113 protein-coding genes (2 of these 113 running past the window's edge) are annotated in these 111674 nt (G+C 71.2%); 61 read left to right on the top strand and 52 right to left on the bottom strand.

What is annotated here, in order from left to right; all coding sequences use genetic code 11:
* Positions 1 to 235: the 3' end of an NmrA family NAD(P)-binding protein gene (locus ABGB14_RS22365; RefSeq protein WP_347645752.1), read on the top strand. The gene continues 629 nt to the left of window position 1, outside the view; only the last 235 of its 864 coding nucleotides appear in the window; its start codon lies beyond the left edge, outside the window; its stop codon occupies positions 233 to 235.
* 13 nt (positions 236 to 248) lie between these two features.
* Here the strand turns inward: ABGB14_RS22365 and ABGB14_RS22360 are convergent, their stop codons facing one another.
* On the bottom strand, positions 249 to 959 hold the full coding sequence (locus ABGB14_RS22360) for a TetR/AcrR family transcriptional regulator (RefSeq protein ID WP_347645751.1): 711 nt from the start codon (positions 957 to 959) through the stop codon (positions 249 to 251).
* Positions 960 to 1070: 111 nt separating this feature from the next.
* Here ABGB14_RS22360 and ABGB14_RS22355 point away from each other — a divergent pair, with 111 nt between their 5' ends.
* Positions 1071 to 2054, top strand: coding sequence for a sugar-binding domain-containing protein (locus tag ABGB14_RS22355; protein WP_347645750.1), 984 nt, complete (start codon positions 1071 to 1073; stop codon positions 2052 to 2054).
* Here ABGB14_RS22355 and ABGB14_RS22350 read toward each other — a convergent pair.
* Both ABGB14_RS22350 and ABGB14_RS22345 read right to left on the bottom strand, forming a co-directional pair.
* On the bottom strand, positions 2020 to 3351 hold the full coding sequence (locus tag ABGB14_RS22350; protein ID WP_347645749.1) for an MFS transporter: 1332 nt from the start codon (positions 3349 to 3351) through the stop codon (positions 2020 to 2022). The two genes, ABGB14_RS22355 and ABGB14_RS22350, sit on opposite strands and share 35 nt — an antisense overlap.
* Positions 3348 to 4766: an FAD-dependent oxidoreductase gene (locus ABGB14_RS22345; RefSeq protein WP_347645748.1), complete on the bottom strand. Its 1419-nt coding sequence runs from the start codon at positions 4764 to 4766 to the stop codon at positions 3348 to 3350. The genes ABGB14_RS22350 and ABGB14_RS22345 overlap by 4 nt, the downstream gene beginning before the upstream one ends.
* 202 nt (positions 4767 to 4968) lie before the next feature.
* Between ABGB14_RS22345 and ABGB14_RS22340 the strand changes: the two genes are divergently transcribed.
* Positions 4969 to 5652, top strand: coding sequence for a DUF899 family protein (locus tag ABGB14_RS22340; RefSeq protein ID WP_347645747.1), 684 nt, complete (start codon positions 4969 to 4971; stop codon positions 5650 to 5652).
* A gap of 28 nt (positions 5653 to 5680) precedes the next feature.
* Positions 5681 to 6061 carry an RNA-binding S4 domain-containing protein gene (locus tag ABGB14_RS22335; RefSeq protein WP_347645746.1) on the top strand — a complete coding sequence of 127 codons (381 nt, stop codon included), beginning with the start codon at positions 5681 to 5683 and terminating at the stop codon, positions 6059 to 6061.
* 7 nt (positions 6062 to 6068) lie between these two features.
* Here the strand turns inward: ABGB14_RS22335 and ABGB14_RS22330 are convergent, their stop codons facing one another.
* The 6 genes from ABGB14_RS22330 to ABGB14_RS22305 all read right to left on the bottom strand — a co-directional run bounded on the left by ABGB14_RS22330 (position 6069) and on the right by ABGB14_RS22305 (position 12087).
* Entirely contained in the window at positions 6069 to 7124 is a 1056-nt protein-coding gene (locus ABGB14_RS22330; RefSeq protein ID WP_347645745.1) for a VWA domain-containing protein, read from the bottom strand.
* Positions 7124 to 8074, bottom strand: coding sequence for a VWA domain-containing protein (locus ABGB14_RS22325; protein WP_347645744.1), 951 nt, complete (start codon positions 8072 to 8074; stop codon positions 7124 to 7126). The genes ABGB14_RS22330 and ABGB14_RS22325 overlap by 1 nt, the downstream gene beginning before the upstream one ends.
* Positions 8071 to 8955 carry a DUF58 domain-containing protein gene (locus ABGB14_RS22320; protein ID WP_347645743.1) on the bottom strand — a complete coding sequence of 295 codons (885 nt, stop codon included), beginning with the start codon at positions 8953 to 8955 and terminating at the stop codon, positions 8071 to 8073. Before ABGB14_RS22320 ends, ABGB14_RS22325 begins: the two co-directional genes overlap by 4 nt.
* A gap of 3 nt (positions 8956 to 8958) precedes the next feature.
* Positions 8959 to 9948, bottom strand: coding sequence for a MoxR family ATPase (locus tag ABGB14_RS22315; protein WP_347645742.1), 990 nt, complete (start codon positions 9946 to 9948; stop codon positions 8959 to 8961).
* A gap of 25 nt (positions 9949 to 9973) precedes the next feature.
* Positions 9974 to 10783 carry a trypsin-like peptidase domain-containing protein gene (locus ABGB14_RS22310; protein WP_347645741.1) on the bottom strand — a complete coding sequence of 270 codons (810 nt, stop codon included), beginning with the start codon at positions 10781 to 10783 and terminating at the stop codon, positions 9974 to 9976.
* Between the two features lie 95 nt (positions 10784 to 10878).
* The gene (locus ABGB14_RS22305; RefSeq protein ID WP_347645740.1) at positions 10879 to 12087 is read right to left on the bottom strand and encodes an MFS transporter; all 1209 of its coding nucleotides are present in this window, start codon (positions 12085 to 12087) and stop codon (positions 10879 to 10881) included.
* Between the two features lie 106 nt (positions 12088 to 12193).
* Between ABGB14_RS22305 and ABGB14_RS22300 the strand changes: the two genes are divergently transcribed.
* The 4 genes from ABGB14_RS22300 to ABGB14_RS22285 all read left to right on the top strand — a co-directional run bounded on the left by ABGB14_RS22300 (position 12194) and on the right by ABGB14_RS22285 (position 14479).
* Entirely contained in the window at positions 12194 to 12694 is a 501-nt protein-coding gene (locus ABGB14_RS22300) for an Lrp/AsnC family transcriptional regulator (protein WP_347645739.1), read from the top strand.
* Positions 12695 to 12937: 243 nt separating this feature from the next.
* Complete coding sequence (locus ABGB14_RS22295) at positions 12938 to 13192, top strand: hypothetical protein (RefSeq protein ID WP_347645738.1); 255 nt, start codon at positions 12938 to 12940, stop codon at positions 13190 to 13192.
* A 5-nt stretch (positions 13193 to 13197) separates the two neighbouring features.
* Positions 13198 to 14106 carry a hypothetical protein gene (locus ABGB14_RS22290; protein WP_347645737.1) on the top strand — a complete coding sequence of 303 codons (909 nt, stop codon included), beginning with the start codon at positions 13198 to 13200 and terminating at the stop codon, positions 14104 to 14106.
* 127 nt (positions 14107 to 14233) lie between these two features.
* Entirely contained in the window at positions 14234 to 14479 is a 246-nt protein-coding gene (locus ABGB14_RS22285; RefSeq protein ID WP_347645736.1) for a hypothetical protein, read from the top strand.
* A 40-nt stretch (positions 14480 to 14519) separates the two neighbouring features.
* Here ABGB14_RS22285 and ABGB14_RS22280 read toward each other — a convergent pair whose 3' ends face one another.
* Positions 14520 to 14831 (bottom strand): hypothetical protein, encoded by a 312-nt coding sequence (locus ABGB14_RS22280; RefSeq protein ID WP_347645735.1) that lies wholly within the window; start codon positions 14829 to 14831, stop codon positions 14520 to 14522.
* 90 nt (positions 14832 to 14921) lie between these two features.
* Positions 14922 to 15788, bottom strand: a complete 867-nt coding sequence (locus tag ABGB14_RS22275; RefSeq protein ID WP_347645734.1) for a helix-turn-helix domain-containing protein — start codon at positions 15786 to 15788, stop codon at positions 14922 to 14924.
* 77 nt (positions 15789 to 15865) lie between these two features.
* Here ABGB14_RS22275 and ABGB14_RS22270 point away from each other — a divergent pair, with 77 nt between their 5' ends.
* The 3 genes from ABGB14_RS22270 (at position 15866) to ABGB14_RS22260 (ending at position 18636) form a co-directional block, all read left to right on the top strand.
* Entirely contained in the window at positions 15866 to 16708 is an 843-nt protein-coding gene (locus tag ABGB14_RS22270) for an alpha/beta fold hydrolase (RefSeq protein ID WP_347645732.1), read from the top strand.
* Positions 16709 to 16829: 121 nt separating this feature from the next.
* Complete coding sequence (locus ABGB14_RS22265) at positions 16830 to 17783, top strand: DUF3500 domain-containing protein (RefSeq protein ID WP_347645731.1); 954 nt, start codon at positions 16830 to 16832, stop codon at positions 17781 to 17783.
* Positions 17784 to 17817: 34 nt separating this feature from the next.
* Entirely contained in the window at positions 17818 to 18636 is an 819-nt protein-coding gene (locus ABGB14_RS22260; RefSeq protein WP_347645730.1) for a sugar nucleotide-binding protein, read from the top strand.
* Positions 18637 to 18684: 48 nt separating this feature from the next.
* On the opposite strand, the gene ABGB14_RS22255 is transcribed toward ABGB14_RS22260, so the two are convergent.
* The 8 genes from ABGB14_RS22255 to ABGB14_RS22220 all read right to left on the bottom strand — a co-directional run bounded on the left by ABGB14_RS22255 (position 18685) and on the right by ABGB14_RS22220 (position 27041).
* A complete protein-coding gene (locus ABGB14_RS22255) occupies positions 18685 to 19095 on the bottom strand; it encodes an HIT family protein (protein WP_347645729.1) in 411 nt (136 codons plus the stop codon).
* Between the two features lie 40 nt (positions 19096 to 19135).
* On the bottom strand, positions 19136 to 20629 hold the full coding sequence (locus ABGB14_RS22250; protein ID WP_347645728.1) for a sulfatase-like hydrolase/transferase: 1494 nt from the start codon (positions 20627 to 20629) through the stop codon (positions 19136 to 19138).
* Between the two features lie 14 nt (positions 20630 to 20643).
* On the bottom strand, positions 20644 to 22008 hold the full coding sequence (locus ABGB14_RS22245) for a sulfatase-like hydrolase/transferase (RefSeq protein WP_347645727.1): 1365 nt from the start codon (positions 22006 to 22008) through the stop codon (positions 20644 to 20646).
* Positions 22005 to 23366 carry an extracellular solute-binding protein gene (locus ABGB14_RS22240; protein WP_347645726.1) on the bottom strand — a complete coding sequence of 454 codons (1362 nt, stop codon included), beginning with the start codon at positions 23364 to 23366 and terminating at the stop codon, positions 22005 to 22007. The genes ABGB14_RS22245 and ABGB14_RS22240 overlap by 4 nt, the downstream gene beginning before the upstream one ends.
* Complete coding sequence (locus ABGB14_RS22235) at positions 23366 to 24037, bottom strand: hypothetical protein (RefSeq protein WP_347645725.1); 672 nt, start codon at positions 24035 to 24037, stop codon at positions 23366 to 23368. The genes ABGB14_RS22240 and ABGB14_RS22235 overlap by 1 nt, the downstream gene beginning before the upstream one ends.
* Entirely contained in the window at positions 24034 to 24942 is a 909-nt protein-coding gene (locus ABGB14_RS22230) for a carbohydrate ABC transporter permease (protein ID WP_347645724.1), read from the bottom strand. The genes ABGB14_RS22235 and ABGB14_RS22230 overlap by 4 nt, the downstream gene beginning before the upstream one ends.
* Positions 24939 to 25859, bottom strand: a complete 921-nt coding sequence (locus tag ABGB14_RS22225; RefSeq protein ID WP_347645723.1) for a sugar ABC transporter permease — start codon at positions 25857 to 25859, stop codon at positions 24939 to 24941. Before ABGB14_RS22225 ends, ABGB14_RS22230 begins: the two co-directional genes overlap by 4 nt.
* Positions 25860 to 26000: 141 nt before the next feature.
* Positions 26001 to 27041: a LacI family DNA-binding transcriptional regulator gene (locus tag ABGB14_RS22220; protein WP_347645722.1), complete on the bottom strand. Its 1041-nt coding sequence runs from the start codon at positions 27039 to 27041 to the stop codon at positions 26001 to 26003.
* Between the two features lie 190 nt (positions 27042 to 27231).
* Here ABGB14_RS22220 and ABGB14_RS22215 point away from each other — a divergent pair, with 190 nt between their 5' ends.
* The 5 genes from ABGB14_RS22215 (at position 27232) to ABGB14_RS22195 (ending at position 33779) form a co-directional block, all read left to right on the top strand.
* A complete protein-coding gene (locus ABGB14_RS22215; protein WP_347645721.1) occupies positions 27232 to 27861 on the top strand; it encodes a helix-turn-helix domain-containing protein in 630 nt (209 codons plus the stop codon).
* A 52-nt stretch (positions 27862 to 27913) separates the two neighbouring features.
* The gene (locus ABGB14_RS22210; protein ID WP_347645720.1) at positions 27914 to 29284 is read left to right on the top strand and encodes a hypothetical protein; all 1371 of its coding nucleotides are present in this window, start codon (positions 27914 to 27916) and stop codon (positions 29282 to 29284) included.
* A gap of 129 nt (positions 29285 to 29413) precedes the next feature.
* Positions 29414 to 31981 carry an FtsX-like permease family protein gene (locus tag ABGB14_RS22205; RefSeq protein WP_347645719.1) on the top strand — a complete coding sequence of 856 codons (2568 nt, stop codon included), beginning with the start codon at positions 29414 to 29416 and terminating at the stop codon, positions 31979 to 31981.
* Positions 31914 to 32753: a class I SAM-dependent methyltransferase gene (locus ABGB14_RS22200; protein ID WP_347645718.1), complete on the top strand. Its 840-nt coding sequence runs from the start codon at positions 31914 to 31916 to the stop codon at positions 32751 to 32753. The genes ABGB14_RS22205 and ABGB14_RS22200 overlap by 68 nt, the downstream gene beginning before the upstream one ends.
* 51 nt (positions 32754 to 32804) lie before the next feature.
* Positions 32805 to 33779 carry a TAXI family TRAP transporter solute-binding subunit gene (locus ABGB14_RS22195; RefSeq protein WP_347645717.1) on the top strand — a complete coding sequence of 325 codons (975 nt, stop codon included), beginning with the start codon at positions 32805 to 32807 and terminating at the stop codon, positions 33777 to 33779.
* Positions 33780 to 33905: 126 nt separating this feature from the next.
* On the opposite strand, the gene ABGB14_RS22190 is transcribed toward ABGB14_RS22195, so the two are convergent.
* Both ABGB14_RS22190 and ABGB14_RS22185 read right to left on the bottom strand, forming a co-directional pair.
* Positions 33906 to 35489: a HAMP domain-containing sensor histidine kinase gene (locus ABGB14_RS22190; RefSeq protein WP_347645716.1), complete on the bottom strand. Its 1584-nt coding sequence runs from the start codon at positions 35487 to 35489 to the stop codon at positions 33906 to 33908.
* Between the two features lie 6 nt (positions 35490 to 35495).
* Positions 35496 to 36179: a response regulator transcription factor gene (locus ABGB14_RS22185; RefSeq protein ID WP_347645715.1), complete on the bottom strand. Its 684-nt coding sequence runs from the start codon at positions 36177 to 36179 to the stop codon at positions 35496 to 35498.
* 169 nt (positions 36180 to 36348) lie between these two features.
* Here ABGB14_RS22185 and ABGB14_RS22180 point away from each other — a divergent pair, with 169 nt between their 5' ends.
* The 4 genes from ABGB14_RS22180 (at position 36349) to sigJ (ending at position 40376) form a co-directional block, all read left to right on the top strand.
* The gene (locus ABGB14_RS22180; protein WP_347645714.1) at positions 36349 to 37371 is read left to right on the top strand and encodes a tripartite tricarboxylate transporter substrate-binding protein; all 1023 of its coding nucleotides are present in this window, start codon (positions 36349 to 36351) and stop codon (positions 37369 to 37371) included.
* A gap of 1 nt (position 37372) precedes the next feature.
* Positions 37373 to 37834, top strand: coding sequence for a tripartite tricarboxylate transporter TctB family protein (locus ABGB14_RS22175; protein WP_347645713.1), 462 nt, complete (start codon positions 37373 to 37375; stop codon positions 37832 to 37834).
* A gap of 20 nt (positions 37835 to 37854) precedes the next feature.
* A complete protein-coding gene (locus tag ABGB14_RS22170) occupies positions 37855 to 39360 on the top strand; it encodes a tripartite tricarboxylate transporter permease (RefSeq protein ID WP_347645712.1) in 1506 nt (501 codons plus the stop codon).
* 80 nt (positions 39361 to 39440) lie between these two features.
* A complete protein-coding gene (gene sigJ / locus ABGB14_RS22165) occupies positions 39441 to 40376 on the top strand; it encodes an RNA polymerase sigma factor SigJ (RefSeq protein WP_347645711.1) in 936 nt (311 codons plus the stop codon).
* A 128-nt stretch (positions 40377 to 40504) separates the two neighbouring features.
* Here sigJ and ABGB14_RS22160 read toward each other — a convergent pair whose 3' ends face one another.
* Complete coding sequence (locus ABGB14_RS22160) at positions 40505 to 40924, bottom strand: DoxX family protein (RefSeq protein WP_347645710.1); 420 nt, start codon at positions 40922 to 40924, stop codon at positions 40505 to 40507.
* Between the two features lie 489 nt (positions 40925 to 41413).
* Here ABGB14_RS22160 and ABGB14_RS22155 point away from each other — a divergent pair, with 489 nt between their 5' ends.
* The 6 genes from ABGB14_RS22155 (at position 41414) to ABGB14_RS22130 (ending at position 45302) form a co-directional block, all read left to right on the top strand.
* Positions 41414 to 41674: a hypothetical protein gene (locus ABGB14_RS22155; RefSeq protein WP_347645709.1), complete on the top strand. Its 261-nt coding sequence runs from the start codon at positions 41414 to 41416 to the stop codon at positions 41672 to 41674.
* A 253-nt stretch (positions 41675 to 41927) separates the two neighbouring features.
* Entirely contained in the window at positions 41928 to 42062 is a 135-nt protein-coding gene (locus tag ABGB14_RS22150) for a hypothetical protein (RefSeq protein WP_347645708.1), read from the top strand.
* On the top strand, positions 42059 to 42547 hold the full coding sequence (locus ABGB14_RS22145; protein ID WP_347645707.1) for an ATP-binding protein: 489 nt from the start codon (positions 42059 to 42061) through the stop codon (positions 42545 to 42547). Before ABGB14_RS22150 ends, ABGB14_RS22145 begins: the two co-directional genes overlap by 4 nt.
* 10 nt (positions 42548 to 42557) lie before the next feature.
* Positions 42558 to 43322 carry an alpha/beta hydrolase gene (locus tag ABGB14_RS22140; protein ID WP_347645706.1) on the top strand — a complete coding sequence of 255 codons (765 nt, stop codon included), beginning with the start codon at positions 42558 to 42560 and terminating at the stop codon, positions 43320 to 43322.
* A 22-nt stretch (positions 43323 to 43344) separates the two neighbouring features.
* Positions 43345 to 44610 carry a cytochrome P450 gene (locus ABGB14_RS22135; RefSeq protein ID WP_347645705.1) on the top strand — a complete coding sequence of 422 codons (1266 nt, stop codon included), beginning with the start codon at positions 43345 to 43347 and terminating at the stop codon, positions 44608 to 44610.
* Positions 44607 to 45302 (top strand): helix-turn-helix domain-containing protein, encoded by a 696-nt coding sequence (locus ABGB14_RS22130; RefSeq protein WP_347645704.1) that lies wholly within the window; start codon positions 44607 to 44609, stop codon positions 45300 to 45302. The genes ABGB14_RS22135 and ABGB14_RS22130 overlap by 4 nt, the downstream gene beginning before the upstream one ends.
* 29 nt (positions 45303 to 45331) lie before the next feature.
* On the opposite strand, the gene ABGB14_RS22125 is transcribed toward ABGB14_RS22130, so the two are convergent.
* The 4 genes from ABGB14_RS22125 to ABGB14_RS22110 all read right to left on the bottom strand — a co-directional run bounded on the left by ABGB14_RS22125 (position 45332) and on the right by ABGB14_RS22110 (position 49594).
* The gene (locus tag ABGB14_RS22125; protein WP_347645703.1) at positions 45332 to 45619 is read right to left on the bottom strand and encodes a hypothetical protein; all 288 of its coding nucleotides are present in this window, start codon (positions 45617 to 45619) and stop codon (positions 45332 to 45334) included.
* A 52-nt stretch (positions 45620 to 45671) separates the two neighbouring features.
* Complete coding sequence (locus ABGB14_RS22120; RefSeq protein ID WP_347645702.1) at positions 45672 to 47468, bottom strand: sugar-binding domain-containing protein; 1797 nt, start codon at positions 47466 to 47468, stop codon at positions 45672 to 45674.
* 512 nt (positions 47469 to 47980) lie between these two features.
* The gene (locus ABGB14_RS22115) at positions 47981 to 49177 is read right to left on the bottom strand and encodes a transposase (RefSeq protein WP_347645701.1); all 1197 of its coding nucleotides are present in this window, start codon (positions 49175 to 49177) and stop codon (positions 47981 to 47983) included.
* Positions 49178 to 49363: 186 nt separating this feature from the next.
* Positions 49364 to 49594: a LacI family DNA-binding transcriptional regulator gene (locus tag ABGB14_RS22110; protein ID WP_347645700.1), complete on the bottom strand. Its 231-nt coding sequence runs from the start codon at positions 49592 to 49594 to the stop codon at positions 49364 to 49366.
* Positions 49595 to 49835: 241 nt separating this feature from the next.
* Between ABGB14_RS22110 and ABGB14_RS22105 the strand changes: the two genes are divergently transcribed.
* The 4 genes from ABGB14_RS22105 (at position 49836) to ABGB14_RS22090 (ending at position 54936) form a co-directional block, all read left to right on the top strand.
* Positions 49836 to 50153, top strand: coding sequence for a hypothetical protein (locus ABGB14_RS22105; RefSeq protein WP_347645699.1), 318 nt, complete (start codon positions 49836 to 49838; stop codon positions 50151 to 50153).
* Complete coding sequence (locus tag ABGB14_RS22100) at positions 50150 to 51688, top strand: hypothetical protein (protein WP_347645698.1); 1539 nt, start codon at positions 50150 to 50152, stop codon at positions 51686 to 51688. The genes ABGB14_RS22105 and ABGB14_RS22100 overlap by 4 nt, the downstream gene beginning before the upstream one ends.
* Positions 51685 to 52338 (top strand): hypothetical protein, encoded by a 654-nt coding sequence (locus ABGB14_RS22095; protein ID WP_347645697.1) that lies wholly within the window; start codon positions 51685 to 51687, stop codon positions 52336 to 52338. The genes ABGB14_RS22100 and ABGB14_RS22095 overlap by 4 nt, the downstream gene beginning before the upstream one ends.
* Positions 52339 to 52431: 93 nt before the next feature.
* The gene (locus ABGB14_RS22090; protein ID WP_347645696.1) at positions 52432 to 54936 is read left to right on the top strand and encodes a polysaccharide lyase family 8 super-sandwich domain-containing protein; all 2505 of its coding nucleotides are present in this window, start codon (positions 52432 to 52434) and stop codon (positions 54934 to 54936) included.
* An 85-nt stretch (positions 54937 to 55021) separates the two neighbouring features.
* On the opposite strand, the gene ABGB14_RS22085 is transcribed toward ABGB14_RS22090, so the two are convergent.
* The 4 genes from ABGB14_RS22085 to ABGB14_RS22070 all read right to left on the bottom strand — a co-directional run bounded on the left by ABGB14_RS22085 (position 55022) and on the right by ABGB14_RS22070 (position 59589).
* Complete coding sequence (locus ABGB14_RS22085) at positions 55022 to 56656, bottom strand: BCCT family transporter (protein WP_347645695.1); 1635 nt, start codon at positions 56654 to 56656, stop codon at positions 55022 to 55024.
* Between the two features lie 327 nt (positions 56657 to 56983).
* Positions 56984 to 57469, bottom strand: a complete 486-nt coding sequence (locus tag ABGB14_RS22080; RefSeq protein ID WP_347645694.1) for a GNAT family N-acetyltransferase — start codon at positions 57467 to 57469, stop codon at positions 56984 to 56986.
* A gap of 25 nt (positions 57470 to 57494) precedes the next feature.
* Positions 57495 to 57851: a hypothetical protein gene (locus ABGB14_RS22075; RefSeq protein WP_347645693.1), complete on the bottom strand. Its 357-nt coding sequence runs from the start codon at positions 57849 to 57851 to the stop codon at positions 57495 to 57497.
* 166 nt (positions 57852 to 58017) lie between these two features.
* Entirely contained in the window at positions 58018 to 59589 is a 1572-nt protein-coding gene (locus ABGB14_RS22070; RefSeq protein WP_347645692.1) for an alpha/beta fold hydrolase, read from the bottom strand.
* A 190-nt stretch (positions 59590 to 59779) separates the two neighbouring features.
* Here ABGB14_RS22070 and ABGB14_RS22065 point away from each other — a divergent pair, with 190 nt between their 5' ends.
* On the top strand, positions 59780 to 60322 hold the full coding sequence (locus ABGB14_RS22065; protein ID WP_347645691.1) for an MOSC domain-containing protein: 543 nt from the start codon (positions 59780 to 59782) through the stop codon (positions 60320 to 60322).
* Positions 60323 to 60334: 12 nt separating this feature from the next.
* Here the strand turns inward: ABGB14_RS22065 and ABGB14_RS22060 are convergent, their stop codons facing one another.
* The gene (locus tag ABGB14_RS22060; protein ID WP_347645690.1) at positions 60335 to 60892 is read right to left on the bottom strand and encodes a YceI family protein; all 558 of its coding nucleotides are present in this window, start codon (positions 60890 to 60892) and stop codon (positions 60335 to 60337) included.
* A gap of 138 nt (positions 60893 to 61030) precedes the next feature.
* Here ABGB14_RS22060 and ABGB14_RS22055 point away from each other — a divergent pair, with 138 nt between their 5' ends.
* The 3 genes from ABGB14_RS22055 to ABGB14_RS22045 all read left to right on the top strand — a co-directional run bounded on the left by ABGB14_RS22055 (position 61031) and on the right by ABGB14_RS22045 (position 62988).
* A complete protein-coding gene (locus tag ABGB14_RS22055; RefSeq protein WP_347645689.1) occupies positions 61031 to 61579 on the top strand; it encodes an acyl-CoA dehydrogenase family protein in 549 nt (182 codons plus the stop codon).
* Positions 61462 to 62052 carry an acyl-CoA dehydrogenase family protein gene (locus tag ABGB14_RS22050; protein WP_347645863.1) on the top strand — a complete coding sequence of 197 codons (591 nt, stop codon included), beginning with the start codon at positions 61462 to 61464 and terminating at the stop codon, positions 62050 to 62052. Before ABGB14_RS22055 ends, ABGB14_RS22050 begins: the two co-directional genes overlap by 118 nt.
* 84 nt (positions 62053 to 62136) lie before the next feature.
* Positions 62137 to 62988 (top strand): alpha/beta hydrolase, encoded by an 852-nt coding sequence (locus ABGB14_RS22045; RefSeq protein WP_347645688.1) that lies wholly within the window; start codon positions 62137 to 62139, stop codon positions 62986 to 62988.
* A gap of 56 nt (positions 62989 to 63044) precedes the next feature.
* Here ABGB14_RS22045 and ABGB14_RS22040 read toward each other — a convergent pair whose 3' ends face one another.
* Positions 63045 to 63440, bottom strand: coding sequence for a hypothetical protein (locus ABGB14_RS22040; RefSeq protein ID WP_347645687.1), 396 nt, complete (start codon positions 63438 to 63440; stop codon positions 63045 to 63047).
* A 209-nt stretch (positions 63441 to 63649) separates the two neighbouring features.
* Between ABGB14_RS22040 and ABGB14_RS22035 the strand changes: the two genes are divergently transcribed.
* Positions 63650 to 64987: a protein kinase gene (locus ABGB14_RS22035; RefSeq protein ID WP_347645686.1), complete on the top strand. Its 1338-nt coding sequence runs from the start codon at positions 63650 to 63652 to the stop codon at positions 64985 to 64987.
* A 35-nt stretch (positions 64988 to 65022) separates the two neighbouring features.
* On the opposite strand, the gene ABGB14_RS22030 is transcribed toward ABGB14_RS22035, so the two are convergent.
* Complete coding sequence (locus ABGB14_RS22030) at positions 65023 to 66057, bottom strand: NAD(P)-dependent alcohol dehydrogenase (RefSeq protein WP_347645685.1); 1035 nt, start codon at positions 66055 to 66057, stop codon at positions 65023 to 65025.
* A gap of 371 nt (positions 66058 to 66428) precedes the next feature.
* Here ABGB14_RS22030 and ABGB14_RS22025 point away from each other — a divergent pair, with 371 nt between their 5' ends.
* Positions 66429 to 66923, top strand: a complete 495-nt coding sequence (locus ABGB14_RS22025; protein WP_347645684.1) for a DoxX family protein — start codon at positions 66429 to 66431, stop codon at positions 66921 to 66923.
* Between the two features lie 79 nt (positions 66924 to 67002).
* Here ABGB14_RS22025 and ABGB14_RS22020 read toward each other — a convergent pair whose 3' ends face one another.
* Positions 67003 to 67437 carry a CBS domain-containing protein gene (locus ABGB14_RS22020; protein WP_347645683.1) on the bottom strand — a complete coding sequence of 145 codons (435 nt, stop codon included), beginning with the start codon at positions 67435 to 67437 and terminating at the stop codon, positions 67003 to 67005.
* 173 nt (positions 67438 to 67610) lie between these two features.
* Between ABGB14_RS22020 and ABGB14_RS22015 the strand changes: the two genes are divergently transcribed.
* Positions 67611 to 68762 (top strand): DUF418 domain-containing protein, encoded by a 1152-nt coding sequence (locus ABGB14_RS22015; RefSeq protein ID WP_347645682.1) that lies wholly within the window; start codon positions 67611 to 67613, stop codon positions 68760 to 68762.
* Here the strand turns inward: ABGB14_RS22015 and ABGB14_RS22010 are convergent.
* From ABGB14_RS22010 to ABGB14_RS21995, 4 genes are all read right to left on the bottom strand, one after another.
* Positions 68743 to 69993 (bottom strand): serine hydrolase domain-containing protein, encoded by a 1251-nt coding sequence (locus ABGB14_RS22010; protein WP_347645862.1) that lies wholly within the window; start codon positions 69991 to 69993, stop codon positions 68743 to 68745. The genes ABGB14_RS22015 and ABGB14_RS22010 overlap by 20 nt on opposite strands.
* 65 nt (positions 69994 to 70058) lie before the next feature.
* Positions 70059 to 70970, bottom strand: a complete 912-nt coding sequence (locus tag ABGB14_RS22005; protein ID WP_347645681.1) for a CPBP family intramembrane glutamic endopeptidase — start codon at positions 70968 to 70970, stop codon at positions 70059 to 70061.
* 77 nt (positions 70971 to 71047) lie between these two features.
* Positions 71048 to 71479, bottom strand: coding sequence for a hypothetical protein (locus ABGB14_RS22000; RefSeq protein ID WP_347645680.1), 432 nt, complete (start codon positions 71477 to 71479; stop codon positions 71048 to 71050).
* A 48-nt stretch (positions 71480 to 71527) separates the two neighbouring features.
* A complete protein-coding gene (locus ABGB14_RS21995) occupies positions 71528 to 72181 on the bottom strand; it encodes a 4a-hydroxytetrahydrobiopterin dehydratase (RefSeq protein WP_347645679.1) in 654 nt (217 codons plus the stop codon).
* Positions 72182 to 72344: 163 nt separating this feature from the next.
* Between ABGB14_RS21995 and ABGB14_RS21990 the strand changes: the two genes are divergently transcribed.
* From ABGB14_RS21990 to ABGB14_RS21965, 6 genes are all read left to right on the top strand, one after another.
* Positions 72345 to 73364, top strand: a complete 1020-nt coding sequence (locus ABGB14_RS21990; RefSeq protein ID WP_347645678.1) for a hypothetical protein — start codon at positions 72345 to 72347, stop codon at positions 73362 to 73364.
* 122 nt (positions 73365 to 73486) lie between these two features.
* The gene (locus ABGB14_RS21985; RefSeq protein WP_347645861.1) at positions 73487 to 74644 is read left to right on the top strand and encodes a DUF418 domain-containing protein; all 1158 of its coding nucleotides are present in this window, start codon (positions 73487 to 73489) and stop codon (positions 74642 to 74644) included.
* A 17-nt stretch (positions 74645 to 74661) separates the two neighbouring features.
* Complete coding sequence (locus ABGB14_RS21980; RefSeq protein WP_347645677.1) at positions 74662 to 75168, top strand: hypothetical protein; 507 nt, start codon at positions 74662 to 74664, stop codon at positions 75166 to 75168.
* Between the two features lie 217 nt (positions 75169 to 75385).
* Positions 75386 to 75775 carry a hypothetical protein gene (locus ABGB14_RS21975; protein ID WP_347645676.1) on the top strand — a complete coding sequence of 130 codons (390 nt, stop codon included), beginning with the start codon at positions 75386 to 75388 and terminating at the stop codon, positions 75773 to 75775.
* A 195-nt stretch (positions 75776 to 75970) separates the two neighbouring features.
* The gene (locus tag ABGB14_RS21970) at positions 75971 to 76177 is read left to right on the top strand and encodes a cold-shock protein (RefSeq protein ID WP_055509312.1); all 207 of its coding nucleotides are present in this window, start codon (positions 75971 to 75973) and stop codon (positions 76175 to 76177) included.
* A 142-nt stretch (positions 76178 to 76319) separates the two neighbouring features.
* Positions 76320 to 77543, top strand: coding sequence for a PP2C family protein-serine/threonine phosphatase (locus ABGB14_RS21965; RefSeq protein WP_347645675.1), 1224 nt, complete (start codon positions 76320 to 76322; stop codon positions 77541 to 77543).
* 94 nt (positions 77544 to 77637) lie between these two features.
* Here the strand turns inward: ABGB14_RS21965 and ABGB14_RS21960 are convergent, their stop codons facing one another.
* Both ABGB14_RS21960 and ABGB14_RS21955 read right to left on the bottom strand, forming a co-directional pair.
* Positions 77638 to 79461, bottom strand: a complete 1824-nt coding sequence (locus ABGB14_RS21960) for an ABC transporter ATP-binding protein (protein ID WP_347645674.1) — start codon at positions 79459 to 79461, stop codon at positions 77638 to 77640.
* Positions 79461 to 81440, bottom strand: a complete 1980-nt coding sequence (locus ABGB14_RS21955; RefSeq protein WP_347645673.1) for an ABC transporter ATP-binding protein — start codon at positions 81438 to 81440, stop codon at positions 79461 to 79463. The genes ABGB14_RS21960 and ABGB14_RS21955 overlap by 1 nt, the downstream gene beginning before the upstream one ends.
* A 176-nt stretch (positions 81441 to 81616) precedes the next feature.
* Between ABGB14_RS21955 and ABGB14_RS21950 the strand changes: the two genes are divergently transcribed.
* Positions 81617 to 82033: an Hsp20/alpha crystallin family protein gene (locus ABGB14_RS21950; protein ID WP_347645672.1), complete on the top strand. Its 417-nt coding sequence runs from the start codon at positions 81617 to 81619 to the stop codon at positions 82031 to 82033.
* 52 nt (positions 82034 to 82085) lie between these two features.
* The gene (locus tag ABGB14_RS21945) at positions 82086 to 82571 is read left to right on the top strand and encodes a general stress protein (protein WP_347645671.1); all 486 of its coding nucleotides are present in this window, start codon (positions 82086 to 82088) and stop codon (positions 82569 to 82571) included.
* A 69-nt stretch (positions 82572 to 82640) separates the two neighbouring features.
* Here the strand turns inward: ABGB14_RS21945 and ABGB14_RS21940 are convergent, their stop codons facing one another.
* Positions 82641 to 82919 (bottom strand): hypothetical protein, encoded by a 279-nt coding sequence (locus ABGB14_RS21940; RefSeq protein ID WP_347645670.1) that lies wholly within the window; start codon positions 82917 to 82919, stop codon positions 82641 to 82643.
* Between the two features lie 350 nt (positions 82920 to 83269).
* On the opposite strand from ABGB14_RS21940, the gene ABGB14_RS21935 reads away from it, so the two are divergent.
* From ABGB14_RS21935 to ABGB14_RS21920, 4 genes are all read left to right on the top strand, one after another.
* Positions 83270 to 87232, top strand: coding sequence for a S8 family serine peptidase (locus ABGB14_RS21935; RefSeq protein WP_347645669.1), 3963 nt, complete (start codon positions 83270 to 83272; stop codon positions 87230 to 87232).
* Positions 87233 to 87293: 61 nt separating this feature from the next.
* Positions 87294 to 88457, top strand: coding sequence for an AI-2E family transporter (locus tag ABGB14_RS21930; RefSeq protein ID WP_347645668.1), 1164 nt, complete (start codon positions 87294 to 87296; stop codon positions 88455 to 88457).
* Positions 88458 to 88467: 10 nt separating this feature from the next.
* Entirely contained in the window at positions 88468 to 89082 is a 615-nt protein-coding gene (locus ABGB14_RS21925) for a disulfide bond formation protein DsbA (RefSeq protein ID WP_347645667.1), read from the top strand.
* Positions 89083 to 89156: 74 nt separating this feature from the next.
* A complete protein-coding gene (locus tag ABGB14_RS21920) occupies positions 89157 to 90449 on the top strand; it encodes an ArsB/NhaD family transporter (protein WP_347645666.1) in 1293 nt (430 codons plus the stop codon).
* A gap of 43 nt (positions 90450 to 90492) precedes the next feature.
* Here ABGB14_RS21920 and ABGB14_RS21915 read toward each other — a convergent pair whose 3' ends face one another.
* From ABGB14_RS21915 to ABGB14_RS21900, 4 genes are read right to left on the bottom strand one after another with little or no spacing between them, the layout of a single operon-like run.
* Positions 90493 to 90951, bottom strand: a complete 459-nt coding sequence (locus tag ABGB14_RS21915; RefSeq protein ID WP_347645665.1) for a nuclear transport factor 2 family protein — start codon at positions 90949 to 90951, stop codon at positions 90493 to 90495.
* A gap of 24 nt (positions 90952 to 90975) precedes the next feature.
* Entirely contained in the window at positions 90976 to 93276 is a 2301-nt protein-coding gene (locus tag ABGB14_RS21910) for a xanthine dehydrogenase family protein molybdopterin-binding subunit (RefSeq protein WP_347645664.1), read from the bottom strand.
* Positions 93273 to 94280, bottom strand: a complete 1008-nt coding sequence (locus tag ABGB14_RS21905; protein WP_347645663.1) for a xanthine dehydrogenase family protein subunit M — start codon at positions 94278 to 94280, stop codon at positions 93273 to 93275. Before ABGB14_RS21905 ends, ABGB14_RS21910 begins: the two co-directional genes overlap by 4 nt.
* A complete protein-coding gene (locus tag ABGB14_RS21900) occupies positions 94277 to 94765 on the bottom strand; it encodes a 2Fe-2S iron-sulfur cluster-binding protein (RefSeq protein ID WP_347645860.1) in 489 nt (162 codons plus the stop codon). The genes ABGB14_RS21905 and ABGB14_RS21900 overlap by 4 nt, the downstream gene beginning before the upstream one ends.
* A gap of 117 nt (positions 94766 to 94882) precedes the next feature.
* On the opposite strand from ABGB14_RS21900, the gene ABGB14_RS21895 reads away from it, so the two are divergent.
* Both ABGB14_RS21895 and ABGB14_RS21890 read left to right on the top strand, forming a co-directional pair.
* Positions 94883 to 95530, top strand: coding sequence for a TetR family transcriptional regulator (locus tag ABGB14_RS21895; protein WP_347645662.1), 648 nt, complete (start codon positions 94883 to 94885; stop codon positions 95528 to 95530).
* A gap of 178 nt (positions 95531 to 95708) precedes the next feature.
* The gene (locus ABGB14_RS21890; protein ID WP_347645661.1) at positions 95709 to 97307 is read left to right on the top strand and encodes a cellulase family glycosylhydrolase; all 1599 of its coding nucleotides are present in this window, start codon (positions 95709 to 95711) and stop codon (positions 97305 to 97307) included.
* A gap of 152 nt (positions 97308 to 97459) precedes the next feature.
* Here the strand turns inward: ABGB14_RS21890 and ABGB14_RS21885 are convergent, their stop codons facing one another.
* From ABGB14_RS21885 to ABGB14_RS21865, 5 genes are all read right to left on the bottom strand, one after another.
* The gene (locus ABGB14_RS21885; protein WP_347645660.1) at positions 97460 to 97945 is read right to left on the bottom strand and encodes a BTAD domain-containing putative transcriptional regulator; all 486 of its coding nucleotides are present in this window, start codon (positions 97943 to 97945) and stop codon (positions 97460 to 97462) included.
* A 129-nt stretch (positions 97946 to 98074) separates the two neighbouring features.
* Positions 98075 to 99907 carry a beta-L-arabinofuranosidase domain-containing protein gene (locus ABGB14_RS21880; RefSeq protein WP_347645659.1) on the bottom strand — a complete coding sequence of 611 codons (1833 nt, stop codon included), beginning with the start codon at positions 99905 to 99907 and terminating at the stop codon, positions 98075 to 98077.
* On the bottom strand, positions 99900 to 100664 hold the full coding sequence (locus ABGB14_RS21875; RefSeq protein ID WP_347645658.1) for a carbohydrate ABC transporter permease: 765 nt from the start codon (positions 100662 to 100664) through the stop codon (positions 99900 to 99902). The genes ABGB14_RS21880 and ABGB14_RS21875 overlap by 8 nt, the downstream gene beginning before the upstream one ends.
* Positions 100661 to 101575 carry a sugar ABC transporter permease gene (locus ABGB14_RS21870; protein WP_347645657.1) on the bottom strand — a complete coding sequence of 305 codons (915 nt, stop codon included), beginning with the start codon at positions 101573 to 101575 and terminating at the stop codon, positions 100661 to 100663. Before ABGB14_RS21870 ends, ABGB14_RS21875 begins: the two co-directional genes overlap by 4 nt.
* Positions 101572 to 102831, bottom strand: a complete 1260-nt coding sequence (locus tag ABGB14_RS21865; RefSeq protein WP_347645656.1) for a sugar ABC transporter substrate-binding protein — start codon at positions 102829 to 102831, stop codon at positions 101572 to 101574. The genes ABGB14_RS21870 and ABGB14_RS21865 overlap by 4 nt, the downstream gene beginning before the upstream one ends.
* Positions 102832 to 102941: 110 nt before the next feature.
* Here ABGB14_RS21865 and ABGB14_RS21860 point away from each other — a divergent pair, with 110 nt between their 5' ends.
* From ABGB14_RS21860 to ABGB14_RS21825, 8 genes are all read left to right on the top strand, one after another.
* Complete coding sequence (locus ABGB14_RS21860) at positions 102942 to 103955, top strand: LacI family DNA-binding transcriptional regulator (RefSeq protein WP_347645655.1); 1014 nt, start codon at positions 102942 to 102944, stop codon at positions 103953 to 103955.
* A 129-nt stretch (positions 103956 to 104084) separates the two neighbouring features.
* Positions 104085 to 105095, top strand: a complete 1011-nt coding sequence (locus ABGB14_RS21855; protein ID WP_347645654.1) for a LacI family DNA-binding transcriptional regulator — start codon at positions 104085 to 104087, stop codon at positions 105093 to 105095.
* Positions 105096 to 105422: 327 nt separating this feature from the next.
* The gene (locus ABGB14_RS21850; protein WP_347645653.1) at positions 105423 to 106226 is read left to right on the top strand and encodes an alpha/beta hydrolase; all 804 of its coding nucleotides are present in this window, start codon (positions 105423 to 105425) and stop codon (positions 106224 to 106226) included.
* A 33-nt stretch (positions 106227 to 106259) separates the two neighbouring features.
* The gene (locus ABGB14_RS21845; RefSeq protein ID WP_347645652.1) at positions 106260 to 106706 is read left to right on the top strand and encodes a YdeI/OmpD-associated family protein; all 447 of its coding nucleotides are present in this window, start codon (positions 106260 to 106262) and stop codon (positions 106704 to 106706) included.
* 87 nt (positions 106707 to 106793) lie between these two features.
* Positions 106794 to 107111 (top strand): DUF3140 domain-containing protein, encoded by a 318-nt coding sequence (locus tag ABGB14_RS21840; protein ID WP_132591350.1) that lies wholly within the window; start codon positions 106794 to 106796, stop codon positions 107109 to 107111.
* A 3-nt stretch (positions 107112 to 107114) separates the two neighbouring features.
* Positions 107115 to 107465: a nuclear transport factor 2 family protein gene (locus ABGB14_RS21835; protein ID WP_347645651.1), complete on the top strand. Its 351-nt coding sequence runs from the start codon at positions 107115 to 107117 to the stop codon at positions 107463 to 107465.
* Between the two features lie 37 nt (positions 107466 to 107502).
* Positions 107503 to 107715, top strand: coding sequence for a hypothetical protein (locus ABGB14_RS21830; RefSeq protein WP_347623622.1), 213 nt, complete (start codon positions 107503 to 107505; stop codon positions 107713 to 107715).
* A 134-nt stretch (positions 107716 to 107849) separates the two neighbouring features.
* Positions 107850 to 108788, top strand: a complete 939-nt coding sequence (locus ABGB14_RS21825; RefSeq protein WP_347645650.1) for a beta-ketoacyl-ACP synthase III — start codon at positions 107850 to 107852, stop codon at positions 108786 to 108788.
* Between the two features lie 104 nt (positions 108789 to 108892).
* Here ABGB14_RS21825 and ABGB14_RS21820 read toward each other — a convergent pair whose 3' ends face one another.
* On the bottom strand, positions 108893 to 109495 hold the full coding sequence (locus ABGB14_RS21820; protein WP_347645649.1) for a TetR family transcriptional regulator: 603 nt from the start codon (positions 109493 to 109495) through the stop codon (positions 108893 to 108895).
* 65 nt (positions 109496 to 109560) lie between these two features.
* On the opposite strand from ABGB14_RS21820, the gene ABGB14_RS21815 reads away from it, so the two are divergent.
* Complete coding sequence (locus ABGB14_RS21815; protein WP_347645648.1) at positions 109561 to 110859, top strand: NAD(P)/FAD-dependent oxidoreductase; 1299 nt, start codon at positions 109561 to 109563, stop codon at positions 110857 to 110859.
* A gap of 41 nt (positions 110860 to 110900) precedes the next feature.
* The gene (locus ABGB14_RS21810) at positions 110901 to 111638 is read left to right on the top strand and encodes a hypothetical protein (protein ID WP_347645647.1); all 738 of its coding nucleotides are present in this window, start codon (positions 110901 to 110903) and stop codon (positions 111636 to 111638) included.
* Between the two features lie 11 nt (positions 111639 to 111649).
* Here ABGB14_RS21810 and ABGB14_RS21805 read toward each other — a convergent pair whose 3' ends face one another.
* Positions 111650 to 111674: the 3' portion of a phosphotransferase gene (locus ABGB14_RS21805; RefSeq protein ID WP_347645646.1), read on the bottom strand. It continues 860 nt past the right edge of the window; 25 of the gene's 885 nt are visible here — the last part of the coding sequence; the start codon falls outside the window, past its right edge; its stop codon occupies positions 111650 to 111652.

The following is a 111674-nucleotide window of genomic DNA, read 5'->3' as shown; positions in this document are numbered from 1 at the left end:
CGCCGGGGACGTGACCGGCCGCGCCGTCACCAGGGCCGTCGCGCCCGACGACGCGTTCCGGCGGCGGCTGACGGAGCACGGCGTGCCCGACGAGTACGCGGGCCATCTGATCGACATCTTCGTCGCCGCCCGCGCCGGCGAGTTCGCCACCGTCGACCCGGCCCTGGCCGGCCTGCTGGGCCACGAACCCACCCCGCTGAGCTCCGTCGTGCGCAAGCACCTGCCGGGCGCCTGAGCGGCGCGGGGACCTACCCGCCGGCCGCCAGGCGGTCGAGCCACTCGCGGAGGAGGTGCTGCTCCGCCTCGCTGAGCGTGCTCTGCTGCGGCAGCGCGGCGCGCAGCGCCCGGGCCGCGCCTGCGGGGCCCGGGTCGCGTACGGCCGGCTTCTCCGTGGTGACGGCGGTGACCATGGACTCGCGCATGGCGGTCAGCAGGGCCCGGTCGCGCCGGTCCTCGGGCAGCGACAGCCAGGTGAGCACGGCCCCGCGGGCGGTGGCGTGGATGACGGCGGCGGCCAGCGCCTCGTCGACGCGGAGCCTGCCCGCGGCGGCGATGCGGCGGACGCGCCCGAGGAGCAGCTCCATGCCGGCCTTATGCGCGGGCGAGTCGCTGCCGCGCCGGGGTTCGCCGTACATCATGGCGTAGAGCGCCGGGTTGGTGAGCCCGAACTCGACGGCGAGGTCCCAGCCCGCCCGCAGGTCCTCGACCGGGTCGTCGGGGGCGGGGATGGCCCGCTTGTCCTCGACGAACCTGGCGTAGCCGTGCTCGGCCACCGCGTCGAGCAGGCCGTCCATGTCGGCGAAGTGGCGGTAGATCGCGGGGGGCTGCACGCCGGCCGCCGCCGCGACCGCGCGGGTGGTGACCGCCTCGCGCCCCTCGCGGGCCAGGAGGCCGGCCGCGGCCTCGACCACCCGCTGGCGGGTCAGCTCTCGCCCCTCCGGCGGGGAGCTCCTCGACATGGGGCAACGATACCGCTCGGAACGTATCGATGGTTCAGCGCTGCTCGGCGTGCGCCCTCCCACCTGGAGCGACGTTTGCCGACCGGCGGCCTGCCCCTGTAGGAAGGCCGTATGTCCGTCGAAGGTGAACGCCCGTCGGTCGACCACCGCGTGGAGGACGCGCTGTGGGCGGCGCGAAAGTACTACCTGCACGGCGTGACGATGGACACGATCGCCAGGGAGCTCGGCGCGTCACGCTCGACCGTGTCCAGGTTGCTCGCCTACGCGCGCGACGTGGGCCTGGTCGAGATCCGCGTGATGCCGCCCCGCACCCGGTCGACGCGGAGCGAGGCGGAGCTCACCGGCCGCTATGACGTGCAGGCGCACGTGGTGCCGGTGCCCACGACCGCGTCGACGGTGGAGCGGCTCGAACGGTGCGCCGTCCACACGGCCCGGCTGCTCACCTCGGTCTTCGACTCCGACATGATCATCGCCGTTTCGTGGGGCACGATGGTCAACGCGATCAGCCGCTGCCTGGTGCCCAAGGAGACCACCAACTGCCAGATCGTGCAGCTGAACGGTCTCGGCAACGCCCGTACGACGGGCACTCACTACGCGGGCGCCATGTTGTCCGCGTTCGGGGCGGCGTTCGGCGCCTACGTCCAGCAGTTTCCGGTGCCGCTGTTCTTCGACTCGCCGCACACCAAGGAGCTGCTGCTGCGCGAGCGGAGCGTGCGCTGGGTCGTCGAGCTGCAGCAGAGCGCCGACGCGGCGCTGTTCAGCCTGGGCACCGTGACCGGCGGGATGCCCAGCAGCCCCTACCTGAGCGGCTATTTCCTCGACGAGGCCGACTTCGCCTCGCTCGCGGAGGACGGCGCCGTGGGCGACATCGCCACCTCGTTCTACCGGCCGGACGGGTCACACGACGGCGTCAGGTTCAACGCCAGGACGAGCGGACCCGACCTCGACCAGTTCCGCCAGGTGAAGCACCGCATCTGCGCGGTGTCGGGCGACCACAAGGTCGACGCCCTGCACGCGGCCCTCACCGGCGGTTACGTCACCGAGCTCGTCGTCGACGAGATCACCGCCCACGTTCTGTTGGAGCGGTATGCCTGACGGCGGCCGGCGTGCCGTCGCCCGCCTCCTCGTCCCTGCCGTGGAAGGGCATGCTGCGGCCGTCCCTGACCCCGAGCGCGCCGGCGATCGCGATGGCGCACATGACGACCATCAGCGCTGAGATCGCCCACGTGCCCTGCGTGCGCGCGGTCAGGAAGGCCGCGATGAACGGCAGGGTGCCGCCCGCCGCGGCGGCGGCCAGCTCCCGGCCCGCCGCCACTCCGGTGAACCGCATCCTGGTCGGGAACTGCTCCGGCAACATCGACGCCTGCGAGCCCAGCATCAGGTCGTTCGCGAACGTCAGCACGACGACCATGGCGAGCCAGACCAGCATCGTGTTCCCGGTGTCGAGCAACCAGAAGAACGGGAACGCGGCGACAGAGCACAGCGTGGCCCCGGCGATGAACACCGGCTTGCGCCCGAACCGGTCGGACAGCGCGCCGGACAGCGGCAGGGTGACGAGCTTGATCGTGTTGGCCACGAGCAGGCCGCCGGTGGCGACCGCCGCCGCCAGGCCGACGTTCTCGGTCACGTACGACAGCGCGTAGACGCTCGGTATGTACGTCGCGACATTCGGCCCGACGCTGACCAGGAAGCTTTTCAGCAGCGAGCCCGGCGCCTCCCGCAACACCGCGACGAGGGGCGCTCTGCTCCGGTCGCCGGCCTCGACGGTCTCCGTGAACGCCGGCGTCTCGTCGACCCGTGACCTGATGTAGAGGCCGACGGGCAGGATCAGGATGCTGACGAGGAACGGCACGCGCCAGCCCCAGCTGAGGAACGCGTCCTCGGGCAGCCACGTGAACGGGGTGAACACCAGGGCGGCGAGGATGACGCCGAGCGCGTTGCCCGTGGGCGGGATCGCGGCGAACAGCCCGCGACGGCCCGGAGGCGCGTGCTCGGCGGCCATCAGCGCGCCGCCCGCGTACTCGGCGCCGGCGCCGAGCCCCTGCGTCACCCGCAGCAGGACCAGCAGCACCGGGGCGGCGACGCCGATCGAACCGTAGTCGGGGATCAGGCCGATCGCCGTCGAGGAGACGGCCATCACCGTCAACGTCACGACGAGCACGAACCGGCGTCCGTGACGGTCGCCGAGGTGGCCGAAGAGCAGGCCGCCGACGGGACGGGCGAAGAAGCCGACCGCGAACGTGCCGAGCGAGGCCAGCGTCGCCGCGAGCGGGTCGCCTTCGGGGAAGAACACCTTGCCGAACACGAGCGCGGCGGCGGTGCCGTACAACATGAAGTCGTACCATTCGAGCGCGGTCCCGATCGTGCTCGCGGAGACCACCCGGCGGATCATCGCCCGCCTCCCGACCGGCCGCTCGCGGCCGGGAGCCGCTCGGCGTGCGGGCCGAGGTAGGCGCCCTGGTCGAGCAGCCGCTGCTGGAGCTCCGGCACGTCGACCCGCCGCGGCGCGACGCCGGCGGCGACCGCCATCGCCGCGCCGAGCCCGGCGGCCTCGCCCATCGCGAACGAGGGCGGCATCACGCGCACCGCGGCCAGCGCCTCGTGGGTCGCGGAGATGCACCGGCCGGCCACGAGCACGCCGTCGAGCTCCGCCGGGAGCAGGCTGCGGAACGGGATCTCGTAGATGTTGGCGGTCGGCGGGATGCCGTCCTCGAACGGCCCGTCGCCGCTGACCGGGCTGTGGATGTCGACCGGGTAGCCGGCCACGGCGATGACGTCGTCGAAATGCCTCCCGTCGACGAGATCCTCCAAGGTCAGGACGTATTCCCCCACGATACGTCTGCTCTCGCGCACGCCGACCGTGGCGGCGGTGTCGAGCAGCTTGGCCCGCTCCAGGCCTGGCAGGTTCTCGTGGAAGAACGCCATCAGCTGCCTCACCTGCCGCCGGCCGAGCACCTCGGCGCGGGTCAGGTCGCCGACGTCGGTGCCGTTCATGCCGAGCACCCTCGTCGTGTTGACCCGCCAGACGCCCGGCTCCAGCGTCTTGAACATCTGGACCCCGCGGCGCGGGATAGGGAACCGGCCCTCCCGCCGGGCGCGCTCGACGACGCCCTGGAAGGGGAACAGCTCGTCAGGGTGCGCGTCCTGGTAGGCCTGGACCTTGGCGTCGTCGACGTTCGACACCCGGAAGAACACCGTCATCGGCTGCACCTCGCCGTCCCCCTCCCGCCCGTACGCGTAGGCGGCGCCCCCGCGTGCCGCGACGTCGCCGTCGCCCGAGCAGTCCACGGTGACCGTGGCGGGCACCACGGCCAGGCCGCTCTTGTTCGCGACGACGACGCCGGTGACCCGCCCGTCCGCCACCACGGTGTCGGCGACGAAGCTGTGCAGCAGCAGCTGGACCCCGGCCTCCAGGCACATCTCCATCGCCACCTGCTTGGCGACCTCGGGGTCGAACGGCGTGACGGCTTCGTGCCCGAACACCATGAACCCGGAATACTGGCTGCCCGCCCTGGTGCGCGAGGGGTGGACCGCTCCACCGGCGGCCTCCATCCTGCGGACGAACTCGTCGAAGACGCCGCGGATCAGCTGCGTGCTCCCGTCCAGCGAGAACGACGTCATGCACGGGCCGACCAGCCCGGCGGTCAGGTTGCCGCCGAGGAAGCCGAACCGTTCGACGATCCGTACGGACGCTCCGGCCCGCGCGGCCGCGATCGCGGCCGCGAGGCCCGCGGGCCCGCCACCCACGACGAGGACGTCGGTGGCGTCGCTGATCGGGATGTGGCGCGTGTAGTGGAGGGTGGTCACAGGCACTCCTTGTTCCGGTGCTCGGGGTGTCGCGCCACTGTGACCTGCGCTTGAACGAATGGTCAACGGATCTGCACGAACGTGCACAACGCACGTTTTGCACGCATGCTGCACAGCTGATTGCCTGCGCCCGGCGATGAGTTCCGCGCCCGGGGCAGGTCTAACCCTGAAACGGACAACCATGCCCACGAAGTGAGGGACCATGAAAACCAACGCGCTCCCACCCGTCGTCGACGCCGGCACCTGGCAGCGAGAGCTCGACGCGCTGCGTGCCCGGGAGAAGGCCGCGACCAGGGAACTCGACGCCATCGCCGCCCAGCGCCGCCGCCTGCCCATGGTGGAGATGCCCGGCTACGTCCTCGAAGGAGAGGACGGACCGCTCCGGCTGGCGGACGTCTTCGACGGCAAGCGGCAGCTGATCGTCTACAACCACATGTGGTTCCCGGGCGAGGAATGGCAGTGCGCCGGCTGCACGGGCTTCTCCTCGCAGTTCACCCGTACGGAGTTCCTGGACAGCTACGACGCCCGGTTCGTCGTCGTCACCCAGGGCCCCATCGACGAAGCCCTCGCCTACAAGCGGCGGGTCGGCAACGCGATGCCCTGGTACTCCACCGCCGACAGCCCGTTCGGCGCCGACGTCGGAGCGGGGCCAGGCGAAGGCTTCGCCCTCAACGTGTTCCTGCGCGACGGCGACACCGTCTACCGCACCTGGCACACCAGCGGCCGGGGCATCGAGCAGCTCACCCACACGTTCGCGCTGATCGACGTGCTGCCGTACGGGCGGCAGGAGGAGTGGCAGGACTCGCCCGACGGCTGGCCCCAGTCGCCTGCCTACAGCGGCTGGCCCAGCTCCCAGGACATCGCCGCCCGCTACGGCCCCGCCTGAGACCGCGCGCACTCAGTAGAGTGTCGGGATGGCAGGCGAGCAGGTGAGTGCCCGGGTGGACAGCTGGATCTGGTCGGTGCGGCTGACCAGGACGCGCTCGATCGCGTCCGACGCCTGCCGGGGCGGTCACGTCCGGGTCAACGGGGTGCGGGTCAAGCCCGCGCACGCCGTGCGGGTCGGTGACGAGATCCGGCTGCGGCACGAGGGGCGCGAACGCATCGTGGTCGTCTCCCGGATCATCACCAAGCGCGTCGGCGCCCCCGTGGCAGCCGAGTGCTACGTCGACAAGAGCCCTCCGCCGCCTCCCCGCGAGGAGACCGTGACAGTGGCCGTACGCGCTCGTGGTGCGGGCCGCCCCACCAAACGCGAGCGCCGCAACATCGAGAAGCTCCTCGGCCGCCGGGAGTGAAACCGGGTCAGCGGGTCAGGGGGCGGGGGCGGTTCCACCAGAGGGAGAGGGACAGAGCCGCGGTGACGAGCACGGCGCCGCCGGCGGCGAAGGCGGCGGCCGTGTCGACCCGCTGGGTGACGACGGTGAAGGTGCCGGGCAGGGCGTCGAGGGCGTCCTGGAGCTGGTCGGCGTTCTCGGCGCGGTGGTAGGTGCCGCCGGTGGTCTCGGCGATCCGCCTGAGCGCGGGTTCGTCGATCATGCGGATGTTGCGGCCCCTGTCGAATCCGCCGCGCCCGCCGAAGCCACCCCAGCTGCCCCAGCCGCGGCCGTCGAACTGCGAGTTCTCGCAGACCATCGGGGCCGGGTCGGTGCTGCCGAAGCCGATGGGGAAGACGCGGACGCGGCGCAGCGCCGCCTCCTGGGCGGCGGTCTGCGGGTCGACGCCCTGGGTGTTGGCGCCGTCGGTGAGCACGACGATCGCGGCGCCGGCGTAGCCGGACCCGCCGCCGGGCGGGCTCGCTCCGGTGGGGGCGACCGACGGGTCGACCTCCGCGATCGCGTCGATCGAGGTCAGCATGGCCTGCCCGATCGCGGTGCCGCGGCCCACGGTGAGGCCGTCGAGCGCCTCCACCAGCGATTCCGTGTCGTCGGTCGGCGGCACGAGCAGGCCCGCGCTGCCGGCGAAGGTGACCAGGCCGATGCGCGGCCCGCCCCGCTGCGACTCGATGAACTCCGCGGCGGCCTTCTTCGCGGCGGTGATGCGGTTGGGGTCGACGTCCGTGGAGCACATGGACCCTGAGGTGTCGAGCGCGAGCAGGATCGTCGCCGACGTCTGCGGCACCGGCACCGACGCCTGCGGCCGCGCGGCGCCGACCACGAGCAGCACGAGCCCGGCGACGAACAGCGCCGCCGGAATCTTCCGCGTCCAGCGGGTACGGCCGGGCAGGGCGCTGCGGACGAGCGCGATCGAGGTGACCCGCACGGCGGCCCGCCGCCGGCGTCGCCGCGCCCACCAGCGAATGGCGAAGATCAGCGGGATGATCAGTACGGACAGCAGCGCCCACGGCCACGAGAACATCATCAGATCACCCGTCCTGACCGGAGCACCGTGAGCGCCGCTCCCGCGGTGAGCAGCGCGAGGGCGAGCCCGATCAGCCCGCCGGCGAGGGGCAGCGGCTCGTCGGAGACGGTGAGCCGAAGATCGATCGTGTCGGCGATCCCGTCGAGCCGCGCGGTGTCGGAGGCGGGATGGTAGGCGCCGCCGGTGGTCTGCGCGATCACGGTGAGGGGTTCCTCCTCCAGCGAGGTCTGCAGGTGGTAACCGTCGACCTTCACCGTCGCCCCGGCCGCGGTCCCGACCCCGACGGTGTGGATGTGCACGCCCGCCCGCTGGGCCACTTCGGCGGCCCGTTCGACGTCGCCGCCCTGGTTCTGGCCGTCGGAGAACATCACGATCGTCGCCGACGGCCAGTAGCCGATGTCGGGCGTCTCGCCGTCGCGGCCGACGGCCACCTGCCTGCCGGTGATCGCCGACAGCGCCGCCGTGATGGCCGTGCCCAGCGAGGTGCCGCCGGTGAGTCTCAGCCGGTCGATGGCCTTGAGCGCGACGGAGTGGTCGGCGTCGGGCCGTGCGGTGGTGAGCGCGCCCCGTTCGAACGCGACGACGCCGATGTCGACGCTGTCGGGCTGCGCCGCCACGAACGCGCGGGCCGCCCGCTGCGCGGCCGCCAGCCGGTTGGGCGCGACGTCGCCGGCGCCCATGCTGTTGGAGACGTCGATGGCGAGGATGACGGTGCCCGCGGTCCGCGGCACCGGCACCATGGCCGCCGGTCCTGCGGTGGCGATCGCGAGCACGCCGACGCCGGCGATCGTCAACCCGGCTCCGAGGTACGCCCGCCGGCCGCCCGTCACGGCGACCCCTGCCGCGGCGAGGGCCGCCGCACGCCGGCGCGCCGAGACGACGGCGGCCCAGGCGAGCGCCGCCGTCACGAGCAGCCCGGCGACCAGCAGCAGCGGGGAGGACAGGGTCATGTCGACCGCTCCCGGGTCCGGGCGACGACCTCGACGAGCGCCTCGGCCAGATCGCGGTCGGTGTCGACGCGGTGCACGGGCACCCCGGCCCGGCGCATGCCCGCCGCGAGCCGGGCGTCGCGGTCGTCCACGGCCTCGCGGAACCGTACGCGCAGCAGCGGGTCGGCGGAGTCGACGACGAGCTGCTCGCCCGTCTCGGCGTCCTCGACCACGATCAGCCCGCCTTCTGGCAGCACGTCGTCGGCGGTGTCGACGATCCGCAGGGCGACCACCTCGTGCCGGCGGGCCAGGCGCTGGAGCGAGCGTTCCCAGTCGCCGTCGCCGATGAAGTCCGACAGCACGACGACGAGGGCGCGGCGGCGGGCGAGCCGTCCGGCCGCGTCGAGCATCTCGGCCAGGTCGGTGGTGCTGCCGCCGCGGGTCCCTGAGGTGCGTTCCAGCTCGGCGCCGATCCGCAGCGCGTGCCGCCGGGAGGTGCCCGGCGGCACGACGCGCACCATCCCGGTGTCGAACAGCAGGGCGCCGACGCGGTTGCCGCCCCGGCCGAACAGCCGGGTCAGGACGAGCGCGAGCTCGGCGAGCACGTCGTGCTTGCCGCGTCCCGGCCGGCCCGCCGCCATCGACGCCGACCGGTCGAGCACGAGCCACACCGTCAGCTCGCGGTCCTCGGTGAACACGCGTACGTGTGGCTCGTCCAGCCGCGCGGTCACGTTCCAGTCGATGTGCCGGGCGTCGTCGCCGTCGGCGTAGGCGCGCAGCCCGGTGAAGTCGATCCCGGAGCCGCGGTACGTGGTGCGGTGGGCGCCCTGGAGCCGGCCGTCGAGCCTGCGGACGACCTTCCACTCCAGGCGGAGCAGGAGCCTGTCGGGGGCGGGGGCCATGGCTCAGCGGTTCTGCAGGACGACGTCGGGGGTCCGGACGGCGCCGAGCACCCTGGTGATGATCGTGTCGGCGTCCACGTCGTCCGCGAGGGCCTCGTACGACAGGACGAGGCGGTGGCGCAGCACGTCGAGCGCGAGCTCGGCCAGGTCGTGCGGCAGGACGTAGTCGCGGCCGCGCAGGAACGCCAGCGCCCGGGCGCCCGTGACGAGGGCGATGGACGCCCGCGGGCTGGCCCCGTAGGTGACGTACCGTTCCAGCTCGCCGAGCCCGGCGGCCGCGGGGGAACGGGTCACGGAGACCAGCCGGACCGCGTAGTCGACGATGGACGGATCGACGTACACCTCCTGGGCGCGGGCCCGCATCGCGACCAGGTCGTCGGCCGTCACCATCGCCTGCGGCGGCTCCGGCGGGCGCAGCGCCCGGTCGACGATCGCCTGCTCTTCGGCCTGCGTCGGATAGTCGACGACCACCTTCATCATGAACCGGTCGACCTGCGCTTCGGGCAGCGGGTACGTGCCCTCCGACTCGATCGGGTTCTCCGTCGCCATGACGAGGAACGGCTCGGGCACCCGGAAGGTCTCGCGGCCGATCGTGACCTGGTGTTCCTGCATCACCTCCAGCAGGGCGCTCTGCACCTTGGCGGGGGCGCGGTTGATCTCGTCGGCCAGCAGCAGGTTCGCGAACACCGGGCCGAGCTCGGTCTTGAACTCCCCTGAGTGCTGGTGGTAGACCCGCGTGCCCACGAGGTCGGCGGGCACCAGGTCGGGGGTGAACTGGACGCGCTGGAAACTCCCGGCGATCGCCGCGGCCAGCGACCGCACCGCGAGCGTCTTGGCCAGGCCCGGCACGCCCTCGACGAGCAGGTGACCGTCGGCGACCAGCGCGACGGCCATGCGCTCCAGCAGGACGTCCTGCCCGACAATCGTCCGTTTGACCTCGAACAGCACGTGTTCGAGCGGGTGGGCCGACGAGGAGGGCTTGGTCGAGGTCATGGGCTTCCTTGTCATGAGGCTTCGGTCAGATCTGGGGCCCGTCGCCCGGCGGGCCGTCGCCTTCGGTGCCGCCCAGGGCCACGCCGATCGGCACCGCGAACGCGATGCCGGCGAACGCCTCGTCGCCTCCCGGGTCGGCGATCGAGACGACGATCCCGATGACCAGGCCGCGCGCGTCGAGGAGCGGGCCGCCGGAGCTGCCCGGGTTGACGGCTGCGTCGAACTGGATGAGCCCGCTCAGGTCGCCCTCCTCCGCGTTCCGGGTGGCGCTGCGGTTGAGGCCCGACACGACGCCGGTGGAGACGCTGTACGTGAGGCCGAGAGGGTTGCCGATCGCCACGACGGGCGCGCCCACGGCCACGCCGCCGCCGAGCGTCGCCGGGACGACGATCTCCGGCAACTTCGCGGGCTTGAGCGTCGCGACGTCCTTCTTGGGGTTCGACGACGCGACCACGGCCCTGGCCTTGGTGCCGTCGGCGAACGTCAGGTTGACGTCCTTCGTACCTTTGACGACGTGGTGCGCGGTCAGGATCGTCCCGTCGTCGGCCGCGATCACCCCGGTGCCGAGCGACTTCCCTGCCTGGATGACCACCACGGAGGGCCCGACTCTCTCGAAGACGTCCGGCGCCGCGAGCGTCGCGCTGGGCGTCGGTGTCGGGCTGGGCCTGGGCGCGGCTCCTTCGCCGTTCCCGCCACCGCTCCCCATCCAGTACGCCAGCAGCGCCACGACGACGAGGACGCCGCCCCCGATGACCATCCGCCGAGCCTTTCCGGCCACGGCTCTTCGAGCTTGCTGAGCCTCGGCCGCACCGGCCTCCTGCGGCACGCGCTCCATCGCCCCATAGTCATAAATTTCAGGCGAAAGTGCTACAAAGTCCGCCTGAGAACTCCATGAGAACCCGCCCCCGCGCCACCCGTACGCGGCCGGCTTCAGCCGCTCCCTCGCAGGCGGACCTGGGCGAACGTGGCCAGGACGGCGATGGCGCAGGCCGTCACGGTGAGAGCACCGTACCCGCCCGCCGACATGATCACGGTGGACAGGAGTCCGGCAGCCGCCGCGACGGTCCAGACGGCGGCGTCGACAGCGCCCTCGACGTGCAGCCGTCCGGCATCGGGCAGGTCCCGGGCGAGCCGGCCGCTGCCGCCGACGAAACACAGGTTCCAGGCGTAGCCCAGCAGGAACAGCCCCACGGGACGTACCGGAGCGAAGGTGGCCGTCCCCGCCGAGAAGGCCAGCAGGAGCAGCCCGCCGAGCATCACCGGCCGGGCTCCGAAACGGTCGAACAAGCGGCCCGTCACCGGCGACAGCGCGAACATGCCCAGCGTGTGCGCGGACAGCGCGGCCCCGACCGCCCCGAGCCCATCGCCGTGCAGGTGCATCTCCAGCGGCGCGGCCGTCATCACCGCGACCATCACGACCTGCGCCGACACCATGACGACCAGCGCGGACCGCGCGGCCGGCGTACGGGCGAGCGCCCGCAGGGACACGCGCGGCGCGATGGCCTCCCGCGCCCGCGAGGGCCGTGCGCCGTCGCGGCGACCCGGCCGCGAGGGCGCCGCGACGGAGGCGAGCGCGGCCGCGGCGCAGGCGAGCCACGCCAGCAGGAAGGGCCCCGCCAGCGACGTGAACCCCATCCCGGCGGCCGTGTCACCGGACACGTCGAGCAGCAGCGGGCCACCGACCGCTCCGATGGCGGCCGACCACACCACGACCCCGATGGCGACCCCCCGCCGCGCCGCCGGATGCAGCTCCGCGGCGGCGTACCGTGACAGCTGCGCCCCGGCGTTGCCCAGCCCGAGCAGGAGCATCCCGGCGGTCAGGCCGATCATGTCGCCCGCCACGACCCCGGCGACCGCCAGGCAGGCTCCTGCCGCCGCCGCGACGTAGCCGGTCACCAGGGCCGCGCGCCGGCCCGCCCGGTCCGTCAGCCGGGTCAGCACCAGCGCCCCCGCACCGGTCCCGACGATGCCCGCCGTGACCGGCACGCCGGCCCAGCCCGCTCCTAGCCGGTCCCCCGCGACCAGCGTGCCCGCCGCGCTCGCGACCGCCATCGCCGCGTTCATCAGGGCGGTCCCCGAGCACAGTGCCGCCATCGGCCGCCTGCGGGTCACGCCGCCCGCCCGCACCTCAACAACCATGGCCTTCACGATAGGAACGCCGGACCCGCCGTTGAATGGGCAAACACCGGAGTTCGACGCCATGGACCACTGGTTCATAAGGAATCAGGCATGCGAGGCTTTGCAGATGGATCGGACGGACTGGCGCATCATCGGCGAACTCCAGCGCGACGGCCGGCTCTCCTTCAACAAGCTCGCCCAGCGCGTCAACCTCTCCGCACCCGCCGTGGCGGAACGCGTACGCCGGCTCGAGGAGTCAGGAGTGATCACCGGCTACCAGGCGCGCATCGACCCGTCCCGCGCCGGGCAGCCCCTGACGGCCTTCGTCCAGATGCGCTGCGCGCACGGCCGCTGCCTGCTCAAGACCACGGCCGCCGAGGACCTGCCCGAGGTCACCGAGGTGCACAAGCTGAGCGGCAACTGGTGCACGATGCTCAAGGTGCGGGTCGCCTCGATGCCGCACCTGGAAGGGCTGCTCGAACGGCTCGGCGAGCACGGCGAGATGAACTCCCACGTCGTGCTCTCGACACCGTACGAGGGCCGCCCCGTCGAACCCGCACCCCCGCGGGGTCGCCAGGTGACCGCCTCGGAAGGGTGGACGCGCCCCCACCCGGGCGCTCGCGCGTGAAAGTCCGGCCCCTGTCGACGACCGCAAGGTAGATCGGTTACCATGCGGACCCCTCCGCCCGGTCATGGGCAGGCCGCGGTCGCGCTGGGCGGGGACAGGGCGCCGGCACCGGTCCGCCGGCACTGATCCCGCCTCCCCGGGCGGGACACACGCGAAAGCCGGCCTGCGACACGTGACCGTAGAACCGTTGTGAGGATTGAGATCGTGGAACTCCCGCCGCATCTGGTAAGTGTGCATAATCTCGTGAAAGATGTGGCGCCGCTCGGCTCGCCGGACGAAGAGCAACGCATCAGGTCCGCTCGTGCCTGGATCGACCTCGGCCTCGGACTGCGTACGGCTTCCGCCGAGGCCGAGTCGGCCGCGCGGCACGCGTGGACGGTCAACAAGGGCGGCGACGTCGCGGCATTCCAGGCCCACTGGGAGGGCGACAACGGGCCGGGACAGCGGCGCTCACGGGGGCAAGCCAGGGCGCGTTGCTCACCGGCCTCGGGACGCTGACGATCGTGATCCTCCGGGTGATGTGGAAGGCATACGTCGTCTATGCCGTGGCGATCCTGGCGGTCTCGCTGCTCGCCGCCCTCGCGGCCGGTCCGGCCAGCGCGTACATCCGGCAGGCACGGGTCGCGGGAGCGCGTCGCGCGCTGGCGCAGATGAGAAAGAAGTTCGGCGAGCACGTGGAGTCGGTCGTCCGCGACACGCTGCACAGAGCCAGGATGCTCGCCTCTGCGTTGCTCCCCCTGTACGCGGCTCCGGTGCTCCAGTCGGCGTTGGGAATCTACAGGGGCGGAGCCGGGCTGATGCGGTCGGACGAGGAGGCACAGCGGCGTACCGAGGAGGTGCTTCGCGAGACGCCCGCGGGCAGGGAAGCCCTCGCCTGGACGGAGGAGCACGGCATCACCGTGGTCTACAAGCCGGGCGGGCTCGACGGTGCCCTCGGGTCCTACCAGGACAAGCTGAACCTGCTGCTCATCGGCGTTTCCGGCCAGACACCCGAAGAACTCGCCGAGACGTTCGTCCACGAGGTGAACCATGCGCGCAACGAGGGCGAGCCGAACCCGCTCGGCATGGGGCGGGAAGAATACATCAGGGCGGCCATCGAGGAGGAAGTCGATGGGCAGGTGAAGGCGTACGAGATGCGAAGGCAACTGGCAGCCGCCCGCGGGGAGCAACTGGTACACGAGGGCGAATACGGATGGGCGTACCACGATGCCGTCAGCGTGGAGAACACCGAGCGGGAGCGGCGAGGCCAGCCCTCGCTGTCTGCTGATGAGGCGCAGCGGGTCGGAGACGAGGCCGGTCGCGAGGCGCTTCGCGCGTGGGCGCGGTCGGCCGGCTATGAAGAGCAGTTCGGTCAGGAGTGGAGCCTCCGGTTCCTCAGGCCGGTGGCCGACATCCTCGTGCCTGAGTGGTGATTTGTCCGGACATACCCCTTGACGAACGGCTAGGGTGTCGGAGGTGGCTTACGCGCATGGGGATCAACCAGATGATCAGGAAGTTCACCACACCAGCCTCAGAGCCGCCTCGGAGACCGTCCGGGATGTGGTGAAGAATCTCGACAACCTCACCAAGCAGACGTTCACCGTCGCCGGCCGGCACCCGGTGAGCGACGCCGCGGAACCCAGCGCCGGGTTCGACGCTGAATACATGGACCTGCTGGAGACGATGCCGCAGGCGTACACATCGCTCATCGAGCAGTTGCACCGTCTGGCCGACGGCATCATCGAGCACTCGGGCAACCACAAGCGTGCCGAGCAGGCCAACGAGACGGCCATCGGAGACGTGTGAGCGCGTCGTCGCCGGCCACGCCCCCTTCGAGGGCCGCCTGTCACATGGTCTCGAGCGCGGCCATCATGAGGAGCACGGTGAACGAGCACCCGCCGAGCAGCACGGCCCCCGAGGCGGCGAGCGCGAGCTTCGCCGTCAGCAGGCGCCGCACGAGCAGATAGACCACCACGGTCCCCAAGAAGGCGAACAGCGGAAGCCAGGGCACGAACACGCAGGCGCCGCCCACGAGGAGGGCGCACGCCAGGGCGACCGCCACCCTTGCGCCGCCCTCCAGATCGCGGCGCGTGACCGCATAGGTGGTTCCTCCGCTGAGAGCGGTAGTCGCCAGGATCATCGCGATGATGGTCTCCACGAACAGCCTCCGAATCGGCGGGCTCCATCGTTGGTCATCAGCTGTGATGCCGCCGGAAGCCAGAAAGTTCGATCTCGCCGCCGGCTTCGATCACCGCGACGGCCGGCGCCCGAGCCCGAGATCCCCGGAGAGGTGGCCGCTCCATGCCAGGTCGTCGACCGCCAGAAACGGCTCGCCGGCCACGGTCGCGGGAGTCACCCCGGTGAACGCCACGACGTCCCGGTGCAGGTGGGACTGGTCGGCGTAGCCGGCGTCGGCCGCTACTCGGGCGGCGCCTTCGCCCGCCACCAGGCGATGGGCGGCATGGTCGAAGCGGACCAGCTTCGCGGCGCGTTTGGGCGGCAGGCCGAGCTGCGACCGGAACCGGGACCACAGGCGCTTGCGGCTCCATCCGACCTCCGCCGCGAGCCCGTCGATCCGGGTCCGGCCGCGGTCGCCGGCGATCCGCCTCCAGGCCCAGGCCACCTCAGGGTCCACCGGCGGCCCCGCGGCACGCCGGCTGGCGAGCATCGCGTCCGTCAGCGCGAAACGATCGCGCCACGACGAGACCTCGCCCAGCCGCTCCCGGATCCGCGACGCCTCCCGGCCCCACAGGTCATCGAGGGCCACCACGACGCCGTCGAGGTCGGCCGGGGAGACGCCCAGAACCGCGCGTGCGATCACCGGGGACAGGCGCACCTGCACGCACTCCACGTTCTCGCCCGACGCCCAGACCGCGCCTCCCGCCCCGATCCCCGGCCCGGCGGCGACGCTGCCCCGCAGCCGCCCGGCGGCATGGTCCACCACGGGCGAACCGGCGCCGAACTCCACGATCAGGGTCACGGCCGGGTGCGGGATCATGCGCAGCGCGCTCAGGTCACGGACCCGGAACCCGGCCATGGTGACACCCGCCACCCGGCTGGGCCTCCGTGGGCGCGCGACGCCCCACACCGCCGCGCCGTGGACGAACGTCCGCATCCTGCCATGCTAGGCAAGCCGGCCGAGGGGAACATTCGTCCAATCCACCGGTGCGCGCCGGCGGCCACAGTGACACCATGACGATTCCTGACGGCACGCACGCTGAGGCCACAGAGAACACGACGCTGTCCCTGGACGACGGCGACATCCACGTGTGCCAGGACGGCCCCCGCGACGCACCCGCGCTCCTGCTCATCCATGGGTCCGCGTCCTCGGCCCGCTCGTGGGACGCGCTGGTTCCGATGCTGACCGGAGCTCATCGCGTCATCCGGATCGACCTGCTCGGGCACGGCCGGTCGGCCAAACCCGCCGACCGCAGCTACGCGCTCCCGGAGCAGGGGCGCCGGGTCGGCGCGGCACTGGACCGGCTCGGCGTCAGGCGTGCCCTGGTCGCCGGCCATTCCAGCGGCGGCGCGGTCGCCACCGCCCTCACCGAGGAGCGGCCCGGCCTGGTGAGCGCGCTCGCGCTCATCAACACCGGCCCGAGCCTGGACGCCTTCATAGCCCCGGAGACGGCCGCGATCGGGCCCTCTCAGTGGCCGCCGGCCAACGAGCAGGTCCGCCGGCTGGCGGGCCCTGCCTTCAGCCGCGCGGGCTACCGGATCCCCGACGAGTTCCTGGACGAGGTGCGCAGCATGACCTACCACACGTTCACCACGACGATGCGGGCCACCCGCGCCTACCTGGAGGAGCGGGCGCTGCCGGATCGGCTGAGGGTGCTCGGCAAGCCGCTGCTGGTGATCTTCGGCGAGGACGATCGTCGATGGCGGTCCTCATCCGCCGCCGGCTACCGCGTCGTCCCCGGAGCGAGGGTCGAGATGCTGCCCGGTCTCGGGCACACGCCCATCATGGAGGATCCGGGACGGACCGCCGCCCCTCTCCTGGCGTTCAGCGCGATCCACGCCGCGCGGGCCGGCTGAACGGGACGATCGGGGATCCGTACCACCTTGCTGTCGTTTAGATTGCAGGATGTTGCGGTTCGTGGCGGCAGAGCCCGTGTTCTGACCTTCACGGCTCCCTCCTCCCGTTAAGGAAGCTTCCATGAGTTCCCATGACGTCCATACGATGCGCCAGGCGGTGCTGCGCTTCCTCGGCTCGCTCGACACCGAGCGGAGGGCCGCGGCGACGGCGGCGTTCGGCTCGCCCGAGCGCACCGAGTGGTCCTATCTGCCGGGTCCCCGTCCGGGGCTGCCGCTGGCCGAGATGACCTCCGGGCAGCAGGAGCTGGCACTCGCCCTGCTCGACGCCGGCTGCGGCGTGGCCGGCGCGCGCACGGCCAGAGGCGTCATCGAGCTCGAACGCGTCCGGCGCCGGCTGGCGACCGGCGTCGACCAGATCGACGGCGACCGCTACTGGTTCCGGGTCTTCGGCGACCCGGGAGGAGCGGACCCGTGGACGTGGCGGGTCAACGGCCACCACCTCGCGGTGCACATCACGGTCGCCGGCGACGCGGTCGCCGTCACGCCGAGTTTCCTCGGCGCAGAACCGGCCATGGTCCTGTCCGGGCCGCAGCGGGGTCTGCGGCTGCTCGCCGAGGAGGAGGAGCTGGGCCGGGCGCTGCTCGCCGACCTCGCGCCGCACCAGCGCTCGATCGCGGTCACCAGCAAGGCGGCCCCGGACGACGTCCTCACCCGCAACGACCCCGCGGCCGATCCCGGCCTCATCCCCCACGGGCTGCCCTGCGCCGACATGTCCACGTCCTCCAAGGAACTGCTCGAACGGCTGATCCGCCGCTATTTCGACCGTGCCCCGGGCTGGTACGGCGAGACCTGCTGGCGCGACGTGCTCGACGCCGGGCTCGACAAGGTGACGTTCGCGTGGATGGGGTCCGACGAGCGCGGGCAGGGCCACTACTACTGCGTCGCCGGGCCCACGTTCCTCCTCGAGTACGACAACACCCAGGACGACGCCAACCACATCCACTCCGTGTGGCGCGACCTGCGCAACGACTGGGGCGAGGACCTGCTCGCGCGCCACTACGCCGAGCACCATTGACCGCACCGGTGACGGTCACTTGTGGTGGCCCGCTATGAGGGTCCTCATCGTCGGCGGCAGCGGCCTGCTCGGCGGCGAACTCGCCAGGCAGTGTTCGACGGCCGGACACGAGGTGGCCGCGACCTACCTCTCCCGGCCGGGAGAGACGGAAGGTGTCGCGTGGTCGCCGCTCGACGTGCGCCGGCGGGACGACGTCGGGGCGCTGATCTCGGCAGGCCGGCCAGAGGTCGTGATCAACGCCGCCTTCCGGCAGACGGACTGGGCGACCACGGCGACGGGCGCCGCGCACGTGGCCCTGGCCGCCGCCGCGGCAGGTGCGCGCCTGGTCCAGGTGTCCAGCGACGCGGTCTTCTCCGGCGCCGCCATCCGTTACGACGAGACGTGCGCCCCCGACCCCATCACCCCGTACGGCGCCGCCAAAGCCGCCGCCGAGACCGCCGTGCACGCGATCGCGCCTGCCGCGGTGACGGCCAGGACCTCCCTGATCATCGGTGGCGGCGGTTCTGCGCACGAGGCGCTGGTGCACGCCCTGGCCACCGGCAGGGCGAGAGGAGCGCTGTTCACCGACGACGTACGATGCCCCGTGCACGTCGCCGATCTCGCCGCGGCGCTGCTCGAACTCGCCGTCTCCGGCCACCACGGCATCCACCACGTCGCCGGGGCCGACGCGGTGAGCCGGTACGAGCTGGGGCGGCTCGTCGCCCGGCGCGACGGCCTCGACGCCGACCGGCTGCCCTCTGCCCGGAGAGCGGACGCCGGCGTGCCCGGCCCGGTGGACGTGCGCCTGGAGTGCGGCATGACCCAGCGGCGGCTCAGGACCCGGCTGCGGGGCGCGCGGGAGTTCCTGAGGTGAGGTGACGCCGGTGACCGCCCACCCGCACGCCGAAGATCGCGTCACCGCTCACCTGGCCGCGGTCACCCGCTCCAGCACCTCGTACAGCTCCTGAGACGAAGCTCGCCGGGTCTTCCACATCAGCCTCACGTCGTCGCCCCGCCACCGCGGGACGACGTGCGCGTGGAAGTGGAAGACGTCCTGCCCGGCCGCCTCCCCCGTGGCGTGGGTGACCGACAGTCCGTCGGGGGCCAGCGCCACCCGCAGCAGCGCGCTCACCCGATGCACCAGCCGGGCGACCTCGGCGCAGGCGTCCTCGGGCAGCTCCCACACATCCCGCGCATGCCCGCGCGGCACGACCAGCGTGTGACCAGGCGCGGCGGGGGCGATGTCCAGGAACGCGACCGCGTGCTCGTCCTCCATCACCCGGTAGGCGGGAGCCCGCCCGGCGACGATCTCGCAGAAGACACATGCGTCCACCCGCCGATGGTCGCATCCCGCCGGACGGACCGCCATCCGGTCACCCGGCGGCGCCGTAGCCGGTGACCCCTCGCGACAGGTCGAACTGGTGGATCCTCGTCAGCGGCCATTCCTCGTACGGGAAGGTCCGCAGGTCCCGGCCGAGGGTTTCGCGGTCGAAGGCCTCGGCCACGCCCTCGGACCGGAGCTGCGCGGCCAGCAGCGCGGTCAGCCGGTCGGCGTCTTCCGGCCGTTCCGCCTGCACCGGCTTGAGCTCGTGCGGGTCGGCCGCGAGATCGAACAGCAGCCGGTGCCCGCCGTTGGCCAGCCAGATCAGCTTCAGGTGATCCTGGCGGACCATCGCCTTGAACCGCCGGGTGCCGGGCCGCCCGTGGTAGCCGAAGAGCGTCTCCCTGGGCGGCGCCGTACCGGCCAGCAGGCCGAACAGGTCACTCCCCTGCCGCAGCTCCGGCTGCCCCGCGGCGGAGGTGGCCAGGCCGAACAGGTCGGTCAGGCAGACCGGCTCCGATCGGCGGTCACCGGCCGCGATCCGCTCCGGCCAGGAGATCAGGAACGGGACCCGGGCTGACGCTTCGAAGAAGCTCTCCTTCTGCCAGCCGTGATGGTCACCGAGCAGGTCGCCGTGGTCGGCGTAGAAGCAGATCAGGGTGTTGTCGGCGTCCGGTCTTCGCTCCACCGCGTCGAGCAGGTCGCCGACGCAGCCGTCGATGTAGCTGATCTCGCCGTAGTAGCGGGCCTTCAGCGTCCGGGCGCGGTGCGGGTCGACGTCTTCGGCGTAGACCAGGTGGTTCATCCAGGGGATGTGCTGGTCGAGATGGTCAATGGCACGATCGCCGCACACAGGGTCGGGCATCTGGTCGGGGTCGTACATCCGGTTGTACGGCAGCGGCGGCGCGAACGGGGGGTGCGGGCCGATGTAGGACACGAATCCGAACCAGGGCCGGTCGTCGTCGGCGGCCATCAGCTCGATCGCCTCCCGCGTGGCCCACGACTCGACGGTGCAGTCGGCCGGCAAGGGGCTGAGCTGCGGCATGTAGTACATGTCGGTCCGCTCCCCCATCAGTGCCTCGATCCAGTCGTACTCAGGGTGTTCCGTCGCGATCCACGACGCGTACGCGTCCCCTGCGCGCTGCTCGGGGCTGCCGTAGAACTCCTCGCTGTGCCGCTGCACCTCGTAGCCGACCGGCGCGTCCCACGGCTCGGTGTGGAACTTGCCGACGCCCCAGGTGCGGTACCCGCGCAGGCCCATCGCCTCGGCCAGGTACGGGCCGCAGCGTTCCCGGATCGCGGCGTGTCCCCCGTCGGGGACGGTGTTGTCGTACACCCCGGTCCTGGTCGGTTCGCATCCGCTGCGCAGCGTGTAGCGGGCCGGGACGCAGACCGGGGAAGTGGAGTACGCGTTGTCGAAGACGGTCCCGCGGGCCGCCAGCCGATCGAGATGGGGCGTCGCGACATGGGGGTTGCCGAGCGCCGCGATGGTGTCGAACCGCTGCTGGTCGGTCATCACGAACAGCACGTTCGGGCGGGTGGGCATGAACGGGTCTCTCCTCACAGAGTCGGCAGCAGCCGGGCCTTGTCGCCCCGCAGGGAGATCTCGCGGGCGTTCCAGTCATCGACCAGGCCCAGCTCGGTCAGCAACCGGTCAGCCGGCCAGAACGTGTCCCCGGACTCCGCCAGCAGCGCCGACAGGCGGTCGTCGGCCGCGGCGACCCGGCCGGCCGCCGCCGGGTCGCCGGCCAGGTTGTTCAGCTGCCAGGGATCGGCGCGGTCGTCGAACAGCAGCCAGGGCCGGCCGTCGACGGTACGCGCGTAGGTCAGCTCGTCGGTGACGAAGCCCCGCCACTCGCCGATGCCCTGGTCGTAGCCGTTGTCGAAGCTGACCCAGTTGCCGATCAGCAGCTCCGTACGCAGGGAGGCGCCGGCTCTGAGCCGATCGCTCAGGTCGCGGCCGTACACCCCGATCGGCGGCAGCCCGAGCAGTCCGAGCAGGGTCGGAGCGAGATCGACCAGGCCGAGCAGGCCGGCCGGGCGGCCGGCGGGAACGCCTGGCCCGCTGATCACCATCGGCACCCTGACGGCCTCCGCGTACGGGCTCTGCTTGGCCCGCAGGCCGTGGGCTCCGAGCATGTCGCCGTGGTCGGAGGTGACCACGACGATCGTGTTCTCGCGCAGCCCGAGCCGGTCCAGCTCCGCCACGACCCGGCCGATCTGCGCGTCCACCGCCGTGATCGCGCTCCAGTAGAGCCGCTGCACCTCGCGCTGCTCGTCGCCGTCTGGCGTGTTCGGCGGCACCGTCATCCGCTCGATCGGGTAACCCGTGCGAAGGTGCTCCGGCACCGAGTCGTACGGGTCGTGCGGCGGGTTGTAGCACAGCGTGAGGAAGAAGGGGGCGTCCTGCCCGGCGAGGAACTCCAAGGCGAGGTCGGTCTGCACCTCGGGCTCGTATCCGACGAAGTCGACCCTGGTCGGGCTCTCGACGCCGACGTAGTAGTGGCCGTCGACGTGGTCATGCGAGCAGTCGACCCCCGCCCAGTGCTCGATTCCCGGCCGCGCGGCGGGCGGCACCCACTTGTCCCGTGGCAGCCCGGCCAGATGCCACTTGCCGATCCAGCCGGTCCGGTACCCGGCGGCGGACAGCGCCGTCCCCAGAGTCTCCAGCCGGGGCGAGAGCGGCAGGTCGTTGGCGACCACGCCGTGCTGGTGGGGCAGGCGGCCGGTGAGCAGGCTGCCCCGGCTCGGTCCGCAGACCGGCGAGCTGGAGCAGCCGCCCGCGATCGCGGCGCCGCCGGCCGCCAGCCGGTCCAGGTGCGGTGTGCGGACCTGGGAGGCTCGTCCGCGGGCGCCGCCGAGCCAGCCCTGGTCCTGGCTCCGCCACTGGTCGGCCAGCAGCACGACGAGGTTCGGGACCGTCACGCCTGGAACTCCCGCGGGTCGATCTCGCCGCTCTTCACCGCGGCGTCGTAGGCGGCCTGCATGCGCTGTTGCATGGCGGTGAGCGCCGGTCCGAGAGCCGCCGACGGGTCGAGCAGCAGCTTCTCCACGGTCTGGTCGACGCTCTCCCCGTCCACCTGCAGCAGGCCGCCGGGCGTCTTCGGCCACTGCTCGTCGCCTTCGGCCGGCCGGAACTGCTGGAGCAGCGCGTTGTCCTTGATCGCGGCGGAGTCCCAGACGGCGGCGTTCAGCGGCGGCGCCGCCTTCGCGGCCAGCGCCTCCTGCATCCCGTCGCCGACCATCACCTCGAACACCTTGGCGGCCTTCTCCGGGTTCCCGGTGGTCGAGGAGATCGCGTACGGGTAACCGGCGTTCATCGGCGACCGCACCGGCTTCTGCCCGTCCGGCACCGGCAGCGGGGCCGCGGCCGCCTTGACCTCGCTGCCGAGATCGGCCAGCGAGGACACGACCGCGCTGCTGGTGACGTACATCCCGGCCTCGCCCTTGCCGAAGGCGTTGATGGCGACGTCACCGGTCAGCGTCGCGGCGCCCGGGTAGGCGGTCTTGTCGGTGAGCATGCTCCGGTAGAGCTCGAGCAGTGGCGCGTACTTGGCCGACTCGTACTTCTGCGTGGCCGCGTTGAACAGCCCGAACTGGGCCAGCGCCGGGTCGGCCGCCATCAGCAGGATGTCGACGCTCCACTGCCGGAACCCGGTCGCCTTGATCGGGATCAGCATGCCGAACGCGTCACCCTTGCCGCTCCTGGTGATGACCGCCGCCGCCTCCCGTACCTCGGAGAAGGTCGCGGGCGGCGAGTCCGGGTCGAGCCCGGCCTTCTCGAACAGGTCGGTGTTGATCAGCATCCGGTTGGTGAACGCGGTGGTCGGCACCGCATACGGCACGCCGCCCCAGACCAGCTCGCTGTTCTTCTGGTGGTAGGGCGCGGCCTTGTCCAGCACGGCCTTGTCGACCAGGTCCGGCAGCGGCTGCACCCACCCGGCCGCGACGAACGCGCCCAGCTGCGCCGACGGGCTGTGGAACAGGTCGGGCGCCCTCTTGGTCTGGAAGCCGAGCCGGACGATCTCTTCGTACTTGTCCGTCGCCTGCGGCTCGTACCGCACCGCGATGCCGAGAGACTTGCCCTCCCGCTGGTTCCAGGTACGGAAGAACTCCTGCCGGGCCTTGGCGTGCGCGCCCGCCCGGTCCCAGACCACGATCGTGGTCAGCTCGTCAGGATCGGCGGAACCGCTCGAGGAGCCGCCGCAGCCGACGAGGACACCCGCGGCGCCGGCGGCGAGCGTGCCGAGCAGTCCGCGGCGGGTCAAGGAGGGATCGATCATCAGGGGGCCTTTCTCATCCGGAAGGGACCGAACCGGACCCCGATCCGGCCGGCGGAGACCACGTCGTGGACCGCGGCGGCCCGATCGCCGAGCATGATCACGAAACTGGCCGTGGCCGCAGGCAGCGCGATCGCCAGCAGCGGGCCGGCGTACGGCACCTGGGTCGCCAGGAACGGCCCGGCGACGGCGGCGACCAGCATGGCCACCGTCGCGGTCAGTGCCAGCTCGATCCGCGACAGCGCCAGCACGTACGCCATCCGCAGCGCCGCCACGGTACGGCCGGTGCGCTCGAACATCACGACCGACCACGGGGCGACGAGCGCCCAGGTCACCCCGGCCACCACGCTGGTGACCAGCACCAGCCAGCCGTAGGGCCCGCCGGGAGACGGGCCGAGCAGGCCGATGAGCACCAGGCAGGCGATGCCGAGATGGCAGCCGGCCAGCCGCAGGGCGGGCAGCAGCCGGCGGGCCAGGAACCGCAGCGTCTCGCCGGGCCCGAGTGCGGCCTCGCCGCGGGCCTGCCGGCGTTGCTGGGCGACCAGCCACAGGGTGGCCGCGGGGGCGGTGATCACGGGCAGGCTCAACAGCAGCCAGCAGCAGCTTGTCCAGGCCCAGAACCACCAGCGGGACCAGCCGCGCAGCAGGGCGCCGTCCGCAGCGAGCAGGGTCATCCCTTCACCGACCCGTCCGTCCAGCCGCGCACGAAGTGCCGCTGCAGCAGGATGAAGATCACCACGATCGGCACCAGCGCCATGTTCGCGCCGGCCAGCACCGTGTTGTACGGCGTCATCCCCTCGGCGGCGTCGTACTGCAGCGCGCTCACGCCCACGACCAGCGTGCGCAGGTCGGGTGCGGCGAGCGAGAACACCAGCGGCACCTGGTAGTTGTTCCACGAGGCCTGGAAGCCGAGGATCACCGTGGTGGCGAGGATCGGCCGCATCATCGGGAAGGCGATGCGCCAGTAGGTGCCGAACAGCCCGCAGCCGTCGACGCGGGCGGCGTCCTCCATCTCGGTGCCGAGGCCGAGCACGAACGCCTTGATCAGGAAGATGTGCACCAGCATGATGCCGGCCAGCTGGACCAGCGCGATCCCGAGCAGATTGGCCAGGCCCAGCGCCTCGGCGATCACGTACTGCGGGTAGAGCGTCGCCGTGGTCAGGCCGACGAACAGGGTGCCGACGTACAGGCCTTCGAGGAATCGCTGGCCGCGGAGCCGGCGCCGCGCCAGCACGTAGCCGGTCATGCTGGAGGCGAGCGTGTCCAGCACCACGACCAGGGTCGTGACGATCATGCTGTTGACGAAATAGCGGGAGAAGCTGGCCGTGGTCCAGGCCTGGAGGTAGGTGCCCCACTCCCAGACCCTGGGCAGCAGGCCGCCGTTCCTGCTGAGGATCTGTTCCAGCGGCGACACCGAGGCGAACAGCCCGAAGACCAGCGGCGACAGCATGATCAGCGCAGCCGCGACCAGGACCGCGTGCAGCAGCGCGGTCAGCGGGCGGATGCGGCGCGGGCGCCCGGACGGCACGGGCTGGGCGGCCGTCGGGGTCGCGGGTTCGGTGACGGTGGGTGTGGTCATGGTGCCGCCCTCCCGCTCCGGCTGATCCGCAGGTAGGCCACGGAGATGATGCCGACGATCACGCTCGCGGTGACGCCGAGCGCGGCGGCGTAGCCGATCTGCGGCACCGATTCGGGCTCGAAGAAGAACCGGTAGAGGTAGGTGAACATCACCTCGGTGCCGCCGGCCGGTCCGCCGTCGGTGAGCGTTTTGACCAGGTCGAAGCTGCGCAGCGTACCGATGATCGAGATCAGGATCACCACCCGTGTCACCGGGGCCAGCATCGGCAGCACGATGTGGCGCAGCGTCGACCAGTGACCGGCGCCTTCCAGCGACGCGCTTTCGAGCAGCTCGTTCGGGATCGTCATCATGCCGGCGAAGAAGAGCAGCAGGTTGATCCCGAGGTGGGCCCACACGCCGACGCCGATGAGGCTGGCGAGCGCGCTGCCGGCCTCACCCAGGAAGCGGATCGGCGTCTCCACCAGGCCCGATCCGACGAGCAGCTGGTTGATCGGCCCGCCGGTCTCGCGCAGCAGGAAGACGAAGATGATGCCGACGATCGCCGGCGACAACACGTGCGGCAGGAACAGGATCGTCCGGTAGACGGTTCCGGCGCGCACCCCGCGGAAGAACACGTAGGCCAGCACCAGTGCCAGCGGGATCTCGATGATCAGCCGGCCGGCCCCGAACTTCACCGTGTTCAGCACCGCGAGCCACCACTGCCCGTCGCCGATCATCCGCTCGTAGTTGGCGGCCCCGGTGAACCGCGGCTCCGTGAACCCGTTCCAGCGCTGGAAGCTGAACCAGAACAGCCAGCCGATGGGCAGCAGCGCGAAGGCTAGGTAGGGCAGCAGGCTCGGCAGCAACATCAGGCGGCCGACGCCGTCCTCGCGCCGGTGCCACTGCGCGCGACGGGGAGTGCGGACGGCTGCGGGCATCCGTGCCCCCTCCCTCGGTCGAGTGCGCCGGCCCCGGGCTCGCGCCGATGGGGCCTCATCAACTCGGTATGGACCTTAGATCGATCTAAACCGACGGGTCAACCATATCGACAAAAACCGGTAGGTCAAGTGTGGAATAGTTCAGTGGCAACCGCAGGACGCGCGCGCGTGGATTTCGGGCGGCGGAGGCGTACGGCTGCCCTCGACCGGCATCCCCATCTCCGCCAGCAGCACGCGGCCGCAGACCCGGCCCAGCTCGACAGGATCGGTGGCGATGCTGCTGATCGACGGGTTCCACATCGCCGACTGGTGAAGGTCGTCGATGCCCAGCACCGCGCAGGGCGTCGCGTCGGGCGTGCCGAGCCGCAGCGCCTTCGCCAGGCCATAGGCCACGTTGTCGCTGTGGCACAGCACCCCGTCCGGCGGCGGCCCCGCGGCGAGCAGGTCGGCGGCGCGGCGGCGCGCCGCGTCCGCGGTCGCCTCCAGCGGCTCCGACCAGGCCGCGTCCCAGCCGGCGCCGGCCTCGGCGACCGCCTCGCGGAAGGCCCGCATCCGGCCCACCCGCGGCGAGGCCAGCGGGTCGCCGCCGAAGTAGGCCACCCGGCGGCAGCCGTGCACGGCGATCAGGTGCTCGGCGCCGAGCCGGCCGATGGCCACCTCGTCAGTGCCGACGAAGGGCAGGTCGACACCGTCGATGCGCCGCAGCAGCAGCACCGTCGGCAGGCCGCTGCGGCGGATGCCGGCGAAATGGTCGGCCGCCGAGGTCAGCGCCGGGATGGTGACGACGCCGGCCGCCCGGTGCCCGACCAGGGACTGCAGGATCTGTCGCTGCAGGTCCAGCCGGTCGACCGTGTTGGCGATCGTGACGAAGAAGCCGACCTCGCCGAGCACCTCCTGCACGCCCAGCGACACCTCGGCGACGAACGGGTTCATCACGTCCGGCATCACCAGCCCGACCAGGTCGTTACGCTGGGTCCGCAGGTTCGCGGCGGCCTGGTTGTAGATGTATCCCAGCCGCTCGGCCTCGGCCAGGACCGCGCTCCGGGTCGCCGCCGACACCAGCGGGCTGTTCCGCATCACCAGCGAGACGGTGGCCCGGGACAACCCCAGCGAGTTGGCCACGTCGATCATCCGCACCCGTCGCCCCCGGGCCCGGTCGCCCTGCTCCAGGTCGTCTTGCACGTCTCACCTCCCGCGCCGGCCGGCACCGCCCTGCATGAACGACAAGCGTCGCCGCCGCGGCGAACAGCAGGCGGTGATCATCAGGTGATCAGTGGCGGCCTCAGGATAGCCCGATCTCGGCCGGGACAAAATTCCCGATCATGGAACTTTCCGGTTGCAGGGAAGTTCCGGTGAGCGTATGTTCTGGTCCATGCAGGAGTCGCGGCGGGAGCGGAAGAAGCGTGAGACGCGGCAACGGATCGTCATGGCGGCGATCAAGCTGTTCGAGGAGCAGGGATACGAGCAGACCACGATGGCGCAGATCGCCGCGGCGGCGGACGTCGACCCCAAGACCTTCTCCAACTACTTCCGCAGCAAGGACGAGGTTCTGTGGGTCGGCAGCGAGCGGGACTTCGACGTGCTCTTCCGGGCGATCGCGGAACGCCGGCCGGAGGAGGGCCCCGGCGAGGTGCTGGCGAGGATGATCCAGGAGTACGCCGCCCACCGCCGGCCCAAGGTTCCACAGAAAGAGCCCGAAGAGCTGTCCGCGACGGCCCGTCTTGTGCTGAACACGCCCGCCCTGCAGGCGAAAGGGCTCTACCTGATGCTTGACCTGCAGCACCGGATCGCCGGCGAGTTGCAGAAGGCGTTCCCCGACCGGCTCGACCCCATCACCGCCGCGGCGATGACCGGCGCGCTGCTGGGCGCGATCCAGCAGGCGAGCTGGACGAGCGTTCAGCTCGGCCGGTCGCAGGACGAGTTGTGGGAGGCGGCGCGGCATGCCGTCGACATCGCCATGCAAGGCCTGCGTTCGGCGCGACCGCACGCCGAAGGCGCGTAACTCGGACCGGCCCACAAGGCCGGCGGCATACCGCAGAAAGGATCGGCCCACCATGAGGGAGAACGTCCGGCAGGTGGCCCGCGACGCACGACGCGCCGCGCGGGAGGGCACCGCGGGGCTCATGCGGCGCCGGCGTGCCCGCCTGGCCGAGGCGGTGGCCTACGCCCGCGCCCACTCGCCCTACTACCGCGAACTGTACGAAGGCCTGCCGGATCAGGTCGACGACCCGGCGCTGCTTCCGGCCACCGACAAGAAGGCGCTGATGGCCCGCTTCGACGACTGGGTCACCGACCGGCAGGTGACTCTCGAGAAGGTCGAGGCGTTCGTGGCCGACCCGCGTCTCGTGGGGCACCCGTTCTGCGGCCGCTACCTGGTGGTCACCACCACCGGCACCAGCGGCCTGCGCGGCCTCTTCGTGCTGGACGACCGGAACATGACCGTGCACACCGGCCTCGGCCTGCGCTCCGGTGGAGGGCTGTCGGCCGGGGACGTCGTCCGGACCCTCGCCCGCGCGGGCCGTACCGCCATCGTCACCGCGCCCGGCGGCCATTTCGCCACGGTCGCGGGACCGGCCCGGATGGCGTTGGACAGGCCATGGCTCGGCCGGATGATGCGGATCTTCCCCATCAACCAGCCGATCGCGGACCTGGTCGACCAGCTCAACCGGTTCAACCCCGCCAGTGTCGCCGGCTTCGCAGGCATGCTCACCCTGCTCGCCGGCGAGCAGGAAGCGGGCCGCCTGCGCATTTACCCCTCCCTGGTCATCCCGGGCGGTGAGACGCTGTCTCCGCACGCACGGGAGCGGATCGCCACCGCGTTCGGAGCCAAGGTCCGCGCCACCTACGCCTCGGCCGAGTGCGGCTTCCTGAGCGCCGGCTGCACGGACGGCTGGTATCACGTCAACAGCGACTGGGCCGTCCTGGAACCGGTCGACGCCGACCACCGGCCCGTCCCACCGGGTCAGCTCTCGCACACCGTCCTGATCAGCAACCTCGCCAACCGGGTCCAGCCGATCCTCCGTTACGACCTCGGTGACAACGTCATCGTCCGGCCCGACGCCTGCCCCTGCGGCAGCCCGCTGCCCGCCATCCGGGTGCAGGGCCGCGCCGCCGAGCTGCTCGCCTTCCCCACCGGCGGTGGCGACCACGTCAGCATCTCCCCCATGGTCTTCGGCGCCGCGCTGCACGTGCCGGGCGTCGAGCAGTTCCAGCTCGTCCAGACGGCACCCACCACCTTGCGCGTACGCCTGCGAACCGCCGACGGCGCGGACGCCGACCGCGTGTGGGAGACCACGCGCGACCAGGTGACCCACCTGCTCGCCGAGCACCGGGCCGGGGCCGTCACCCTCGAACGCGCCGAGGAACCACCGCAGCAGTCGCCCGGTGGCAAGTTCCGCAGGATCATTCCCCTGGCCAGGGCGTGACGGCACGTCCACGTACGCGGCGCCGCACCCGTAGGCGGTAGCCTGCGCGGTGCCCGGGTCCCGGCCGCGACCGTCGCCGCGCCGGCACACGACCCACGCAGGGCAAGGGCTCGACTCTCGGGAGAAACGGTGCGGTTCTGGCGACTCGCACGGGAGCACCTGCGCACGATGGGCGTGCTCCTCGCGCTGACGTTGAGCGCCTGCCTGCTGGTCGCGGGGCTGCCCAGGGCGACGCAGGCGTCGTACGACGAGGCGCTGCGCCGCGCGCTGAGCTCCGCCCCCGCCGTGCTGGCCGACCTGACCGTGACCATGGAGTCGAGCTCGCGGGAGGAGGACCTTCGCGAACGCGCCCCGTTCGACTCCCTCGACCGCCTCTGGCGCCGGATCATGCCCGCACGGCTGCGCCCGCTGGCCGCAGCCGGTGGTCACATGAGCGCCAAGACCATCCGCACGCCGATCACCGGCACCAGCGGCCAGGCGTACATCAACCTGGGCTGGCTCTCCGACGCCGACCGGCGCGTGGACTGGGTGCAGGGGCGGGCGCCCGGCGCGATCGCGACCATGCGGTACGAAGGCCGGACGATCCCCGTGTTCGAGGTCGGGGTCGTCGAGGAGGCCCTGGGCAAGATGGAGCTGCGGCTGGGCCAGACGAAGATCGTCGGTGAGAACGATCAGGCCGGCGTGAAGATCGTCGGCGTCTTCCGCGCGAAGGACCCCGCCGACCGCTACTGGTCGCACCACCTCGACGTCCTGCACGTCCTGCGGCTGCAGCCGCTCCAGAAGCACATCACGGCGCTGATCTCCGAGGCCGGGCTGGGCGTGCTCAGCGGCGGGGAACGCTACCTGACCTACCGCTGGACCCTGCCCGTGGACCCGCGCGCGGCGAGCGCGCGGGCCGCCGGCGACCTCCGGACGGCGGTCGCGGAGTTCGACCGGGTGGTGGCGCTGCAGCCCATGGGCACGGCCGCCCCTTTCCACCTGCGGACCGCGCTGCCCAAACTGCTCGGTGACTTCCTGGCCGAGCTGTCCACCGCACGGACCGTGATGTTCCTGGTGCTCGGCGGGCTGCTCGCCGTGGCCGTCGGCGTGATCGTGCTGGCCGTGCAGCTCCTGACCGACAGGCTCGACCACGCGCTGACGCTGGCGCGGGCGCGCGGCGGCTCGCTCCGGCAGGTGGCGGGCACGGCAGCGGCGCTCACCGGGCTCGCCGTGGCGCCCGGCGCCCTGACCGGGTACGCGCTGTCGTCCCTCGTGCCCGGTCCCGCGCTGCCGATCGTGCACGCCGGGCCGGTGCTCGTGGTGCTCGTGGCCGTCGGGTTCGCCGCCGTGCGCCTGGCCCTCGTGCACCGCACACCTCTGCGCGAACGACGCGACGACGTGGCCGCCGCCCGGCCCTCGGCCAGGCGGATCACCCTGGAGCTGCTGGTCGTCGTGCTGGCGTCGGCCGGGGCCTACCTGCTGCGGGCGCGCGGGCTGGACGACTCCGCGGGGCAGGACCCGTTCCTGCTGCTGGTGCCGGTCGCCTTGACCGCGGCGGCGGCGCTGATCACCCTGCGCTGCTACCCGTACCCGCTGCGGCTGCTCGTACGGCTGGCCGCGCGCGGCCGGGCGGCGGTGCCGTTCCTCGGGCTGACCCGGGCGGCCAGGGCCCGCCCCGCCGGCGTGCTGCCCGTGCTCATCCTGCTGCCCGCGCTGGGCGTGTCGGTGTTCGCCGCGGTGATCTCCGACGGGATCGCCGGCACGCAGCTGCAGGCGTCCTGGCAGCAGGCGGGCGCGCCGATCAGGATGACCTCCGACATCGAGATCCCGGCCGACGCGATCGAGCGCGTGCGCGGCCTTGCCGGGGTGGAGCAGGTGGTGCCCGCGCAGACGGGCGAGGTGCAGATCGGGTACGGCGGCGAGCGGGCCGCGGCCATCGCCGTGGACGTGGCGCGGTGGCGGCAGATCCTCGGCGGCACCCCGCTCGACCTGCCCGCCCTGTCCGACGGCGCGCTCGTCTCGCCCGAGCTGCGCGGCCGGGGCACGTTCGAGATCGGCTGGCAGTCGCGGCTGAAGCTCGCCACGCGCGGCGTGATCGAGTCGGTGCCCGGCTTCTTCACCGAGGGCAAGTTCCTCGTCGTGCCCATCGACGTGCAGGTCCGGCCCTACGTGAACACGCTGCTGATCAAAGGGGACGCCTCGCTCTCCGCGCTGGCGCGGCTCGTCCCATCGGCCACCATCACCTCCCAGGAGACGACCCTGGCGGCCATCAGGGACGATCCGCTGACGAGCGCGGTGCGCTGGGCGCTCGTGGTGGTGACGGTCGCACTGGCCGCGTACGCGCTGGCCGCCGTCGTGCTGGGCCTGATGGTCGGGGCGGCGGAGCGAACCAGGGCGGTGTCGTTCCTGCGCACCCTCGGCCTGTCGGAGCGTCAGGCGCAGCGGCTGACCGTGCTGGAGATCCTGCCCATGATCCTGGTCACCGCGCTGACCGGGCTCGGCCTGGGCCTCGGCCTGCCCGCCGCGCTCGGGCCCGCCGTGGACCTGTCGCCGTACGCCGGTGACCTGCCCGTCGGCGACTACGCGCTCAACCTGTTCGTGCCGGGCGCGCTGGCGGCAGGGCTGGCCGCCGTGGCCGTGCTCGGCGCGTATGCGCACACGCTCATCAGCGGCCGCCGCAGCCTCGGCGCCGTCCTGCGCGTGGGAGACCTCGTCTGACTGGTCATCGCCCAGCGTTCCGGGCACGGTAGAGGCTGTGCCCGAAGACAATTTCGACGAACGAACAGCACGGACGTACGAAGCCAAATGGCCGGAACTGTTCGACCCTGCGGTCGTCGACCCCGCTGTACGGTTCCTCACCGACCTGGCCGGGCCAGGCGGCGCCGCTCTCGAACTGGGCATCGGTACGGGGCGCATCGCGTTGCCGCTCAGCCGGCGCGGTGTTCGGGTGCACGGCATCGAGCTGTCGCGGGCGATGGTGGCGCGGCTACGGGCCGAACCGGGCGCGGAGAACATCCCCGTGACCATCGGTGACTTCGCCACCACCCAGGCGGGCGCCACCTTCACCCTCGCCTACCTGGTGCGCAACACCATCACGAACCTCACCACGCAAGACGAACAGGTCGAATGCTTCCGCACCGTGGCGGCGCAGCTGGCACCCGGCGGCTGTTTCGTCATCGAGGTCTATGTCCCTGAGCTTCGGCGTCTCCCGCCCGGCCAGACCGTCCATCCGTTCACCGTGACCCAGGAACATCTCGGTTTCGAGGAGTACGACGTGGCATCGCAGATCGCCGTCTCCCACCATTACTGGGTGGTGGACGGCCGGCTCGAGACCCGTTCGACGCCGCATCGCTACGTGTGGCCGGCCGAACTCGACCTGATGGCACGGCTCGCCGGCATGACCTTGCGCGAGCGATGGGCGGGCTGGAAGCGCGAGCCGTTCACCAGCGACAGCCGCACCCACGTCTCGGTGTGGCAGAAGGCGACATAACGGCCGATCGGTACTTCTTGGCGGTGCGGCTCCGTCCGTATCATCGCGGGCATGGTGCTGCTGAACCCGGAGCCGCGGCCCAGCCGGCGGGCGGTGCTCCTGGCCGCTGGAGGGCTGCTCGCCGGGTGCGCCCAGCAGCCCGAGGCCGACGAGGTCGACCTGCGACTGGCCACCGGGCCGGCGGGGGCGGTCTACCGGCGCATCGGCGGCGCGCTGGCCGGCCACATCTCCGAGCGGGTGCCGGGCGCCACCGTGCGCACCGTGCCGAGCGGGGCGTCCACCGACAACATCCGGATGTTGCGGGCGGGCGAGGTGCAGCTCGGGCTGACGAGCCTCGACGCGCTGATCATGGCTGACGGCAGCGCTCCCGAGGGGCTCTCGGCGATCTGCCGCCTGTACGAGAGCCACCTGCACCTCGTGGTCATGGCCGGTTCGCCGATCGAGGAGTTCCGCGACCTCAAGGGCAAGCGGGTCTCCCTCGGCGCCCGCGACTCGGGCACCGAGTTCACCTCGCTGCGGGTCCTGGAATCCGGGCCGGTGGACGCCGACGGCCACTACCTCAGCCAGGCCGCATCGGCGGCGGCGCTGCGCGACGGCGAGATCGACGCGATGTTCTCCCTGACCGGCGTCCCGACACCCGCCATCACGGAGCTGGCCGGGCAACACGCGATCCGGCTGATCCACCTGGACGAGCAGGCGCCCGCGCTCTTCACGGCGTTCCCCGGTCCCTACACTCCGGCCATGATCCCCGCGACCGCCTACGCCGGTGTCCCCGCCACCCGCACGGTCGCCGTCCCGAACGTGCTTCTCGCGCGCAACGACCTGCCCGACGACCTGGTCCACGCCATCACCGACACGATCTTCACGCACACCGGCACGATCACCTCCGGCGGGCCCGACGCCGCCGGGGGCGGTCCGGAAGCCATACCCGAGGCGTGGCAGATCAACGTACGGACCGGCATCTCCACCGCGTCGATCCCGCTCCATCCGGGCGCGGCCGCCTGGTTCCGCGACCGCAAGCGCTGATCCCGAGCGCCGGCCGAGGTCTCCGTCACCCGATTCAGGAGGTCTCAGGCCGCGGGATTCAGGAGGTCTCAGGCTGGGGATTCAGGCGTCCCGAGCGAGGCTCGTGCCGGAGGTCGCAGGCGAGGCTCAGGCGGGGGCAGGAGCCGGCGCGTCCGGCGGCGACGCCACCCGGGGCACGGCGGGCAACGCGACCACCGCGGCGAATCCGTGCCCCGACCCGTCCGGACGCGGCAACCCGTCCTCCAGCCGCAGTTCGCCCCCGGCCGCCCCCACCAGGTCGGCGCAGATCGCCAGTCCGAGGCCGGTCCCCGGCACGTTCTGGTGCCGCGGCGAGCGCCAGAACCGCCGTAGCGCCTGGACCCGCTCGGACGCGTCGATCCCCTGCCCGTCGTCACGGACGACGATCGTGACCACCCCACCGCCCCCGGAACCGGCCCCGGGCCCATCACCCTGCCCATCACCCTGCCCATCACCGGGCCCATCTCCCTGCCCATCACTGGGCCCACCGCCTGGGCCGCCGGTCTCGCCCGGATCGGCCTGGGCGGTCACCTCCACCGCCCGCGCGTCCGACAGCCGCAACGCGTTGCTGATCAGCTCGTCCAGGATGCTGCCCAGCCCTCCGGACGGCTCCAGCAGCCGCAGACCCGGCGGTACGTCGACCGCCAGCGTCTGCCCCGCGTTCTCCGTCAGCGCCCGCCACCGGTCCACCCGGGTCGCCAGTACCGCGTCGAGGTCCACCGGCGACGCCGTCCTTATGCTCTCCATCCGCGCGCTGGCCTGCAGGGAGTTCAGCATCCGCTGCATGGCTTTCAGCTCGTCGACGGCGACGGCGTACACCTGACGCCCGTCGCCGGCCCTGTCGCCGGCCCCGTTCCCGGACCCGTCAGCCGGGCCCAGGTGCGGTTCCAGGCTCTCCACGGCGAGCCGGAGGCTGGTCAGCGGGTTGCGCAGCTGGTGGGAGGCGTCGGACACGAACGCCCGCTGCCGCTGCACGGCGTTCTCGACGGCGTCCATCATGGTGTTGAACGACTCGGCCAGCCGCCGCAGCTCGACCGGGCCCGCCTCGGCGTCCGCGCGGATCGTCAGGTCGCCCTGGGAGATGCGCGAGCTGGCCGCGTCCAGTTCGCGTACCGGCCGCAGCACCCACGCCGACACCGGCCAGGCGACGGCCACGAGCGCGATCAGCGGCAGCAGTCCGAGACCGGCGAGCCGGGCCCAGCGCGCGAGGATGCGGGAGCGCGTCTTCGACAGGTCGGAGATCGTCACGACGGCGCCGACGACCTCGCTGTCCCGGCCCACGGGTTCGGCGACCACGAGTGCGGAGTCGTCCCACGGCGCCCATTCCCCTGAGGGTTCGGGTCTGGCCCCGGCCAGCGCGGCCGTCACGATGCGGGGCAGCGCCGGCTCCTTGCGGGCCGCCTCCTGGTAGGCGTCCGCGGGTCCGAGCAGCACCGTGCCCGAGGTGTCGATCACCGCGACGGGGATCCCGTACAGCTCGTGGTAGCGGGCCAGTTCCTGCTGGAGCGCCTCGGTACGCCCGGTCGAGAGCGCGGTCTCGGCCAGCGACGAGAACCGTCCGACGTCGTTGAGCCGGTCGACGTACGTCTCCTGGATCTCGCGTTCGGCCACGGTGACGCTGAGCGGCACCCCGAGCGCCGCGACGAGCAGCACCGCGAGGGGCACCAGGACGACGAGCAGGCGACGGTGCATGGCGGGTCAGCCGGTCGGCTCCGGCCGCTCGGCCAGGAGCCGGTAGCCGACCCCGTGGATCGTACGGATGACCACGGCCGGTCCGAGCTTGTGCCGTAGCGCCGCGATGTGGGTGTCGAGGGTGCGGCTGGAGGACTCCCAGGTGGCGCCCCAGATCTGGTCGAGGATGACGTCGCGGCTCACCACGTTGGGGGCCCGCCTGGCCAGCAGCAGGAGCAGCTCGAACTCCTTGCGGGTCAGCGTCACGGGGGCGCCGTCGACGGTGACCTCGCGGGTGCCGACACCGATCCGCAGCGGGCCGAGGACGAGGGGCTCGTCGGGGTGGCTGAGGGCGCGGGCCAGCCGGGTGCGCCGCAGGACGGCGTCGATCCTGGCCAGCAGCTCCGGGATGCCGAACGGCTTGACGATGTAGTCGTCGGCGCCGGCGCGCAGGCCGCGTACGCGCTCGTGCTCCTCCGAGCGTGCCGTCACGGCGATGACGGCGGTTTCCGGGCGGTCGCGCAGCTTGCGGATCACGTCGAGCCCGTCGCCGTCGGGCAGGCCCAGGTCGACGAGGACCACGTCGGTGGGGTCGGCGCGCACGGCTTCGGCGGCGGTGGCGATGCGGTGGACCTCGAACCCGGCCTGAGCCAGGACGGTCACCAGACCCCGCGCCACGCGGTCGTCATCCTCGATGATGGTGATCCGCATAGTGGATTGTACGACCCGGTCAAACGCCGGTGTTAGCCCGTTCTTGGGATTTCTCTGACATCTTGTGCATTCCTTGGGATTCCTCTGACACTATCCGCGCCCCTGCCAGCCCAGACTGAGGCCGCGCACTCACCGACGGAAGCGAATGCGCTGACGAGGAGGCCTCGACATGAGAACGTCCAGCAGATACCGGGCCACCGCGCGGATGATCGCCACGATCGGCGTCGTTTCGCTCATCGCCGCGTGTTCCGGCAACGGAGGTGGAGGCACCGCCGACGCCGGCGGAGGCTACCCTGACGACAACATCACGATCGTCGTGCCGTTCAGCGCGGGCGGCCCGACGGACACCGTCACCCGCCTGATCGCCGAGCCGATGGCCGCCAAGCTCGGCGGCAAGATCGTCGTGCAGAACGTCGAGGGCGCGGGCGGCACGGTCGGCGCCGGCGAGGTCGCGCGGGCAGAACCCGACGGCTACACCGTGCTCATGCACCACATCGGCATGTCGACCGCGCCCGCCCTCTACAAGGACCTGGGCTACCAGCCTCTGGAGAGCTTCGAGACGGTCGGGCTCGTCACCGAGGTGCCCATGACGGTCGTCGCCCGCAAGGACTTCGCGCCCGCCACGCTCAAGGACCTCGTGGCCCACGTGAAGGCGAACGCCGACAAGGTCACGCTGGCCAACGCCGGCATCGGCGCCGCGTCCCACCTGTGCGGCCTGCTGTTCCAGACCGCAGCCGGGGTGAAGCTCCAGGAGGTCCCGTACGAAGGCACCGGCCCGGCGCTGACCGACCTCGTCGGCGGCCAGGTCGACTTCATGTGCGACCAGACGACCAACACCAGCGGCCAGATCACCGCCGGCGAGGTCAAGGCGTACGCCGTCACCACGCCGGAGCGGGTCAAGAGCCTGCCCGACCTGCCCACCACGGCCGAGGCCGGGCTGCCCGGCCTGGAGGTCAGCGTGTGGCACGGGCTCTACGTCCCGAAGGGCACGCCGCAGGACGTCGTGCAGAAGCTGTCCGAGGCGCTGAAGGCCGCGCTGGCCGACCAGAAGGTCATCGACCAGATGGCCAAGCTCGGCACCGCGCCCGTCCCGGCCGAGAGCGCGACCCCGCAGGCGCACAAGACCAAGCTCGAAGAGCAGCTCGGCACCTGGGGCAAGGTCATCGCCGACGCCGGCGTCAAGGCCTCCTGAGGTGGAGCGCCGCCGCTCCTTCCCCGACGTCCTCGCCGGGGGAATCTTCATCCTGATCGGTGGCGCATTCGTGGTGGGGTCGCTCGGCTACGAGCTGGGCACCCCGCTGCGGATGGGCCCCGGCGCCTTCCCGCTGCTGGTCGGCGTGCTCGTGGCCGCGCTGGGCCTGGCCATCGTCATCAAGGGGCTCATCGCCGGCGAGGCGATCGTGTTCGGGCGGATCCCCTGGCGTGCGGTCGCCGCCATCACGCTCGCGCTCGTGTTCTTCGGGTTCACCGTACGGGGGCTCGGGTTCGTGCCGGCGTCGGCGGTGACCGCCCTGCTCACCACGCTGGCCAGTTCGCGCGTGCGGCTGCTCACGGCCGTGGCCGTGTCCGCCGGGCTCACCTTGGCCGGCACGCTCATCTTCGTCGTCGGGCTCCAGCTGCGGCTCCCGCTCTGGGGCCCGTGGCTGGGGTTCTGACGCGACATCCGGATTGAGGCATGGAACTTCTCGACAACCTCGCCCTGGGCTTCTCGACGGCCCTCCTGATCCAGAACGTCCTCTACTGCTTCGTGGGTGTGCTGCTCGGAACGGCGGTGGGCGTGCTGCCCGGCATCGGGCCGACGGCGACGGTGGCGATGCTGCTGCCGATCACGTTCAACTTCGAGCCGGTGACGGCGCTGATCATGCTGGCCGGCATCTATTACGGCGCGCAGTACGGCGGCTCGACGACCGCCATCCTCATCAACCTGCCCGGCGAGTCGTCGGCGGCGGTCACCGCGCTCGACGGGCACGAGATGGCCCGGCAGGGCAGGGCCGGCCCGGCGCTGGCCTCCGCCGCGATCGGGTCGTTCATCGCGGGCACGATCGCCACCGTCGCGCTCGCCATCGCGGCCCCGCCGCTGGCCCGCGTCGCGCTGCAGTTCGGCCCGGCCGAGTACTTCTCGCTGGTGCTGCTCGGCCTGATCGTGTCGATCGCGCTGGCGCGCGGCAACGCGATCAAGGCCCTGGCGATGATCTTCCTCGGCGTCCTGCTCGGCACGGTCGGCCAGGACATCTACACCGGCACGCCCAGGTTCGTCTTCGGCCAGCGCGAGCTGTACGGAGGCATCGACTTCGTGTCGGTCGCCGTCGGCATGTTCGGCGTGGCCGAGATCCTGCGCAACCTGGAGAACGAGCAGACCCGCACGGCGATCGTCAGCAAGGTGAAGAATCTCTGGCCCACCCGCGAGGACCGGCGCCGGATCGTCGGACCGATCCTGCGGGGCACCGGTCTCGGCGCCGCGCTGGGCGTCCTGCCCGGCGGTGGCCACGTGCTGGCCTCGTTCACCTCGTACGCCGTCGAGAAGCGCATCTCGAAGCGGCCGCAGGAGTTCGGGCGCGGCGCGATCGAGGGCGTCGCCGGCCCCGAGTCGGCCAACAACGCGGCCGCGCAGACGTCGTTCATCCCGCTGCTCACCCTGGGGCTGCCCGCCCATCCGGTGATGGCGCTGATGGTCGGCGCGTTCATCGTGCACGGCATCACCCCCGGCCCGAACGTCATCACCGACGAGCCCGCGCTGTTCTGGGGCCTGATCGCGTCGATGTGGATCGGCAACGTGCTGCTCGTGCTGCTGAACCTGCCGCTGATCGGCATGTGGGTGCGCATGCTGCGCATCCCGTACCAGGTGCTGTTCCCGATGATCATCCTGTTCGCCTCGATCGGGACGTACTCGCTGGGGTTCAACGCGTTCGACGTCTACGCGATCGTGCTCTTCGGGCTCCTGGGCTACATCCTGATCAAGTGCGGCTGCGAGCCGGCGCCGCTGCTGCTCGGCTTCGTCCTCGGGCCCCTGCTGGAGGAGAACCTGCGGCGGGCGATGATCATCTCTCGCGGCGACGCGTCGGTCTTCCTGACCCGGCCGATCTCCGCGGTGCTGCTGGCCGTGGCTCTGGCGGCGCTCGTCGTGGCCGTCCTCCCGACGATCCGCAAGCGCCGCGAGATGGTGTTCACCGAGGACGACTAGCCACTTCGCCGCCCTCACAGTTCGGTGCCGTGTCTCGTCGTACGGGTAGGGACAGATGCGAACGAGGGAGCCGCGGCACCATGACCACCCCATCCGAGCCGGCACACGCCCGGCCCGATCCGGGCCTGAGCGCGATCATGAGCGAGCGGCGTCACCTGATCAATCTCGCCTACCGGCTCCTCGGCTCCCTGGCCGACGCGGAGGACGTCGTTCAGGAGACGTACGCCCGCTGGTACGCCATGTCCCGGCGGCAGCAGGAGGCCATCGACTCCCCCGGCGCCTGGCTGACGACGGTCGCCAGCCGCATCTGCCTCGACCTGCTCGGCTCGGCGCGGGCCCGGCGCGAGAGATATGTGGGCGAATGGATCCCCGAGCCGCTGCCCGAGCAGTCGGAATGGAGTGCCGGCCGGCCGGGCGCCACCGGGACCGACCCGGCCGATCGGGTCACCCTCGACGAGTCGGTCAACATGGCCTTCCTCGTCGTGCTCGAATCCATGACTCCCGCCCAGCGGGTGGCGTTCATCCTGCACGACGTCTTCCGCTACTCCTTCGCCGAGGTGGCCGGGATCGTCGGGCGCACCGAGGCGGCCTGCCGCCAGCTGGCCGCCTCGGCCCGACGCCGCATCCGCACCGCGCGACCGCCCCAGGCCCCCGCGGCCCGGCAGGCCGGCATCGTCAGGGACTTCAAGCAGGCGTGGGAGGCCAAGGACATCGACGCCCTCGTCAACCTCCTCGACCCCGACGTCACGGGCACCGCCGACGGTGGCGGGGTCGTCAACGCCGTGCTGCGCCCGATCGAGGGCCGCGAGCGCCTCGCGCGGCGCTTCGTCGAGATCGCCCGCCTGGCGCCCGACGTGACCATCCTGGAGCGCACGGTCAACGGCCGGCCCGGGCTCGTGGCCCAGCAGGACGGCGCCACCATCGTGGTGATGGCGTTCGACGTCGCAGGCGACCGGATCAAGCGCATCTGGGCCGTGCTCAATCCAGAAAAGCTCCGGCCCTGGACGGATATCTGACCGGAGGCCGAATCGTGGTGAATATCTGAATCACGCGGACGGGTTTTCGCGTGCGCGAGGAATTCCGGCGGCCAGGAATAGCTCCCGTGCCGGCAATGACAATAGGCAGGTGCGCAAGTCCGCCGCCGTCATCTCTTTTCGTGTGCGAGAGGGCGTGAGGGGGCGAGCAGCGTGGACAGCGCCCAGCGTCCGGGGCCGAGGACGGCGACGAGCAGGAAACCCCAGCAAAAGAGCGCGGCCTTCTCCCCGCCGTTCTGGATGGGGAAGAGCGCCTGCGGCTGGTGGACGAAGAAGTAGGCGTAGGCCATGCTGCCCGAGCAGATGACGGCGGCGGCACGCGCGCCCAGGCCGAGCATGACGAGCACGCCGCCGACCAGCTGGATGGCGGCCGCCCACCAGCCCGGCCACTGGCCGATGCCGGGCACCGCGCCCTGCGGACCGCCCAGCACGCCGAAGAGTGTCGCCGCGCCGTGGCAGGCGAACAGCAGCCCTATCACGATCCGGTACAGAGCCAGGAAGAGCCCCTGATTCTTGAGCAGTGAATCCACCGATGTGTCCTTTCAAGAGGAAGGTTCGGGACCAATCGTGGGAGCGCTCCCAAACAGGTTCTCCAAAAACCAATACAAATGTCAACTACGTGCCGGCCGAAGGGTCCGCCGGCGAACGCCCGAGATGCGCGCCAAATGGCCGGACACTTCCTTCGCGAATATTCCGGCCCATGAAACTTTCACCCGCGCACGCGTCCGGCCCGGCCGCCGCACGGCCGGCTCCCCGGCGATGCGCCGCATCTGCGAACGGCGCGCTCACCTGGACGTTCTCCGCACAGGTGCCCCTACCTGTACCCCGAATGGGGTGTACGCGGGAGCGACGAGGAGGGTGCGCGGCTGGCGTGCTCGCCACCGTCAGCCAAGCGGGCGCCGCACTTCACCTTCCGCCAAGGCCGCTTCGCCTCGCTGAAGGAATGCGACACCGCGATACGCCAAGCCCGCCACGAGATCGACTGGCTGGCTCGACTCCCCGCCCAAGCAGCGCAAGCGGTGCTGAAGACCTACCGCCAAGCGTGGGCGAACTTCTTCAACCCCGACCACCCGGCCCAACGCCCGACGTTCAAGGGCCGGTTCCATACCCGGATGGCGGTGGACGCGATCGCCGACGCCGAGCACGCGAGCCGGGTCACGCTGCTCGCGGGCGCCACGGCGGCGTTCCTGGTGATCGTCGCGACACGGGGCCGGCTCGGCTACCGCCCGGACGAGGAGCCCGTACGAGAGCCCGTACAGGAGATTCACCATCGGCGGTGAGACGCCGGGGCACAGCAGCGGGCGCGGGACCGGTGAGCGGTCCCGCGCCCGACGTGTGTCCGGCGAAAGACATGCGGCATTTCGCCGCAAACGGGACATCGCGGCAGCGCCTTCGCAACCGTCGTGACGAATGATCGACTTTTTCTGTCAATCGCATTGACATCGACCCTGTTCCGGCCGATGCTTTCCTCGCTGCACGCCCGTTTTTTGACCACCGCGCCCATTATTTGGGCATCCGGGAGAAGCCCACGCCGTGTTCGCGATTGATCTGAAACCCGAGGCCGGACGCACCCCCAAGCGCCCCATGGAGGGCGGCGTGGGATCGAGAGCCCGCACCGGCGGCGCACTGACCTGCCACCTGCTGCCGGCGAGAGCGAGCGCGCCGTGAACGTGCTCACCGATTCCACGAGCCGGCTGCTCTCCCGCTGGTGCGATCTGCCCTGCTCGCCGATCGCCTCGTCCATCGCCCGCCGCTGGGTGGCGGGGATGCTCACCTCCTGGAAGTTGCCGCTCTCCCCCGCGAACGAGGCGACGATCGCCGAGCTGACCAGCGAGCTGGTCACCAACGCGGTCCAGCACGCCGCCCCGCCACCCTGCGGCTCCTCCGGGATCAGGATCAACGTACGGGCCGGAGCCACCACGATCTGGCTGGCGGTCTGCGACCACGACCCGACCCTCCCCACGCGCCGGGCTCCCGACTTCTTCGCCGAGAGCGGGCGCGGCCTGTTCCTGGTGGAGGCGCAGGCCGACCAGTGGGGCGCGGTCCAGCACGAGAACGGCAAGTACGTCTGGTTCAGCCTGCAGTGCCACGGCGGCGCCCAGCACCCGAGCGCGATGCCGCCCGCCGACCCATCCGGTTGCCCCGAACGCTAAGGAGAACACCATGGCCCCCGTCGTCCTCCCCCACGACGTCACCGGCTCCGGGCAGCACCACGTGATCGTGTTGCACGGCTGGTTCGGCGACCGCAGCTCCTTCAGGAACATCCAGCCCTACCTGGACGGCGAGGCGTTCAGCTACGCCTTCCCCGACTACCGGGGGTACGGCGAGGCGCGCGACCTCACCGGCGAGTACTCCCTCGCCGAGATCTCCGGCGACGTGATCGCGCTCGCCGACAAGCTGGGCTGGGAGACGTTCTCCCTGGTCGGCCACTCGATGGGCGGGACGGCGATGCAGCGCGTGATGCTGGACGCGCCCGGGCGGGTGAGCAAGCTCGTCGGCATCTCCCCGGTGCCGGCCTCCGGCGTGCCGTTCGACGACCAGAGCTGGGCGCTGTTCTCCGGGTCCGCCGAGGAGCCCGGCAACCGGCGCGCCATCATCGACCTCACCACCGGCAACCGGCTTCCCGGCGTGTGGCTCGACCAGATGGTGGCCGGCTCGCTGGGCAACTCCACGGTGACGGCCTACCGTGCGTACCTCGACGCCTGGGCCAAGACCGACTTCCACACCGAGGTGACCGGTTCCGCCACGCCGGTGCTCGTCATCGCCGGCGAGCACGACCCCGCGCTCTCCGCCGACGTCATGCGGGGCACCTGGCTGCAGTGGTACACCGACGCCGAACTGCTGACCTTCGCCGACGCCGGCCACTACGCGATGGACGAGACGCCGCTGGCCCTCGTGTCGGCCATCGAACGTTTCCTGGCCGCCTGACCGATCCCTTGGAGGGTTGCCCGTGAGTACGACGGTCAACGTGTTCGACCCGCGTATCTACGCACAGGGCATCCCGCACGAGACGTACCGCCTGCTACGTGACCACCACCCCGTGCGCTGGCAGGAGGAGCACGAGGTCGGCGACTGGCCGGCCGGACCCGGATTCTGGGCGGTGACCCGCCACGCGGACGTCGTGCGTGTCCTGCGGTCGCCCAGCGAGTTCAGTTCCTGGCTCGGCGCCACCCAGATCCGCGACCCCGACCCGGCCGACCTGTCGTTCATCCGGCGGATGATGCTCAACCTCGATCCGCCGGATCACGGCCGGCTCCGGCGGATCGTCTCCGGCGTGTTCACCCCGAGGCGCGTCGAACGTTTCGCCGCCGGCATCGCGACGCGGGCCCGGCTGCTCATCGACGAGATCGCCGAGCGGGGCGAGTGCGACCTGCCGGTGGACGTGACCGACGACTACCCGATCCACAACCTCGCGGATCTCCTCGGCATCCCGCTCACCGACCGCGGCCAGATCCTGGAGTGGACCAACCGCGTGATCGGCTACCAGGATCCCGACCACGCGACCGTCGAGCGAGGCCCGGACGGCCGACCGGTCAACCCCCGTTCCCCGGCGATGCTCAAGGACATGTTCGAGTACGCCCACGCGCTCGCCGCCCGCAAGCGCAGGGAGCCGGCGGACGATCTCATGACGGCGCTGGCCACGGCCGAGGTGGACGGGCAGCGTCTCACCGATCCCGAGCTGTCGATGTTCTTCTTCCTCCTGGTCATCGCGGGCAACGACACCGTGCGGTCGGCCCTGCCCGGCGGGCTGGTCGCGCTGCTCGGCCATCCGGGCCAGCATCGCCGGCTGCTCGACGACCCGGAGCTGCTCGACACCGCCGTCGAGGAGATGTTGCGCTGGCATCCGCCGGTGCTCAGCTTCCGCCGCACCGCCGTACGCGACGTGGTCCTGGCCGAGCAGCCCATCGCCGCAGGCGAGAAGGTCGTCGTCTTCCACGGCGCGGCCAACTTCGACGAGCGGCGCTTCCCCGACCCGATGCGTTTCGACATCGCGCGCCGGCCCAACGACCACGTCTCGTTCGGGGACGGGCCGCACGTGTGCCTCGGCGCCCGGTTCGCCCGGCTGCAACTGCGCACGTTCTACCGGGAGCTGCTCTGGCGGCTGCCGGACATGCGGCTCGCCGGGCCTCCCGAGCGGCTGGTGTCGAACTTCATCGGCGGCGTCAAGCACCTGCCGCTGCGCTACACCCCCGCACCCAGGCTGGGCGCCGCATGACCGCCGACCAGCCCGGCACGGCGGGCACCGCGGTGTCGAAGACGATCGACACCGGACTGCGGCTGCTGGAGATCCTGAAGGACCATCCGGACGGGTTGACGATCACCGAGCTCGCACAGCTGACCGGGATCCACCGCAACGCGGTCTCCCGGCACCTCGTCGCGCTCGGCAACCACCGGCTGGCCGCCCGGGTCGGCAACCGCTTCACCCTGGGCCTCGGCATCGTCGAGCTCAACGCCGCCGTGCAACACCGGCTGCGCAGCGCGGCCTCGGCGGCGTTGCAGGCGCTGGCCGACACCTGCAACGCCACCGCGTTCATCACGGTGCTCGACATCGACGAGAGCCAGGCGGTCGTGCTCACCGTGGCCGAGCCGCGCGCCTCGCAGATCCACGTCACCTATCGCGCGGGCACCCGGCACCCCTCGAACCGCGCCGCCTCGGGGATCGCGATCCTGGCGGGCCGCCCGCCCCGCCCGGGCGAGCGCCCCGAGATAGCGCAGGCCCGCGCCGTCGGCTACTCGGTCACCGAAGGCGAGCTCCAGCCGGGCGCCTGGGGTGTCGCCGCCCCGATCTCCATCGCGGGACGCCCGGCCACCGCGAGTGTGGGCATGGTGACCATCGGGGAGCGGGACGCCGACGAGATCGCCCCCATCGTGCTCAGCACCGCGAGGGAGATCTCCCGGTTCCTCTGACGGCCGCGGCGCGAGGCAGGCCGCCCTGGCTAGCAGGTGACGACCTTCTGGTACTTCCCCCAGTAGTTGTGCCGGCGCATCTGCCCCTGTTGCAGGGTCCAGCAGGGCGAGTCCTTGCCGAACCTGATGACGATCTTCACGCGTACGGCCCTGCCGCAGGAGCGGTTCTTGACGAACGCGAACCCGCCCAGGTCGGCGTGCGACCGCCCGACGCAGGCCGGCGCGGTGCCGGCGGTCTGGGCGGAGGCCGGCCCGGCCCCGGTGAGCACCAGGCCGGCCCCGAGAACGGCTACGGATACCGCTTGGAGAATCTTCATGACGGCAGTGTCCGTACGCGCGCGTTGAGGACGTGTTGAGCCGGTGTTGAGGTCAGCGTTCGGAGGCGGCGGTCCGGGTCTGGACCTCGCGCACCCGCTCCACGTCCAGCTTGTTCGTCCGGTCGAACCGGTAGATGCCGTTCTCCTCCTGGAACACGTCGGTCAGCTGCGTGTAGCAGTATCCGAACATGTCCGGATCATCCAGCAGCACGTCGGTCAGCCCGGCGAACCGCGCGTGGAACTCGTCCTCGGTCCGCACCCGCTGCCCGTATCCCCAGGACGTCTGCCGGTCCGCCCGCTGATCGGTCCCGGCCAGCTCGGGGTTCCACCAGATCCCGCCGTACTCGCTGACGAAGTACGGCTGCCCCCGGTACGCCACGGAGATGGGCCGGCCGTCGGCGTCGTTGACGAACGGCTCGTCCTTCTTCAGGCCGGACATCAGGTCGGCGAAGGTGGCGGGCTCCTGCTCGTAGTTGTGCGAGTCGTAGATGTCGGTCTCCGGCACCCGGTGGCTGTAGCCGGACGCGTCGATGACCGGACGGGTGGGGTCGGCGAGCTTCGTGGCCAGGAACATGCCGTGGGTGACGTCGTCGAGCTGGGAGACGCGGTCGTGGATCGGCTGCCGGGTCTCGTTGAGCGGGCACCAGCCGATGATCGACGGGTGTGAGACGTCCCGTTCCAGGACCTCCAGCCACTGCGTGACGAAGGACGCGGTCGGCCGCTGCTCGCGCCCGTCGTGGGCGCCCCAGTCGCCGAACTCCCCCCACACCAGGTAGCCCAGCCGGTCGGCGTGGTAGAGGAAACGCTCCTCGAACACCTTCTGGTGCAGGCGCGCCCCGTTGAAGCCCGCGGCCAGCGCCAGCTCGATGTCCCGGAGCAGCGCGGCGTCGCTGGGCGCGGTCATGAGGCCGTCGGGGTAGTAGCCCTGGTCGAGGACGAGCCGCTGGAACACGGGACGGCCGTTGATGAGGACGCGCTTGCCGTCGATCGCGATGGAGCGCAGCCCGGCGTAGCTGTCGACGGTGTCCGTGACGGCGCCGCCGTCGTCGAGCAGCTCGACCTTCACGTCGTAGAGGTGGCCGTGGCCCGGCTCCCACAGGCGCACCCGGTCCTGCGGGATCTCCAGGCGCAGGGAGGGGGCGAGGTCCGCGTCGGCGCGGGCGGTCGCGGTGGCGACGGCGCCGTCCTTGTCGGCGACGCTCACCCGGACCGAGCTGCCGGGTCGGTTGCCGGACAGCGGGGTGACGACGGTGAAGGAGGAGGTCGCGACGTCGGGGGTGATGCGCGGGCGGCGCAGGTGCACGTCGGGGACGGGCTCCAGCCACACGGTCTGCCAGATTCCCGTCGTGCGGGTGTAGAGGCACTCGTAGTTCGCGTACCGGGTCGACTGCTTGCCCCGCGCCTGGGGTCCCTCGCGGGGGTCGCGGGCGCGTACGACGATCGTGGCGTCCTCGCCGGGGCGTGCCACGTCCGACAGGTCGGCCGTGAACGGGGAGAAGCCGCCGCGGTGGCGGGCCACCTCGACGCCGTTCACCCACACGGTGGCGTCGTGGTCGACGGCGCCGAAGTGCAGCAGGGTCCGGCGGCCCGCCCACGCGGCCGGGATGGTCACGGTGCGGCGGTACCACACCGCCTCCATGAAGTCGGTGTGCCCGAGCCCGGACAGCTCCGACTCCGGCGCGAAAGGGACGGTGATCGTCCCGGAGAGCTCGCGTTCGCGCAGGCCGCGCTCAAGGCCGGAGTCTCCGGCGTCGATCTCGAACTGCCACGGTCCGTTGAGGGTGAGCCAGTCCTGCCGGACCATCTGCGGGCGGGGGTATTCCGGTCGGGGCACGGCGGAGCTCGGCATCTGTCAACCTTCCGGAAAGCACAATTACCGACGAAACCAAACTTTTTGCTACGTAGCAGAGTGTGCCACACTTCCTCCAACCGGAGTCAACATCCGGCCATCCCCCGTTGTGAGGGCCGGCCGGACCCTCTGCGAGAAAGCACCTGTCGAAGACCCTCAGGAGCCAGGGCGGGCTCGTCTACGTGTTGCCGTTCTTCGTGACCGCCACCACCGGGCTCGGCGGTCAGTGACCGGCCCCATGACGGATCGCTGCGGGTCGCGTACCGGATCACCGAGGCGTTCGAGACGGGACGCCGGGGCGCGCCGGCCCCTCACTGACTGGACTCCCGCATTTCAAGTGGAAGTCGACCATGATGTGCGACGCGCGCCCGCCGGGCTTTCCGGTGATCTGCTCGTGGAGCATCGCGACGGCGTGGGCGGCCATCGACTCGACGTCGGGGGAGACGGAGGTCAGCGACGGCGTCGATTGACGCGCTCCCCGGCCTGAAGGCCGCGGTTCAGCCCGTGCCGCGTCATGCGGCACCTCTGAGGCTTCCTGCTTCGTCGCGCTGTGCCGGGGCAGGCCCCGGTCTTACCCGCGCTCCACAGGCGTTTAGCCTGTCCGCCCGTCCGGCGGCCAGGATGTTGATCGCCGCGTTGACGTCCCGGTCGTGAACCGCGCCGCACGGGCACTCCCACGACCGGACGTTCAGCGGCATGGACTTGGCCGGCGCGCCACACGCCGAGCACAACTTCGAACTGGGGAACCAGCGGTCGATCCTCACGAAGGTCCGCCCGGCGCGGGCGGCTTTGTAGGCCAGCATCGCCGTGAACCGGCCCCATCCGGCGTCGTGCACCGACTTGGCGAGCTTCGTGCGGGCCAGGCCCTTCACAGCAAGGTCCTCCACGTACACCGCTTGGTTCTCGCGGATCAACGCGGTGGACAGCTTGTGCGCGAAGTCCCGGCGCGCGTCGGCCACCCTCGCGTGCACGCGGGCGACCCGGGCGACGGCCTTCTTCCTGTTCGCCGAACCTTTCCTCTTGCGGGACAGGGCCTGCTGGGCCTTGTTCAACCGGCGTTCGGCGCGGCGCAGGAAACGCGGGTTGTCGATCTTCCGGCCGTCCGACAGCACCGCAAAGTGCGTCAGGCCCAGGTCGATACCAACCTCGGAGGCGGTCTCCGGCAGCGGCTCGTCGCCCGCCTCGACCACGAACGACGCGAAGTACCGCCCGGCGGCGTCCTTGACCACCGTCACGCTGGAGGGCTCGGCGGGCAAGGAACGCGACCAGCGCACCGGCACGTCGCCGACCTTCGGCAGGCGCAGCCTTCCGCCCGCCGTGATGGAGAACCGAGCGTTGCGGGTGAAGCGGATCGCCTGCCGGTTGTCCCTCTTGGACCGGAACCGGGGAGCGGCGACCTTCGGCCCTTTGCGTTTGCCGGTGATCGAGGCGAAGAAGTTGCGGTAGGCGGTGTTCAGGTCGGCCAGGGCCTGCTGGAGGACCACGGCGGAGACCTCGCCCAGCCAGAAGCGTTCCGGTGTCTGCTTCGCCGCCGTGATGACCCGCTTCGACAGGTTCCCGTCGGAGACGTACGGCAGTCCGGCCGCATGGGCGTCCTGTCGCGCACGCAAGGCGTCGTTGTACACCGTCCGCGCGCACCCGAACGCGCGGGCCAGCGCCTGGCGCTGACCGGCGGTCGGGTAGAGGCGCACGTTGTACCGAAGCTGCACACCATGATCCTACCATTGGTTTATGGCTTAACATGGAGACATCAGAACCGGCAGACACTGTGTTTTTGTCCTGCACGCTCATTTGGTCTTCATACCAAGCTTCGGCATCAGGTGTTCACTGGCGCCCACGTGGAGCGCATTTAGCAGATCATGCGGGAGGCGTGCGCGGACTTCGAGTACGAACCGTTACGCGGGCGAATCCGCTTCGCCCCCGGCCCGAAGGCCGGAGCACTGCGGACGAACGCGGTAGCGGGCCTGCTCGACGTCGTCGAAGCGGACGTAGCCGAGCATGGCCATGGCGTCGAGCACGCGCTGGCGGGTCTCCGGGCGGACGTGTTCGTAGTTGTTGACGACGTTGGAGACCGTGCGCTGGGACACGCCGGCGGCGCGCGCCACGTCGTGCATGCTCACAGCCATCAGGCGACGCCTTACCCGGGATCGGTATCAGAGAGGTGCCATCGTACTGTTCGCGGCCTTGCGATCTCATCGGGTTTTTCGCCGCACGAGCGGGCGCCGCACGGCCAGGCGTCTCACATGGAGAGACGGCGTGCCGTAGTGCAGACGACAGATGAACTGTAAACTTTGTCAGCCCTGGTCACGTATGTCTCTTCCGTGCGCTCTCATCCCATCCGCACACGTGCTGACCTCCGGAGGAACCATGAGCTCTCCAGATGCCCTGTACGCCTACAGCGGGATCAAGAAGAGAGCCGGAGTCGTCTGCGACACCGCGGAGGACCTCCGGGTCGCCCGCCGCGAGTGGAAGGAGAAAGTCGACTCCCCCGAGCCCGAATTCGAGCTCGGCGACCCGGCCGCCGCCGTCACCGGCGTGCGCGAGGTCTGGGAGAAGGAGTTCACCGTCTATCGCGAGGTGCTCGAGAAGTGGTGCCTGGCGACGCGCGCGTCAGCCGCGGGGTTCGAGTCTGTCGAGGACTACCTCCGGTCCAGGCAGACGCCCACGTCCGGTGACCGTCCATGACCTCGGACGACTATCTGCAGGTCTCGACCGCGATCAGCCGGCTTCAGCAGGGCGTCGGCTTCCTCGCGACGATCACCAACCCGGTCACCATGATCGGCGAGGCCATCAGCACGATCAACACGCTGGGCTCGATCCTCAGGGACGTGCCCGGAGATCCCGACGGCATCGACGACCTCGGCAGGGCCTTCCGCAGGATGGCGGGCGCCATCGACACGGCCGCCACCGATCTCGACCACACGCAGGTCTCGGTGCCGTCGGTGTGGAAGGGCGAGGCCGCCACCGAGGCGCTCGCCGCGCTCAAAGCGACCGACGACCTGCTGCAGCAGGCAGCGCCCGCCATGCGCAAGGCGGACACGTTGCTGACGGAATACGCCGACGAGCTGCGCCGGCTGAAACGCAGGCTCGGCGAGCACCGGCAGGACCTGCTCGACGCGGTGGGCGAGCTCGACAGCGCCCAGGACATCGTGCGCAACATGTGGAACACCGTGTGGCCGTTCGACGGCGACGGCGGCATCGCCGACGACATCGGCCGGGCCATCGGGGCCATCACCGGCGCCATCAGGGTCTTCGAGGACCTGGAGACCGCGGTGGACACGCTGCAGCGCGGGCTGCGCGACGTGCAGGGCAAGGCACGCGCGGGCGCGGTCCGGTCGCCGCACATCGACGCCTTCGACGCGGTGCTGCTGGCGGCCGCGGGCATCGACGGCACCGCGCAGGAGGAGAACGGCATCCTGAGCACGGCGCAGCTGGCCAGGGCCGCCGAGAAGATGGAGGCGCTGTCGGACGGCGACCGCGCCCGCATGCAGCGCCTCCTCGACGACGCCGGCTCCGAGGCGGAACGCGCCTATCTGATGAAGGCACTCGCGGCCGGCCACTCGGTCGATGACATCTCCACCTTCGCCTCGACCATCCGCGGCAAGAGCGAGAGCTGGTTGCGCGAGCACCTCAGCCTGGTCGACCCGGCGAGCAGCGGAAAGGTGCTCGTCAACGGCGTCGAGCTGGAGCAGCAGAACCAGACGACCTGCGGCTCCACCTCGATCATGGTGGCCCGCGCCATGAACGACCCGCTGTACGCGCTGAGCCTGACCACGGACGACAAGGGCAACCCGCTGACGGCCGCCGAGCTCCGGCAGAGGTTCACCGACGAGCAGCACCGCATCCACGACTCCACCAACACCGTGTGGCCGCAGAGCCTGGGCACCTCCCCCTGGGGGCTGAGCGGCGAGATGAACGAGCACGCCGACTCCTTCGGCACGCGCTACGACTGGCGGATCGTCGACGACACCGACGCCGGCTCCGTCAACCCGGCGCTCAACGACGCCGTCGGCGCGGTGGACGCCGGCCACACCGTGCCGGTCCTCATCGGCGACTCCTACCCGGCCCACTACGTGCTGCTCGTCGGGCACGAGGGCGACAACCTGGTCTTCTACAACCCGAGCGGGGAGATGACCCGCGTCAGCGAGGACGACTTCCGCAACGGCGACGTCTCGGCCCTGGGCTACGACCACGTCCAGGGCGTGGTGACCCCCCGATGAGCCGGCGACTCCTGCTGGTGCCGATCTGCGTGCTGCTGAGCGGGTGTGCCGCCTCCGACGCCACGACGCGCGCCGACCAGGCGCGGCTCGACGTCATGGTGTCGCAGCCGTTCGTCGGCGAGGCCGTCGAGGAGCCGGCCCGCAGGGTCGCGTTCCAGAAGTCGGACGACCTGCCCGCCACCCGGAGCACGGTGACGGTGGTCCTGGCCGACGGCCCGGCCGCGGATCCGGCCGGCGAGGCGAGGCGGCAGGCCGCGAAGGGCGTGCGGAAACTGCGTGGCGGCGGCTGGACCGTCTACGCCACCGTGTGCCTGCCGCCGCGCGAGTCCGGTGACCCCGACCCGCCGGCGGAAGGCGCCTGGGACGCGTGGTCGTTCGCCGCGCACGCCTACAAGATCGTGGACGGCGTGTCCTACTATGCCGTCGCCCAGGGGCTCGGGCAGTTGCCTGGCGACGTCGAGATGACCATCGAGATGCGCGCGCCGAGCTCGCACGAGCCGGTCACCGACCTGTTCCCCGACCGGCCGCCGGCCCTGCCCGCGGGACGGAACTGCGTGGAATCCGGCGACCTCCCGTCGAAGAAGCTCGCCGACGGCCCACCGGTGGTCATGGGCGAAAGCGGCAGCGAGCCATCCGGCAACGTACGGTGACGACCAGCCACGTGCGCTCTGGGCTGGGAAAACTAGATCATGTAGGGTGAGCCCGGCATACCCCCCAACGGCATGGAGCCCGCAGTGCCGCACATGTCCCGTCGTCAGATCCTCTCCCTCCTCCCGGCCGCCGGCCTGCTCGCGATGGCAGCCGCTCCCTTGCGTGCCGCCGCCGCGTCGGCGACCGATCACGCACGGCTGCTCGCCAACACCGTGGCGACCTTCGCGGGGACCGCGGAGGTCAACGCCCGCCCCGAGGTCGCCGGCAAGCTGGCGGCGATGCTCGACACCGCCAGGCGCCGGCTGGCCGCGATGGACCAGGCGGGTGACGGCGAGCTGTTCGCCGGCCTGGCGCTCGGCACCGACGACGCCAAGCTGCGCTCGGCCTACCAGTACCTGTACGAGATCGCGCTCGCGACCCGCAGCCCCGGCGGCGAGCTCGACGGTGACGCCGCCGTCCAGCGCCGGGTCGTCGACGGGCTCCAGTGGCTGCACGAGCACTACTTCGGCGACCAGTCGAAGGGCTACTACGGCAACTGGCACAGCTGGGAGATCGGCATCCCCACCCACGTGAGCAGGACGCTGGTCCTGCTGGACGAGCGGGTGCGGGAAACGCGCCCCGACCTGACGGCCACGTACATCGCCTCGATGGACGCCTACCTGCGCAACGGCAAGGACGGCGACGTCGACCTCGACTCGCGCTTCCACACCGGGGCCAACCTGGCCGACATCACCGGCAACCGCATCCTGCAGGGCGCGCTCACCGGCGACGACGCCCGCGTCTCCAAGGCCATCTCCGACCAGGCCACCGTCTTCGCCACGATCGACCCCTACGACCTGCAGCACGGGGTCACCGACGGCTACTACCACGACGGCTCCTTCATCCAGCACCACTCGGTCGCCTACACCGGCTCCTACGGGCGTGCCCTGCTGACCCGCGTGGTGCAGACCCTCAGGACGCTCGAAGGCGCGACGAGCGGCGGCGGCTCCGACCTGGCCGGCGTGGTCCACCGCTGGGTCTCCGACGGCTTCGCCCCGCTGATCTTCGAGGGGTGGATGATGGAGATCGTCAAGGGGCGGGCGGTCTCGCGGACGAACACCGGCTACTCCGACGTCCAGGTGATCGTGGAGGCCATCGCCGACCTGGCCGACCACGTCGAGGGCGACGGCTCGCAGGCACTGAAGAGATACGTCAAGTTCCTGCCGGAGGCCGACACGGGCACGTTCGTCTCCCCGGTCAGCATCGCCCGCTACGCGGCCATCCGCGCCGACTCCGCCATCCCGGCGGCCGACCTGAACCCGCCCGAGCGTTCGGTGGCGTTCAACTCGATGGACAGGACCGTGCACCGCCGCCCCGGTTACGCCTTCGCGCTGGCGCGCAGCTCCGACCGGATCAGCAAGTACGAGTACATGAACGGCGAGAACCTCATGCCCTGGTTCCAGGGTGACGGCGCCTACTACCTCTACCTCTCGGGCGAGGACCAGCGCGAGGTCTTCGGCATCGACTACTACACGGCCGTCTCGCCGTACCGGCTGGCCGGGATCACCGCGCCGGAGGAGGAGCGGCGCACGGTCCCCGACCTGTACGGCCGGTTCTGGTACGAGAACCCGGACCATCCGCTCAACTTCACCTCCTCCTCGGAGTCGCAGAACACCTACGTCTACTTCCCCCTGGCCGGCAACGCCTTCTCCGGCGGCGCCACGCTCGGCGCGTACGGCGTGGCCGGCATGGTGCAGTCGGACGACGCCGCCTACACCGCCAAGCAGCGGGGCGTCCTGCCCGACGACTTCGTCGTCTACCGCAACGCCCGCGCGACCAAGTCGTGGTTCATGTTCGACGACGAGATCGTGGTGCTGGCCGCGGACGTCTCGGGCCAGGGCCGCCGCGCCGCGGTGACCACCGTGGACAGCCGCATCGCCGCTCCCGGGGACGCGGTCGTGCTGACCGGCGAGGGCTGGCGTGGCGGGTCCTGGCGGGCGGGCGACACGTCGCCGCCGCGCTGGTTGCGGTACGCCAACGACACCCGCCGCACGTCGGTCGGATACGCCTTCCTCACCCGGCAGCCCGTCGCCGCCGGCCTGGAGACGGTGACCCGCAGCCGCAGGGTCGTGCGGGCGAGCAATCCCGACACGAGTGTGACCAAGAACGTCTTCACCGCCTCCATCGCCCATCCGGCCGCCGGCGGGGTCTCGGCCGTGGCCTACGCCCTGGTCCCGAACGCGACGGAGGCCCGCCTGCGCGGCTACGCGGACGGCCCGCTCACCGTGCTGGCCAACGACCGGCGCCTGCAGGCGGTCAAGCACGAGCAGCTCGGGATCGTCGCCGCCAACGTCTTCGGCGGCGGCCCGCGCCACGCGGAGCGCCTGCTCGTCGACGGCCCCGCCTCGGTCATCGTCCGGAGCGGCGAGCGCACGGTCGTCGCCCTGTCCGACCCCACGATGAAACGCGACCACGTCACGCTCGTCCTGCGCGGCCGGCCCCTCCGCCTGGACACCGCCGACGAGGGTGTGACGGTGCGCCGCGTGCCGGGCGGCACCCAGGTCCGGGCGGCGACCCGTCACGCGCACGGACGCACCTTCACCGCCACCTTGCGCTGACCTGATCGCCTGGATGATCAGCGCCCCTCCATGAGAAGACGACGCCTCCCGGTCGCCACCGGGAGGCGTCGTCTCTTCGGTGGAGCTACTTCTCGCTCGGCGTGCCGCCGGCGGCCTTGGCGTCCTCGGCGTCGTCGCCGTTGGCACTGACGATCGCGAGTTCGAACTCGCCGTCGTAGAGCTCGTGGCCGGTGATGACGGCCGACTCCACGGCCTCCTCGCCACGCTGACCGCGCAGGATCAGCGGGTCGTGCCGCAGGTCACGCGTGAGCGCCACGCACATGCCCGCCATCACCACCATGAACGGCACCGCGGCCAGAATGGTCAGGTTTTTCAGTCCGGTGAGCGCCGCGTCGCCGCCGCCGCCGATCAGCAGCATGATGGCCGCGACCGCGCCGGTCAGCACGCCCCAGACGATCACGACGACCCGGCTGGGCTCCATGGTGCCGCGCTGCGAGAGCGTGCCCATGACGATCGAGGCGGCGTCCGCCCCGGAGACGAAGAAGATGCCGACCAGGATCATCACGAGCAGGGTCGTGGCGCCCGCCAGGGGGTATTCGTTGAGCAGCGCGAACAGCTGGCCCTCCGCGGTGGCCTCGCGGGTCAGGCCCGCGCCGCCGGCCTCCTGGTTCATCGCCGTGCCGCCGAAGACCGCGAACCAGACCAGGCTGACCACGCTGGGCACCAGGATCACGCCGCCGACGAACTGCCGGATGGTGCGGCCCCGGCTGATGCGGGCGATGAACATGCCGACGAAGGGCGTCCAGGAGATCCACCACGCCCAGTAGAACACCGACCAGCCCGACAGCCAGGTGGCGACCTCTTCGCCGCCGCTGGCCTCGGTGCGGGCCGCCATCTGGGCCAGATCACCGATGAACGAGCCGACGGAGGTGGGGATGAGGTTGAGGATCAGCACGGTCGGGCCGACCAGGAAGATGAACACGACCAGCACCAGCGCCAGCACCATGTTGGTGTTGGACAACCACTGGATGCCCTTCTCCACGCCGGAGACCGCCGACAACACGAACGCCGCCGTCAGCACCGCGATGATCACGATGAGCAGGGTCTCGCCGACCTCCGACATCCAGCCGACCTCCTTGACGCCGCTGCCGATCTGCAGCGCGCCGAGGCCGAGCGAGGCGGCCGAGCCGAACAGGGTGGCGAAGATGGCCAGGATGTCGATGACCTTGCCGACGGCTCCGTTGGCGTGCCGCTCGCCGATCAGCGGGGTGAACACCGCACTGATCGTCTGCCGCCGGCCGCGGCGGAAACACCCGTAGGCGATGGCCAGACCGACCACGGCGTAGATCGACCACGGATGCAGCGTCCAGTGGAAGAGCGTGGTGGCCAGCGAGGTCTCCATCCGCTGCGCCGCGGCCGCGGTGGCCTCCTGCGTGCCGGGCGGAGGCTCGGCGAAGTGCGTGAGCGGCTCGTTGACCCCGTAGAACATCAGGCCGATGCCCATGCCCGCGCTGAACATCATCGCGATCCAGGACACCGTCCTGAACTCGGGCTCCTCGCCCTCCTGCCCCAGGGTGATCTTGCCGTACTTGCTGAACGCCAGCCAGAGCACGAACACCACGAAGCCCGAGGCGGCGAGCACGAATGCCCAGCCCAGGTTGTGCATCGTCCAGTCGAGCATGGAGGTCGACACGCCCTCCAGCGTGTCGGTGGCGACCGCTCCCCAGATGACGAAGGCAAGGGTGAGCGCAGCGGCCACCCCGAACACCACCCAGTCCGTCCGGGGTGGGAAGGCGGCTTTGATTCCTCCCGAGGTATCCATGATTTTTCCGGTGTCCTGTGGTTGCTGTTCCACGAGTTCCTCTCGGCCTTCTCTCGTGTACGCGTCCGTGTTCCAGTACGTGTCCGTCTCGGATACGTACGGACTGCTCACACGACGTTACCGAATGATCTTCGAACGACCAAAAAAACTATTACAATCGGTCAAACGCCGTAAACCTTTGTTCATGATCAAGCGTCCTCTGATATCACGGTGATCCGCGCCCGTGACTTCTTCGTTAGGGACGGCCGGCCGTGCTCGCCGTGCTCAGCGTTCCCAGCGGATCTCGCCGTCGTGCAACCGTCCGGTCGATCGCAGACCCGCGGCCGCGGCGACGGCGGCCGAGGCCGCGTGGCCGGGATGGATGTGCGCGACGATCGTGGCCATCCCCTGCCCCACCAGCCGGCATACCAACGCCTTCGCCGCCTCCGTGGCCAGGCCGCGCCCCTGCCACGGGGTGCCGATCACCCAGGCGATCTCAGCGGTCCGCCCCTCGACCGTGGCCTGCACGTAGCCGGTGAGGCACTCTTCCTCCCGCGACCACACCACCCAGTTGCGCCAGCCAGGCGGCCCGGCCACCAGCCGCTCGTAGCGGGCGCGCAACTCCTGCGCGGTGAGCGGGACGCCGCCGGTGAAGGCGTGCAGGGCGGGGTCGGACAGCACGGCGGCCATCTCGTCGGCGTGCTCGACGCGCAGCGGGCGCAGGGCGAGGCGCGGTGTCTCGATGCTCTCCACGCGCCACCCCTCACCCATGGCGGCTCACCCTACTCCCTGGGTGTCAATCGTGGGCGTACGACAGGATGACGGCCTCCGCCAGCAGCGTCACCTGGTTCTCCGTATGGCAGTCGGCCTGGTGGACGGCGAGTTCGGCGCCGCAGGCCGCGCAGACGAGGTTGGGGCCGACGATCGCGCTGATCCCGCAGCAGCCGGTGAGCCGGGAGGTGTCCGGATGCGGCCGCATGCCGACGGCGTCGTCGGGATGGATCACCAGGCCGGGAGGCTCTCCTGAGAACTCGTGGGGGTGGTGGTTGGCCGCGTACGTCCCGCGCGGCATCCGCGGCTGCTTGATCCTTTCGTACCACACGGTCGCGTCGACCGGCTGCTCCTTGTACGGGGGCAGCGGGATCTTCCGCACGGACAGGGTGATCGGGTTACGGCATGCGAAGCAGAGGAAACACGCCACACCGCGACGATACGCCGCCGCCCAATGTCTATGTGGCGGCAGAACACAAAGAGGGCGGCATCCGGAGATGCCGCCCTCAAGAGGGCCCGCGCCGTTCAGCTCGGCGCGGGCCGGCGCTTCAGCGCCGAGCTGCCGCGGACGCGACCGGGCTGCCCCACTTGAGCCCGTCCGTCGGCCACACCTCCTTCTTCAACATCCTGAGCGTCGGGTCGGTGCCGCCGACCTCGCAGCGGGCGCCCTTCTTCGGCATCTTCAACGAGATCAAGTACTCGTCGAAGGGCACGGTGCTGCACCTGTCCTTGCCGTAGATGCGGTGGCCCCAGCCCTCGTAGGTGAGGAGCGTGGCCTTGGAGCCGAACTGGCGGGCCACGTTGGCGGACCAGATCCACGGGGTGGAGGGGTCGTGGATCGAGTTGCCCAGCAGGATCGGGGCGTCACCCGTGTACCGCAGCCGGTGCTGCGGGTTGTTGGTGGGGTGGCCCAGGCACACGGGCAGGTCCTCGACCGGCATCGGGTTGAGGCGCATGTCGGGGGCGATGCGGGAGGAGATCTTCATCAGCGCGGCGTACTCCCGGTAGTTGCGCACCGGCAGCTTGTAGTCCTCGCAGAGGATCGTCGTGTTCAGCTCGACGGTCTCCCCCGACACCGGCTGCCGCCCGGGCAGCGGCGGCACCTCGTCCGGCAGCGGGCCGCCGTCCAGGGCGTTGAGCATCTGGCTGAGCAGCTGCCAGGCCGGGCCCTCCGTGCCGAGCACGCCCTGCCACAGGACCTGGATCTCGGTCATCGGGCGGTCCTTGACGCCCGGGTAGTAGAGCTTGCCGTCACGCGCCTTCTTCAGCAGCCGCTCCCACACCTCGCGGACGTCCTTGCCGTGCAGGGCGCACGCGGTCTCCTGCTCGCACCAGCCGACGAACTGGTCGAACGCGTCCTCCACGGCGGCGGCCTCGGTGGTCAGGAACGCCGCGACGCCGAGGCTGTGGTCCATGTTGCTGTCGAGCGCCATGGTCCTGATGTTGCCCGGGAACAGCTCGGCGTACATCTGGCCGATCAGCGTGCCGTACGAGATGCCGTAGAAGTTGAGCTTGCCCTCGCCGAGGGCGGCGCGGATGGCTTCGACGTCACGGGCCACGCTGACCGAGTCGACGTGGTCGTAGAGGGGGCCGGTGCGCTGCCGGCAGTCCTCGCGCAGCTCCTTGGCGAACGCCGTCCACTTATCGAAGTCGGCCTGGCTCTTCATGACGGCGTACGGGAACTTGTTGTACACCGACGCCGAGCAGGTCACCGGATGGCTGCGGCCCACGCCCCGGGGATCGAAACCGACGATGTCGAAGTGCTTGCGCAGGTCTTCGGTGTAGGAGCCGGGGGCGGCGTAGACGGCCTCGACGCCGGATCCGCCGGGGCCACCGGGGTTGATCACGAGGGATCCGACGCGGGCCTGCGGGTCGAGGGCCTTGCGGCGGGCGAGGGAGATCTCGACCTTGGGCCCGTTCGGCTTGGACCAGTCGATCGGCACGGCGAGCTTGCCGCACTCGGCTTCCGGCTCCTCCTCGCAGGGCGCCCAGGTGATGCCGCCCTTGACGGCGACCCCCGTGGCCCTGTCCGCGGCGGCCGCCGCTCCGGCCGTCGAAAGAGGTAACAGCGCCGCCAGCACCGTGAATGCGGCGGCGAGCAGGGAAGATCGTCTTCGCACGTTGCTCCAATCGTCACTCGATCAGCCGGCCGCTCGCGCGGCACACGGCCAGGCCTGATCATCCCGGCTCGCAGCGGCGTGTGTGGCAAAGCTGAGAAATTTGACGCAAAGTGCTCCCTTTTCGGCAAATTTCTCAGCTTTGCCACACTGGCCTTCCCAGCGATCCACGCCACACGGGGGACAGAACCGGATGAACGGGACGGTCACGGCGGTCAGCAGCAACGGCGAATACTCCTTCACCAAGCCGAACCGGGAGAGCATCACCCTGATCGCCGGCCTAGGGGTGGAAGGCGACGTGCACGCGGGCGTGACCGTCAAGCACCGCTCCCGGGTGGCCCAGGACCCCACCCAGCCCAATCTGCGCCAGGTGCACCTCATCCACGAGGAGCTGTTCGCGGAACTGGGCGAGGCCGGCTACACGGTCAGGCCGGGCGAGCTCGGCGAGAACGTCACCACCAGCGGCATCGACCTGCTCGGCCTGCCGGCCGGCACGCTGTTGCACGTCGGCGAGCAGGCCGTCGTGGAGGTCACCGGGCTGCGCAACCCCTGCGTGCAGATCGACAACTTCCAGGACGGCCTGCTCAAGCAGGTCGTCGGCCGCGACCAGGCGGGCAACCTGGTACGCAAGACCGGCGTCATGAGCGTCGTCAGGACGGGCGGCGTCGTGCGCCCGGGCGACCCGGTCAAGGTGGAGCTCCCGGCCGGGCCCCATCGCCCGCTCGACCGCGTCTGAGCCCGGCCCGCCTCAGAGCTCCTTCGGCACGAGGCCGACGTCGAAGCGCACCTCGACCTCGTCGCTGAGCTTGAGCGCGCCGAACAACGCCGAATAGGGCCGGATGCCCCACCGGGACTGCACGATGACCGCCGAGCCGCGCACCCGGCCCTCGGCCAGCGAGCCGCGCACCTCGGCCGGCCGCGTGACACCGACGAGGGTGAGCTCGCCCTCGACGCGGAACTCCTCCGCGCATCCCTCGACCCGCGTCGACCGGAACGTGATCGTCGGGTGGCGCCGGGTGTGCAGGACCTTCTCGCCCAGGATCTTCCCGATCTCCCGGCGATCCGACTCCGTGAGCGGCTTGACGCCGCCCGTCCCCTGCCTGACGACGAGCGAATCCGCGTCGACCTCGACGCTCACCGAGGAACCGGCCGGATCGGCGGGATCGACAGCGGCCTCGCCGTGCCAGCGGGTCACCTCGATCGTGAGGTCATGCCCGGCCTTGGCGCCCAGCCCGGTGCGGGTCGTGTGCACCAGCAGCTGCCCGGACTCGGGCCCCAGCCCGTAGCCACCAGCGGAAACGTCCATAGTGCCAGGTTAGCCCCGCGTCGTACGCCCGCCGCGGCCCGGCGTGCCGGCCTCGCCCGCCCCGGCGGCTGGACAAGGAGCGGCTGGCGTGATCTGACAGAGAGGAGTGCCAGCGATCACGGACAGGAGCACCTGGAGATGAGCGATACGCGGCGACTGCACACCGCCGGCGCCAACCTGTTGGAGCGAGCCCGCGACCTGCGCCCCCTGATCGAGCGCGAGGCGGACGCGGCGGAGGCGCAGGGCAGGCTCACCACATCCGTCATGGACGCCCTGCACGAGGCAGGACTTTTCGGCGTATGGGTGCCCGTTCCCCTCGGCGGCGCCGAATCGTCCCCCCGGGAACTGATCGCCGTCTTCGAGGAGCTGTCGTACGCCGACCCCTCGACGGGCTGGGTGGTCATGGCCACCACCCTCGAGAACGGCACGGCCGGGGCCTACCTGGGTGACGACGCCGTCGAACGCATCTTCGCCGGCCCGCGGATGCCGCTCGTCGCGGGCCAGGGCACCAGGCCGGGCACCGCCGTACGCGAGAACGGGACGTCCTGGGCCTGCGCGCCACGGGCAGCATCGACTACGCCATCGACGGAGCCTTCGTACCGGAGTCGCAGTCGCACGTCTTCACCCAGAACGAGCCGCTGCGCGGCGGCGCGCTCTACCGGCTCGGCCTGGTCGACCAGGCGCTGATCTGCCACTCCGGCTGGGCGCTCGGCGTCGGTCGCCGGCTCCTCGACGAGCTGGTCCGGAACGCGGGGGCGCGGGCGGGACGGCCCGGCCAGCTCGCCGGCAGTGACGCCTTCCACACCGGCTTCGCCCGGGCGGAGGCGGCGTTCCGCGCGGCCAAGGCCCTGGTGCACGAGACGTGGGACGACGTGGAAGGCACCCTGGACGCGGGCCGCACGCTCGACGTACGCCAGGAGACGATGGTGCGGCTGGCACTCAACCACGTCACCTCGACGATCGCGGAGGTGTCCCGGTTCGTCTACGCGTCGGGCGGCACCTCGGCGCTGCGCGACGGGCTGGTGCAGCGGCTGTTCAGGGACGCCCACGCCGGCACCGCGCACATCACCTCGGGGCCGCAGGTGCTCAAGGAGTGTGGCCGCGAGCTGGCCGGGCTGGCTCCCGGCGAGTCGTGGGAGGTGTTCGGCCTGCGGGCGTAGCTTTCCAGAACCGGTTTCCGCGGGACCGATGAGTTCCGCCGCCGCCGCGGGTCTTCATCACCGAAGTCGAGAAAGGACGGACTCATGGCCCACACCCTTGAGGTGCCCGGCGGCACTCTGCACTACGACATACGGGAGGGCGAGCCGAGCGACGCGCCGATGTTGCTGATGATCGGCTCCCCGATGGACGCCAGCGGCTTTACCGGCCTGGCCGCCCGTTTCCGCGACCGCACGGTGGTCACCTACGACCCGCGCGGGAGCGGCCGCAGCACCCGCACCGGCGGCGGCGAGTCGACGCCCGAGCAGCACGCCGACGACCTGCACCGGCTGATCGACGCGCTCGGCGGAGGGCCGGTGGACATCTTCGCCAGCAGTGGCGGCGCCGTCAACGGGCTGGCGCTGGTGGCCAGGCACCCCGGCCAGGTGCGTACGCTCGTCGCGCACGAACCGCCGGCCGTCCAGGTGCTGCCGGACCGGGAACGGGCGCTGGCCGCCGTGACCGGCATCCGCCGCACCTACGACCGGCACGGGTTCGGAGCGGCGATGGCGAAGTTCATCGCGGTCACGGGCCTGCACGGCGAGATCCCCGACGGCTTCGACGACCAGCCCGTGCAGAGCCCCGCCGAGCTCGGGCTGCCGGCGGAGGACGACGGTTCCCGGGACGATGTGATGTTCGCGCAGAACCTGGTGACCTGTACGCACCACGAGCATGACTTCGAGGCGCTGCGCGCCGCCTCGGCCCGCGTGGTCATCGGCGTCGGAGCGGAGAGCGAGGGCCAGTTGTGCCATCGCGCGGGCGTGGCCGTCGCCGCACGCCTCGGCACGGAGCCGGTCGTCTTCCCCAGCCACCACGCCGGGTTCCTCGACGGCGAGTTCGGCATGAAGGGCGATCCGGAGGCCTTCGCCGCCACGCTGCGCCAGGTCCTGGCCGCATAGACGCGGGAGGCCCGTCGTGCCGGCGCCGCCCGGACCGTGGCGCCGGCCGGCCGTTCCTAGTAGATGCGGTACTTCTTGCCGCAGTTGTCGAACTTGCCGGCCCAGCAGGTGAACGTGTACACCTTCTTGATCCCGTGACCCTGCCAGGCGCCGGTGACCTTGCCGTCCCACGCCTTGTTGAACCTCTTCCAGTGGCCGTTCTGGTAGACCTCGAACCACACCCACGCCTGTTTGCCACCGCGCTTGTCGACGCCGTGCCACTTCGTGAAGACCTTGCCGTGGCTCTCCCACGTCCTGCCGAACGTGTACGCCTTGTGATCGCTGGAGAAGAACTTCCCCCAGCTCACCGTGGTCGAGGTGGTGGTGGCCGCCTGGGCCGCCGCCGGCGCGAGGGACAGACCGGTGACCGCCATCGTGCCGGCCAGAGCCGCGACCGTCAGAGCCTTACGCATGCAGATCTCCTCCTTCGTCAGGTGCCTTCGGGGATTCCGTCCGGCACGGCACTGACTCTAGGAAGGACGTCTGCGATCAACTGTGCACGAATCCACACATCCCATGTGATGGGCGCCACACACCACCCCGTCCGCGGGATCGTAACGGATGCGCAACGGTGTGTGACGCAGTCGTGGTGCGCGGATCTTGATCGGGTAGTTCTGCCGACATGTCGGTTTCGCCCTATGAAGGATGGTTGCTGGCCGGGCGATACCGGCTGCTGGCCGAGCTGGGCCGGGGCGGCATGGGCACGGTCTGGCGCGGCCACGACGAGCTCCTCGACCGCCAGGTCGCGGTCAAGGAACTCAGCCTGCCCCACCGGCCAGGACCCGAGCGGGAGGTCCTGCTGGGGCGCACCATGCGCGAGGCCCGCCTGTCCGCCCGGCTGAGCCATCCGAACATCGCCATCGTGTACGACGTGGTGGAGGCCGACGAGCGGCCGTGGATCGTCCTGCAGTACGTGCCTTCCCGCAGCCTGGACGACGTGGTCAGGGAACGGGGACCGCTGCCCGCCGCCACCGTGGCGCGCGTCGGGCTGGAACTGCTGGACGCGCTGCGCGCCGCGCACGCGAAGGGCATCGTGCACCGCGACGTCAAGCCCGCGAACGTGCTGATGTCCGACGACGGCCACGCCGTGCTGACCGACTTCGGGCTGGCCACCACGCTGGACGACCAGGCACACCTCACGCGGGAGGGCATCGTGCTCGGCACGCCCGCCTACCTCGCCCCCGAACGGGCGCGCGGCGGGCCCTCCACCCCGCAGTCCGATCTGTGGTCGCTGGGCGCCACCTTGTACGAGGCCGTCGAGGGCCGCTCCCCCTTCGGCAACAGCGGCGCGCTGGCCACCCTGAGCGCGGTGCTCACCAGCAGCCCCGCCCCGTTGCGGCAGGCAGGGCCGCTCGCCCCGGTCATCACCGGCCTCCTGGACAAGGACCCCGGGCGCCGCATCGGAACCGCCGAAGCCCACCGGGAACTGCTCCGGGTGGCGGAGCAGGAGCAGCCGTCCCGCCACGAGGCCGCTCCGAGCCGGGCCGAGCCCGCATCCCTCGTCGCTGACAACGGCGCCCTCTTCCCCATCCCGGCCCTGGGCTCCCGCCCCCGAGCGGCCACGCACGGACGGTGGCGGCAGGCGGCCGCCGTGACCGCCCTGATCGTCGCGGTGCTCGCCACGACCTCCTGGCCCGATGGGGAGGTCGCCGGCCCTCACCACGAGACGCCACGCGCCGAACCCGTCACGCACCCGGCGCCGCAGCCCAGCAGCGCGCTGCACGCCTACCGCGCGTCAGCCGACAGGCCACCCGAAGACGCCCTCTCCCGAACCGCGCGACCATCCGGCCACCCGTCCCGGACCGCCCAGCCGCGCGGCACCCCGTCCCGGGCCGCGCAGCCGCGCTCCACCGGCGCGTGGCGCTCGGGGCGCCTGCCGCCGGGGCTGGCCAAGAAGGGCGGCAGGGCCAAGGGGGCCACGTACGGAAAGCCCGGCAACGGCTGGGGACGCGGCCGCTGAGCGGATGACCGGCGTCCCGCCGCGCACTCGGCCGGTCAGCCCCTGGCGGGCACGAGGATGCCGCGGCCCTGGAGCCGCCCGCCGTCCAGGTCGTCCATGGCGTCGTTGACGGCCTCCAGCGGGTACGTCCTCGTGTGCAGGCTGACCTTGCCCTGGGCGGCCAGGGCCATGAGCTCGTCCAGGTCGTTGTAGGAGCCGACCAGGTTGCCGATCACGTTGATCTCGCTGGAGATGATGTCGATCGTGGGGATCTCGACCCGCCCGCCGTAACCGATCACGAAGTACGACCCCGCGCGGCGCACCATCGCCACCCCCTCGGCCTCGGTGCCTCCTTCGCCGACGAAGTCCAGCACCACGTGAGCGCCCTGCCCGCCGGTGAGGTCGGCGACCGCCTCGACCTGGCGGCCGTCGGCATGGACGGTGTGGGTGGCGCCGAGCCCCTGGACGAGTTCGAGCGCGGCCGGTGACCGGTCGACGACGATGATCTCGGCGGGCGTCATGGCGGCCAGGCACTGGACGCCGATGTGGCCCAGCCCGCCGGCGCCGATGACCACGACCCGCGTGCCCGGGTGGAGGAGCGGCACGGCCTTGCGTACCGCGTGGTAGGCGGTCAGGCCCGCGTCGGCCAGCGCCGCGACGTCCGCCGGCTGCAGCGAGGGATCCAGTTTGACCACGGATCGGGCGGTGGTGAGCAGCAGGTCGGCCATGCCGCCGTCGGTGTCGATGCCGGGGAACTTCGAGGCCGAACAGTGCACGTCGTCGCCGGCGCGGCACGCCCGGCACAGCCCGCACGTGACGAGGGGGTGCAGGATGACCGCGTCGCCGGGCCGGACGCCGGCCACGGCCGAGCCGACCTCGCGCACCCAGCCGGCGTTCTCGTGCCCGATCGTGTACGGCAGGCTCACACCCGACTTGGCGGCCCACTGTCCTTCGACGATGTGCAGATCCGTCCGGCACAACCCGGCGCCGCCGATCTCGACCAGCACATCCAGCGGACCGCCGATCTCGGGCTCGGGGACGTCCTCGACGACCGGACGTTTGTCGTACTCGTGCAGGCGTACCGCTCGCATCGCCACTCCCTGTCCGACAGATAGGTCGTAGCTCGATCCTTGGTGCGTTCGCCGCGAATGGTCAACGCCCGGTGGCCCATGAAGCGGTAGATCCCTGTTCTTAGGAGATGCGGTTCTCGTACGCCTCGAACCACACCCACGCCTGCTTGCCACCGCGCCTGTCGACGCCCCACGGATGGGCGCCACACAGCATGGGGGTCCGCGCTTGGTACGACGCCGCCCCCGGCTACCCCGTGAGGCGAAGTGGGGCCGGCGCCGGCGTACGCGGGACGGCGTAGCCGGGTCGCCGCTCGCCGGCGGATTCCTCGGACGGCGGATCCGGCGACGCTTGGTCGTGTCAGCAGGAGACGACGGAAGAGAGAAGCAAGCAGATGACCGCCACGTACACGAAGATGCTCGCCACGACGACCGGGTGGCTCGCCCGCCACAGCATCGACGCCCTGCGGATCAGCGTCGGCCTGGTCTTCCTGGGGTTCGGGTTCCTGAAGTTCTTTCCTGGTGTCAGCCCCGCGGAAGAGCTCGCGGTGGGCACGCTGGAACAGCTGACGTTCGGCGTGGTGTCGGGCGGCGTCGCGCTCGCCGTCGTCGCCGCCACCGAGTGCTTCATCGGGCTGACCCTGATCACCGGGAGGTTCCTGAAGGCCGGTCTGCTCGTGATGGCCGGGGCGCTCGTGGGGTTCATGTCGCCGCTGGTGCTGTTCTTCACCGACATGTTCCCCGGCGGCCCGCCCACCCTGGAGGCCCAGTACATCCTCAAGGACATCGTGCTGGTCACCGCGGCCATGGTGATCGCGGCCAGGGCACTGGGAGCGCGGCTCGTCCCGCCCCGCGAGCGGACGGCTTCGGACGTCAAGCTGGCCGCCTGACCCGGACTTTCGGCCCGACGGCGAAGCCCCGTGGAGCGACGCTCCGCGGGGCTTCACCGTGCCTGATCGTGCTTCCCGGTCAGGAATGCGCGTAGATGCGGTGCACGAACTCGGCCAGCTTGCTGTCGGGCAGCTCCTTGGCCAGGTCAGCCTCGGTGATCATGCCGATGATCCGGCGCTCGCGGATGACGGGCAGCCGCTTGATCTGGTGCTGCTCCATCTTCTGCAGCGCTTCCTCGACGCTGTTGTGGGCCTCCACCCACACCAGGCCCTGGGCCAGCTCCCCCGCCATGGTGGAGTCGAGGTCCTTGCCCTCGGCGCAGCACTTGACCACGATGTCGCGGTCGGTGATGATCCCCTTGAGCCGGTCGTCGTCGCCGCAGATCGGCAGCGCCCCGACCGACAGGTCGCGCATCATGCGCGCGGCGGTGCGCAGGCTTTCGTGCTCGCCGACGCACTCCGCTCCCTGGTGCATCACGTCCTGGACGGTCTTCGCGACCCCTGATGTGTCCATTGTCGCCTCCTTCAGCAGGATTGACGGAACATCACGCGCCCCCTACCCATCAGGCGGCGGCTCAGCCCGTGAGCCACCGACCGAAGACGCAAGGCCGTACATCCATCGATGTACGGCCGTTTTCGTCAGGCGGGACGATGGCGGCGGGTTGCGGCGGCAGCAGGCTGGAAGGTGTGAAAGGACGCATAGACGCGCTGGACGTGCTGCGCGGCGTGGCGATCATGGGCACGCTCGGCACCAACATCTGGATCTTCACCGCTCCGGGCGGCCCCCTGGACATGCTGCAGCTGGGCGGCGGCGGCAGCGCGGTGGAGACCTTCGTGCGCTTCCTGTCCAACGGCAAGTTCCTCGGGCTGCTGACCCTGCTCTTCGGCATCGGCCTGGAGCTGCAGTACCGCAGCGCCGTGCGCAAGGGCCTGGCCTGGCCTGGACGGTATCTGTGGCGCTCGGCGCTCCTGCTGGCCGAGGGCACGCTGCACTACATCCTGATCTTCGAGTTCGACGTGCTGATGGGCTACGCCGTCACCGCCGTGATCGTCGCGTACCTGGTGGGCAGGAGCGAACGCGCGATCACCGGCTGGATGATCGGCATGGGGACGCTGCACGCCGCCCTGGCCGTCCTGGCCACGGTGGCCCTGCAGGCGCCGGCCACGGGCGGCGGCACGAGCCCCGTCTACACCGAGGGAAGCTGGCTCGACCAGGTCGGCCTGCGCCTGGAGTACGCCGCGATCTTCCGCATCGAGCTGATCTTCATCGTGCCCATGGGCGTCGTCCTCTTCCTTCTCGGCGCCCGCCTCCTCCGCGCCGGGCTGTTCGAGGACCGCGGCGCCCGGCTGCGCAGGAGGCTGATCGCGGTCGGGCTCGGCGCGGGCGTGCCGCTGAACCTGGCCACCTCCTTCGCCGGCCCCGGCTGGTTCGTGGCCGACCGCTACCTGCTGGCTCCCCTGGTCTCGCTCGGCCTGCTCGGGCTGATCACCACCATCGTGCTCGGGCTGCGCGGCGCCCCCGGCGTGGTACGGCGGGGGCTCACGAACGTCGGGCGGACGGCGCTGTCCGGCTACGTGTTCCAGAACCTGCTGGCCGGCGCGCTCTGCTACGGCTGGGGCCTCGGGCTGGCGAGCCGGCTCGACGCGTACCGGCCCTGGTGGGTGCCGGTCGCGTGGGCGGCGATCTGCCTGCTCATCATGGTGCTGTCCTCGTCGTGGCTGCGCCGGTTCCGGCGCGGACCGCTCGAAACGGCCTGGCAGTGGGCCTATCAGGCGCCGTTCGGTGACGCCGAGCAGCCGGCGAACAGCCCGAGCCGCGTCAGAAGTACTTCGGGGTGAGGTCCGTGGTTGGCCAGGTCTTCACGGTGCCGATCGCCTTGCCGAGGATGGGGTCGATCCCGTCGAAGTCCGGGCTGCCCTCCTCCTCCCTGCGGTTGAAGATCACGCAGTAGCTGACGCCGCGTTGCACGCGCGCGAAGAAGCTGAACGTGCCGGGCATGCTGCCGTTGTGCCAGGTGTTCAACCCTCCGGCGTTGTTCTCGCGCACGCGCCAGCCGAGGCCGTACCAGTCGCCGCCGGGGTTCTCGCCGAGCTCGGGCCTGGCGAAGACGCGCGAGATCGAGGTGGAGTTGAGCACGGGCCCCGCGCCGTCGAAGACGAAACCCCACTTGACCAGGTCGACGGCCGAGGCCAGCCAGCCGCCGTTGGCGTCCTGGTTGGGCATGCTGAAACCGCCGTAGGGGTAGGGCACGGTCTTGCCCGACGGGTCCACGACGCTCTTCCTGGAGTACTTCGACTCGTACGGCACCTCGGTGGAGAACGCCTCGGAGCGGAGGCTGCGGCCGAGCCGCATCCGCTCGATCTCGACGGGGGCGAGCAGCTTCTGCCGCACGTACGTCTCGTAGGGCAGGCCCGAGACCCGCGCGATGACCCGGCCGGCCAGCATGTAGCCGTAGTTGCTGTAGACGTACTTCGAGCCTGGGGCGAAGTCGAGCTTCTTCGCGGTGGTGTACTTCGTGATGTCGGCGTGGTCGATCGGCAGCGGCACGTCCAGCGACGCCGCGATCGTGGTGTCGTTCCACAGCGGGTCGGTCGTCACGCCCCTGTCCCAGCCGCCGGTGTGCTGGAGCAGCCGCCGGAGGGTGACCTTCGCCAGCCGGGGGTCGGCCTCGGTCGGCAGGTCCAGCAGGTCGGCGACCTTGTCGCCCAGGCTCAGCTTGCCGTCCTGCGCCAGCCGGACGATCGCGGCGGCGGTCAGGCTCTTGCTGAGGCTCGCGATCCGGAAGAGGGACGTCGGCTGCACCTTCGCCGTCGAGCCGTCCGGCCTGGTGTAGGAGCCGTAGCCGCGGGCGAGCAGGATCTTGCCCTTCCTGGCGACCGCGAGCTGCGCGCAGGAGATGTCCCGCTCCTTGATGTACGCCTTCAGCGCCTTGTCGAACCCGGCCATCGACGCCGGCACGACCCCGGTGGTCGGCGGCTCGGCCGACCCGGCCCACGCGGGAGCCGCCCCGAGCGCGATCGCCGGCACGGCGCCCGCACCCGCCTGAAGGAGCCGCCGCCGGCTGAGCATGGTCACATTTCCCCCTGCTGTCACATTGCTCGCAATCGGCCTCTTTACTACCACAGAGCCAGGCGTCAGGGCCGGGGGATCAGGTGGCCGCGGCGGTGGGCCATCCGCAGGAACAGCACCGTCGGCACGCCGCACACCAGGATCGCGACGACGCTCGCCTCAGGCCCGAACGCGCCGCCGGTCAGCGCCGCCGGCCCGGACATCGTCGCTTCGAGCAGCCCGTGCGACTCCGCTCCCGAGCCGGAGACGGTGACCCCGAAGATGCCGGCTTCGGCGGCGTTCCAGCCGAGGTGCAGTCCGATGGGGACCCACAGGCTGCGCGTGGCGGCGTACGCGGCGCCGAGCATCAGCCCGGCCTCGACCGCGATGGCCAGCGCCCCCCAGCCGGTGGCGCCCGGGTTGGCCAGGTGCAGCGCTCCGAACAACCCGCCGGAGACCAGCAGCGCGCCCCACGTCCCGGCCATCTCCTCGACGATGCGGAACAGCACGCCGCGGAAGAGCAGCTCCTCGACGACCGCGACCGCGCACATCGTCCCGAACACGGTCACGGCGCCCCCGGGCGACCCCCACCCGGCGACGCGGTAGCCGCCGACCACGGCGATGACGCCGATCGTGACCGTGAACAGCGCCAGGCCGGCGAGCGTCCACCGCCCCACCAACGACGCGGCCTCCTCGCGGCCCGGCAGCAGCTCCAGCACGTGCCGCCGCTCGGTGGCCCGCACCCCCATCGCGTACGCCCACATCGCGAACCCCGCGCCGAGACCGCCGGCCACCAGGCCGCCGACGGGCCCCGTGGCCATCCCGGCGGCGATCTTGTCGACGACGGCGGTGACGCCGGCGAGCAGCACCACCATGATCAGGAGCCGGGCCATCGGCCGCGACCACCACCTGGCCTCCGCCACGGGAAGCACCTGCACGCCCAGCTCCATCGAAACGACCTCCACCCTCATGGCCTCGCGGCCCCACGCCGCGGCCACACCAAGGACGCTACGGCGGCGTACCGGTCGAGATCATCACGCTGGAGTGGACAACCGGGGGTAGCTCGCTCGGGGGATCAGGGCGCCGTTTCGTGGCCCGGCCGGCCAGGGGTGCGGCGGCGCTGCTTCAGCTCCGCCTCGTACAGGTGGCGGCGCCCGCCGGCCAGATCCTCGCGGATCTCCCGTTCGAGGTCCTGGAACTCGCGGTAGTAGCCGTCGTCGTACTCCTCCACGAGCTGGAACGTCCACCGGCCGTCGAGGACGTTACGGCCGATCAGCTCGCGCTCGATCCGATCGGCCCACGCGTCGTGCCCGCCCTGGCGCAGCTGCTCCACCACCCGGTCCAGCGCGAAGTCGGCGCTGCCGGTGAGCTGGTGCATCGCGTACAGATGGCCCCTGGCCCGGTGGATCATCTCCAGGGCCTCGCTGAAGCCGCCCAGCGCCTCGACGGTGACATCGTCCAGTCCCGCCGGGCGGCGGTGGGCGGGGTCGGGCACACGTTCTGTCATGAGGTCACCGCTACCCCACGGCCCCCACCCCTATCCGGCGAAACGCGGTCAGTCGCGCTCCTGCCAGGTGCACAGGCAGATTCGGTTGCCCTCCGGGTCGGCCAGCACCCAGAAGCTCGGCGCCCCCTCGTCGTCCACGAGCGTGCCGCCGGCGGCGAGCGCGGCGTCGATGCGCGGCCGCACCTGCTCGGGGTCCACCCACACGTCGAGGTGCCAGCGCTGGCGCGGCTCCTCGCTGCCGGACCTCTGGAACCAGATCGCGGGCAGCGCGTCGTGCGGGTCGCGCACCTCGTCGCCGACCCCGGCCTCCGCCTGGTCCTTCATGTCCAGCACGGCGGCCCAGAACGGCAGAACCCCCTTGTGGGACGGGGTGTCGAGGGCGAGCTCCATGCGGGAGACGCTCCCGCTCTCCAGCTCCACGCCGGTTTCGGCGGCGATCCTGGAGATCGTACGAGCCAGCCGGACGTCGCGCTCGGTGACCCCGCGCTCGTCATGGCTGGTGAGCCGGACGTCGACGTGGGTGTAGCGCAGATCGAGATCGGGATGGTGGTCCATCTCCTCGGCCGCCGCGCCGATGGCGTCGACGACGGAGAGCCCGGTCGCGAAGTTCCCCGTCCTGATGCGGGTGTGCAGGCCACCGAGCAGGAGAACCCACCCGTCCAGCGCCTCGCCGGCGATCTGCTGTCCAGTGAGCTTGGTCATGGGTCAATGCTGGCGTACCGCCCGCGGATGAGGAAGACCTGCCCGCCTCGGGAGCACACGGCCTCGGGCGCACGGGCTCGCGACGGCAACCCGTTCGTTATGGCGTCGATCCGCGCGGGCGGCGACCCCGTACTCCGGGGCACTCGACCTTCCGGAGACCAGCATGACCATCCGCTCGTTGCCCATCGTGCTCCTCGTGCTCGCCCTGCCCGCCACCGCCTGCACCGCCCCCACCGGACAGGCCGCCTCCTCGTTCGGCCGCCCGCCCTCGGCGGCGCCGTCCCAGGCGTCGCCGTCGTCGTCGCAGCCGCAGGGCGTCGTGTCCGTGGCGGAGGCCGAAGCCGTACTCGAACAGTGGGAGGCGGCGGAGACGGAGGCCCAGCGACAGGGCGGGACGGACTGGACGGCGGCGGAAACCGGGCTCGCCGCGACCATGAGCAAGGCCGAGAGCCGGGCGCGCGAGATGATCGGCGAGCGTGTCACCACCCCGAGGCGGGCCATCGTCAAACCGCGGTTCGCCATCCCTGGGAAGGTCGCGGGCGCGCCGTGGTTCATGGCCGAGTTCCGCCGCAAGGGCGGCACCTCCTGGTCACAGGCGATCTTCAAGAAGACGCAGGACGGCTGGCGCATGACCGTCATGTCCATCACCTCCGCCAAGTCCCGGCCACCCGCCGTCGCCCGCGACGACAAGGGCCTGGCCACCGCGGTCGCACCGGACGACGGCGACGGCCTCATCGCCTCGCCTCGCGAGATCGCCCGGGCCCACGCCCGCCTGCAGGCCACGTTCGGCCAGGACCGCGACGCCCGGCGGCTCTTCACCGCGAAATCCGCCGCCCGCCTGGACGCCGACGTCAGGCTCGACGAACGCGAACACCTGGGCGACGAGTGGAACATCACCGTCCGCTCACGTCCGGCCACCGACATCTACGCGCTGCGGACGACCAACGGCGGCGCTCTCGTCTGGTACGGCATCCAGCAGCAGAACACCATGGTCGCGCGCCCCGGCGCCACCGCCACCATGAAGTTCACCAACCGCGTGCCCGCCGCCCTGAGCCACGGCCGCAGCTACACCCGCAAGGCCGTGCTCAAGACGGCCGGGATCTACCTGGCCGTCGTGCCGCGGTCCGGCCCAGTGCGCATGCCCGGGGAATGGTTCATCAGCCTCAGCGTCAGCGGGTCCTGAGCCGGCCCTCACCGTCAACCGTGCACCTAAGTACACCCCCGCCGTGCCCTCATCCCCATTCCTGCCCCCGACCTGGCTCATTAGCGTCGAAGCCAGTAACCAAGGGGGTTTCAGCCGTGAACATGTCACTCCAGTCCTCGACCTCACCGAAGGGGCCGGTCGCCCCTCCCGCCCGGGCGCCCGCCCCGGACCTCGCCCGCGGCATCATGTTGCTGGCCATCGCGTACGCGCACGCGCCGCTCTACGTGCAGCCCGCCGACCGCGGCCCGTCGCTGCTCAACGACGTCCTCGCCTTCCTGCACCAGCTCCTGGTCAACAACCACGCACGGCCGATGTTCGCGTTCCTGTTCGGCTACTCGCTGGTGCAGTTGCTGAACCGGCAGCTGGAGCGCGGCAACGACTGGGTGAGCGTGCGCAAGCTGCTGCGCCGCCGGGGCTGGTGGTTGCTCGCGATCGGATTCGTGCACGTCCTGGTGCTCATCCCGCTCGACATCCTCGCTCCGTACGGCATCGCCGCCCTGCTCTGCGTCGGCCTGCTGAGGGCCAAGGACGCGACGCTGCTGTGGGTGTCGGGCATCACCCTGGTGCCGTCGGCGCTGCTCGTCGGGCTCGCCATGTGGTATCCGCTGTCGGAGGGCATCTCGGCGTACGAGGCCGGCAGCATCGCCCCCGGCGCGCTCGGCCCGGTCGAGATGCTGGCGGGCCGGCTCGTGGGCTGGCCGTTCGGTCTGGTCATCGGCGTCATCATGGTGATCCCGGGGGTGCTCGTCGGGATCTGGGCCGCGCGGCGGCGGCTGCTGGAGGAGCCCGTCCGGCACCGTACGCTGCTGATCCGCGTCTCGGTGGTCACCACGGCGGTGTCGCTGCTCGGCTCCGTTCCCGCAGGGCTCATGCAGGCCGGCTGGTGGGCCGAGCCGTCGAGCCCGGCGGTGCTGGTCGCGTCGCTCGTCCAGCCGCTCAGCGGGCATTTCGGCGGCATCGGCCTGGCCGCGATCATGGGGCTGGCCGCGATCCCGGTCATCCGGCGGCCGAACGCCCTGGCCACCGCCCTCCAGGCGCTGGGCCAGCGCTCCATGAGCCTGTACCTCTTCCAGTCCGTCGTGTTCGTCGCGCTCTTCTTCCCGTACGGGCTCGGCCTGCAGGACGACCTCGACCTCGCCGGCGCCACGGGAGTGGCCACGGCGACCTGGCTGCTGTCGATCCTCGTCGCCGACCTCATGCGCCGCGCCGGGCACCGCGGCCCGGCGGAGATCCTGCTGCGCCGCCTGGCCTACCGGTGACGGGTTAGGGTGACCGGGTGCCTGTCCGATTGATTGGTGCCAATCCCGGTCTCACCCTGTTCGTCGCCGGCGAGCGGGTCGCCTTCGCCTCCATGTGGCGGGTCGACTGGTCCGAGCGCGGCAAAGGACACGCCCTCGTGATGTGGCACGGCGGCACGACCAGGGTCGTCGCGGAGGAGCGGGAGCTGGGTGAGTGGCTGGCCGCCGGCTTCACCCGGCACTTCCCCGAGGTGCGTGGCCTGCCGTGGCCCGAGCCCGCTTTCACGCGGGCGCCCGTCCACCTCGAACTCGACCTGGACAAGGGGCTGCGGGCCACGGCGGACGACGTGACGGTCGAGATCCCCGGCCCGCCGCGCGAGCGGCGGGCCGTCCGCGTGCCGGAGTTCGACCTGGGAGGCGTGCCGCACCTGCTCACGAACGTCTTCATGCCGTGCGACAGCGGCAGCATGACGATCGGCGGCACGGCGGTGGCGGCCGACTCCGCGACCGCCTTCCTGGCCGACGCAGAGGTGTGGAGCAGCTGACCCCCCGGCCGGCGCCGACGTGACGCGGTGTCAGCATCCGGCCGGCCCGCCTCTCCTGCCTGGGGCCGGGCACGGCCAGGCGAGCGCGACATGGACAGGCCCGGGGCCGCAGAGCCGTCGCCTGCGGATAGGGTCGGAAGCCAACCCGGGAGCGGAGGGACCGATCATCAGCAGCGACCACTCCCGCCCGCATGACGAACGATCCCCGCGCCGCCGGGTGACCGAGGCGGCGATCCTGAGCGGGCACGACCAGAGCCTGGCCGACATCGCCCAGTGGACGTGCCCGCACGGGCAACATGCCGGGAACGGCTGCGTCCCCTGCTACCACGCCGCGGGCGAGGCCGACCCGGCGTTGCCGCTGTGGGATGTCGCGGTGTGGTTCACCTCGGTGCGGCCCATCCCGATCAGGGCGCTGCACGACGTGCACCGCCATGACCGCCAGTTCGCGATCGACCAGCCGTCGACGCCGCTGGTCTACCTGCTGAGCGGGCAGGCCAGAGCGGCGCTGGGCGCGGAGGCGGTGGCGGGCGTGGTCGGGTTCCTGGTGCAGAACCAGCACATCGTGGACGAGTTCGTCGTGACGGAGATCCGTGCCGTGCATTCATGAAGCGCATGCGCAGGCGATGTGTGATAGCGTGGAAACAGTTGCAGATGTGTTACCCATAAGACTTGTGCGCACCTGACGATCTTGATCTTCGGGTGCGTTTTTTGTTTCCGGTCATCTCCGGATGGGCTCATTCCAGCGACGCGGGGTCCGTAAAGTGCGGATCTCGTCTCCGCCTCCTATCTAAAGGAGATAGACATGGCGACCGGAACCGTGAAGTGGTTCAACTCCGAAAAGGGCTTCGGCTTCATCGCGCAGGACGGCGGCGGCGCCGACGTCTTCGCCCACTACTCCAACATCGTCTCCAACGGTGGCTACCGTGAGCTGACCGAGGGCCAGAAGGTGGCCTTCGACGTCGTCCAGGGCCAGAAGGGCCCGCAGGCGGAGAACATCGTTCCCGCCTGACACGGCATCAAGCTCGCAGAGCCGGGGCCCGCACCAGACTGGTGCGGGCCCCGGCTCAGTTCTGGGAGAAATCACCCATGAGGCGAGCAACCCCTGGGTAGGACGCAGACGTAACAGGAGGGTCGCGAGGAGAGTCCTGCGCATGCGGAGTGACGGCGAACTGATGCTGGGAGGCCTGCTGGAGGCGGCCCACCTCATCGCGCTGGAGCAGGTCCCCCGCGTGGTGGCCGAGCACGCGCGGGTGGCCGGACTCACCCGGACCCTGATCTACGTGACCGATCTGCAGCAGCAGCGCCTCGTGCCCCTTCCCGGCCAGCACGGCGACAACGGCGAAGTGCTCGCTCCGATCCTGATCGACACGACGCTCGCCGGACGGGCCTTCCGGAATGTGGAGATCGTACGCAGCCGGCGCGGGCCGGACACCACGCCCAGGCCCGAGGAGGAGCCGCGGGTGTGGGTGCCGATCCTGGACGGCACCGAACGCCTCGGCGTGCTCCAGGCGAGCCTGCCCGACCTCGGAGAGCTCGCCGAGCGGCGGGTCATACATCTGGCCTCGCTCCTCTCGCTCATCCTGGCGGCCAAGCGCAGCCACAGCGACTCCTACGCGCGACTGGTCCGCGTCCAGCCGATGACGCTGTCGGCCGAGGTGCTGTTCAACCTGCTGCCGCCGGGCACCTTCGCCAACGAGCGCGTGGTGGTCAGCGCCGCGCTGGAGCCGGCGTACGAGGTGGGCGGCGACGCCTACGACTACGCCATCGACGGCGACACCCTGCACGTCTCGATCTTCGACGCCATGGGCCACGACACGTCGGCCGGGCTCACCGCCACCATCGCCATGGGCGCCTGCCGTAACGCCCGGATCCAGGGGGCCGACCTCCCCACCGCCGGCGAGGAGATCGACGAGGCGATCGCGGAGCAGTTCACCGGGCGGTTCGCCACCGGCATCATGGCCGACCTCGATCTGCGCACCGGCCAGCTGAGCTGGGTGAACCGGGGCCACCACCCGCCGCTGGTGCTACGCGGCGGCCGGTGGGTGACCACGCTGGCCGCCGAACCCGACCCGCCGATGGGCTTCCGGCTGGGCCCGCGCACCGGGCTGCTCGACTATCAGCTGCAGCCGGGCGATCGCCTGATCTTCTACACCGACGGGATCATCGAGGCGCAGAGCCCGGACAGGGAGCTGTTCGGGCTGGAGCGGTTCATCGACTTCCTCATCCGCCACGAGGCCGACGGGCTGACCGTTCCCGAGACGTTGCGGCGGCTGATCCAGGCCATCCTGAAGCACCAGCGCGGCAGGCTCCAGGACGACGCCACCGTCCTCGTGGTGGAGTGGCAGAGCCGGACCCCGGAGCGGCTCGTGCTCTGAAACCCGCACCATCCCGGACGCCCCCGGGATCCGCTCGTCTCCGAAGGCCGCACTGTCCCGGACGCCCTCCCGCCCTTGCGGCACCGGACGGTCGTCATGGTGAGCCGACGGGGACGAAGCCGGAGCCGGCTCGGTAGTTGGGCGACTGGTGGCGGAAGTAGGTGTTGTAGACCTGGCAGTAGCGGCCGCCGCGGGCCAGCAGCGTGGAGTGGTCGCCCTCCTCGACGATCTGGCCGTGGTCGAGCACGATGATGCGGTCGACGTGTTCGATCGTGGAGAGCCGGTGGGCGATGACGATCGAGGTGCGGCCGGCCAGCACGACGTCGAGGCCCTCCTGGATCTGGGCCTCGGTCATCGGGTCGACGCTGGCCGTGGCCTCGTCGAGCACCACGATCGCGGGATCCTGGATGAGCAGGCGGGCCAGCGCGACGAGCTGGCGCTGGCCCATGGACAGGGCGCGGCCGTGCTCGCCCACGTCGGTCTGCAGGCCGTGCGGGAGCGCCTCGACCCAGTCGCCGCCGCCGACCGCCGACGCGGCCGCGAGCACGTCGGCGTCGCTCGCCTCCGGCCGCGGATAGCGGATGTTGTCGGCGACCGTGCCGCTGAACAGGAACGGCGCCTGCGGGACCGCGCCGATCTGCCGGCGGTAGGCGGGCAGGTCGAGGCCGCGGATGTCGTGGCCGTCGATCAGCAGGCTGCCCTCCTGGAACTCGTAGAAGCGGGTGATCAGCTTGCTCAGCGTCGACTTGCCCGCGCCCGTGTGACCGACCAGCGCGACGGTCTCGCCCGCCTCGATGAGCAGGTTGAAGTCGCGGAGCACGGGATTGCCCGGGTCGTAGCCGAACGTGAGGTCGCGGAACTCGATGCGCCCGGCGATCCTGCCGGGATCCTGCGCGCCGGTCTGCACCACTCTCGGCTCGGCGTCGATCAGGGCGAAGACCCGCTCGGACGCGGACAGCCCCTGCTGGAACTGGGACCAGAACGCGGCGATGGACGTCAGCGGGAACCAGAAGAGCGCGACCCCCTGCAGGAAGAGATACCAGTCGCCGGCGCTCAGGCCGCCGCCGAGCACCGCTGTGCCGCCCAGTTGGACGAGGGCGACCGTGGCGAGCCCGGCCACCAGGAAGAGCACGGGAAAGATGGCGGAGAAGACGAACCCCTGCCGCAGCGTCACGCGGTAGCTCTGGCGGTTGATGGGCCGGAACTCGTCGTAGACCTGCTGCTCCTGGCGGAAGTTCTTCGCCACCGCGATGCCGCCCATGGTCTCCTGCAGGTTGGCGTTGACCCGGCTCAGCGAGCGTTGCGCGTGACGCGTGCTGGCCCGCGCGAGGCGGCGGAAGACCAGCGCGAGGCCCACCACGATCGGCACGACCAGCATCGTCAGCAGGGCGAGCTCGACGCTGCGCAGGAACAGCAGGACCGTCACGAAACCGACCATCAGCACCTGGCTGATGAGATCCATCGTCAGGGTGGAGACCGTGGCGAAGTCGTCGGTGTCGGACGTCACCCGGCTGACGATCCGGCCGGACGGCGTCTCGTCGTAGAACGACAGGTCGCGCTCCAGCACGGCGTCGAACGCGTCTTCGCGCAGCCGCAGGACGACGTCGCCGGTGACCCGCGCGCTCTGCCACTGCCGGACGAAGTTGAACCCCCACCCGAGCACCCCGGCCAGCAGGGTGCCGGCGACCAGCTGCAAGCCCACTTCGGCGATCGTGCCGTCGGCGAGCGCGTCGACGGCCAGGCTGGCCAGCAGCGGGATGGCCGCCTGGCTGACCGAGCCCAGCACGATCATCGCGGCCACCACGAACATCGCGACCATCTTGGGCCTGAAGTAGGACAGGATCCGGCGGAGCAGGTCGCGGTCGTTGTAGGTGCGGTCGTAGTCTTCGGCGTCGAGGCCGTCCATGACGAAGCCCATCAGCGGGCCCTCCCCTGCTCGCTCTCCAGGACGGGCGCCTCACGTGCGGGATCCAGCCCGTCCGGGGCGACCGCCAGGCCTCCCGCCTCGTCGGGCCCGATCGCCGAGCCCCTGACCTCCTCCAGCTCGATCGCCGAGCCTCTGGCTCCCTCCGGCTCGGTCGCCGGGTGTCCTCCCTTTTCCGGCGTGTCGCCCTGCGGGGCCACGTCGACCTCGTCGTAGTGGGCGAAGATCCGGCGGTAGAGGCGGCTGCGCTGGATGAGCTCGTCGTGGGTGCCGCAGCCGACCAGCTCGCCCCGCCTGAGCAGCAGGACCTTGTCGGCCCAGCGGATCTGGGAGAGCCGGTGGGTGATCAGCAGCGTCGTGCGCCCGTCGAGGACGCGGCCGATCGCCTGCTGGATCTTGTCTTCCGTGGCGGAGTCGATGGCGCTCGTCGAGTCGTCGAGCACGAGGATCGCCGGGTCGGTCAGCAGGGCCCGCGCGATGGCCAGGCGCTGGCGCTGGCCGCCGGACAGCGTGACGCCGCGCTCGCCGATGACCGTGTCGTAGCCGTCGTCGAGCTCGCCGATGAACTCGGCGGCCTGGGCGTCTTCCGCCGCCCGCACCACGGCCTCGCGATCGGCCCGCTGGCCCAGGCTGAAGGCGATGTTCTCGGCCACGGAGCGGGAGAAGAGCACGATGTCCTGCTCGATGGTGGAGATCTGGGAGCGCAGCGAGTCGAGGTCCCAGTCGCGGATGTCGGTGCCGTCGACCAGGATGCGGCCCGAGGTGACGTCGTAGATGCGCGGCACGAGCTTGGTGAGCGTGCTCTTGCCCGATCCGGTCTCGCCGACGATCGCGACCGTCTCGCCGGGCCGCACGCTGAACGTCACGCCGCGCAGCACCGGGTCGCCCTCGTCGTAGCCGAACGTGACGTCCTCGAAGAGGATCTCTCCCGCGATGGGCGCGGCGCGGCCGTCGGCCCGCTGCTCCAGCTCGGCCTCGGCGCTGATGATGCTCAGGATCCGGCGGGAGGAGGCGATGCCGATCTGCACCAGCGAGAAGGTGAAGATCGAGATCTGCGTCGGGAAGCCCAGCATGACGACCAGGCCCATGTAGGCCACCAGGTCGCCGACCGTGATCGCCCCCGCGCCCTGGAGCTGGAGACCGTGCCACAGGGCGCCGGCCACCGCGAAGGCGTAGAGGAGGGTGGGCAGGTAGCGTGCCTGGACGAGGCCGTTGCGTACGAAGGAGTCGCGGTAGAGGCGCGCGTTGGCGCGGAACCGCCCCCGCTCCTGCCCCTCCTGCGCGGTCACCTTGATCACCTCGATGCCGCGCACGGCCTGGCTGAGCCCGGCGTTGAGCTCGCCGAACTGGTCGCGCATGCGGGTCGACACCGGGTTGAGCCTGCGCATGTAGTGGCGGAGCGCGAACACGAAGACGCAGGCGTAGACGCCGGGCACGAGCAGCAACCGGGGGTCGATGGTGGCGATGAAGAAGAACGGCACCAGGCCGGTCAGCCAGGAGTCGACGATCAGATCGACGCCGGGACTGATCATGATGGACAACTGCCGGATGTCGTTGGCCGCCCTGGCCATGAGGTCGCCGACCCGCTGCCGGTTGTGGAAGGTCTGGCTCTTGCCGAGCAGGGCGACGTAGAGCTCGTCGCGGGTGTCGCGTTCCAGCCGTTTGGCCAGCACCTCGCTGCCCATCCTGGCGACCATGTCGGACAGGCCGCGGGCTGTCACCAGCGCGAGCATCGCCAGCGTGATCGACCACAGGGCGGAGGCCGGCTCGCCCCGCTCGCCCAGGACGGCGTCGAAGGCGTCGCCGGTGAACTGGGGCACGGCGGCGTTGAGCACCACCATGACGAGCGACCCGCCGAGGAACCCGGCCAGGTGCTGTGGATGCCGGCGCAGATGGGACCAGAGCCAGCGCACGGGACCGCGCCGGTCGTAGCGCGGACCGGAGACGGAGAACTCCGAGCTGTTGGTGGTCACCGGTAGGTCCTTTCCCCCCTTGGCCGCGGTGGCGGCACCGGTCCTGTTCCTATCACCGGGGTCTGACAGATTCCCATTGTTTTTCGTCGCGCTTGACATAAACCTACAACTGTAGTTACATGTTTTATAAAGCCACACATAGAAGAATCGACCTACATGTACGGAGGTGGCAGACGATGCGGCTCGCGTCGATCGGCTCGGCTCTCCGGGAGCTGGAGCGGCAGTTCGGCCGGTTGACCCGGCCCGCGCCAGGCGCGTGGGCGGCGATGCCGATGGGCGCCGTCCGACGCCGGGACGAGATCGTGCTCCGCTTCGACCTTCCCGGCATCGACCCGGACTCGATCGAGGTCACGGCCGGCCGCGGCGTCCTGGCGGTGCACGCCAGGCGCGAGGAGACGTACACCGAGGACGAGAGCGCGTTCGTCCAGGGGCACTCGACCGGCACCTGCACCCGGCAGATCCGCCTGCCCGACCGTTTCGACGCCGACGGCGCCCGGGCGGCATACGACGACGGCGTGCTCACCGTGCGCGTGCCGGCGCGGGAGCCGGCCCGGCCGCGCAGGGTCGAGATCGCCAGGGCGCCCACGAAGTGACCCGTGGGCGTGGCGGTTTCGCCACGCCCACCGCGGAGAAAGGGGAACCACGATGTTCAAGACGGCACCGACGGTCATCCTGCCGGCAGCGGAAGACCGCCCGGTGATCGGCACCTACACCACCGCCGAGCAGGCCAAGAAGGCCGTCGGCTTCCTGGCCGCGAACGGTTTCCCCGTGGAACGATCCGCGATCGTCGGCCACGATCTGCGCCTGGTCGAAACCGTCATGGGCCGCGCCACCGCGGGACGCGCCGCGGCCGCGGGCGCCGCGACCGGCCTCTGGTTCGGCCTCATGATCGGCCTGCTCATGCCGCTCTTCACCAACTCGGCGGGCTCGACGGGGACGCTCGTGCTCGGCGGCATCGCGTACGGCGCACTCTTCGGCGGCGTCTTCGGACTGGTCTCCTACCTGGTCAACAAGGGCCCCGGGTTCGTCTCCCAGCAGGCCGTCATCGCCGACCGTTACGACGTCGTGGCCGACGCGGCGGTCGCCGACGACGCCCGCAACCTGCTGATCAAACACAACTGGCGCTCGTAGCCGGAATCTGGGCGACAGCGGGTTGTGAGCACAAATCAACACAAAGAGTAGCCTTCCATGCGCCCACAGCTACATGTCATTTGGCATGACGGTTAGCATGATGTGGGCGTAGGCCAGGAGGCGGTCGAGAACCTTCGCACCTTGGGTGGTGACGTCTCGGATATCGAGGTCAAAGAAAGCCCACCGTGAGTTGCCGAAGGCGGTCCGGGAGACTCTCTCCGCCTTCGCCAACACGCATGGCGGGGTGCTCATCTTGGGCCTGGACGAGAAAGCGGCCTTCACCGCGACCGGCGTACGTGATGCCGTGAAGGTCTCCAGCGACCTGGCCTCGCTCTGTTCTACGGACATGGACCCCCCTACGCCCGTTGATCCGTGTCCACGACTACGAGGGCGTGAAGCTCGTTGTGGCCGAGGTCCCGGAGTTGGACCCAGCCCAGAAGCCGTGCTTCTACAGAGGCGCCGGAATGACGAAGGGGAGCTTCATTCGCGTTGGAGACGGCGACCGGCATCTCTCCAGCTACGAGATCCAGATCATGTCGTCACGAGGGCAGTGCCGTGCGGTTGTCGTATTCATGACATGGCGTGATGTTGCCTCAGGTTGTGCTTGAAGGTCGCGCAGGTCGTGGGCCAGGCTGCTCGACGGCGTTCGTGGCGCTCGTCGACATCGATGGCCGGGCGCCGCGAGTGGAGGCTCCCCGTTGCGACAGCACGTCTTTCCCGCCCGGCCACCGCGCCGCACCGCCGCCGCGATCTCGGTCGCGATGACGGCGCTGCTCGTCCTGACCGGGATGACGGTCCCCGCGCAGGCTCAGGCCGAACCGGCTCGGACCCCGTTCCGCCAGGCGGCGGCCGGCGACACGCCTGGTGACCCCCCTGGTGACAGGGCCGGCGACCCACCTGGTGACACGAGCGGCGACACTGGCGGCGACACTGGCGGTACGAAGGTCGAGGCCGAGCTGGCCGGACGGCTGGCGGGTGGGGACTCCGCGTTCTGGGTGGAGTTCAAGGCACGGGCAGCGCTGAAACGGGCCCCGGCGATCAAGGACTGGACCGCGCGCGGGGCCGCCGTGGTGGACGAGCTGCGCTCGACCGCGGAGTCCAGCCAGGCCAGGGCGCGGGAGCTGCTGAAGCGGTCGGGGGCGCGGTACACCTCCCTGTTCATCGACAACTCGATCTACGTGCACAGCGGCTCGGCCGCGCTGGCGCGTGAGCTGGCGCAGGATCCGGCGGTCGAGCGCGTACGGACGCCGCGCACCTACCGGCTGCCCGAGCGGAAGCCGGGCGAGCGCGTGGCCGCCGCGGGGGCGGTGGAGTGGGGTGTGGCCGCCGTCCACGCCGACAAGGTGTGGAGCGACTACGGCAGCGACGGGCACGGCGTCGTGGTGGGCAACATCGACTCGGGCGTGGACGTGGCCCACCCGGCGCTGGCCGGGGCGTACCGGGGCGCGGGCGGGACGCACGACTACAACTGGTACGACCCCACGAACCTGTGCGCCGAGCCCGGCCCGTGCGACTCCTACGGCCACGGCACGCACACCATGGGGACCATGGTGGGCTCCGGGGGCATCGGCGTCGCGCCCGGCGCCCGGTGGATCGCGGCGAGGGGCTGCCAGGACTACCGGTGCGGCGAGCTGACGCTGGCGCTGTCCGCGCAGTGGATGCTGGCCCCCACGGCGGCCGACGGTTCCGCGCCCGACCCGGCCAAGCGGCCGAACATCCTCAACAACTCCTGGTCCTCGGCGCCGGGTGACGAGTGGTACCGCGACTACGTGCGCCAGTGGGTGGCGGCCGGCATCTTCCCGGCCTTCGCGGTGGGTAACGACGGGTCCGACTGCGGCACCCAGCACTCCCCCGGCGAGTACCCGGAGTCGTACGCCGTCGGAGCCGTCGACCAGAACGGCGCGGTGACCTGGTTCTCCTCGCGCGGCGCGGAAGGGGCCGACGACAGCAAGCCGGACATCGCCGCGCCCGGCCAGAACGTACGGTCCAGCGCTCCCGGCGGCGGCTTCGAGGTGCAGAGCGGCACGTCGATGGCCGCGCCGCACGTGAGCGGCGCGGTGGCGCTCATGTGGTCCGCCGCGCCGGAGCTGGCCGGGGACATCGCCGCGACCAGGGACATCCTCGACCGCACCGCGCAGGACCGCGCCGACACGACCTGCGGCGGCACCGCGGGCGACAACAACGTGTACGGCGAGGGCATGCTGGACGCCTACCGGGCCGTCGGCGCATCGCCGAGAAAGAGGGCCGGCACGCTGACCGGCACGGTCACCGACGAGCGCACCGGCGAGCCGGTGGCGGGCGTGCGGGTGTCCGCCACCGGGCCGCGCACGCTGGACACCACGACCGCCGCCGACGGGACGTACCGGCTCTATCTGGACGAGGGCGGCTACGACGTCAGCCTGTCGTTCTTCGGCTACCGGACGCACGACCTCAAGGACGTGCAGGTGAGCGGCGGCGAGACGCGGACCATCGACGTCGGGCTCTCAGCCGCGCCCACGGGGCGCGTGACGGTCCGGGTCGTGGACGGGTCGGGGCAGGGCTGGCCGGTGTACGCGGCGGTCACCGTGGCCGGGGCAGGGCGCACGTGGTTCGGCGACCCCGGCGACGGGCGGGCAGTTCTCGACCTGCCCCTGGACGGCACGTACGAGATCACCGCCACCCCGCGCCACCCCGGCTACGCCCCGGTGACCGGCCAGGTCACGGTCGGCGGCGACGTCACGCTGGACCTGTCCGCGCGGATCGACGCGACCGCCTGCGCCGCCCCCGGCTACGCCGCCGCGAACGGCGTGTGCGCGCCGGTGCCCGGCACGCTCGTGTACGGCGCCGTCACCGACGCGAACACCGGCGACCCGGTCGACACCGCCACCGTCACGAGCGGGGCGATGGAGAGCGAGACGGCGCCGACCCCTGACGACGACGCTCTGCCCGACGGCTTCTACTGGGTGTTCGCGCCCATGTCGGGCGAGCGCCTGCTCACCGCCGCCCAGCGCGGTTACCGGCCGGCCTCCGCCCGCGTGACCGCGAAGGCCGGCGAGGTGGCGAGGACCGACTTCACGCTGAAGGCCGGCCGGCTCTCGGTCAAGGAGGACGACGTCTCGGAGCGGGCCAGGCTCGGCCAGAAGGTCAGAACCCGCCTGACCCTCACCAACCGGGGCACCGCGCCGCTGACCTACGACCTCGCCGACTCGCGTCGGGACGTCGGGCCCGCGCTGCGGGGCGCGCCCGTGCGCCGGGTCGAGACGGACGGCCTCAGCCCTGCCGCGATCACCCCGGCCGCGCCCGGACCAGCCACCACCGAGCAGGCCGCGGCTGCGGGGCCGTGGACGGGCGTCGCCGACTACCCGACCACGATCAGGGACAACGCCGCCGGATTCCACGACGGCAAGGTGTACTCCTTCGGCGGCTCCCTGCGCGGCGAGGGCGGCACGCCCGCCTCGTACGTCTATGACCCGATCACGACCTCCTGGACCCCTGTCGCGGACATGCCGGAAGCCCGGCAGAAGGCCGCCTCGGGGTTCGTGGACGGCAGGTTCTACGTCGTCACCGGCTGGGACGCGCAGGGCGAGCCGGCCGCGCGTACCCTCATCTACGACCCCGCGACCGACGGCTGGAGCACCGGCGCGGACAACCCGCACCCGTGGGGCGCGGTCGGCTCGGCCGTGCTCGACGGCAGGATCTACGCCGTCGGCGGCTGCGCCGGCGAGTGCCAGACGGCGACGACCCAGGTCACGGTCTACGACGTGGCGGGCGACCGCTTCACCACCGCCGCCCCCTACCCCGAGCCGATCTCGTGGGCGGCCTGCGGCGGCCTGGACGGCAAGGTCTACTGCGCGGGCGGGCTGGCCGAGGGACCGCGCGGCACGCAGCGCTCCTACGTGTACGACCCGGCCGGCGACGCCTGGGACCGGATCGCCGACCTGCCGTTCGACCTGTGGGGCAGCAGCTACGCGGTGGCGAACGGCAGGCTGGTCGTCGCCGGCGGGGTCACGAAGGGCGGCACCACCCTCACCAACGAGGCGTTCGCGTACGACCCCGACGCCGACACCTGGACGCCGCTGCCGAACTCCCGCTACGCCCTCTTCCGGGGCGCCGCCGCCTGCGGCCTCTACAAGGTGGGCGGCGCGGACGGCCCGCGCGTCACCCCGTTCACGGAGTTGCTGCCCGGCCATGACGGTTGCGACGCGGCCAGCACGGACGCTCCCTGGCTGAGCGCGAAGCCGGCGCGCGGCACGCTCGCTCCCGGCGCCAGCGCCCGGGTCACCCTCACGCTGGACGCCCGCGAGCTCTCCAGGCCGGGTACGTACGAGGCGGACCTGGTGGTGAACGAGGACACGCCGTACCCGGCGCCGCGCCTCGGCGTGACCCTGGAGGCGCGGGCGCCGTGGCACTGGGCGCGGCTGTCCGGCCAGGTGCGCTCGAAGGCGTGCGACGGGACGGTGACCCCGCTGGCGGGGGCGACGGTCACGGTCGAGCGCCACCGCGAGTCGTGGACCGTGGGCACCGGCTCCGAGGGCCGCTACGAGCAGTGGCTGGGAGGCGGTCTGCCGAAGGCGAGGATCACCGTCACCGCCGGCGGGCACAGGACGTCCGCCTTCGACGTCCGGCCGCTGCCGCACGCCGACGTGCGGCGCGACGTCACGCTGGCCCGCGAGGGCTGTTGACCGCCTGGTTCGGATCACCGTTCGCCGTGGAGTCCCGCCCATTCGGGGCAGAGATGATGGTGTGAAGAACCTCAAGCTTGGTCGGGAGCCCCTGTGGGGGCTGGTGCCGCCGCTGCTGGCCAGGATGGCCGCGTGGAGCGCGTGCCTGATCCTCATCGGCGTGGTGGCCAACTACCTGATCGGCGTGGTGGCGGCGATGCGCCTCATCGCGCTGCCCGTGGCGGTCGCGCTGCTGCTCACGGCGCTGCTCTTCCCGCTGACCAAGCGCCTGGGCGAGGCGGGCATGCGACCGATCTACGCCACGTGGGTGACGATGCTCGTCGCGCTCGCCGTGCTGGCCGCGACGGGCTGGATCATCGGTGTACGCGGCAACGAGGAGTTCCCCGGCCTGGTCAGGCAGGTCCAGGAGACCGCGAAGACCGTGGAGGGCTGGCTCTACAGCGGCCCGCTGCGCCTGGAGCCCAACCAGCTCAGCCAGTGGGTCGAGGACGTCGCGGCCCTGATCAGGGCGCAGCAGCAGCAGATCACCACCACGGTGCTCCAGGGCACCATGGTGGTGCTCGAGGTGCTGGCCTCCATCGTGCTGCTGCTGTTCGTGACGTTCTTCCTGCTGAAGGACGGCGACCGGATCTGGGGCTGGTTCCTCAAGGGGTTCGGTACGGCGGCGCCGCGGGTCGACAGGGCGGGACGGACGGCCTGGGCGACGCTCTCGCATTACGTGCACGGCACGGTGGCCGTGGCGGCGGTGCACGGCATCGTCATGGGCATCGTGCTGGCGGTCATGAGGGTTCCGCTCTGGCCGGCGCTCGCCCTGCTGATCTTCCTGGCGAGCTTCGTCCCCATCGTCGGCATCTTCTTCGCCGGGGCGGTCGCGACGCTGGTCACGCTCGGATCCAGGGGCCCCGTCTATGCGCTGATCTTCGTCGGCATCCTGGTGGTGGAGCAGCAGCTCGAGAACCACGTGCTGCAGCCGCTGATCGTCGGCAGGGTGCTGCGCTTCCACCCGCTGGCCATCATCATCGTGCTGGCCGTCGGCGGCATCCTGGCGGGCATCGCGGGCGCGGTCGTCGCCGTGCCGATCGCCGCGATCCTCTACCGGTCGGTACCCGAGCTCCTCCGTGACCCGCCGCCCGAGCCGCCGCCTCCCAAGCCGGAGGGGAAGGAGCCGTCGCATCTCAGGCCTGCCGTGCCGGGGGACGGCGAACCGCCCGCCGGCAAGAACTAGGGTCTACCGCGTGATCGCCGACATCTGGTTCGACCCGTCCTGCCCCTACACCTGGGTGACCTCCCGCTGGTTGCTGGAGGTGCGGAAGGTCCGGCAAGTCGAGGTGCGCTGGCACGTCATGAGCCTGTCCGTGCTCAACGAGGGCCGCGACGACGACCCCGAGGGCGACCCCGAGGGTTACCTGTGGGTCCCGGTGCGCGTGTGCGCGGCGGTCCGGCGGCATCACGGCCAGGAGGCGCTGGGCCGGTTCTACACCGCGCTGTGGACCACCGGCGACGGCGGCGACTGGATCGGCGACCTGCGCGCGGCGCTGGAGAGCGCGGGGCTCCCGGCCGGGCTGGCCGAAGCCGGCTTGTCCACCGACTACGACGACGACGTGCGGGCCTCGCACGCCGAGGGCATCGCCCTGGTCGGCGAGCACGTGGGCACGCCGATCGTGGCCGTCACGGGCACGGGCGACGGCCCGGGCGGCGGCGGGCGGATCGCGTTCTTCGGCCCGGTCGTGTCGCGCGTCCCGCGCGGCGAGGACGCCGGCCGGCTGTGGGACGGCACGCTGCTGGTGGCGGGCACCCCGGGCTTCCACGAGCTGAAGGGCGGGCCGCACCAGGAGCCGGTGCTCGGCTGAAGCCTCCGCGGGCCCTGTGATCAGGGTTGATAACGTGTGTCTCCGGCGGTCCTGTCACCGACTCTGGAGTTCGTTTGACCGTTACGGCCTGGGTGGCGGTGGCCGCGTTCCTGTGCGCGTACACGTTGATCGCCACCGAGAAGGTGCACCGGGTCACGGCGGCGCTCGGCGGCGCGGCGATCATGCTGGCGATCCACGCCACCGACGCGGGCTCGGCGTTCTTCAGCGAACATTCCGGCATCGACTGGAACGTGATCTTCCTGCTCCTCGGCATGATGATCATCGTCGGGGTGCTGAAACAGACCGGCGTCTTCGAGTTCCTGGCCATCTGGGCGGCCAAACGGGCCAAGGGCCGGCCGTTCCGCCTCATGGCGCTGCTGATCGTGATCACGGCGTGCGCGTCGGCGCTGCTCGACAACGTGACCACCGTGCTGCTGATCGCGCCCGTGACGTTCCTGGTGTGCGAGCGGCTGGCGCTGCCCGTGGCCCCCTACCTGATCGCCGAGGCGCTGGCGTCGAACATCGGGGGCGCGTCCACGCTCGTCGGCGACCCGCCGAACATCATCATCGCCAGCCGCGGCGGCCTGACCTTCAACGACTTCCTCGTCCACATGGCGCCGCTCATCGTGGTGCTGGTGGCGGTGTTCATCGGGCTGTGCAGGTGGTTGTTCAGGTCGGCGTTCACGTACGACCCCGAGCGGGCCGCGGAGATCATGACGTTGAACGAGCGGGAGGCCATCGCCGACCACCGGCTCCTGCGGCAGTCGCTGGCCGTGCTGGTGCTGGTGATGGCGGCGTTCGTGCTCCATCCCGTGCTGCACTACGAGCCGTCCGTGGTCGCGTTGCTCGGCGCGGGCGTGCTGGTCGCGGCCACCCGGGTGACGACCGAGGAGGCCATCCGCGAGGTCGAGTGGCCGACGCTGGTGTTCTTCGCGGGGTTGTTCGTCATGGTCGGGGCCCTGGTGGAGACCGGGGTCATCGGGATGGTCTCGGAGGCGGCGGCGCAGGCCACCGGCGGGCGGCTGGCGCTGTCGGCGATGGTGCTGCTGTGGGGTTCGGCCGTGCTGTCGGCCGTCGTGGACAACATCCCGTACGTCGCCACCATGAGCCCCATCGTGGCCGAGCTCGTCCAGGCCGCGGGCGGCGGCGAGTCGGCGCAGGTGTTGTGGTGGGCCCTGGCCATCGGCGCCGACCTGGGCGGCAACGCGACGGCCGTCGGGGCGGCGGCCAACGTCGTCATCCTCGGCATCGCCGCCCGCAACGGCACCCCGATCAGCTTCTGGCAGTTCACGAAGTACGGGCTGGTCGTCACGTTCGTGACCGTGGCGCTGTCGACGCCGTACCTGTGGCTGCGTTACCTCACCTGAGCGGGCCTCGCCCGCGCGGGCCCTCACCTGCGCGGGCGCGCCCTCACTGGAGCGGCAGGACGTCCACGCCGTGCTCGGCCTCGCCGCGCGGGCCGAAGATGCGCCGCTCGGCCTCCGTGATGCGCACGTCGTTGATGCTGGCCTCCCTGCGCCGCATCAGGCCCGACGCGTCGAACTCCCACTGCTCGTTGCCGTAGCTGCGCCACCACTGCCCGGTGGCGTCGCGCGACTCGTACTGGAAGCGCACCGCGATGCGGTCGCCCAGCACCGCCCACAACTCCTTGCGCAGCGCGTAGTCGAGCTCCCTCGCCCACTTGCGGCGCAGGAACTCGACGATCTGGTCGCGGCCGGTCACGAACTCGTCGCGGTTGCGCCACACCGAGTCCTCGGTGTAGGCGCCCGCGACCTTCTCGGGGTCGCGGGTGTTCCAGGCGTCCTCGGCGGCCTGCACCTTGACGCGGGCGCTCTCCTCGGTGAACGGCGGGACGGGCGGGCGGGACATGGGCGCCTCCTTCTCCACGGAAGCCTAGCCTGGGCGGCCCGGCGAACCGTGGACCTCCAGCAGCTTGTCGAGGGTGATGGGCAGGTCGACGACCCGCCTGCCGGTGGCGTGCCTGACGGCGTTCGCGACCGCGGCGGCGACCCCGGTGATGCCCACCTCCCCGATCCCGAGCAGCCCCAGAGGCGTCGTCGGGTCGGGCACGTCCAGCCACTGCACGTCGATGCGGGGGATGTCGGCGTGCACGGGCACGAGGTACTCGGACAGGCTCGGGTTCATGACGCGGCCGGTGCGCGGGTCCACCTGGGTCGCCTCCGACAGCGCCATGCCGATGCCCATCACGATGCCGCCGCGCAGCTGCGCCGCCGCGGTCTTCGCGTTGATCACCCGGCCGACGTCGAACACTCCCAGCCAGCGCGACACGCGTACCTCTCCGGTGTCCCGGTCGACGCGCACCTCGCAGAAGTGGGCGCCGCTCGCGCCCTTCACCCAGCGCCTGCGCTCGTTCAGGGTCCTCGCCAGGAACTTCAGCATGCCCGTCCCCCCACCCGCCTCCAGGTGGTCGCGTCCCGCGCGGGCCAGGATCGCCGTGTACGTCTCGCCGCGCCCGCCGTGGTGGAGACCGCCGTCGCGGGCCTCCAGCTCGGCCAGCCTGCGCCCGCGCAACGGCGAGTCGGGGGCCCGCCGCGCCAGGGCGAGCGCCGACTCCTTGAGCTTGCGGCAGGCGTCCAGCACCCCGGCCGCGGCGCTGGCCGTCTGCGCCGACCCGCCCGCCCCCGGCCCGGCGGGCAGCTCGGAGTCGCCGATCTCCACGCGTACCGCCTCCAGCGGAACGCCCAGCTCGTCCGCGGCGATCTGGGCCTGCACGGTGGCCGCGCCGACGCCGATCTCCTGGAGGGCGCACCGCACCACGACCGTGCCGTCCGCGGCGAGCCGCACTGTGACACTGGCCGGCATCGTCAACGACGAGTGGTACGCCGTGGCGACCCCCATGCCGACCAGCCAGCGGCCGTCCCGCATGGAGCCCGGCCGGGGGTCGCGCTCCCGCCACCCGAACCGCTCCGCCCCCAGCTCGTACGCCTCGCGCAACATCCGGTGCGTGAACCGCTTGCCGTCCATCGGGTTGCGCGCGGGCTCGTTGCGCCTGCGCAGCTCGATCGGGTCGATGCCCAGCTCGCAGGCCAGCTCGTCCATGGCCGACTCCAGCGCGAAGGAGCCGACGGAGTCGCCGGGGGCGCGCATGGCCGTGTTGGCGAGCAGATCGAGCTGGACGATGCGCTGCCGCAGGTGGATGGTGGCGGCGTCGTAGAGGTGCTGGGAGGACGAGATCACCCCTTCCGGCATGCCGCCGATCCGCCCGGTCGTGGCGACGCTGGTGTGGATCAGCGCGGTCAGGTCACCGTTGGCGCCGGCCCCCAGCGCGACCCGCTGCACGGTGGGGGTGCGGCCGCCCACCGTGCGGTAGACGCCCTCCCTGGTGAGGGCGAGCCGTACGGGGCGGGCGGTCGCGCGGGCGGCCAGCACGGCGAGCAGCGTGCCCGCCCACACGAAGCCCTTGCCGCCGAACCCGCCGCCCACGTAGGGGGAGAGCACCCTGATCGCCCGCTCGGGGATGCCGAACCTCAGCGCAAGGTGGGCGCGCAGCCAGGCGATGTTCTGCGTGCTCTCGTGCACCGTCAGGTGGTCGCCGTCCCACACGGCGATCGTGGCGTGCGGCTCCATCGCGTTGTGGTGCTCCGGCGGCGTGGTGAAGCGCAGGTCCACCGAGACCGGGGCGGCGGCGAGCGCGGCCACCGCGTCGCCCTTGTCGCCGCCGGCCGGCTGCAGCACGTTGCCCTTCTGCGGCTGCGCGTTCGGCTCCTCGGCCGCGAAGTCCACCACGGCGGGCAGCTCGCGGTACGCGACCCGCACCAGGGACGCCGCGTGCCTGGCGGTCTCGGGCGTCTCGGCCACCACGACCGCCACCGGCTGGCCGTTCCAGTGCACCTCGTCCGTGCCCAGGTAGGGGACCGACGTGCCGGAGGCCAGCGAGCTGGGGTTCATCAGGCTGGTCTTCGGCGCCGGCTTCATGGGCGGGGCGTTCTCGTGGGTGAGCACCTCGATGACGCCGGGCACGGCCCGCGCGGCCTCGGTGTCGATGGCCTCGATGCGGCCCCTGGCGACCGTGGCGTGGACGAGCGCGGCGTGGGCCATTCCCGGATAGCGGTGCTCAGCCGCGTAGCGGGCCTCGCCGGTGGTCTTGGCCCGGCCGTCGACCCGGTCGACCGGGCGTCCGACGTGCTTGACGGTGTCCTGCCGCTGCTCGGTCTCGGCGAATTTCGTGGTCATGCCCTGTCCTTTCCCGGGCCCTCTCCGGTGTTCAGCTCGCGCAGCGTGGCCACGATCGTGGCGCGCGCCAGGTGGACCTTGAACGCGTTGCCCGGCCGGACATCGGCCCCGGCGAGCTCGGCCTCGGCCGCGCGGGTGAAGGACTCCTCGCTCGCCGGCCCGCCGAGCAGGATCCGCTCCGCCTCGTGCGCCCGCCACGGCTTGGCCGCGAGCCCGCCCAGCGCCAGCCGCGCCGCCGTCACCGTGCCGTCCCGCACCTCCAGCGCCGCCGCCACGGAGACCAGGGCGAACGCGTACGACGCCCGGTCGCGCACCTTGCGGTAACGGGAGCGGGCCGCGACCGGGGCGGGCGGCAGCTCCACCGCCGTGACCAGCTCGTCGGGGGCCAGCTCCGTCTCGATCTCCGGTGTGTCACCGGGCAACCGGTGGAAGTCCGTCATGGGGATGCGCCGCGTCCCGCGTACGCTCTCCACCTCGATCACGGCGTCGAGCGCGGCCAGCGCCACGCACATGTCGGAGGGGTGCGCGGCGATGCAGCTGCCGCTGACGCCGAGGACGGCGTGCGACCGGTTGAACCCGCCGAGCGCGTCGCAGCCGCGGCCCGGCTCGCGCTTGTTGCAGGCGGCGGCGTGGTCGTAGAAGTAGGGGCAGCGGGTGCGCTGGAGCAGGTTGCCGCCGACGGTCGCCATGTTGCGGAGCTGGGCCGAGGCCCCGGAGAGGAGCGCCTGTGACAACACCGGGAAGCGGGCGCGCACCCGCTCGTCGGCCGCGAGCGTGCTGTTGCGCACCAGCGCGCCGATCCGCAGGCCGCCGCCGGGCAGCTCACCGACCGTGTCGAGGGGCAGGCCGGTGACGTCGACGACGGTGTCCGGCTGCTCGACGCCCTCGCGCATGAGGTCGACCAGGTTGGTGCCGCCGCCGAGGAACTTCGCGCCCGGCTCGTCGGAGATCGCGCGGACGGCGCCGGTGACGTCGGCGGGCTTGACGTACGCGAACGGCTTCACCGTGCCTCCTGACCCGCGACGTCCTTGATGGCGTCGACGATGCCGTTGTAGGCGCCGCAGCGGCACAGGTTGCCGCTCATGCGCTCCCTGATCTCGGCCTCGCTGAGCTCTCCCGGCCGCTCGGTCACGGCGCTGGGCATGCCCGCGCGGTGTTCGGCCAGCATGGCGACCGCCGAGCAGATCTGGCCGGGTGTGCAGTAGCCGCACTGGAGCCCGTCGTGCCGGATGAACGCCGCCTGCATCGGGTGCAGGTCATCGCCGGTCGCCAGGCCCTCGATCGTGGTGATCTCCTTGCCGTCGTACTGGACGGCCAGGGCCAGGCAGGCGTTGATGCGCACGCCGTCGGCGAGCACCGTGCAGGCGCCGCAGGCGCCCTGGTCGCAGCCCTTCTTGGGGCCGGTGACGCCGAGCCGGTCGCGCAGGGCGTCGAGCAGGCTGACCCACGGCTCGACGTCGAGGGACTCGGCGGCGCCGTTCACCCGCATCCGTATCTCGGTCACGCGCTTCCTTCCGTCGGAACCGTTGTCCCGGCGACGCTAACAGAACGACGTTTCGTTAACAAGAGAACGACGTTCTTTTAACCAGGCGTATGCTGGGCGACGATGACGCGGACCTTCATGCGGGCCAGGCGGCCGGAGCACAAGCAGCAGCGGCGCGAGGCGATCCTCGCCGCCGCGCGCGAGCTCGCCGCCGCGTCCGGCGTGCGCAACGTCAGCCTGGGGGCGGTCGCGGAGGCGGTCGGGCTGGCCAAGTCCAACGTCGTACGCTATTTCGGCACCCGGGAGGAGATCTACCTCGTCCTCGCCTGCGAGGAGTGGCAGCGGTGGGCGGACGCGGCCACCGACCGGCTGCGCACGGCCCGCGACACGGCCGACGTGGCGGCGGCGCTGGCCGACACCATCATCGACCAGCCGCTCTTCTGCGACCTGCTCAGCCATTCGAGCACCAGCCTGGAGCACAACGTGTCGGTCGCCGCGGCCCGCGAGTTCAAGATCACGGCGCTGCGCACGGCCGCCGACCTGGGCGCGCAGGTCGGCCGCGCCACGGGGCTGACCGACCGCGAGGGCATGGAGCTCGTCTCCGCCGCCGCGGGGCTGGCCGGCATGCTCTATCCCGCCGCCAACCCGCCCCCCACGATGGCCGAGCTCTACGCCCAGGATCCCGAGCTCGCCGCGCACTGCCCCCAGCTGCGGCCCAGCCTCCTCCGCGCCCTCATGGCGCTGGCCGCCGGGCTGCCCACGCTCAGATGAAACTTTCAGCCCAGGACCGCCGGCGCGCGCCGGGCCGGGCGCGGCGTCTTCCCATGTAGGGGCCCTTCCCCCGCGCCCGGGAGTGCGTGCCGCCTCCCGGCCACCGCTGTACACGAGGACCGGATCCGCAGACCATGCCGGTTACATAACCGGTTAACCCCAGCGGAAAGGCACCCTCATGACCAACCGGCTCGGGCTCGTGGCCGCGGCGTTCCTGTCGCTCCTCGTCTCGATGATCGTCGCCCCCGTTCCCGCGCACGCCGCGACCGGGCTCCGGGTCAGCGGCACCAGGATCGTGGAGGCCAACGGGAACCCGTTCGTCATGCGCGGCGTCAGCCACGCGCACACCTGGTTCACCAGCCAGACCGGCTCCTTCGCCGGCATCAAGTCGCTGCGGGCCAACACGGTCCGGGTGGTGCTGAGCGGCGGCAGATGGACCCCCAACGACGCCACCGACGTGGCCAACGTCGTCTCCCTGTGCAGACAGAACCGGTTAATATGCGTGCTCGAAAACCACGACACGACCGGCTACGGCGAGCAGGGCGGCGCGTACACGCTCAGCCAGGCCGTCGACTACTGGAGCAGCGTCAGGAGCGCGCTCACCGGGACCGAAGACTTCATCGTCATCAACATCGGCAACGAGCCCTACGGCAACTCCAACGTCTCCGCCTGGACCAGCGCGACCACCGACGCGATCACCCGGATGCGCGGCCTCGGCTTCGACCACCTGCTCATGGTGGACGCGCCCAACTGGGGCCAGGACTGGCAGTTCACCATGCGTGACAACGCCGCGACCGTCGCCGCCGCCGACCCCCAGGACAACACGGTCTTCTCCATCCACATGTACGGCGTCTTCGACACGGCCGCCGAGATCACCGCCTACCTCGGCGCCTTCCAGTCGGCCGGCCTGCCGCTGGTGATCGGCGAGTTCGGGCACGACCACTCCGACGGCAACCCGGACGAGGACACGATCATGTCCGAGGCCCGGTCGCGCGGCGTCGGCTACATCGGCTGGTCGTGGAGCGGCAACGGCGGCGGCGTCGAATACCTCGACATGGTGAACAACTTCAACGCCTCCAGCCTGACCTCCTGGGGCGAGCGCATCTTCAACGGCGCCGACGGCATCGGGCAGACCTCACGCGAGGCGACGTTCTTCGGCGGCGGCACCGGCGACGACACCACCGCGCCGACCACCCCCGGCACCCCGTCGGCCACGAACGTGACCGCGAGCGGCGCCACCCTCCGCTGGACGGCCGCCACCGACTCCGGCGGCTCCGGCCTGGCCGGCTACGACGTCTACCGCGAGCAGGGCGGCACCGACGCCCTGCTCGGCAGGACCGCCACGAACACGATCACGCTGACCGGGCTCAGCGCCGCGACGGAGTACCAGGTGTACGTGCGCGCCCGCGACGGCGCGGGCAACCTGTCCGGCAACTCCCCCACGACCACGTTCACCACGTCGTCCGGCGGCGGCTGCACGGCCACCGGCACCGTCCAGAGCCAGTGGGGCGGCGGCTACGTCACGCAGGTCGCCGTCACCAACGGCGGCTCCTCCGCCATCAGCGGCTGGGCCGTCACCTTCACGCTGCCCGCCGGGCACACCGTCACCGGCTCGTGGAACGCCACGCTGAGCGTCAGCGGGCAGACCGTCACGGCGCGGAACGCCGGCTACAACGGCAGCCTGGCCGCCGGCGGCTCCACCAGCTTCGGCTTCCAGGCCGGCCGTCCCGGCGGCGACACGGCCACGGCGGGCTCCTACACCTGCACCGCATCCTGACCGCCCACCGCGCCCTCTTCCCGTCGCCGATCGTGTCCCCGCCGCGTTTCCGCCCGGCGGGGACACGATCGGCGACACCGCGATTGACGAACCATTCAACAATGCAAAGATAATTGAAATTTCGCGATGTATCACTATTGTATCGGCGGTCGCTAGCATGCCGAATCCACCCGCACATCGGGTTTCGAGTTCAATACCGCTGGCAACCCCTCACACACGAGAGACATCTTTATGGATGCTGCGCTCGCCGATATCACTGACGGCTTGTGGACATATTTGCTCATTCCCGTGGTCGTCCTCCTGGGGCTTTTCTTCACCATCCAGTCCAAGGGTGTGCAGTTCCGTATGTTCCCGGAGATGTTCCGGGCGGTGGTGCGGAAGTCGGCGCCGGACCGGGAAGGCACAAAACCGGTGTCGTCCTTCGGCGCCTTCACCATCTCCGCGGCGAGCTCGAGCGCGGCCAGCGGGCTGCCGCGCCACAGGTCGTCCGCAAGGCGGAACAGCTTCAGGGCGATCTCCGGGCGGCGCCGCTCAAGTGAGGACTCCGCCTGCCGTATCAGCTCGGTGAAGGTCAGCATGTCCGGCTCGTGCGGGCTGACCCTGTCGTTTTCCCGCGGCCAGCCGGACGGCCCGTCCACCCGCCCGTATGATCAGCGGCCCGAGGATGCCGAAACGCAATCCATCATCCCACATAAGGCAAAGACTACATAAACCTTGACAATTCCTATGTTCACGTGTCAGTTCTCCACATCCAGCACATCTCCAGGTCAGATCGGTAGCCAGACCCGCATGGTCGCGGGGCCGCGGTTGCCCCACCGGTGGTAGGGCACGAGCCGCAGCGTGACGTCCGCGCCGCCCGCCCGGCCGCCGGCGACCGGCGCGTACGGCCAGCCGCCGTCGCCCCCCGAGCCGAGCGCCGCCGCCACCTCCAGCTCGACCACGCCGTCCATCTCGCGCTCCACGGGCGGCCCGACCCGCGCGGCCAGGTCGCCGAGCGGCGGCTCGTCGGCCACCGACTCCGCGCAGTAGACCAGTGGCCCTCGCTCGACCGCGGCGCTCCCCCGCAGCGCGTCGATCCGCCGGTCGGGGAACGTCCACCGGGGCGCCATCGGCAGCTCCAGCCGGATCTCGTCGCCGGCCCGGCACGGCCCCTCCACGGAGACGTAGCCGGGAGAGGCCGGCCTGACCGCGGGGTCGCCGGGAGGCGGCGCTCCGGGAGCCGGCGCGGGCACGTGCACGATCGTCGCGCCCGAAGCCCAGGCCGGCACGCGCAGCGTGATGCCTCCAGGACCGCCCTCCAGCACCCGCACGCGCACCGAGCCGGTCCACGGGTAGCCGGTCTCGACCCTGACCGCCAGCCGCCCGTGCCGGATCTCCGACGGCGTGAGGTGGTGGATCTGGATCCCGCCGGCCGAGGAGGTCGCGATGTAGGCGGGCAACGACGCCATCGTGCGGGCGATGTTGTTCGGGCAGCAGGACACGTCGAACCACGGCGAGCGCAGCCCGCCTTCGGGAGCGTGGTTGACGCCCTCCAGCGGTACCGCGGGCACCCGCACCTGCAGCGGGTTGGCGTAGAAGAACGACCGGCCGTCCAGGGCGACCCCCGTGGCCAGCATGTTGTACAGCGTGCGCTCGGCCAGGTCGGCGTACCGGGCGTCGCCGGTGGCCAGCAGCAGCCGGTGCGACAGCATGATGGAGGCGATGCTCGCGCACGTCTCGTTGTAGGCCCGGTCCGGCGGCAGCTCGTAGTCCTCGCCGAACGACTCGTCGGCGTGCCGCGACCCCATCCCGCCGGTCAGGTGGGTGCGCCGCGCGACCGTGCGCTCCCACTGCGCCTCGACCGCCTTGAGCAGCTCCTCGTCGCCGGTCTCGACGGCCACGTCCACCACGCCCGAGGCGAGGTAGAGCGCGCGGACCGCATGGCCGCGGAACACCTGCGCCCGCCTGACGGGCAGGTCGTCCTGGTAGTAGGCGCGGCCGAAGGGGATGTCCGCCAGCGAGGGCAGGCCGCGCCGCTCGACGAAGCGGCGGGCCATCTCCAGGTAACGCTCGGTCCCGGTCGCGCGGTAGAGCTCGACGAGGGCCATCTCGATCACGGGGTGCCCGCACGTCTCCGTGCCCTCCATGAAGCGGCGGCACACGTGGTCGGCGGCCCTGACGGCGACCTCCGTGAGCCGGTCCTCGCCATGCACGCGCAGCCGGGCGACCCCGGCCTGGATGAGGTGGCCGTAGCAGTAGAGCTCGTGCCCCCACGCGAAGTCGGTGTAGCGGCTGCCGGACCAGCGGGTGTTGAGGTAGCCGTCGCCCTCCTGGGCCCGGGCCACGGTCTCCGCCAGCGCGGGCAGCCCCGGATGGTCCGCCCAGGCCATGGCCTCCAGCAGCTTGTAGATCTCCGAGTCGCTGAACTCCCGGCCCCGGCGGGGGCGCTCGCCGCGGAAGTTGCCTATCCAGCCTTCGCGTTCCTCCCATTCCTGGCAGTGGGCGATGGTGACCTCGCGGTTCAGCGCGACCCGGTCACCCCAGAAACCGGGCGACAGCCGTACCGCGTCGAGGCCGAGCGGGGAGAGGACGCCCGATGAGGGCACGACGGGGTCAGCCACGCAGAGCTCCTGACATGAATCCGCGCACGTAGTGGCGCTGCAGCACGATGAAGAGGATGAGACAGGGGATCGCCATGACCATGACGCCCGACTGGAGCATGCCGTAGTCGATCGCGCCCATGGTCTGCGACGTCATGCTGACCACGGCCACCGGCAGGGTGAACGACGCGCCGTCGTTCAGCAGGATGAGCGGTGCGAAGAAGTCGTTCCACGAGGCGAGGAACGCGAACAGGCCCACCGTGACCAGCGCGGGCCGCACGGCGTGCAGCAGAATTCTGGAGAAGGCCGTGAACGTGCCGCAGCCGTCCACCAGCGCGGCCTCCTCCAGCTCGCGCGGCACCGCCTCGAACGCGTTGCGCATCATGAACAGCGCGAACGGCAGCTGGAACATCACGAAGACCAGCGAGAGCCCGGCCAGGGAGTTCTGCAGGCCGAGATAGCCGAGCAGGACGTAGAGCGGGATCAGGATCGTCGCGTACGGCACCATGAGGATCGCCAGCGTGGCCAGGAACAACAGGTTCTTGCCCGGGAAGTCGAAGCGGGCGAAACCGTAGCCGCCGAGCGCCGAGACGGCCAGCGTGCCCGCCACCGTCATGAACGACACCAGCACGCTGTTGGTCGCGTACGTGCCGACGCCCTCGCCGAAGCGGGCCATCTCCAGGTAGTTGGACGGCTCCTCCAGCGACGCGTACCCGCTCCACACCAGCGGGAACAGGAACAGCACCGCCAGGGCGGACAGCGTGAGATACCGGCTCACCGAAGCCTCCGCATCATCAGCGTGTTGAGCCCGACGAGGGCCACGAGCAGCACGACCGACATCGCCGCCGCGCCGCCGAGGTCGAAGCGGAAGAACGCGGCCCGGTAGATGACCATGACCATGGAGACCGTGCTGTTGTCGGGGCCGCCGTTGGTGAAGACGAAGAACTGGTCGAAGGCCAGCAGCGAGCCCGTGACGCTGAGGATCAGCATGAGCGCCAGCGTCGGGCGCAGCAGCGGCAGGGTGATCTTGGTGAAGATCTGCCGGCGACCGGCCCCGTCGCTCCTCGCGGCCTCGTAGACCTCGACGGGGATCGCCTGCAGGCCGGTCAGCAGGATGAGCATGTTGAACCCGGCGAAGCGCCAGAGCACCAGCGCGATCGTGGAGAACAGCGCCATGTCGGGCGTGCCGATCCACCTGACGGGCTCGCTGGTGATGCCCAGCGCCTGCAGCATGGGGTCGATGGGGCCGAAGTCGTTGTTCAGCATGCCGTAGAACAGCAGCCCGGCGGCGGCGAAGCCGACGGCCCCCGGCAGGAAGAACGCGGTCCTGAAGAAGCCGATGCCCGGCCCGCGCTCCTGCACGAGCAGGGCGAGGCCGAGCGCGACGGCCGACAGCAGGACCGTGGTGATCGCGGTGTACTTGAGCGTGAAGAACACCGCGTCGACGAAGAGCGCGTTGTCGGCGATCTTGAGGTAGTTGCCGGGGGCGTTGAACCGGGCAGGGCCGAGCAGCGGCCAGCGGTTCAGCGACATCCAGACGACCAGCACCAGGGGGGCGACGAACAGCACGCCCACGATGGCGGCGGTCGGGGCCGCGTAGAGCCAGCCCTGCGCCTTCCTGCTCCGCCACCGTGCGGGCGGAGCCGGGCGGGCCGGCCGCCGCAGGGATCGGGCGCTCGTCAACGTCATTGTTGCAGCGACTTCGTGATCTCGGCGTTGAGCTGGGAGATCTTCGAGGCGTCACCGAACACCGCCTCGCGGGCCAGCCGCAGCCACGGCCCCTGCGGGTCGTTGAAGGTCTGGCCGAAGCGCAGCGCGTACGGCGTCCGGCCCTTGGCGACCAGCGAGTTGATCAGCTCCACGCGCGGGTCCTCGGCGGAGTACTTGTTGCCGGCCAGGTCCGTGCGGGCGACCACGTCCTTGTTCTTGGCCATGATCTCGACCTGCGCCTCGTCGGAGACCGTCCAGGACAGGAACTCCCAGGCCGCGTCCGCGTGCTCGGAGGTGGCGGAGACGCCGATGGAGTCGCCGCCGACGAACGTCGACTCGCCGCCGTCGGGCCCGGCGATCGCGGTGACGCCGATCTTCATGTCCTCGGGCATCAGGCCGAGCATGGTCGAGGGCATCGGCATGACGCCTATCTCGCCCTTGGGGAAGAAGCCGGTCCAGGTCGGCCCCTGCTCCTCCTTGGTCGTCGGGCCCGTGACCTTGTTCTCGTACAGCTCGCGGTAGATCTTGAAGACCTCGGTCATGGCCGGCCGGTCGTTGAGGGAGGTGGTGCCCTCGGGGTTCATGACCTGCCCGCCTGCCGCCCACACCGACGGCCAGAACGTGAACACGTAGCAGCCGCCGCAGTTGCCGCCGAAGAAGGTGCCGTGCACCTTGCCTTCCTTGCCGAGCTTGTCCTGGATGGTGGTGGCGTGCTCGGCGAACTCCTTCAGGGTCGCGGGCCCCTTCTCCGGATCGAGCCCGGCCTTGGTGTAGAGGTCCTTGTTCCAGAACCAGACCGACAGGTCGAGCGTGTGCGGGAGGGTGTACTGCCGGCCGTCGAGGGTGCCGAGCCTCATGTGCGAGGGCGCGAGATCGTCCTTGTAGGGCAGGGCCGCGATCCTGTCGGTGACGTCCATGAACAGGCCCTGGGAGGTGTAGTTCGGGACGAAGATGACGTCGGCCGCGAAGACGTCGGGAAGCTGCTTGGCGCCGGCCGCGGCGGCGATGCGTGGCTGGTAGTTGTCGGTCGGTATGACGGTGAGCTTGACCTGGTTCTTGTGACTGCTGTTGTAGGCCTTGACCAGGCGCTCGCTCTGCGCCTGGGTGGCCGCGCGGGTCCACATGGTGATCGTCACGGGACCGTCCGCCGGTTGCGAGCCGCCGCCGCTGCCGCAGGCCGCTGCTGTGAGCGCTAACACGCCGAGGAGTGAGATCCCGGCCAGCCTTCGTCTCATGATGTGCTCCTGGACTTAAAGGTTTTCGGAAACGTAGAAGAAACATGACCCCATGTCAATGGGTGTTAGGGTGCTATGCAGTTCACAGGTGACGAAAAGGGTTTCGAAACATGGCGGGTAAGCGGGCGACCATCAATGATGTGGCCTCGCTGGCGGGGGTTTCGATCGCCACGGCGTCCAAGGCGCTCAACGGGCGCCAGGATGTGCGGGCGGCGACGCGCGAGCGCGTGCTCGCCGCCGCGGCGGAGCTCTCCTTCCAGCCGAACGCCCTGGCCAGAGGGCTGCTGTCCGGGCAGACCCGCACGGTCGGGCTGCTGACCTCCGACAGCGTCGGACGGTTCGGCATCCCGGTGCTGCTCGGCGCGGAGAACGCGTTCGGGGCCGGCGAGATGGCCGTGCTGCTCTGCGACGCGCGCGGCGACGCGATCAGGGAGCAGCACCACGTGCGCGCGCTGCTCTCACGCCGGGTCGACGGGCTGATCGTGGTGGGCGAGAGCACCGACCCGCGCCCCTCGGTGAGCAAGGACCTGCCGGTCCCCGTCGTCTACGCCTACGGCCCGTCGGAGGACCCCGCCGACGTGTCGTTCGTGCCCGACGACGTGGGGGCGGCGGCGATGGCCGTCAACCACCTGCTGGCACTGGGCCGCCGCCGCATCGCGCACGTCACGGGCCCCGCGCACTACAAGGCGGCCCGCGACCGCGAGGAGGGGCTGCGCCTGGCGCTCGCGGAGGCCGGCCTTGAGCAGGCCGGGCAGACGCTGTCCGGGGCGTGGTCCCAGCGGTGGGGGCGGCACGCGGCCGAGATGTTGCTGATGGCCGAGCCGGAGATCGACGCGGTGTTCTGCGGCAGCGACCAGATCGCGGCCGGCTTCGTGGAGACCGCCCGCGAGCGCGGGCGGCGGGTGCCCGACGACATCGCGGTGGTGGGCTACGACAACTGGGAGGTGTTGTCCACGGAGACCCGGCCGGCGCTGACGACGGTCGACATGAATCTGGAACTGCTCGGGCGGACGGCGGCGCAGCACCTGTTCGCGGCCATCGACGGCAGGGCCACGCCCGGGGTGCACAAGATGCCCTGCCAGCTCGTGATCAGAGACTCCACCTCCCCGCCCGGCGTCTCCTGACCTCCGCCGGCGACAGCGCATGTGACGTACCTGGCTTAAACGGTTAATGTCTCCTCCGGAGGCACACAGGGCAGCTGGATGCCGGTGGCCTACAGTGGAGAGGGTTATCCGGTTCAGGAGAGGACGTCCGTGAAGCGACCGACGATCGCCGACATCGCCAGCCGGGCGGGAGTGTCCAAGGTGGCGGTCTCCTACGCGCTCAACGGGCAGCCCGGGGTGTCGGAGGCGACGCGGGCCAGGATCATCGCCATCGCCGACGAGATCGGCTGGCGGCCCAACAGCGCGGCCCGGGCGCTCAACGGCGCCAGGGCCAACTGCGTCGGCCTCGCGCTCTGCAGGCCCGCCCGCATCCTGGGCGTCGAGCCGTTCTTCATGGAGCTGATCTCCGGCATCGAGGGCGTGCTCGCCGACCGCTCCTACGCGCTGCTGCTCCAGGTCGTCACCAGCCACCAGCAGGAGAGCGAGGTCTACCGGCACTGGTGGGGCGAGAGCCGCATCGACGGCGCGTTCCTCGTCGACCTGCACTATGCCGACACCCGCGTGGCCGAGCTCGAGCGGCTCGGCATGCCGGTCGTGGTGATCGGCCACCCCTCGGAGTCCGGCTCGCTGTCGGCCGTCTGGTCCGACGACGGCGAGGCCGTCCGCGAGACCGTGGGCTACCTGCGGGCGCTCGGCCACCACCGCCTCGCGCGGGTCGCCGGGCTGCCCGAGCTCGTCCACACGACCGTGCGCGACCAGGCGTTCGCGCAGGCCTGCGAGGGCGTGGCCGAGCACGTCGTCGTGCACACCGACTACACCGGCGAGGAGGGCGCCAGGGCCACCAGGCGGCTGCTCAGCTCGCCCGACCGGCCGACGGCGATCGTCTACGACAACGACATCATGGCCGTGGCCGGCCTGTCGGTGGCGCAGGAGATGCGGGTGGAGGTGCCGCGCGACCTGTCCATCGTGGCCTGGGACGACTCGCCGCTGGCGCAGGTCGTCCGGCCGCCGCTGACCGCGCTCACCCGCGACATCCCCGCCTACGGCGCACACGCCGCCCAGCGGCTGCTCGCCCTCATCTCCGGCGAGAGCGTGCCCCCCTACCAGGATCAGGCGGCCGCGCTCACGCCGCGCGGCAGCACCGGACCCGCGCGCGCCTGACCGGCGCGAGTCCCATTCCCGCGATCCGGCGCGCCCGTCCCGCACGCCCCTGATCCGGACGCGCGGGCCCGCGCTCTCCGGCGCGGGCCCTCGTGCGCTTCCTGCCTGCGCGGGCCCCGTGCGCGCAGGTCCGCGGCGCGTGCCGCGGGTGCCAGGTGCGTGGCTGGCAGACCGCGCATTCCCGCCGCGGCACGCGCCGTCCCCTCCTTCGCGGCACATCCCGTCCGTACGGAGCGCCGGGCGGCGTTCCTGAATACGCCCGTGCCCGACCGAGATACGACCGTGACCTGCCTTGACAAATTTTTTTGTCGGCTCTACGTTCGACGCATGAGCACAGCACGTTCGGCCGACGGCACCACCATCGCCTACACCCGCGCCGGCCAGGGCCCCGCCGTCATCCTCGTGGACGGCGCGCTCAGCTTCCGCGCGCAGAGCATCAACACCGGCCTGGCCACCGCCCTGGCCGGCGACTTCACGGTCTACACCTACGACAGGCGCGGGCGAGGCGAGAGCGGCGACACCCCGCCGTACACGACGGAGCGCGAGATCGAGGACCTCGCCGCGCTCGCCGAGCTCGCCGCAGGGACGGGCGGCCCGGTGCGGCTGTACGGCACGTCGTCAGGGGCCGCCCTCGCGCTGGCCGCCGCCGACGCGGGAGTGCCGGTCGAGAAGCTGGCGCTGTACGAACCGCCCTTCATCGTCGACGGCACCCGCCCCGCCATCCCCGCCGGCTACGAGCGCACGCTGAACGATCTGGTGGCCGCCGGCCGCCGCGCCGACGCGGTGCGCTACTTCATGCGCACGGGCGTCGGGCTGCCGGGCATGGTCGTGACCATGATGCGGTTCATGCCGGCCTGGTCCACGCTCAAGTCGGTGGCGCACACGCTGCCGTACGACGCGGCGTTCGTGGCGCCGTACGAGAAGGGCGAGCCCTACCCCGAGTCGAGCTGGGCCGCGGTCAAGACGCCCACGCTCGTCATGGACGGCGGCAAGAGCAAGCCGTGGATCCGCAACGCCGCCAGGTCGCTGGCCGACCTGCTGCCCAGCGCCGAGCACCGCACGCTCGACGGCCAGACCCACATCGTCAAGCCGGCGGCGCTGGCGCCCGTGCTGACGGAGTTCTTCCGCTGACCTGCTCCCCCGCCCCTTTTCCGGAGGTATGTGATGAGGTTCCGCACCAGGATCGAGCTGGCCGGCAAGACCGCCACGGGCTTCGAGGTCCCGGCCGAGGTCGTCGAAGAACTCGGCGGCGGCCGGCGGCCCGCCGTGACCGTCACCATCGGCTCCCACTCCTACCGCAGCACGGTGGCGACGATGGGCGGGCGGTTCATGGTGCCCCTGAGCGCCGATAACCGGCAGGGCGCCGGGCTGTCCGCCGGCGACGAGGCCGAGGTGGACATCGCGGTCGACACCGCGCCCAGGCAGGTGTCGGTGCCGGCCGACCTGGCGGAGGCGCTCGGCCGAGCTCCCGAGGCCAGGACGTTCTTCGAAAGCCTGTCGTACTCACGGCAGAGGCGTTACGTGCTCCTCGTCGAGGGCGCGAAGAAGCCGGAGACCCGGCGGAGGCGCGTGGCCGACTCCGTCGCCAGGCTCGCCGACGGGGTGGCGTGACCGCACTCCCACGGGCCGCATGACCACCGCCCGACAGTGGCCTTGAGCAGGGGCGTAACGCGCGGGCTCGCGGGTAGGCGGGGCTCCATGACTGAGGGTTTCGACACCGAGATGTTGTGGGAAGAGTTCCACCGGACGGTCAACATGAACTCCGAGGAACTGCGCGCGCATCTGCTCGCCGACGCCTCCGACGAGGAGGGCTTCCCGCCCGACCCTGACCTGGGCATCGACGAGCTCGGCCGGGGTGTGCTGCACGTCCTGAGCAAGCGCAAGGGCGACCTGACCAGCGCCGATCTCGACGTGATGCGGCAGGTCGTCGACCTCGTCGAGACGATGGGTGACCGGACGGACGACGAGTCGCGGCGCGAGCTCATGTCCGTGGGTCACGATCCGTTGAGGGGATAGCACATGGTCGCGCCGCGCGCGTGGATCGAGGGGTACGTACGAGCCTGGAACTCCAACGATCCCGGCGACATCTCCGCGCTGTTCACCGAGGACGCCGTCTACTACACCGAGCCGTACAGCTCGCCCTGGCAGGGGCACGACGCGATCGTCTCGGGATGGCTGGCGCAGCAGGACAAGCCGGGCGATGCCACGTTCGAGTGGCATCCGGTGTGCGTGACGGACGACATGAGCATCATCCAAGGAGTCACGACATATCCGGATAAAACGTATAGCAACCTCTGGGTCATCCGTTTCGCGCCGGACGGGCGGTGCCGGGAATTCACCGAATGGTGGATGCTGCACGATGTCAAATGATGCAATGGCCCGAGCCGCCTTCACCCGAGGAGATCCGTTGAAAGACAACCTCGACCTCGCCGCGAGCGCCCAGCAGCTGGCCGACGCCGCCCCGACGGGATCGATCGACCGCGCCGCCGCCTCGTCCGTGGCCATCACACTCGCCACGACCCGCGACATCACCGACGCCAGGAAGACGCTGGACGGGCTCACCCCGGCAGAGGTGCGCACGGCGGCGCTCGCGATCTTCGACCGGTTGTCGGCGGACTAGTCCGGCAGGTTCACCACCCGGGACCGGCCGTCGAGAGGACACCGGCCCGCGATGCCCGCTGCCCCCGTCCGCAGCCGGGCCCCGGTCGAAGCCCTTCGTGTCGCTTCGCGGAGGCGGGAGCTATAGTCCGCCCCATGACTGGATCACGACTCGTCGCCACAGGTCACTACCAGCCCGCACAAATCCTTACTAATGGGGATTTAGCGACCATGGTGGACACCAACGACGAGTGGATCACCCAGCGGGTGGGGATCCGCACCAGGCACGTCGCCGGGCCCGACGAGAGCGTGTCCGACCTCGCCGCCAACGCCGCCGCCAAAGCCCTGGCCGGCAGCGGGCTCGACGCGTCCGACATCGACCTCGTACTCGTCGCCACCTGCACGCAGACCGAGCGCGCCCCCAACGTCGCCTCCCGCGTCGCCGCCGCGCTGGGAGTGCCCTCCCCCGCCCTGATGGACGTCGGCGTCTCGTGCTCGGGCTTCACCCACGCCCTGGCCGTCGCCGACCACACGATCCGCGCGGGCGCCGCGACGAACGCCCTGGTCGTGGGCGCCGAGAAGATGACCGCGGTCACCGACTGGACCGACAGGACCACGTGCGTGCTGACGGGTGACGGCGCGGGCGCGGCCGTGGTCAGCGCCGCTCCCGACGCGGAGATCGGACCGGTCGTGTGGGGGTCGGTCCCGGAGCTCGGCAGGTCCGTACGGATCGAGGGCACGCCCACACGCTTCTCCCAGGACGGCCAGAGCGTCTACCGCTGGGCCACCACCCGGCTCCCCGCGATCGCGCGGCAGGCGTGCGAACGCGGCGGCGTGACCCCCGAGGAACTGGCCGCTGTGGTGCTGCACCAGGCGAACCTGCGCATCATCGAGCCCATCGCCAAGAAGCTCGGCGCGGTCAACGCGATCATCGCGCGTGACGTGGTGGAATCGGGCAACACCTCTGCCGCGAGCGTACCGCTGGCGCTGTCGAAGCTCCTCGAACGCGGTGAGGTCCGCCGCGGGGCGCCGATCTTGCTGTTCGGCTTCGGCGGCAACCTGTCCTATGCGGGAATGATCGTCCGCTGCCCCTGACCTCACCCCGGCCTCGGCCGCACCCGCACACCCGGCGCCTGAGCGATGTGCCCGTCGAGCCGGTGAGAGGATCATCGATCCACCGCCCGCGCGCGGCGAGGGTCTTATGGAGCGGGAACGGTGCGCAGGTGGCCGACCAGTTTCCGGATCTCCCGCGCGTAACGCTCGGCGAACTCCGGTGAGGCCGGGTCGTCGTCCCAGACGGCGCGGATGAGCTGGGGGAAGGAGATGCCGGCCGCGGCCATGGAGAACAGCGCAACCAGGACGGCACCGGGGTCCAGGTCTGCGGGGAACTCGCCGTCCTGCTGGCGCCGGCGCAGGTGCTCGAGGTCACGGCGGACGTCGGCCACGAACGCCGGGTCGGGCGGGCCGTCGTCCGTGAGCCCCTGCCAGAGCATCAGCCTGCCGTAGTCGCGGCGGGAGGAGTTGGCCCGCACGTAGCCGGCGACCAGTTCGGCGAGCTCGGACGCGGGGTCCGCGAAGGTGCTCTCCTCCACGTGCCATCGTGCGTTCAGCGCCTGGTAGAGGCCCTCTTTGCCGCCGAAATAGTACGAGATCAGCTGCTTGTTGACGCCGGCTCTGGCGGCGATCTCGCCGACCCGCGCCCCCGCGAACCCCTTCGCGGCGAACTCCTCGAGCGCCGCCTGCAGGATGCGGGCCTTCGTGCGCTCGGGGTCGCGCTGCTTCTCCTCCGGTGCTCGTCTCATGGTCGGCAGATTATCATCCATCCGTTTGGTTGACAGAATCAGCCAAACGGATGACTATTGCTCGCATGACACCTCACATCGCGATCATCGGTGGCGGGATCGGCGGGCTCTGCCTGGCCCAGGGGCTGCGCAAAGCCGGTCTCGACGTGACCGTTCACGAGCGGGACCGCACCCCCTCCGACCGGCTGCAGGGCTACCGCGTGCACATCGACCCGCACGGCGCCCGCGCGCTGCATGACTGCCTGCCCTCCCACCTGTGGGAGGCCTTTCTGGCCACGACCGGACGGGGCGGCCAGGACTTCGGCTTCCTCACCGAACGGCTGAACCTGGTCGCACTGCTCGAAACGCCCAAGGCCGGCGACCCCGCCGACGACCACCACTCGGTCAGCCGCATCACGCTCAGGCAGGTGCTGCTGTCCGGCCTGGACGACGTCGTACGGTTCGGGAAGACGTACGAGCGGTACGAAAGGCTGCCTGACGGGCGGATCCGGCTCTTCTTCGCCGACGGCACCAGCGAGGACGCGGACATCGTGGTCGCCGCGGACGGCGGCAACTCGCGGGTCCGTGAGCAGCACCTGCCGCACGCCAGACGGGTGGACACCGGGATCACCACGGTCGCGGGCAAGTTCCCGCTCACCGACGCGACCAGGAGGCTCGTGGCCCCGCGACTGGCCGACGGGCCGAACACCATCATCCCGCCCAGGGGCATGGGCCTGTTCACGGCCCCGCACGACCTGGGCGAGGCCGTGACGTACGGCGGGATCGGGGTGACCGAGCAGGAGAGCGCGCTGATGGACAACACCAGCAGCTACATCCTGTGGGCGTTCGGCGCGACCGCCGGCCGCTTCTCGATGGATATTACGGAGATGTCGGGCTCACAACTTCAGGGCACCGTAGCCGGCATGATCAGCTCCTGGCACCCCGACCTGCGCAGGCTGGTCGACATGACCGACCCCGGCACCGTCACCCTCCTGCCGATCCGCACCTCGATCCCGATCGACCCGTGGCCGGCCTCCACCATCACCCTCATCGGCGACGCCATCCACAGCATGACCCCGATGCGTGGCATCGGCGCGAACACCGCCCTCCGCGACGCCCGCCTGCTCCGCGCCGAGCTGACGCGCGCGCTCGCGGGCTCGCGCACGGGCGCGACCTCCCGCGGGCCCACGAGCGGTGGCGACCCTGTCGCGGCCATCGCCCGCTACGAGGCCCGAATGCGCGAGTACGGCTTCGCCGCCGTACGCGACTCGTTGCGCTCGGCCGAGCAGTTCATCGGCGACAGCCGGGTGGCGCGCATGGGGTTCAAGGGCTTCCTGCGCCTGGTCCAGCGATTCCCCTCGCTCAAGGCCAAGGTCTTCTCCTGACCGCTGTTGCGCGGACGGGCCGGTGCGCGGAATGTGGAGGCATGCCCGGCATCGACACGCTGGAAGGCCTGCTGAAGGCCGTGACCGAGTTCGACACGGACGCGTACGAGCTGGCCGTCGACACCCCCGCGCTCGACCGGGCCAGGCGCTCGATCGACGAGGCCGGGCTGCTGCTGCTCGGCGAGATGCACGGCGTCAAGGAGAACCCGCTGATCATCCTCGGTCTCATGCGGGCCCTCGGCCTGACCGATCTGGCCCTGGAATGGCCGGCCGGCCTGCAACCGCAGCTCAACGCCTTTCTCAGCAGCGGGACGGGGCTCGACCATCCGCTGTGGTGGATCGGCGACGGGCGCGTGACGGCCGGGCACTTCGCGACGTTCATGGCGATCCCGGGGCTGCGGGTCACGCTCTTCGACGGGGGGATGTTCACCGGCGACTGGTCGCAGCGGGACGCCTCGATGGCGCGGGGGGTGCTGGAGGCGCGCGTCGAGCCCGCGCTCGTCGTGGCGGGCCACGCCCACACGAGGACGTCATGGACCGACCTGGGGCTGCCCATGGGAGCGTGCCTGGCCAGCGCGCGGCCATCGCTGGAGAGCGTGCGGATCGACTACGGCACCGGCACGTTCTACACCATCGGGCCGCGGCGCAGCAGGGGCTATTCGGAGCGGGCAGGGCTGCGGATCGCCGAGGGCGAGCTGGTCGTGGGGCTGCCGGAGTTCGGCGAGGCCACGGTGCCACACCTGTCCGTCGAGCTGCTGCGGGAGCGGCTGGGCCCTTGAGCCCGCCGCTGTCAGGGGCGCAGGCGGTGGAACAGC

Source organism: Nonomuraea sp. B10E15 (assembly GCF_039871615.1).
In the GTDB taxonomy this organism is placed as follows: domain Bacteria; phylum Actinomycetota; class Actinomycetes; order Streptosporangiales; family Streptosporangiaceae; genus Nonomuraea.
This window is presented reverse-complemented; position numbering and strand designations above follow the sequence as displayed.

Coding starts and splice junctions, on each gene's coding strand:
- ABGB14_RS22360 (WP_347645751.1), bottom strand. CDS start 959: ATGTCGAGGAGCTCCCCGCCGGAGGGGCGAGAGCTGACCCGCCAGCGG.
- ABGB14_RS22355 (WP_347645750.1), top strand. CDS start 1,071: ATGTCCGTCGAAGGTGAACGCCCGTCGGTCGACCACCGCGTGGAGGAC.
- ABGB14_RS22350 (WP_347645749.1), bottom strand. CDS start 3,351: ATGATCCGCCGGGTGGTCTCCGCGAGCACGATCGGGACCGCGCTCGAA.
- ABGB14_RS22340 (WP_347645747.1), top strand. CDS start 4,969: ATGAAAACCAACGCGCTCCCACCCGTCGTCGACGCCGGCACCTGGCAG.
- ABGB14_RS22335 (WP_347645746.1), top strand. CDS start 5,681: ATGGCAGGCGAGCAGGTGAGTGCCCGGGTGGACAGCTGGATCTGGTCG.
- ABGB14_RS22330 (WP_347645745.1), bottom strand. CDS start 7,124: ATGATGTTCTCGTGGCCGTGGGCGCTGCTGTCCGTACTGATCATCCCG.
- ABGB14_RS22325 (WP_347645744.1), bottom strand. CDS start 8,074: ATGACCCTGTCCTCCCCGCTGCTGCTGGTCGCCGGGCTGCTCGTGACG.
- ABGB14_RS22320 (WP_347645743.1), bottom strand. CDS start 8,955: ATGGCCCCCGCCCCCGACAGGCTCCTGCTCCGCCTGGAGTGGAAGGTC.
- ABGB14_RS22315 (WP_347645742.1), bottom strand. CDS start 9,948: ATGACCTCGACCAAGCCCTCCTCGTCGGCCCACCCGCTCGAACACGTG.
- ABGB14_RS22310 (WP_347645741.1), bottom strand. CDS start 10,783: ATGGAGCGCGTGCCGCAGGAGGCCGGTGCGGCCGAGGCTCAGCAAGCT.
- ABGB14_RS22305 (WP_347645740.1), bottom strand. CDS start 12,087: ATGGTTGTTGAGGTGCGGGCGGGCGGCGTGACCCGCAGGCGGCCGATG.
- ABGB14_RS22300 (WP_347645739.1), top strand. CDS start 12,194: ATGGATCGGACGGACTGGCGCATCATCGGCGAACTCCAGCGCGACGGC.
- ABGB14_RS22275 (WP_347645734.1), bottom strand. CDS start 15,788: ATGCGGACGTTCGTCCACGGCGCGGCGGTGTGGGGCGTCGCGCGCCCA.
- ABGB14_RS22270 (WP_347645732.1), top strand. CDS start 15,866: ATGACGATTCCTGACGGCACGCACGCTGAGGCCACAGAGAACACGACG.
- ABGB14_RS22265 (WP_347645731.1), top strand. CDS start 16,830: ATGAGTTCCCATGACGTCCATACGATGCGCCAGGCGGTGCTGCGCTTC.
- ABGB14_RS22260 (WP_347645730.1), top strand. CDS start 17,818: ATGAGGGTCCTCATCGTCGGCGGCAGCGGCCTGCTCGGCGGCGAACTC.
- ABGB14_RS22250 (WP_347645728.1), bottom strand. CDS start 20,629: ATGCCCACCCGCCCGAACGTGCTGTTCGTGATGACCGACCAGCAGCGG.
- ABGB14_RS22240 (WP_347645726.1), bottom strand. CDS start 23,366: ATGATCGATCCCTCCTTGACCCGCCGCGGACTGCTCGGCACGCTCGCC.
- ABGB14_RS22235 (WP_347645725.1), bottom strand. CDS start 24,037: ATGACCCTGCTCGCTGCGGACGGCGCCCTGCTGCGCGGCTGGTCCCGC.
- ABGB14_RS22230 (WP_347645724.1), bottom strand. CDS start 24,942: ATGACCACACCCACCGTCACCGAACCCGCGACCCCGACGGCCGCCCAG.
- ABGB14_RS22225 (WP_347645723.1), bottom strand. CDS start 25,859: ATGCCCGCAGCCGTCCGCACTCCCCGTCGCGCGCAGTGGCACCGGCGC.
- ABGB14_RS22215 (WP_347645721.1), top strand. CDS start 27,232: ATGCAGGAGTCGCGGCGGGAGCGGAAGAAGCGTGAGACGCGGCAACGG.
- ABGB14_RS22210 (WP_347645720.1), top strand. CDS start 27,914: ATGAGGGAGAACGTCCGGCAGGTGGCCCGCGACGCACGACGCGCCGCG.
- ABGB14_RS22200 (WP_347645718.1), top strand. CDS start 31,914: ATGCGCACACGCTCATCAGCGGCCGCCGCAGCCTCGGCGCCGTCCTGC.
- ABGB14_RS22195 (WP_347645717.1), top strand. CDS start 32,805: ATGGTGCTGCTGAACCCGGAGCCGCGGCCCAGCCGGCGGGCGGTGCTC.
- ABGB14_RS22190 (WP_347645716.1), bottom strand. CDS start 35,489: ATGCACCGTCGCCTGCTCGTCGTCCTGGTGCCCCTCGCGGTGCTGCTC.
- ABGB14_RS22185 (WP_347645715.1), bottom strand. CDS start 36,179: ATGCGGATCACCATCATCGAGGATGACGACCGCGTGGCGCGGGGTCTG.
- ABGB14_RS22180 (WP_347645714.1), top strand. CDS start 36,349: ATGAGAACGTCCAGCAGATACCGGGCCACCGCGCGGATGATCGCCACG.
- ABGB14_RS22170 (WP_347645712.1), top strand. CDS start 37,855: ATGGAACTTCTCGACAACCTCGCCCTGGGCTTCTCGACGGCCCTCCTG.
- sigJ (WP_347645711.1), top strand. CDS start 39,441: ATGACCACCCCATCCGAGCCGGCACACGCCCGGCCCGATCCGGGCCTG.
- ABGB14_RS22140 (WP_347645706.1), top strand. CDS start 42,558: ATGGCCCCCGTCGTCCTCCCCCACGACGTCACCGGCTCCGGGCAGCAC.
- ABGB14_RS22130 (WP_347645704.1), top strand. CDS start 44,607: ATGACCGCCGACCAGCCCGGCACGGCGGGCACCGCGGTGTCGAAGACG.
- ABGB14_RS22125 (WP_347645703.1), bottom strand. CDS start 45,619: ATGAAGATTCTCCAAGCGGTATCCGTAGCCGTTCTCGGGGCCGGCCTG.
- ABGB14_RS22120 (WP_347645702.1), bottom strand. CDS start 47,468: ATGCCGAGCTCCGCCGTGCCCCGACCGGAATACCCCCGCCCGCAGATG.
- ABGB14_RS22110 (WP_347645700.1), bottom strand. CDS start 49,594: ATGGCTGTGAGCATGCACGACGTGGCGCGCGCCGCCGGCGTGTCCCAG.
- ABGB14_RS22105 (WP_347645699.1), top strand. CDS start 49,836: ATGAGCTCTCCAGATGCCCTGTACGCCTACAGCGGGATCAAGAAGAGA.
- ABGB14_RS22100 (WP_347645698.1), top strand. CDS start 50,150: ATGACCTCGGACGACTATCTGCAGGTCTCGACCGCGATCAGCCGGCTT.
- ABGB14_RS22095 (WP_347645697.1), top strand. CDS start 51,685: ATGAGCCGGCGACTCCTGCTGGTGCCGATCTGCGTGCTGCTGAGCGGG.
- ABGB14_RS22090 (WP_347645696.1), top strand. CDS start 52,432: ATGTCCCGTCGTCAGATCCTCTCCCTCCTCCCGGCCGCCGGCCTGCTC.
- ABGB14_RS22080 (WP_347645694.1), bottom strand. CDS start 57,469: ATGGGTGAGGGGTGGCGCGTGGAGAGCATCGAGACACCGCGCCTCGCC.
- ABGB14_RS22065 (WP_347645691.1), top strand. CDS start 59,780: ATGAACGGGACGGTCACGGCGGTCAGCAGCAACGGCGAATACTCCTTC.
- ABGB14_RS22060 (WP_347645690.1), bottom strand. CDS start 60,892: ATGGACGTTTCCGCTGGTGGCTACGGGCTGGGGCCCGAGTCCGGGCAG.
- ABGB14_RS22055 (WP_347645689.1), top strand. CDS start 61,031: ATGAGCGATACGCGGCGACTGCACACCGCCGGCGCCAACCTGTTGGAG.
- ABGB14_RS22045 (WP_347645688.1), top strand. CDS start 62,137: ATGGCCCACACCCTTGAGGTGCCCGGCGGCACTCTGCACTACGACATA.
- ABGB14_RS22040 (WP_347645687.1), bottom strand. CDS start 63,440: ATGCGTAAGGCTCTGACGGTCGCGGCTCTGGCCGGCACGATGGCGGTC.
- ABGB14_RS22035 (WP_347645686.1), top strand. CDS start 63,650: ATGTCGGTTTCGCCCTATGAAGGATGGTTGCTGGCCGGGCGATACCGG.
- ABGB14_RS22030 (WP_347645685.1), bottom strand. CDS start 66,057: ATGCGAGCGGTACGCCTGCACGAGTACGACAAACGTCCGGTCGTCGAG.
- ABGB14_RS22025 (WP_347645684.1), top strand. CDS start 66,429: ATGACCGCCACGTACACGAAGATGCTCGCCACGACGACCGGGTGGCTC.
- ABGB14_RS22020 (WP_347645683.1), bottom strand. CDS start 67,437: ATGGACACATCAGGGGTCGCGAAGACCGTCCAGGACGTGATGCACCAG.
- ABGB14_RS22010 (WP_347645862.1), bottom strand. CDS start 69,993: ATGCTCAGCCGGCGGCGGCTCCTTCAGGCGGGTGCGGGCGCCGTGCCG.
- ABGB14_RS22000 (WP_347645680.1), bottom strand. CDS start 71,479: ATGACAGAACGTGTGCCCGACCCCGCCCACCGCCGCCCGGCGGGACTG.
- ABGB14_RS21995 (WP_347645679.1), bottom strand. CDS start 72,181: ATGACCAAGCTCACTGGACAGCAGATCGCCGGCGAGGCGCTGGACGGG.
- ABGB14_RS21990 (WP_347645678.1), top strand. CDS start 72,345: ATGACCATCCGCTCGTTGCCCATCGTGCTCCTCGTGCTCGCCCTGCCC.
- ABGB14_RS21985 (WP_347645861.1), top strand. CDS start 73,487: ATGTCACTCCAGTCCTCGACCTCACCGAAGGGGCCGGTCGCCCCTCCC.
- ABGB14_RS21970 (WP_055509312.1), top strand. CDS start 75,971: ATGGCGACCGGAACCGTGAAGTGGTTCAACTCCGAAAAGGGCTTCGGC.
- ABGB14_RS21965 (WP_347645675.1), top strand. CDS start 76,320: ATGCGGAGTGACGGCGAACTGATGCTGGGAGGCCTGCTGGAGGCGGCC.
- ABGB14_RS21960 (WP_347645674.1), bottom strand. CDS start 79,461: ATGGGCTTCGTCATGGACGGCCTCGACGCCGAAGACTACGACCGCACC.
- ABGB14_RS21950 (WP_347645672.1), top strand. CDS start 81,617: ATGCGGCTCGCGTCGATCGGCTCGGCTCTCCGGGAGCTGGAGCGGCAG.
- ABGB14_RS21945 (WP_347645671.1), top strand. CDS start 82,086: ATGTTCAAGACGGCACCGACGGTCATCCTGCCGGCAGCGGAAGACCGC.
- ABGB14_RS21940 (WP_347645670.1), bottom strand. CDS start 82,919: ATGTCCGTAGAACAGAGCGAGGCCAGGTCGCTGGAGACCTTCACGGCA.
- ABGB14_RS21915 (WP_347645665.1), bottom strand. CDS start 90,951: ATGTCCCGCCCGCCCGTCCCGCCGTTCACCGAGGAGAGCGCCCGCGTC.
- ABGB14_RS21910 (WP_347645664.1), bottom strand. CDS start 93,276: ATGACCACGAAATTCGCCGAGACCGAGCAGCGGCAGGACACCGTCAAG.
- ABGB14_RS21900 (WP_347645860.1), bottom strand. CDS start 94,765: ATGCGGGTGAACGGCGCCGCCGAGTCCCTCGACGTCGAGCCGTGGGTC.
- ABGB14_RS21895 (WP_347645662.1), top strand. CDS start 94,883: ATGACGCGGACCTTCATGCGGGCCAGGCGGCCGGAGCACAAGCAGCAG.
- ABGB14_RS21890 (WP_347645661.1), top strand. CDS start 95,709: ATGACCAACCGGCTCGGGCTCGTGGCCGCGGCGTTCCTGTCGCTCCTC.
- ABGB14_RS21870 (WP_347645657.1), bottom strand. CDS start 101,575: ATGACGTTGACGAGCGCCCGATCCCTGCGGCGGCCGGCCCGCCCGGCT.
- ABGB14_RS21865 (WP_347645656.1), bottom strand. CDS start 102,831: ATGAGACGAAGGCTGGCCGGGATCTCACTCCTCGGCGTGTTAGCGCTC.
- ABGB14_RS21860 (WP_347645655.1), top strand. CDS start 102,942: ATGGCGGGTAAGCGGGCGACCATCAATGATGTGGCCTCGCTGGCGGGG.
- ABGB14_RS21850 (WP_347645653.1), top strand. CDS start 105,423: ATGAGCACAGCACGTTCGGCCGACGGCACCACCATCGCCTACACCCGC.
- ABGB14_RS21845 (WP_347645652.1), top strand. CDS start 106,260: ATGAGGTTCCGCACCAGGATCGAGCTGGCCGGCAAGACCGCCACGGGC.
- ABGB14_RS21840 (WP_132591350.1), top strand. CDS start 106,794: ATGACTGAGGGTTTCGACACCGAGATGTTGTGGGAAGAGTTCCACCGG.
- ABGB14_RS21835 (WP_347645651.1), top strand. CDS start 107,115: ATGGTCGCGCCGCGCGCGTGGATCGAGGGGTACGTACGAGCCTGGAAC.
- ABGB14_RS21825 (WP_347645650.1), top strand. CDS start 107,850: ATGACTGGATCACGACTCGTCGCCACAGGTCACTACCAGCCCGCACAA.
- ABGB14_RS21820 (WP_347645649.1), bottom strand. CDS start 109,495: ATGAGACGAGCACCGGAGGAGAAGCAGCGCGACCCCGAGCGCACGAAG.
- ABGB14_RS21815 (WP_347645648.1), top strand. CDS start 109,561: ATGACACCTCACATCGCGATCATCGGTGGCGGGATCGGCGGGCTCTGC.
- ABGB14_RS21810 (WP_347645647.1), top strand. CDS start 110,901: ATGCCCGGCATCGACACGCTGGAAGGCCTGCTGAAGGCCGTGACCGAG.